The 95,745-nt window shown below is 69.4% G+C and carries 82 protein-coding genes, 1 tRNA gene, 1 other RNA gene and 4 pseudogenes; 24 read left to right on the top strand and 64 right to left on the bottom strand.

Going from position 1 to position 95,745, the window contains the following annotated elements:
* Positions 1–336, bottom strand: a pseudogene (locus CLM62_RS05630) (DUF2510 domain-containing protein); the annotation flags it as partial.
* 306 nt (positions 337–642) lie between these two features.
* On the opposite strand from CLM62_RS05630, the gene CLM62_RS05625 reads away from it, so the two are divergent.
* Entirely contained in the window at positions 643–1,056 is a 414-nt protein-coding gene (locus CLM62_RS05625) for an SsgA family sporulation/cell division regulator (protein WP_095748743.1), read from the top strand.
* A 32-nt stretch (positions 1,057–1,088) separates the two neighbouring features.
* Here CLM62_RS05625 and CLM62_RS05620 read toward each other — a convergent pair whose 3' ends face one another.
* Positions 1,089–2,504 (bottom strand): FAD-binding oxidoreductase, encoded by a 1,416-nt coding sequence (locus tag CLM62_RS05620; protein WP_095748742.1) that lies wholly within the window; start codon positions 2,502–2,504, stop codon positions 1,089–1,091.
* A gap of 93 nt (positions 2,505–2,597) precedes the next feature.
* On the opposite strand from CLM62_RS05620, the gene CLM62_RS05615 reads away from it, so the two are divergent.
* Complete coding sequence (locus tag CLM62_RS05615; RefSeq protein WP_095748741.1) at positions 2,598–4,010, top strand: lipopolysaccharide assembly protein LapB; 1,413 nt, start codon at positions 2,598–2,600, stop codon at positions 4,008–4,010.
* Between the two features lie 17 nt (positions 4,011–4,027).
* Here the strand turns inward: CLM62_RS05615 and hppD are convergent, their stop codons facing one another.
* Positions 4,028–5,173 carry a 4-hydroxyphenylpyruvate dioxygenase gene (gene hppD, locus CLM62_RS05610; protein WP_095748740.1) on the bottom strand — a complete coding sequence of 382 codons (1,146 nt, stop codon included), beginning with the start codon at positions 5,171–5,173 and terminating at the stop codon, positions 4,028–4,030.
* A 125-nt stretch (positions 5,174–5,298) separates the two neighbouring features.
* Here hppD and CLM62_RS05605 point away from each other — a divergent pair, with 125 nt between their 5' ends.
* The 5 genes from CLM62_RS05605 (at position 5,299) to CLM62_RS05585 (ending at position 9,582) form a co-directional block, all read left to right on the top strand.
* Positions 5,299–5,802, top strand: a complete 504-nt coding sequence (locus CLM62_RS05605) for an Lrp/AsnC family transcriptional regulator (RefSeq protein WP_179381953.1) — start codon at positions 5,299–5,301, stop codon at positions 5,800–5,802.
* Positions 5,799–6,446 carry an ABC transporter permease gene (locus tag CLM62_RS05600; RefSeq protein WP_095748739.1) on the top strand — a complete coding sequence of 216 codons (648 nt, stop codon included), beginning with the start codon at positions 5,799–5,801 and terminating at the stop codon, positions 6,444–6,446. The genes CLM62_RS05605 and CLM62_RS05600 overlap by 4 nt, the downstream gene beginning before the upstream one ends.
* A gap of 112 nt (positions 6,447–6,558) precedes the next feature.
* Positions 6,559–7,770: an ABC transporter ATP-binding protein gene (locus CLM62_RS05595; protein WP_095748749.1), complete on the top strand. Its 1,212-nt coding sequence runs from the start codon at positions 6,559–6,561 to the stop codon at positions 7,768–7,770.
* A complete protein-coding gene (locus CLM62_RS05590; RefSeq protein ID WP_095748738.1) occupies positions 7,767–8,573 on the top strand; it encodes an ABC transporter permease in 807 nt (268 codons plus the stop codon). Before CLM62_RS05595 ends, CLM62_RS05590 begins: the two co-directional genes overlap by 4 nt.
* A 34-nt stretch (positions 8,574–8,607) precedes the next feature.
* Positions 8,608–9,582, top strand: coding sequence for a glycine betaine ABC transporter substrate-binding protein (locus CLM62_RS05585; protein ID WP_257003680.1), 975 nt, complete (start codon positions 8,608–8,610; stop codon positions 9,580–9,582).
* A 39-nt stretch (positions 9,583–9,621) separates the two neighbouring features.
* On the opposite strand, the gene CLM62_RS05580 is transcribed toward CLM62_RS05585, so the two are convergent.
* The 7 genes from CLM62_RS05580 to CLM62_RS05550 form a co-directional block, all read right to left on the bottom strand.
* A complete protein-coding gene (locus tag CLM62_RS05580) occupies positions 9,622–10,413 on the bottom strand; it encodes a S16 family serine protease (protein ID WP_095748737.1) in 792 nt (263 codons plus the stop codon).
* Positions 10,414–10,523: 110 nt separating this feature from the next.
* Complete coding sequence (locus CLM62_RS05575) at positions 10,524–11,165, bottom strand: IclR family transcriptional regulator (RefSeq protein ID WP_095748736.1); 642 nt, start codon at positions 11,163–11,165, stop codon at positions 10,524–10,526.
* Positions 11,166–11,593: 428 nt separating this feature from the next.
* A complete protein-coding gene (locus tag CLM62_RS05570; protein ID WP_095748735.1) occupies positions 11,594–13,384 on the bottom strand; it encodes a DEAD/DEAH box helicase in 1,791 nt (596 codons plus the stop codon).
* 117 nt (positions 13,385–13,501) lie between these two features.
* Positions 13,502–13,891 (bottom strand): type II toxin-antitoxin system death-on-curing family toxin, encoded by a 390-nt coding sequence (locus CLM62_RS05565; protein WP_095748734.1) that lies wholly within the window; start codon positions 13,889–13,891, stop codon positions 13,502–13,504.
* Positions 13,888–14,088 (bottom strand): CopG family transcriptional regulator, encoded by a 201-nt coding sequence (locus tag CLM62_RS05560; protein WP_095748733.1) that lies wholly within the window; start codon positions 14,086–14,088, stop codon positions 13,888–13,890. Before CLM62_RS05560 ends, CLM62_RS05565 begins: the two co-directional genes overlap by 4 nt.
* Positions 14,089–14,128: 40 nt before the next feature.
* Positions 14,129–15,589 carry an MFS transporter gene (locus CLM62_RS05555; protein ID WP_095748747.1) on the bottom strand — a complete coding sequence of 487 codons (1,461 nt, stop codon included), beginning with the start codon at positions 15,587–15,589 and terminating at the stop codon, positions 14,129–14,131.
* Positions 15,590–15,676: 87 nt separating this feature from the next.
* Positions 15,677–16,201, bottom strand: coding sequence for a hypothetical protein (locus tag CLM62_RS05550; protein WP_257003679.1), 525 nt, complete (start codon positions 16,199–16,201; stop codon positions 15,677–15,679).
* A 214-nt stretch (positions 16,202–16,415) separates the two neighbouring features.
* Here CLM62_RS05550 and CLM62_RS05545 point away from each other — a divergent pair, with 214 nt between their 5' ends.
* From CLM62_RS05545 to CLM62_RS05535, 3 genes are all read left to right on the top strand, one after another.
* Entirely contained in the window at positions 16,416–17,528 is a 1,113-nt protein-coding gene (locus tag CLM62_RS05545; protein ID WP_095748732.1) for a helix-turn-helix transcriptional regulator, read from the top strand.
* Between the two features lie 13 nt (positions 17,529–17,541).
* The gene (locus tag CLM62_RS05540; RefSeq protein WP_095748731.1) at positions 17,542–18,123 is read left to right on the top strand and encodes an HD family hydrolase; all 582 of its coding nucleotides are present in this window, start codon (positions 17,542–17,544) and stop codon (positions 18,121–18,123) included.
* A 195-nt stretch (positions 18,124–18,318) separates the two neighbouring features.
* A tRNA-Cys gene (locus tag CLM62_RS05535) sits at positions 18,319–18,390 on the top strand.
* Positions 18,391–18,470: 80 nt separating this feature from the next.
* Here the strand turns inward: CLM62_RS05535 and CLM62_RS05530 are convergent.
* The 13 genes from CLM62_RS05530 to CLM62_RS05470 form a co-directional block, all read right to left on the bottom strand.
* Entirely contained in the window at positions 18,471–19,754 is a 1,284-nt protein-coding gene (locus CLM62_RS05530; protein ID WP_095748730.1) for a site-specific integrase, read from the bottom strand.
* 83 nt (positions 19,755–19,837) lie between these two features.
* Positions 19,838–20,065 (bottom strand): helix-turn-helix domain-containing protein, encoded by a 228-nt coding sequence (locus tag CLM62_RS05525; RefSeq protein WP_095748729.1) that lies wholly within the window; start codon positions 20,063–20,065, stop codon positions 19,838–19,840.
* A gap of 303 nt (positions 20,066–20,368) precedes the next feature.
* On the bottom strand, positions 20,369–21,916 hold the full coding sequence (locus CLM62_RS05520) for a YfjI family protein (protein ID WP_095748728.1): 1,548 nt from the start codon (positions 21,914–21,916) through the stop codon (positions 20,369–20,371).
* Positions 21,917–21,927: 11 nt separating this feature from the next.
* Complete coding sequence (locus CLM62_RS05515; protein ID WP_257003678.1) at positions 21,928–22,251, bottom strand: hypothetical protein; 324 nt, start codon at positions 22,249–22,251, stop codon at positions 21,928–21,930.
* A complete protein-coding gene (locus CLM62_RS05510; RefSeq protein WP_257003677.1) occupies positions 22,248–23,171 on the bottom strand; it encodes a bifunctional DNA primase/polymerase in 924 nt (307 codons plus the stop codon). The genes CLM62_RS05515 and CLM62_RS05510 overlap by 4 nt, the downstream gene beginning before the upstream one ends.
* An 89-nt stretch (positions 23,172–23,260) precedes the next feature.
* A complete protein-coding gene (locus tag CLM62_RS05505) occupies positions 23,261–23,770 on the bottom strand; it encodes a hypothetical protein (protein WP_095748726.1) in 510 nt (169 codons plus the stop codon).
* A 19-nt stretch (positions 23,771–23,789) separates the two neighbouring features.
* On the bottom strand, positions 23,790–24,257 hold the full coding sequence (locus CLM62_RS05500; RefSeq protein ID WP_095748725.1) for a hypothetical protein: 468 nt from the start codon (positions 24,255–24,257) through the stop codon (positions 23,790–23,792).
* 11 nt (positions 24,258–24,268) lie between these two features.
* Positions 24,269–24,463 (bottom strand): hypothetical protein, encoded by a 195-nt coding sequence (locus CLM62_RS05495; RefSeq protein WP_095748724.1) that lies wholly within the window; start codon positions 24,461–24,463, stop codon positions 24,269–24,271.
* Positions 24,460–24,735 (bottom strand): hypothetical protein, encoded by a 276-nt coding sequence (locus CLM62_RS05490; RefSeq protein ID WP_095748723.1) that lies wholly within the window; start codon positions 24,733–24,735, stop codon positions 24,460–24,462. The genes CLM62_RS05495 and CLM62_RS05490 overlap by 4 nt, the downstream gene beginning before the upstream one ends.
* A 140-nt stretch (positions 24,736–24,875) precedes the next feature.
* Positions 24,876–27,062, bottom strand: a complete 2,187-nt coding sequence (locus CLM62_RS05485) for a cell division protein FtsK (RefSeq protein WP_095748722.1) — start codon at positions 27,060–27,062, stop codon at positions 24,876–24,878.
* Between the two features lie 136 nt (positions 27,063–27,198).
* The gene (locus tag CLM62_RS05480; RefSeq protein WP_095748721.1) at positions 27,199–27,582 is read right to left on the bottom strand and encodes an RRQRL motif-containing zinc-binding protein; all 384 of its coding nucleotides are present in this window, start codon (positions 27,580–27,582) and stop codon (positions 27,199–27,201) included.
* Positions 27,579–28,709, bottom strand: coding sequence for a conjugal transfer protein (locus tag CLM62_RS05475; RefSeq protein ID WP_095748720.1), 1,131 nt, complete (start codon positions 28,707–28,709; stop codon positions 27,579–27,581). The genes CLM62_RS05480 and CLM62_RS05475 overlap by 4 nt, the downstream gene beginning before the upstream one ends.
* Positions 28,706–28,996, bottom strand: a complete 291-nt coding sequence (locus CLM62_RS05470) for a hypothetical protein (protein WP_095748719.1) — start codon at positions 28,994–28,996, stop codon at positions 28,706–28,708. The genes CLM62_RS05475 and CLM62_RS05470 overlap by 4 nt, the downstream gene beginning before the upstream one ends.
* A 734-nt stretch (positions 28,997–29,730) precedes the next feature.
* Between CLM62_RS05470 and CLM62_RS05465 the strand changes: the two genes are divergently transcribed.
* The gene (locus CLM62_RS05465; RefSeq protein WP_095748718.1) at positions 29,731–31,101 is read left to right on the top strand and encodes a hypothetical protein; all 1,371 of its coding nucleotides are present in this window, start codon (positions 29,731–29,733) and stop codon (positions 31,099–31,101) included.
* A 5-nt stretch (positions 31,102–31,106) separates the two neighbouring features.
* On the opposite strand, the gene CLM62_RS05460 is transcribed toward CLM62_RS05465, so the two are convergent.
* The 3 genes from CLM62_RS05460 to CLM62_RS05450 all read right to left on the bottom strand — a co-directional run bounded on the left by CLM62_RS05460 (position 31,107) and on the right by CLM62_RS05450 (position 33,063).
* A complete protein-coding gene (locus CLM62_RS05460) occupies positions 31,107–32,009 on the bottom strand; it encodes a phosphotransferase enzyme family protein (protein ID WP_095748717.1) in 903 nt (300 codons plus the stop codon).
* Positions 32,006–32,458: a GntR family transcriptional regulator gene (locus tag CLM62_RS05455; RefSeq protein ID WP_095748716.1), complete on the bottom strand. Its 453-nt coding sequence runs from the start codon at positions 32,456–32,458 to the stop codon at positions 32,006–32,008. The genes CLM62_RS05460 and CLM62_RS05455 overlap by 4 nt, the downstream gene beginning before the upstream one ends.
* A gap of 296 nt (positions 32,459–32,754) precedes the next feature.
* The gene (locus CLM62_RS05450; protein ID WP_143658945.1) at positions 32,755–33,063 is read right to left on the bottom strand and encodes a hypothetical protein; all 309 of its coding nucleotides are present in this window, start codon (positions 33,061–33,063) and stop codon (positions 32,755–32,757) included.
* A 306-nt stretch (positions 33,064–33,369) separates the two neighbouring features.
* Here CLM62_RS05450 and CLM62_RS05445 point away from each other — a divergent pair, with 306 nt between their 5' ends.
* Entirely contained in the window at positions 33,370–33,606 is a 237-nt protein-coding gene (locus tag CLM62_RS05445; protein WP_095748714.1) for a hypothetical protein, read from the top strand.
* A gap of 269 nt (positions 33,607–33,875) precedes the next feature.
* Here CLM62_RS05445 and CLM62_RS05440 read toward each other — a convergent pair.
* Both CLM62_RS05440 and CLM62_RS05435 read right to left on the bottom strand, forming a co-directional pair.
* Positions 33,876–34,556: pseudogene (locus tag CLM62_RS05440) on the bottom strand (helix-turn-helix domain-containing protein); the annotation flags it as partial.
* Between the two features lie 40 nt (positions 34,557–34,596).
* Positions 34,597–34,962 carry a VOC family protein gene (locus CLM62_RS05435; RefSeq protein ID WP_095748713.1) on the bottom strand — a complete coding sequence of 122 codons (366 nt, stop codon included), beginning with the start codon at positions 34,960–34,962 and terminating at the stop codon, positions 34,597–34,599.
* Between the two features lie 92 nt (positions 34,963–35,054).
* Between CLM62_RS05435 and CLM62_RS05430 the strand changes: the two genes are divergently transcribed.
* On the top strand, positions 35,055–36,020 hold the full coding sequence (locus tag CLM62_RS05430; RefSeq protein ID WP_095748712.1) for a YafY family protein: 966 nt from the start codon (positions 35,055–35,057) through the stop codon (positions 36,018–36,020).
* Between the two features lie 10 nt (positions 36,021–36,030).
* Here the strand turns inward: CLM62_RS05430 and CLM62_RS05425 are convergent, their stop codons facing one another.
* Positions 36,031–36,270 (bottom strand): hypothetical protein, encoded by a 240-nt coding sequence (locus tag CLM62_RS05425; protein ID WP_257003676.1) that lies wholly within the window; start codon positions 36,268–36,270, stop codon positions 36,031–36,033.
* 854 nt (positions 36,271–37,124) lie between these two features.
* On the opposite strand from CLM62_RS05425, the gene CLM62_RS50670 reads away from it, so the two are divergent.
* Positions 37,125–39,161 carry a site-specific integrase gene (locus CLM62_RS50670; protein ID WP_257003675.1) on the top strand — a complete coding sequence of 679 codons (2,037 nt, stop codon included), beginning with the start codon at positions 37,125–37,127 and terminating at the stop codon, positions 39,159–39,161.
* A gap of 149 nt (positions 39,162–39,310) precedes the next feature.
* Positions 39,311–40,597 (top strand): MFS transporter, encoded by a 1,287-nt coding sequence (locus CLM62_RS05410; protein WP_373559110.1) that lies wholly within the window; start codon positions 39,311–39,313, stop codon positions 40,595–40,597.
* Positions 40,598–41,108: 511 nt separating this feature from the next.
* Here CLM62_RS05410 and CLM62_RS05405 read toward each other — a convergent pair.
* Positions 41,109–42,071 carry an SDR family NAD(P)-dependent oxidoreductase gene (locus CLM62_RS05405; protein WP_095748710.1) on the bottom strand — a complete coding sequence of 321 codons (963 nt, stop codon included), beginning with the start codon at positions 42,069–42,071 and terminating at the stop codon, positions 41,109–41,111.
* Between the two features lie 53 nt (positions 42,072–42,124).
* Here CLM62_RS05405 and CLM62_RS05400 point away from each other — a divergent pair, with 53 nt between their 5' ends.
* On the top strand, positions 42,125–42,544 hold the full coding sequence (locus CLM62_RS05400) for a MerR family transcriptional regulator (RefSeq protein WP_095748709.1): 420 nt from the start codon (positions 42,125–42,127) through the stop codon (positions 42,542–42,544).
* Between the two features lie 39 nt (positions 42,545–42,583).
* Here CLM62_RS05400 and CLM62_RS05395 read toward each other — a convergent pair whose 3' ends face one another.
* The 11 genes from CLM62_RS05395 to CLM62_RS05345 all read right to left on the bottom strand — a co-directional run bounded on the left by CLM62_RS05395 (position 42,584) and on the right by CLM62_RS05345 (position 55,593).
* Positions 42,584–43,744 carry an SUKH-4 family immunity protein gene (locus CLM62_RS05395; protein WP_095748708.1) on the bottom strand — a complete coding sequence of 387 codons (1,161 nt, stop codon included), beginning with the start codon at positions 43,742–43,744 and terminating at the stop codon, positions 42,584–42,586.
* 138 nt (positions 43,745–43,882) lie between these two features.
* Positions 43,883–44,416 (bottom strand): AAA family ATPase, encoded by a 534-nt coding sequence (locus CLM62_RS05390; RefSeq protein WP_095748707.1) that lies wholly within the window; start codon positions 44,414–44,416, stop codon positions 43,883–43,885.
* Between the two features lie 45 nt (positions 44,417–44,461).
* Positions 44,462–46,774: a xanthine dehydrogenase family protein molybdopterin-binding subunit gene (locus CLM62_RS05385; protein ID WP_095748706.1), complete on the bottom strand. Its 2,313-nt coding sequence runs from the start codon at positions 46,772–46,774 to the stop codon at positions 44,462–44,464.
* Complete coding sequence (locus CLM62_RS05380) at positions 46,771–48,621, bottom strand: 2Fe-2S iron-sulfur cluster-binding protein (RefSeq protein WP_095748705.1); 1,851 nt, start codon at positions 48,619–48,621, stop codon at positions 46,771–46,773. The genes CLM62_RS05385 and CLM62_RS05380 overlap by 4 nt, the downstream gene beginning before the upstream one ends.
* Positions 48,618–49,511, bottom strand: a complete 894-nt coding sequence (locus CLM62_RS05375) for a xanthine dehydrogenase family protein subunit M (RefSeq protein WP_095748704.1) — start codon at positions 49,509–49,511, stop codon at positions 48,618–48,620. Before CLM62_RS05375 ends, CLM62_RS05380 begins: the two co-directional genes overlap by 4 nt.
* Before the next feature lie 285 nt (positions 49,512–49,796).
* Positions 49,797–51,422, bottom strand: coding sequence for a beta-N-acetylhexosaminidase (locus CLM62_RS05370; protein ID WP_095748703.1), 1,626 nt, complete (start codon positions 51,420–51,422; stop codon positions 49,797–49,799).
* Between the two features lies 1 nt (position 51,423).
* Positions 51,424–52,269 carry a carbohydrate ABC transporter permease gene (locus tag CLM62_RS05365; protein ID WP_095748702.1) on the bottom strand — a complete coding sequence of 282 codons (846 nt, stop codon included), beginning with the start codon at positions 52,267–52,269 and terminating at the stop codon, positions 51,424–51,426.
* Positions 52,266–53,174, bottom strand: a complete 909-nt coding sequence (locus CLM62_RS05360; RefSeq protein WP_306457882.1) for a carbohydrate ABC transporter permease — start codon at positions 53,172–53,174, stop codon at positions 52,266–52,268. Before CLM62_RS05360 ends, CLM62_RS05365 begins: the two co-directional genes overlap by 4 nt.
* 5 nt (positions 53,175–53,179) lie before the next feature.
* Positions 53,180–54,472, bottom strand: coding sequence for an extracellular solute-binding protein (locus tag CLM62_RS05355; protein ID WP_095748700.1), 1,293 nt, complete (start codon positions 54,470–54,472; stop codon positions 53,180–53,182).
* A 218-nt stretch (positions 54,473–54,690) separates the two neighbouring features.
* Entirely contained in the window at positions 54,691–54,990 is a 300-nt protein-coding gene (locus CLM62_RS05350; RefSeq protein ID WP_095748699.1) for a DUF3039 domain-containing protein, read from the bottom strand.
* Positions 54,991–55,020: 30 nt separating this feature from the next.
* On the bottom strand, positions 55,021–55,593 hold the full coding sequence (locus CLM62_RS05345; RefSeq protein ID WP_095748698.1) for a YqgE/AlgH family protein: 573 nt from the start codon (positions 55,591–55,593) through the stop codon (positions 55,021–55,023).
* Positions 55,594–55,845: 252 nt separating this feature from the next.
* Between CLM62_RS05345 and murA the strand changes: the two genes are divergently transcribed.
* Complete coding sequence (gene murA / locus CLM62_RS05340) at positions 55,846–57,186, top strand: UDP-N-acetylglucosamine 1-carboxyvinyltransferase (RefSeq protein WP_095748697.1); 1,341 nt, start codon at positions 55,846–55,848, stop codon at positions 57,184–57,186.
* A 111-nt stretch (positions 57,187–57,297) separates the two neighbouring features.
* Here the strand turns inward: murA and CLM62_RS05335 are convergent, their stop codons facing one another.
* The 12 genes from CLM62_RS05335 to CLM62_RS05280 all read right to left on the bottom strand — a co-directional run bounded on the left by CLM62_RS05335 (position 57,298) and on the right by CLM62_RS05280 (position 73,319).
* Positions 57,298–57,579 (bottom strand): HU family DNA-binding protein, encoded by a 282-nt coding sequence (locus CLM62_RS05335; protein WP_007498188.1) that lies wholly within the window; start codon positions 57,577–57,579, stop codon positions 57,298–57,300.
* 452 nt (positions 57,580–58,031) lie between these two features.
* A complete protein-coding gene (locus tag CLM62_RS05330) occupies positions 58,032–59,459 on the bottom strand; it encodes an NAD-dependent malic enzyme (protein ID WP_095748696.1) in 1,428 nt (475 codons plus the stop codon).
* Positions 59,460–59,804: 345 nt separating this feature from the next.
* A complete protein-coding gene (locus tag CLM62_RS05325; RefSeq protein ID WP_095748695.1) occupies positions 59,805–62,153 on the bottom strand; it encodes a UvrD-helicase domain-containing protein in 2,349 nt (782 codons plus the stop codon).
* A gap of 82 nt (positions 62,154–62,235) precedes the next feature.
* Positions 62,236–63,057 (bottom strand): anti-sigma factor, encoded by an 822-nt coding sequence (locus tag CLM62_RS05320; RefSeq protein ID WP_095748694.1) that lies wholly within the window; start codon positions 63,055–63,057, stop codon positions 62,236–62,238.
* A complete protein-coding gene (locus CLM62_RS05315) occupies positions 63,057–63,578 on the bottom strand; it encodes a sigma-70 family RNA polymerase sigma factor (protein WP_010039908.1) in 522 nt (173 codons plus the stop codon). The genes CLM62_RS05320 and CLM62_RS05315 overlap by 1 nt, the downstream gene beginning before the upstream one ends.
* A gap of 318 nt (positions 63,579–63,896) precedes the next feature.
* The gene (locus CLM62_RS05310; RefSeq protein WP_095748693.1) at positions 63,897–64,490 is read right to left on the bottom strand and encodes an ABATE domain-containing protein; all 594 of its coding nucleotides are present in this window, start codon (positions 64,488–64,490) and stop codon (positions 63,897–63,899) included.
* 140 nt (positions 64,491–64,630) lie between these two features.
* Entirely contained in the window at positions 64,631–65,779 is a 1,149-nt protein-coding gene (locus CLM62_RS05305) for a uroporphyrinogen-III synthase (protein WP_095748692.1), read from the bottom strand.
* A gap of 203 nt (positions 65,780–65,982) precedes the next feature.
* Positions 65,983–67,362, bottom strand: coding sequence for a NarK/NasA family nitrate transporter (locus CLM62_RS05300; RefSeq protein ID WP_095748691.1), 1,380 nt, complete (start codon positions 67,360–67,362; stop codon positions 65,983–65,985).
* A gap of 176 nt (positions 67,363–67,538) precedes the next feature.
* Positions 67,539–68,729: an acyltransferase gene (locus CLM62_RS05295; RefSeq protein WP_095748690.1), complete on the bottom strand. Its 1,191-nt coding sequence runs from the start codon at positions 68,727–68,729 to the stop codon at positions 67,539–67,541.
* Entirely contained in the window at positions 68,726–70,921 is a 2,196-nt protein-coding gene (locus CLM62_RS05290; RefSeq protein ID WP_095748689.1) for a polysaccharide deacetylase family protein, read from the bottom strand. Before CLM62_RS05290 ends, CLM62_RS05295 begins: the two co-directional genes overlap by 4 nt.
* A 200-nt stretch (positions 70,922–71,121) precedes the next feature.
* Positions 71,122–72,039 (bottom strand): hypothetical protein, encoded by a 918-nt coding sequence (locus CLM62_RS05285; protein WP_179381951.1) that lies wholly within the window; start codon positions 72,037–72,039, stop codon positions 71,122–71,124.
* A gap of 296 nt (positions 72,040–72,335) precedes the next feature.
* Complete coding sequence (locus tag CLM62_RS05280; protein ID WP_095748688.1) at positions 72,336–73,319, bottom strand: LysR family transcriptional regulator; 984 nt, start codon at positions 73,317–73,319, stop codon at positions 72,336–72,338.
* A gap of 83 nt (positions 73,320–73,402) precedes the next feature.
* Between CLM62_RS05280 and CLM62_RS05275 the strand changes: the two genes are divergently transcribed.
* The 6 genes and pseudogenes from CLM62_RS05275 to CLM62_RS05250 all read left to right on the top strand — a co-directional run bounded on the left by CLM62_RS05275 (position 73,403) and on the right by CLM62_RS05250 (position 81,367).
* Positions 73,403–74,710, top strand: coding sequence for an MFS transporter (locus CLM62_RS05275; protein ID WP_095748687.1), 1,308 nt, complete (start codon positions 73,403–73,405; stop codon positions 74,708–74,710).
* A gap of 120 nt (positions 74,711–74,830) precedes the next feature.
* Complete coding sequence (locus CLM62_RS05270) at positions 74,831–76,129, top strand: ABC transporter substrate-binding protein (protein WP_095748686.1); 1,299 nt, start codon at positions 74,831–74,833, stop codon at positions 76,127–76,129.
* A pseudogene (locus CLM62_RS05265) lies at positions 76,126–77,076 on the top strand (carbohydrate ABC transporter permease); the annotation flags it as partial. The gene CLM62_RS05270 and the pseudogene CLM62_RS05265, both read left to right, overlap by 4 nt.
* Positions 77,077–77,267: 191 nt before the next feature.
* On the top strand, positions 77,268–78,092 hold the full coding sequence (locus CLM62_RS05260; protein ID WP_095748685.1) for a carbohydrate ABC transporter permease: 825 nt from the start codon (positions 77,268–77,270) through the stop codon (positions 78,090–78,092).
* A gap of 12 nt (positions 78,093–78,104) precedes the next feature.
* Positions 78,105–80,357: an alpha-xylosidase gene (gene yicI / locus CLM62_RS05255; protein ID WP_095748684.1), complete on the top strand. Its 2,253-nt coding sequence runs from the start codon at positions 78,105–78,107 to the stop codon at positions 80,355–80,357.
* Positions 80,357–81,367 (top strand): LacI family DNA-binding transcriptional regulator, encoded by a 1,011-nt coding sequence (locus tag CLM62_RS05250; protein ID WP_095748683.1) that lies wholly within the window; start codon positions 80,357–80,359, stop codon positions 81,365–81,367. The genes yicI and CLM62_RS05250 overlap by 1 nt, the downstream gene beginning before the upstream one ends.
* Before the next feature lie 654 nt (positions 81,368–82,021).
* On the opposite strand, the gene CLM62_RS05240 is transcribed toward CLM62_RS05250, so the two are convergent.
* The 7 genes from CLM62_RS05240 to ftsE all read right to left on the bottom strand — a co-directional run bounded on the left by CLM62_RS05240 (position 82,022) and on the right by ftsE (position 91,394).
* Complete coding sequence (locus tag CLM62_RS05240; protein ID WP_095748681.1) at positions 82,022–82,765, bottom strand: hypothetical protein; 744 nt, start codon at positions 82,763–82,765, stop codon at positions 82,022–82,024.
* Positions 82,762–86,853 (bottom strand): ricin-type beta-trefoil lectin domain protein, encoded by a 4,092-nt coding sequence (locus CLM62_RS05235; protein WP_373559109.1) that lies wholly within the window; start codon positions 86,851–86,853, stop codon positions 82,762–82,764. The genes CLM62_RS05240 and CLM62_RS05235 overlap by 4 nt, the downstream gene beginning before the upstream one ends.
* 536 nt (positions 86,854–87,389) lie before the next feature.
* Positions 87,390–87,788, bottom strand: a transfer-messenger RNA (tmRNA) gene (gene ssrA, locus CLM62_RS05230).
* A 156-nt stretch (positions 87,789–87,944) separates the two neighbouring features.
* Entirely contained in the window at positions 87,945–88,424 is a 480-nt protein-coding gene (gene smpB / locus CLM62_RS05225) for an SsrA-binding protein SmpB (protein WP_095748679.1), read from the bottom strand.
* Positions 88,425–88,502: 78 nt separating this feature from the next.
* Positions 88,503–89,678: a S41 family peptidase gene (locus CLM62_RS05220; protein WP_095748678.1), complete on the bottom strand. Its 1,176-nt coding sequence runs from the start codon at positions 89,676–89,678 to the stop codon at positions 88,503–88,505.
* A 67-nt stretch (positions 89,679–89,745) separates the two neighbouring features.
* A complete protein-coding gene (ftsX, locus tag CLM62_RS05215) occupies positions 89,746–90,666 on the bottom strand; it encodes a permease-like cell division protein FtsX (RefSeq protein ID WP_095748677.1) in 921 nt (306 codons plus the stop codon).
* A 38-nt stretch (positions 90,667–90,704) separates the two neighbouring features.
* Positions 90,705–91,394, bottom strand: coding sequence for a cell division ATP-binding protein FtsE (gene ftsE / locus CLM62_RS05210; RefSeq protein ID WP_067235911.1), 690 nt, complete (start codon positions 91,392–91,394; stop codon positions 90,705–90,707).
* A 243-nt stretch (positions 91,395–91,637) separates the two neighbouring features.
* On the opposite strand from ftsE, the gene CLM62_RS05205 reads away from it, so the two are divergent.
* Positions 91,638–91,829: a hypothetical protein gene (locus CLM62_RS05205; protein ID WP_053851796.1), complete on the top strand. Its 192-nt coding sequence runs from the start codon at positions 91,638–91,640 to the stop codon at positions 91,827–91,829.
* Between the two features lie 106 nt (positions 91,830–91,935).
* Here CLM62_RS05205 and CLM62_RS05200 read toward each other — a convergent pair whose 3' ends face one another.
* The 4 genes and pseudogenes from CLM62_RS05200 to CLM62_RS05185 form a co-directional block, all read right to left on the bottom strand.
* Positions 91,936–92,574, bottom strand: a complete 639-nt coding sequence (locus tag CLM62_RS05200) for a hypothetical protein (protein WP_095748676.1) — start codon at positions 92,572–92,574, stop codon at positions 91,936–91,938.
* 300 nt (positions 92,575–92,874) lie between these two features.
* A complete protein-coding gene (gene prfB / locus CLM62_RS05195) occupies positions 92,875–93,981 on the bottom strand; it encodes a peptide chain release factor 2 (RefSeq protein ID WP_095748675.1) in 1,107 nt (368 codons plus the stop codon).
* Between the two features lie 81 nt (positions 93,982–94,062).
* A complete protein-coding gene (locus tag CLM62_RS05190) occupies positions 94,063–95,298 on the bottom strand; it encodes a serine/threonine-protein kinase (protein ID WP_095748674.1) in 1,236 nt (411 codons plus the stop codon).
* A 125-nt stretch (positions 95,299–95,423) separates the two neighbouring features.
* Positions 95,424–95,745: pseudogene (locus tag CLM62_RS05185) on the bottom strand (serine/threonine protein kinase); the annotation flags it as partial.

The following is a 95,745-nucleotide window of genomic DNA, read 5'->3' as shown; positions in this document are numbered from 1 at the left end:
ATCCCGTCTGGCGGGAGCGGTCGGCGCCCCAGGCGGACGCGGGGGCTCGGGCCGGCTGCCGTGCTGGGCGTCGGCGGACGCGCCGGGCTTGCCGGGTCCGTCGGCCGGGTCCTCGTCGAAGAAGTGCGGGCCCGTCTCCTCGACCGGGGCCGCGGTCCGGCCGGGCTGGGCGCCGGGCGGCGGGGCGAGCGGTTCGCCGTCCGCCGGTGCCGGACGGCTGGTGCCCGGAACCCAGGAGGCACCGTTCCAGTACCGGACATATCCAGGAATGGACGGGTCCGGGTAATACCCTTCGCGGGGCCTGTCGTCACCGGGGGCCGGGGTTGGGGCGCTCATGTCCGTCGTCCGGTATCTGCTCGGGGGTCAAATGAGGGCCTCCACATCTATCAGACCGGCGCAACAACCACCGCCAGTCCCGCGGGACCCACCCCTTTCCGGGCAACCTCGTCCACGTACTTCTCACGTTCTGGAACGTCTCCGGAAGCTCTCCAAAAGCTCTCTGGAACCTCTCCGCAACGCCTCTCGCAGCGGCCGCCGAAAAAACTTCCGAGAACCCGCGTAATGCTTCCGTCCCCGCCCCCTCTCCACTCGTACGGGCCCACCGCGGACCCGGGCGAGAGACACGAGAGAGGAACGCACGCCATGCACTGCACCGTTGTCGAGCGCGAACTGGAGCTCAGACTCGTCCTGTCGCCGGAACGCAGCATCCAGGTCCCGGCCCGGCTCGGCTACCGATCCGACGATCCGTTCGCCGTCCACATCACCTTCCACATCAACTCCGACCACCCCGTGCACTGGACGTTCTCCCGCGACCTCCTGGTGGAGGGGGTGTTCCGGCCGTGCGGGCACGGGGACGTACGGGTGTGGCCGAGCAAGGTGGAGGGCCGCAGCGTCGTCCTGATGGCGCTGACTTCGCCTGAGGGTGACGCCCTGCTCGAGGCCCCCGCCGCCCAGGTGTCCGCCTGGCTGGAGCGGACGCTGCGGGTGGTGCCCCCGGGGACCGAGGGCGAGCAGCTCGGTATCGACGACGCGCTCGACGAGCTGCTCGCCCGGTGACCGGGACGGGACGCGGGCTGTGACACAGGCTCTCAGAACAGCTTGCCCGGGTTCAGGATGCCCAGCGGGTCGAAGGCCGCCTTGATCGCCCGCTGCATCTCCACGCCGACCGGGCCGATCTCGCGGGCCAGCCACTCCTTCTTCAGGACGCCCACGCCGTGTTCGCCGGTGATCGTGCCGCCGAGTTCCAGGCCGAGGGCCATGATCTCGTCGAAGGACTCCCGGGCGCGCCGGGACTCGTCGGGGTCCGCCGCGTCGAAGCAGACCGTCGGGTGGGTGTTGCCGTCGCCGGCGTGGGCGACGACGCCGATGGTGAGCTGGTGCTTCTCGGCGATCCGCTCGGTCCCTTCGAGCAGCTCGCCGAGCCTGGAGCGGGGCACGCACACGTCGTCGATCATCGTCGTGCCCTTGACCGCCTCCAGGGCGGTGAGCGACAGCCGCCGTGCCTTCAGGAGCAGTTCGGACTCGGCCGCGTCGTCGGCCGGGACGACCTGGGTGGCGCCGGCGGCCTCGCACAGCGCGCCGAGGGCGGCGAGGTCGGCGGCCGGGTCGGCGGTGTCGAAGGCCGCCAACAACAGGGCTTCCGTGCTCTCCGGGAGTCCCATGTGGGCCAGGTCGTTGACCGCTTTCACCGTCGTACGGTCCATCAGTTCGAGGAGGGACGGCACGTGTCCGCCCGCCATGATCCGGCACACGGCGTCGCAGGCGGCGGCCCCGGACGCGAACTCGGCCGCCAGCACCAGCTGCTCGGGCGGCTGCGGCTTGAGGGCCAGGATCGCGCGCACGACGATGCCGAGCGAGCCCTCGGAGCCGACGAACAGGCGGGTCAGGTCGTATCCGGCGACACCCTTCGCCGTACGGCGGCCGGTGGACATGAGCCGCCCGTCGGCGAGGACGACGTCCAGGCCGAGGACGTACTCGGCCGTCACCCCGTACTTCACGCAGCACAGGCCGCCGGAGGCGGTGCCGATGTTGCCGCCGATGGTGCACATCTCCCAGCTGGAGGGGTCGGGAGGGTAGTAGAGGCCGTGTTCGTTGACCGCGCGGGACAGGGCGGCGTTGATGACGCCGGGTTCGACGACGGCGATGCGGTCGACCGGGTTGATCTCGAGGATCCGGTCCATCTTCGTCAGGGACAGCACGATGCAGCCGTCGGAGGCGTTGGCCGCGCCCGACAGGCCCGTGCGGGCGCCCTGCGGGACGACCGGGACGCGCAGTTCGGTGGCGGTGCGCATGACGTGCTGGACCTCTTCGACCGTGCGCGGGAGAACGACCACGGCGGGGGCGCCGGCCGGGCAGAAGCTGGCCATGTCGTTGGCGTAGGAGGCCGTGATGTCCGGGTCGGTGAGGACGGCTTCGGCGGGCAGACCGCCCAGCAGCCGGTCGAGGAGGTTGCCGGGCGCTGCCGCGTCTTTGTCGGGAGGCGCTTCGATACGGCTCATGATCACAGGTTCGCACTCCACGGCCATCGGTGTGAACCCTGTGTACGGCAGCCGCCGTATGCCCGGGCGCGGTCGTCGTACTGACGCACAGTGAGCGCCATGGAGAACCAAGCGGAGGAGCGGCCCTCACGTATCGGTCCACGTATCAGTCGGCGGGTGATGATCGCCTCGGTCGCCGGGTGTGTGGTGCTCGGCGGGGTTGTGGTGCTGTTGCCCTGGGAGGGGACGCCGACGCGGGCGCCCGCACCGGCGCCGGGGGCGCAGGCCCGTGCGGCGGTCGCCGCCGGGGCGCCGGCCGCGCTGCCCGATCTGGCGGTGCTGATCGGCGAGCGCGAGAGCCATCTGCGGGCGCATCCCAAGGACGCCCGGTCGTGGGCGGTGCTCGGGGCGGCCTACGTGGAGCAGGGGCGGCGGACCGCGGACGCCGCGTACTACCCGAGGGCCGAGAAGACGCTGCGGACCTCGCTGAAGGTGCGGGCGAAGGGGAACGCGGAGGCGCTGGAGGGCCTGGCGGCCCTGGCGAACGCGCGGCGGGACTTCCGGGCGGCGCGGAGGTGGGCGGAGGCCGCGCGGAAGCTGGAACCGAAGCGGTGGACGACGTACCCGCAGCTGATCGACGCCTACACCGGCCTCGGCGACCACGAGGCGGCCCACGGCGCCCTCGACCAGCTCATGAAGCTGCGCTCCGGGCCGGCCGTGATGGCGCGGGCGGCGGCCGTCTACCGCGACCAGGGCCGGCGTGAGGACGCGGCCGCCCAGCTCGCCGACGCGGCGGCCGGGGCCGAGGCGCCGGCGGAGCGGGCGGCGTATCTGGAGCGGGCAGGGCAGCTGGCTTGGGAGCGCGGGGACCGGGAGGCCGCGCTGCGGCACTTCCAGGAGGCCGTACGGATCGACCCCGACCAGCGGGCCGCGCAGGCCGGGCAGGGGCGGGCGCTGGCGGCGCTGGGGCGGACGACGGAGGCGCTGAACGCCTACCGGGCGGCTCTCACCAAGCAGCCGTATCCTCAATACGCCCTGGAGCTGGGCGAGTTGTACGAGTCGCTGGGGCTGGATCAGGCCGCACGGGTGCAGTACGACCTGGTGCGGGAGCGGGTGCGCAGGGCCGCCGCGGGCGGGGCGGACGAGGAACTGGTGCTCGGGCAGTTCGAGGCGGACCACGGTGATCCGCGGGCGGCGGTACGGCGGCTGCGGGCCGAGTGGGCCCGTCAGCCGGGCATCGCGGTGGCCGACGCGCTGGGGTGGGCACTGCACCGGGCCGGCCGGCCCGAGGAGGCGCTGCGGTTCGCCACGACGGCGACGGACGAGACGAAGGGGGGCGCGGTGCGCAGCGCGCTGTACTCGTATCACCGGGGCATGATCGAGCGGCGGTTGAAGCGGTACGGGTCGGCCCGCAGGCATCTCGAGGAGGCGCTGCGGATCAACCCGTACTTCTCTCCGGTGGGGGCGCGGGTGGCTCGGGCGGTGTTGACGGAGCTCGGGGAGCCGTCGCTGGAGGACGTGCCCGAGAGCTGACCTGGCGCGGCGGGCTGCTACAGGTTGCCGCGCTTGGCCTGTTCGCGCTCGATCGCCTCGAACAGCGCCTTGAAGTTGCCCTTGCCGAAGCCCATGGAGCCGTGCCGTTCGATGAGTTCGAAGAACACGGTCGGCCGGTCCTGGACCGGCTTGGTGAAGATCTGCAGCAGGTAGCCGTCCTCGTCGCGGTCGGCGAGGACCTTCAGCTCGCGCAGGGTCCCGACGGGGACGCGGGTGTCGCCGACCCACTCGCCGAGGGTGTCGTAGTACGAGTCGGGGGTGTCCAGGAACTGGACGCCGGCCGCCCGCATCGTCCGTACCGTCTCGACGATGTCGCCTGTGTTGAGCGCGATGTGCTGGACGCCCGCGCCGCCGTAGAACTCCAGGTACTCGTCGATCTGGGACTTCTTCTTGGCGAGTGCGGGCTCGTTGATCGGGAACTTGACCTTGAGGGTGCCGTCGGCGACGACCTTCGACATCAGCGCGCTGTACTCGGTGGCGATGTCGTCGCCCACGAACTCCTTCATGTTCGTGAAGCCCATGACCTTGTTGTAGAAGCCGACCCACTCGTTCATCCGGCCGAGCTCGACGTTGCCGACGCAGTGGTCGATGGCCTGGAAGGTGCGGTGGGCGGGCGGTTCGACGAGGGGCGCGGCTGTGACGTATCCGGGCAGGTACGGGCCGTCGTAGCCGGTCCGTTCGACGAGGGTGTGGCGGGTCTCGCCGTACGTGGCGATCGCGGCGAGGACGACGGTGCCGTGCTCGTCCTTCAGTTCGTACGGCTCGGCGATCGAGCGGGCGCCGTGTTCGACCGCGTAGGCGTACGCGGCACGCGCGTCCGGGACCTCGATGGCGAGGTCGATGACGCCGTCGCCGTGCTCGGCCACGTGCTGGGCGAGGAAGTGGCCCCAGGGGGTGGCGGGCTTGATGACGGAGGTGAGGACGAAGCGGGCGGAGCCGTTCTCCAGGACGTAGCTCGCGGTCTCGCGGCTGCCGGTCTCCGGTCCGCGGTAGGCGACCAGCCGCATGCCGAAGGCGGTGGAGTAGTAGTGCGCCGCCTGCTTGGCGTTGCCCACGGCGAAGACGACCGCGTCCATTCCCTTGACCGGGAAGGGATCGGCCTGCCGGGCGGTGTCGGGAGTGTGGTGTGTGGTCTGCGTCATAACGGCAGCCTCGCGCCGCCTCGCAAGGTGCGCAATAGTTTGGTTGTTCGCTGGGCAATGTGACCAGCCAGGTGCCCGCATCGGCGGGCTCTGTGTACAGGATGACCAGTGCTGGGAGGGCCTCTGTGGGGATCGACGGGCTGGACGGGCGGATCATCGTGCTGCTGGCGCGGGAGCCGCGGATCGGCGTGCTGGAGATGTCCCGGCGGCTGGGGGTCGCCCGGGGGACCGTGCAGGCGCGCCTGGACCGGCTTACGTCGAATGGAGTCATCCGCGGATTCGGGCCGGACGTGGACCCGGCGGCGCTCGGCTACCCGGTCAGCGCGTTCGCGACGCTGCAGATCCGGCAGGGGCAAGGGGCGGACGTACGGGCCCACTTGGCGACCGTGCCGGAGGTACTGGAGCTGCACACCACGACGGGCACCGGGGACATGCTGTGCCGCCTGGTGGCCCGCTCGAACGCCGATCTCCAGCGGGTCATCGACCTGGTTGTCGGTTTTGATGGAATCGTCCGGGCCTCCACGGCGATCGTCATGGAGACCGCCGTTCCGCTGCGGGTCATTCCGCTGGTGGAGGAAGCGGCGGAGAACCGGGGACCGACACCGGCGCCTGGGGGTGAGCGGATGTGAACTTCTGGGAGTACCTCGGCAACCGCCACGAACAGCTGCTGACGGACGCCTACCAGCACGCGAGCGCCGTCTTCCAGTGCATGGTCGTGGCAACGCTGATCGGGGTGCTGATCGGCGTCGTCACGTATCGGAGCGAGTGGGCGGACAACCTCGCGACCACGGCCACCTCGACCGTCCTGACCATTCCGTCGCTCGCCCTGATCGGTCTGCTCATCCCGATCGTGGGCCTGGGCGTGCCGCCCACGGTGATCGCGCTGACGCTGTACGGGCTGCTGCCGATCGTGCGCAACGCGATCGTCGGGCTGCGCGGGGTCGACCCCTCGCTGGTGGAGGCGGCCCGGGGCATCGGCATGTCCCGGCTCGCGCGTCTGGCGCGGGTCGAGCTGCCGCTGGCCTGGCCGCCGATCCTGACCGGCATCCGGGTCTCGACGCAGATGCTGATGGGCATCGCGGCGATCGCGGCCTTCGCTTCCGGGCCCGGCCTGGGCAACGTGATCTTCCGCGGCCTCGGCTCCCTCGGCAGCAAGAACGCGCTCAACCAGGTGCTCGCGGGCACGCTCGGGATCATCGTCCTGGCCCTGCTGTTCGACGCCGCGTACGTCCTGATCGGACGGCTGACCATTCCTAGGGGGATCCGTGCCTGAGTCGAGTCTTGCCGGATCGAGCGTTGCCGGATCGAGTGTTGCCGGATCACGCGTTGCCGGATCACGCGTTTCCGGATCACGCGTTTCCGGATCACGCGTTGCGGGCGCCACCATTGAGCTGGAGCACCTGACCAAGCAGTATCCCGGCAATCCGTTGCCGTCCGTCGACAACGTCAACATGGAGATCAAGGCGGGCGAGATCGTCGTCTTCGTCGGCCCGTCCGGGTGCGGTAAGTCGACGACGCTCAAGATGATCAACAGGCTGATCGAGCCGACCGGCGGACGCATCCGTATCAACGGCGAGGACGTCACCGACATCGACCCGGTGAAGCTGCGCCGCAAGGTCGGGTACGCGATCCAGGCCTCCGGCCTCTTCCCGCACATGACGGTCGCCCAGAACATCGCGCTCGTACCGAAGATGATCGGCTGGCCGAAGGCGCGGATCCGTGACCGTGTCGAGGAGATGCTCGACCTGGTCGGACTGGACCCCGGCGAGTTCCACGGCCGCTACCCGCGCCAGCTCTCCGGCGGCCAGCAGCAGCGGGTGGGCGTGGCGCGGGCGCTCGCCGCCGATCCGCCGGTGCTGTTGATGGACGAGCCGTTCGGCGCGGTCGACCCGATCACCCGGGACCATCTGCAGGACGAGTTGATCAGGTTGCAGCACGAGTTGCACAAGACGATCGTCTTCGTCACGCACGACTTCGACGAGGCGATCAAGCTGGGCGACCGGATCGCGGTGCTTCGCGAGCGGTCGCACATCGCCCAGTTCGACACTCCGGAGGCGATCCTCACCAACCCGGCGGACGACTTCGTATCCGGTTTCGTGGGCGCGGGGGCCGCTCTGAAGCGGCTGAACCTGACCCGCGTACGGGACGTGGAGATCACCGACTACCCGACGGTGACCATCGACGACCCGCTCCAGGAGATCTTCAGCAAGCTCCGCTCCAGCGGCACGACGAACGAGATCCTGCTGCTCGACAGGCGCGGTCGGCCCTACAAGTGGCTCAGGCGCGGCGACCTGATGCGTGCCAAGGGCTCGCTGGCCCGGGCGGGGACGCTGGTGAGCGACACGGTGACCAGGGACGCGACCCTGCGGGACGCCCTGGAGGCGGTGCTCACCGACAGTTCGGGGCGGGTGGCGGTCACCGGGCGGCGCGGCGAGTACACGGGCGTCGTGGACGTGGAGACGCTGATGAACTCCGTGCACGAGCTGATGGAGGCGGACCGGCTGGAGGCGATCGAGGCCCAGCACGAGCTGGAGCAGACGCGGGCCCCGCAGACGCACGCCGAGCAGGAGGGCCACGGAGGGGAGCCGAAGGCGTGACCGGTCCGGAGCTGGACGAGCCGCGGGAGGAGTCGGCGCCGCCGGGGCCGCCCGGTCTTCCGCGCAGACACGTCGGCTGGCAGAAGCTGACCTTCCTGCCCGCCGTGCTGGTGGCGGTGCTGCTGGCGACCTGGCTGTGGTTCCGGCAGGCCGACCTCGACTCGATCTCCGAGAGCGCGCTGTCGAACGGGCAGGTGTCGAAGGCACTGTGGCAACACATCGAGCTGACGGTGATCTCCACGTTCTTCGTGCTGATCATCGCGATCCCGCTGGGGATTCTGCTGACCCGGCGGGCGTTCCGGAAGGCGACCCCCGTGGCGACGGCGGTCGCCAGCATGGGTCAGGCGACGCCGGCGATCGGTCTCCTCGCCCTGCTGGTGATCTGGCTGGGCATCGGCCGGAAGGCGGCCCTGATCGGCATCATCAGCTACGCCGTGCTCCCGGTCCTGTCGAACACGATCGCGGGCCTGAAGGCGAACGACCCGACGCTGCTGGAGGCGGCCCGCGGCATCGGCATGTCGCCGATGGGGGTGCTGGGCCGGGTGGAACTGCCGCTGGCGGTTCCGCTGATCCTGGCGGGCGTCCGTACGGCTCTCGTCCTGAACGTCGGTACGGCGACCCTGGCGACCTTCGGCGGGGGCGGCGGGCTGGGCGTCCTGATCACGACCGGCATCACCAACCAGCGGATGCCGGTGCTGATGCTGGGCTCGATCCTCACGGTCGTACTCGCGCTGCTGGTGGACTGGCTGGCGTCGCTGGCCGAGCTGCTGTTGCGGCCCCGGGGGCTGGAGGTGGGGACGTGACTGCTGTTGCGGCTGCGGGGCTGGAGGTGGGGACGTGAGGAGGGCACGCCTGTTCCTGGCCGGCTTTCTGGCCGGTGGGTCGCTGCTCGCTTCCGGCTGCGGCCTGACCAGCGGCTCGCCGATGGTCGACGACGTGAGCCCGGGCTCGATCGGCCGGGGCGAGCCGCTCAAGGGCGCGGACCTGACGGTGACGTCGAAGGAGTTCACCGAGCAGCTCATCCTCGGCGCGATCATGGGCATCGCCTTCGAGGCGGCCGGCGCGGACGTGCTCGACCGCACGGGCATCCAGGGCTCCATCGGGGGGCGGGAGGCGGTCAGGTCCGGTGACGCCGACGGCATGTACGAGTACACGGGCACCGCCTGGATCAACTACCTGGGCAACAGCGAGCCGATCACCGGGCCGCGGCAGCAGTGGCAGGCGGTACGCGACGCCGACCTGAAGAACGGCCTGACCTGGCTGCGGCCGGCCCCGCTCAACAACACCTACGCGCTGGCCATGAACCAGTCCCGCTTCAAGAGGTACGGCACGAGGACGTTGTCGGACGTGGCCGCCCTGTCCAAGTCCGACCCCGCAGCGGTGACGCTCTGCGTGGAGAGCCAGTTCGCCAACCGGGAGGACGGGTTGCCCGGCATGCAGAAGGCGTACGGGATGAGCGTCCCGGCGTCTCGGATCACGCAGATGGACACGGGGATCATCTACACGCAGGCCGCGAAGGGCAGTTGCACGTACGGGGAGGTCTTCACCACCGACGGCCGTATCAAGTCCATGAACCTGACGGTGATGGAGGACGACAGGAAGTTCTTCCCGAACTACAACGCGGCGCCGGAGATCAACACCAAGACCCTGAAGAAGTGGCCGGCGATCGCGGATGTCCTCGACCCGGTCACCAGGAAGCTGGACAACACGGTGGCGCGGACGCTGAACGCCAAGGTGGACGTGGACGGGGAGGATCCGCATCAGGTGGCGCTGGACTGGTTGACGGAGGAGGGGTTCGTGAAGGAGGGGTGAGGGGGCGGCGGGACGCCGTACGGACACTTCCGGCCGCCTTCAGCAGCTCGGTACCGAGCCCTTCCCGCTCTCCAGGGCCGTCAGCGCATTGACCGCGCTCTTCAGTGTGGTCACCGGAATCAGTCGTAGGCCCTTCGGCAGTTCTGCCTTCGCGTCGGAACACTCCGCCTTGGGCACCAGGAAAACGGTCGCCCCGTCCCTTTTGGCGGCCTGCGTCTTCAGGGCCACTCCCCCGACCGGGCCGACGGTGCCGTCCGCGGTGATCGTGCCGGTACCGGCGATGGTGCGGCCGCCCGTGAGGTCGCCGCCGCGGCCGTCGCCGTTCAGCTTGTCGATGATGCCGAGGGTGAACAGGAGCCCCGCGCTGGGACCGCCGACGTCCGCGAGCCTCAGCGTGACCTCGACGTCCTGGTCACCGAGGTCCAGGTGGTTCAGCGCGGCCCGGGTCGCCGCGTCCTGGGACTTCCTCATCTCCTCGGTGTTGTGCCGCTCGATCTCCTTGACGTTCTGCCCGCTCGGGTACACCGCGTCACGCGGCATGACCGCCTGGTCGGTGCGGAACCAGCTGTCGATCACCTCACCGAGCGAGACGTGCGCGTCCGGGTTCGTCGCCTCGATGGTCGTCATCCGCAACTGCCCGCTCGTGTCACGCGTCGGGGCACCGGAGATGGTGATCACCGGCGCACCCTTGTTCTCGCCGAGCACGTCCGCCGTCATACCGGGCTGCGTCAACGAGAACGGCAGCGGCGCGAACACCGCGGTGGCGATCAGACCCACGACGGGCAGACCACAGGCGGCGACGGCTTGGGGACGCGTGAGACGAGAGAGCACGGAATCAATCTAACGTGGGGGTGGCATCAGGCCAGGTGGCAGGTTGCCTTCGCGGGCGGGAAAGGCCGCGCCGTCCCGCCGCAAGCGCCCGTCCGGCCCGCCGTACGACCTCAGCGCAAAGCCTCCGCCACCTCCCGAGCCGCGTCCACCACCCGCGGCCCCACTCGCTCCGGCACCGCGTCGGCCAACATCACGACCCCGACACTGCCCTCGACCCCGGTCACCCCCAGCAACGGCGCCGCCGCCCCACTCGCCCCCGCCTCCAACTCCCCGTGCGTCAGCGTGTACCCCGGCTCCACAAGACCCTGCTGCCGCGCCGCCAGGATCGCCCGTCCCGCGGCCCCCTGGTCCAGCGGATGCCGGAACCCGGCCCGATAAGCCACGTGGTAGTCCGTCCACGTCGGCTCGACCACGGCCACGGCCAGCGCCTCCGCGCCGTCCACCAACGTCAGATGAGCCGTCGCCCCGATGTCCTCGGCCAGCGACCGCAAGGCGGGCAGCGCGGCCTCACGTACCAGCGGATGCACCTGGCGGCCCAGCCGCAGCACGCCGAGCCCGACCCGGGCACGCCCGCCCAGGTCACGGCGTACGAGAGCGTGCTGTTCGAGTGTGGCGAGCAACCGGTATACGACGGTCCGGTTCACGCCCAGTTTGTTGGATAGCTCGGTGACGGTCAGCCCGTGGTCCGTATCGGCCAGCAGCTTGAGGACACGCAGTCCTCGGTCGAGCGTCTGAGAGGTCTCCGCGGTCACGACGCCCACTCCTCCAAGTGGTGAGGTCGGCGGCCCCCTCGCGGCGGATGCGCCACCGAGTCCCGTCGGCGACGCGCTTCAGAGGCCGCCGATCGGCCGGCGGCCCGGCCTGTTGCCGGACCGCGTCGCTTCACGGCTGCGCTCCGCGGCGGCGCTGCCACGGGGCGTGTGCGTAGCGGGACAGTAGCGAAGGCGGTTCGCTGAGCGGAAGGCTCCGTCCAGAATCCGGGCACTGACCGGTACGGACCGCTCCGGTTTGCCCTGATACGTACGGCGCGAGGAGCGCCCCGAGAGGCGCGGAGCGCCTTAAGGGGCGCGGGGCTGTGTCGATATGCGGCTCCGCCGCGTGGGCGCGACCAGTCACAGGCGGCCCGCAGCCGGAGCACGAAAGGTGCCCCCTAAAAACGGCTCAGGCACAGCGCCCAGCGTCACCGCATCCGGGTGGCCCACTCCTGCACCTTGGCGATCCGCTGCCGCAGCTGCCCGGCCGTGGCCTCGGCGCTCGGCGGGCCGCCGCACACGCGCCGCAGCTCGGTGTGGATGACCCCGTGCGGCTTGCCGCTCTGATGGACGTACGCACCGACCATCGTGTTGAGCTGCTTCCTGAGCTCCATCATCTCCTTGTGCGAGACGACCGGCCGCCGCTCGGCGGGCAGCTCCAGCAGGTCGGCCTCCTCGGCCGGCTTCTTCCGGCTGTGCGCGATCTGCCGGGCCTGCCGCTTCTGCAGCAGCAGCTGCACCTGATCGGGTTCGAGAAGCCCCGGAATCCCGAGGTAGTCCTGCTCCTCTTCACTCCCCGGATGGGCCTGCATGCCGAACTCGGCGCCGTCGTACAGCACCCGGTCGAAGACGGCCTCGGACTCCAGCGCCTCGAAGGCGAACTGCTCCTGCTCGCCGGTGTCCTCGTCCTGCTCCTTGTTCGCCTCCTCCATCTCCTTCTCGGACTCGGCGTACGGGTCCTCCTCGCCGTCCTTCTTCGGCTTGTCGAGGGCGTGGTCGCGCTCGACCTCCATCTCGTTGGCGAAGGTGAGCAGGTCCGGGACGGTCGGCAGGAAGACGGAGGCGGTCTCGCCGCGCCGCCGGGACCGTACGAAACGCCCGACGGCCTGGGCGAAGAAGAGGGGGGTGGAAATGGTGGTGGCGTAGACCCCGACCGCGAGCCGAGGCACGTCGACACCCTCGGACACCATCCGCACGGCGACCATCCACCGGTCGTTGCTGTCGCTGAACTCGTCGATCCGCGCGGACGCGCCGGCGTCGTCGGACAGCACGAGGGTCGCCTTGCTACCGGTGATCTCACGGATGAGCTTGGCGTAGGCCCGAGCGGAGTCCTGATCGGAGGCGATGACGAGCGCACCGGCGTCCGGGATGGCCTTCCTCACCTCGGTCAGCCGCTGGTCGGCGGCGCGCAGCACGCTGGGCATCCACTCACCGCGCGGATCGAGCGCGGTCCGCCACGCCTGCGAGACGGCGTCCTTGGTCATGGGTTCGCCGAGCCGGGCGGCGATCTCGTCACCGGCCTTGGTCCGCCACCGCATGTTGCCGCTGTAGGAGAGGAAGATGACCGGCCGGACGACGCCGTCGGACAGGGCGGACCCGTATCCGTACGTGTAGTCGGCGGCGGACCGCCGGATCCCGTCGTTCCCTTCCTCGTACGTCACGAAGGGGATGGGGTTCGTGTCGGACCGGAAGGGCGTTCCGGTGAGCGCGAGGCGCCGCGTCGCCGGCTCGAAGGCCTCGAGGCAGGCCTCGCCCCACGACTTGGAGTCACCGGCGTGGTGGATCTCGTCGAGGATGACGAGGGTCTTGCGCTGCTCGACGCGGTTGCGGTGCAGCATGGGCCTGACGCCCACACCCGCGTACGTGACCGCGACCCCCTGGTAATCCTTGCCGAGCGGCCCCGCGCTGTACTCGGGGTCCAGCTTGATCCCTATCCGCGCGGCCGCCTCGGCCCACTGCTTCTTCAGGTGCTCGGTCGGGGCGACGACGGTGACCTGCTGCACGACATGGTGGTGCAGCAGCCAGGACGCCAGCGTCAGCGCGAAGGTCGTCTTCCCGGCGCCGGGCGTGGCGACGGCGAGAAAGTCACGCGGCTGCTCCTGGACGTACTTCTCCATCGCACCTTGCTGCCAGGCACGCAGCTTGCTGGCGGTGCCCCAGGGGGCGCGGCCGGGAAAGGCGGGAGAGAGGTGATGGGAGGAGGCGGCGGTGGTAGTCACGGTCTCCAGATCGGGGGTCGGGCGGCTCGGCTGGGTATGGCAACCGGGCCACCCTACCGGCGGCCCGACCGCGTCAACACGCGGACGGTGCCGGATCGTCCGTGGGTGGGACTCACGTCACATCGGCTGTTCGGCCAGACTCCGCAGGTCCTCGGAGATGGCCTTGACCTCGTCCATGGCGCCCGTGGCCACGGCGATGACCAGGCGTTCGGCAGCGTCGATGTCGGGGCGCAGCTGCACGTCATTCAGCGCCAGGAAGACGTCACAGGACGTCCACGCCGCGCGCTGGTTCCCGTCGACGAAGGGGCGGTTGATCGCAAGTGACTGCAGAAGCGCCGCCGCCTTGTCGAACAGGTCGGTGTACGCCTCCTGCCCGAACATCGAGGCGGAGGGGCGGTGCACGGCCGACGCCAGCAAGCCGACGTCGCGAACGACGACGTCCTGGTCATCGACGGCAAGCTGGGCGATGGCCAGGACGTCCTCGGCCGACAAATAGAGGTACGTCACTTGAGCCGCTCCAGCAGCTCGGCCCACTTGGCGGTCTGCTCCTTGGCGGCCTTACGGACCAGCGCCTCGTGAGCCGTCCTGGCCAGGTAGTCGTCCACGGCCTTCAGCAATATGGCGTGCATGCTGGTGCCCTCCTGCTCGGCGCGCAGCTTCAGGGCTTCCGTCTGGTCGTCGCGGAGACGCAGGTTCATAGCCATACCAGAATGGTACCACCCCTTGGGGTCAGATTAGTACCACTCACGCGCCCGTAGCCCGCACCCGCGTAGTCACCCAAGCCCCCACCAACGCCACCCCCGCCATCGGCAGGAACACCGCAGCGAAGGCCGCCGGATGAGACCCGGCACCGCCCGCCTCCGTCGCCGCATGTGTCACCGTGCCGCCGCCCAGCGCGGCGAACGCGGCGCCGCCCACGGCCAGCAGGATGACGTTGGACAGGCCGTCGGAGATCTGGAGGGCGGCGGAGTTGGTGCCGGCCTCCTCCGGGGCGGAAAGGTGGAGCAGCAGCACGCTGGTGGAGGAGATCACCAGGCCCATCCCGAAGCAGCCGAAGGCCCAGGCGACGGCGAGGGTCCAGGCCGGCACGGAGTCGATCAGCACGCTCGGCGCGGCGGCGATGGCCGCGGCCACCAGCACCATCCCCAGCGTCATCAGGCGTTCCCGGTACGGCTCCACGCGCGGCCGCGACTGAACCAACGACCCCAGCGCCCATGTCCCCCCACCCGCCGCGAGCGAGAACCCGGCCAGCGTCGGGGACAGCCCCCGCTGGGTCACCAGCATCAACGGCACGAAGGACTCGGCCGCGATGAAGGACCCCGCGGCCACCCCGCGCAGCAGCACGACGGACGGCAGCCCGCGCGCCGCCCGGTACGTGCCGCGCGGCAGCAGCCCGAGCACGGCTGGCACGAGCAGCGCGGCCCCCGCGACACCGGGCACCAGCGACAGCCACCGCAGGTCCTGGGCGGCGTACTGAAGCAGCCCGGCACCCAGCGAGATCCCGAGGGCGAGCCGAATACGACGCCGATCGAAGGAGGCACCTTCCGCGGCGGCGTCCACCGACCCCGACGCCCGCCGCCGTATCTGCGGCAGCGCGAGCGCCAGCGGAAAGACGACAAGCACCGGAATCCCGACGAACACCCACCGCCAGCCGAGATGTTCGGTCACCGCACCGGAGGCGAGCGGACCGACGATCGACGGCACGACCCAACTCGCCGCGAACGCCGCCATGATGGCCGGCCGCAACCGCTCGGGATAAACACGCCCGACAACGACGTACAACGCGACGATCACCAGCCCACCACCGAGCCCCTGCACGGCCCGCCCGAGGATGAACAGCCACATCACGCCGGCGGTCCCGGACAGCAGCAGCCCCGCGGCGAAGGCGCCGATACCGGTGGTCAACGGCCCGAGCGGCCCCTTCCGGTCGGACCACTGGCCGGAGAGCACCATCCCGAACAGGCTGGTCGTGAAGTACCCCGAGAACGCGAACGCGTACAGCGACACCCCGTCCAACTCCCGCGCCGCAACCGGCATCGCCGTTCCAACAGCCGTCGCCTCGAACGCGATCAACAGCACGACGGAGACGATCCCGACGCTCAGCGCCCGGTACGCCCGGCTCAACACGGTCTCGTCGCGCTCGGCGGCGGTGGACGGGGCAGGGGCGTCGGCGACACCGGTGTCGCCGGGTTCCAGGGCGGTCATGGTCGCCAGCGTAAGACCCACAACCCGCTTTGACCCCTGTCGGGAGGATGCCTCGGGCTCGGACCTTGGTCGTAGGACCACGGCCGGTTACGCCTCCAACTCCTCGGCAAGCGCACGCTTCCCCGCCGCGACCAGCCGAGCGACTTTGAGCGGCGTGCACAGCACGGCGGACGACGGCATGGGCACCGCCCAGTACGAGACGAACGCCTGCGGATCGAACTCCACGATGTCCACCCTCGGCACGCCGAGGTAGGTTCCGCGCCCCAGGCACTCCACGCCAAGCGGCCGCCATTCCTCGGCCGCGTCACGCCACGTCGTAGGCATGCTGCCGGGGACCAGCGCGTAGTACCGGGGCCCGCGCGGGTCGCAGATGACGGGACCGCCGTCGAGGACTTCATCAAGGAAGGCGTCGACGTCCGCCGGATCGCTGGAGCAGGCCACGGCATGCACGAGGTGTGCGGGAAGCCGGACGGCGGAGCAGAGAGTGCCCAGGGGCAGCAGAGCCACCTTGTTGTCGATCCACTCTTGGCGGGCCTGGGCAGGTACCGGGTGGGCCGACAGCAGCCAGTGGGCGGTTGCCAACTCCCGGTCGGCACGGGAATGTACGAGCACCCCAGGTTCCGGTTCGGCAGGGCGCAGCGCACTGCCCCTGCCCTGGCCCACATCATCCAGGCGGGTACTCGTCTGCATATCGGCGTCCACGCTTGCACCTTCCCTATACGCTCAGTTGCCAGGTGACTACTTGAACGGTAGAAAGCTGCGATCACCGCTTGAAGTGACTACCGGTACGGGTAGAGGCGTCCTCCTGCACGGGAATGGTGGTTGCATGCCGTCGAGTCAGGGACCAGCCCCGACTGGCGGTCGGGGTTCGTCCTCAAGGCCTCGGTCAGGGATCATCTCCGGCTACGTTTTCCGGCTGATCCGGGAGCAGTTGGGGCACACGCAGGAAGCCCTCGCCGGGCAGCTCCAAGTCTCCCCCGACACCATCGCGGGCTGGGAATCGGGACGGCGTCCGCTGACGGCCGTACCCGTTGGACAGATGCTGGTGCTCCGGCACCAACTGATGCAGTTCGGTACCGTGCCCGCGCTGTTGCAGGCGCTTGAGCGGGCCATGGAAGCCGACGTGCTCTTGGCCGGCGCGCTCGACGACCAGGCTCCTATGGAGACGAGTCCACTGGGTGCCTGGGTGATGCAGCGCGACCTCGTCGAGGTCCTCGCGTGGCCGCTCAACGGCGTACCGCCACGGCCGATCCGCACCCTCCCCACTCCACGGCGGCCACGACGCGGCCCCGTCCCTTCAGCCCCCGAGCTGTCCCCCGATGACAAGCGCCGATTCTTCACACACATGCGCCGCACCGCCGAACGCGCTCGCGATGAGCGGCAGTTCCTCCTCCGCCGCCAGGCCCTGTATCTCTCCGGCTACGACGACCGGGCGGACACCCACACGTGGCTTGCCCACCAACAGACCACCGGACGGCCGAGCAACTGGCTGACCGACTGGCTCAACGCCCGTTCCATCGCCGCCGTAGCCGCCCGCCAGGGCGACCGCGACCGCATGAGCCACTTCATCGACTTCGCGCTGAGCGACGACGCCGGCGAAGTCGCGAACCTCAACTACTGGGCGTACTGGATCGGCGAAACCACCCACCCTGAACTCTCCGACAACTTCATCGCATCGCGCACACCTGGCTCCTGGCCAGGGCACAAGCTGCTCGCCCACCTCGCCCATGGCCTCTCACCTCACCACGGCTACGTCGAACTCAACATCCACTCGCTCTGGTCCCTGCTCGCGATCCGCCCGAACCTTCTGAAATCCGGGGCCGCTGCCCACGCCCTTCGCGAACGGCTGCCAGTGATGTTGGATAGCCGGGAGCTGTCCACGCGCGCACGCCGCGAGCTGGACAGCATCAGGTATGCGATCCGCCTCGCCGAGGCGTGAGAGGAGTCCGAGCGTGGCCGAGGAACTGGCCCAGGTGGCACGCTTCCTGTACGAAGCGGGAACGCTCAAGCAGTCCAAGCGCACCGGCTGGTGGATGGCTGGCGTACGCGACCCCGAAAGCGTGGCCGAGCACGCCTGGCGCACCTCACTGATCGCGTCGATCATCGCCAAGCTGGAAGGCGCCGACCCGGCCCGCGCCGCATTCCTGGCCGTCTGGCACGACTCCCAAGAGACCCGAACCGGCGACGTCAACCACCTCGCCAAGAAGTACGCCGACGAGGCCGACCCCCAGGCCGTCACCGCAGACCAGGTGACGGGCATGCCCGAATCCCTCGCCTCCACCGTGCGAGACCTGATCGCCGAGTACGAGGCCCGCGAGTCCCCCGAAGCAATCTGCGCCCGCGACGCGGACAAGCTGGAGTGCATGCTGCAGGGCATCGAGTACAAGTCCCAGGGCTACGAACTCGCCCAACGCTGGATCGACAACAGCCGCAGCCGCCTCACAACGAAGACGGCCATCGAACTCGCCGATCAGCTGTTGAGCATGGGGCCGCTGGAGTGGCTGCGTGCTGTCATGGGTGAGCGGCCCGACTGAGCCGGGATACGACGAGACCCTGTCACTGGCCGAGGTTCCGTGGGAGGCAGACGGCCTCAAGACCAGACCTTTTATGAACGGGGTGTGGCAGTCCCATTGCAGCACGCGGGATTCTCTTGAGGCCCTCCCCGCCCCGCCATACGGTCGTTTCACCAGGTTCGGAACAGAGCACGCAGCACCACGCTCCACCGACACGGCCGTGTGCCCGAGTGGTTGAGGGGCTCGCCTGCAAAGCGAGTTACGCGGGTTCGATTCCCGCCACGGCCTCTGTTGCCTGACCAGGCAAAACGAAAGGGCGGCGCCCTGGGAGGGTGCCGCCCTTTTGGTTCTCCGTCTCAGTTGCCGTCTCAGTTGGCCGGTACGAGGGCCCCGGCGGCTCCGTCGTCGCCTTCGTCCGGTCGGTCCGTCTCGGGCTTCCAGATCAGGCCGTCCACCTGCTTTGCGATGTCCGTCCGCACCCCATCGACCATGTGCTGATACCTCGCGGCCATGGCTGTGGTGGACCACCCCATGAGGCCCATGACGGCGCGCTCGGGGACGCCAAGGATTAGTAGGACCGTGGCGGCCGTGTGGCGCGCGTCGTGCAGCCGACCGTCCCGTACCTTCGCCTCAGCCAAAAGATCCTTCCACTCAGTCCAGTCGCGACGGTGGGACGGGCTACGGCCGTGCTCATCCGGGAAGACCAGGCCGTTCTCCTCCCAGCGTTTCCCGGCCGCCTTCCTCTCCGCTTCCTGCGCCTTGAGGTGCGCACGGAGTAGGTCAACGAGCTGTTCGGGAAGGCCGACCGCGCGGCGACCGGCGCGCGACTTGGTGACGGTCAACTCCGGGTTGGTCCGTCGCTTCTGCGGGCAGTACCCGGCGGCCTTGCGTCCGCAGGGCTCGGTGCACCCGTGGGCGTATTGCGGCCGGTGGCGGCTACGGCGGACTACGAGGAATCCACCGTCAAGGTCGACATCCGCCCACTGCAAGCCCAGCACCTCCCCCTGACGCAGACCGAGCGCGAGGGCGACGGCCCACCGTGCGGAGTTGCGGTGCTGGTCGGCGGCCTTCAACAGTCGCTGTACCTCTTGGACGGTGTAGGGCTCTACCTCGTGGTCCCCCGTCTTCGGTGCCTTGGCCAACAGCACCGGGTTCTTGCCGAGATGCCCCCGCCGCACAGCCTCGTTGAGCGCAGCGCGAAAGGTCCGGTGCACCTGGTGAGCGGTCGCGGGCTTGCTGCCGTTGGCCTGCATCTTGGCGTAGAACACCTCGATGTGCTCGGGCTTCAGCCTGTCGAGACGGTGAGCGCCCAAGCCGGGAATGAGGTGCTTCCGGACGGCCACGCCGTACCCGACCATCGTGTTGTCGTTCACGGCGAGGGGCGCGACGTTCTCAATCCAGTGGGTCAGCCACGCCTTGACCGTCCATGCCTTGCCGGGCTTCCGCACGGTCTTGGCGTCGCGCTGCTTTTCCAACTCGCGTACGGCAGCCGTCACTTCAGCCCGGGTCTTGCGTTCGACGTGGCGGCGGTCCGGAGTGCCGTCGTCGCGGACGCCGACGGTGACGCGGCCGTGCCATTTGCCGTCCTTGCCGAAGTAGATCGAGCTACGGCCGTTGGGCTGTCGGGTGCGGTTCTTCTTTTCCTCTGCCACAGGCAGGCTCCTGTTTCGTGGTGTCGGGATGGGGACCGGGGCGGCGGGTTGTCCTTGTCCGGGAGCCGCCGCCCCGGGCGCCGTCAAGCGGCGCGATGGGCGGTGCGGAGGCGGGTGACGTACGCGGCCGGCGCATCGGCGGGGACGCGCCGGAGACGGCCGACGGGTACGGACTCCAGCTCTCCGGAGCGGATGAGCCCGTAGCACGTTGTCCGGCCGATGCGGAGTCGGCGGGCGGCTTCTTCGACGGTGAGGAGAACCAACGTCGGGTCATCGTCGGTGGACGTCGCCGGGGTTCCGTGGTCGTTCAAGACTCGCTCCTTGGAGGGTCCGGGTTCACGGGGGAGCGCCGCCACAGAAACCACGAAATACACAGAAAGCTGGGATCGCGGCTCTGACCTGCGGCGATACTGTGCGGTGGCCACTGCCACAGAAATCGCCGAAGGTCCCACAGAAATAAGGGGGCCGGTCCGGTGCAGCCGGGTCGGGCTTATTTCTGTGGCTTCTCTGCGAGTTTCTGTGGCAGGGCGCCGTGAGCCCCTGACGTGGCTGTCTGTGCAGGTCAGGGGCTCACGGCGGGTATTTCTGTGATTCTGTGGTTTCTGTGGACGGGCTCAGGTGGTCGGGTCGGTCAGCCGGGGGTGGACCAGGTAGCGCGGCGAGGGCGGCCGGCCGCGACCTCCTGTGCGGACGATGGGTTGTGATCGCACGTAGCCGTGGTCTTCCAGCAGGGTCAGCGTCGGGTCCAAGTCCGCAGCGGTGGGGAACTCCGAGCGGGAGAGCTTGACCATCAGGTCGCGCTTGCTGACCTCGGTCCACCGGTGCGTGCGCAGCGCCTCTAGGACGCTTTGAGCGCGTGCGGTGGTGTGGTCAGCGCCCATGACGTCGAACGCGGCGAGGGCGTGAGTGGTGTAGTACTCCCCCAACTCGATCGCCGCGTCCATGGTGGCCACGGTGACCGGGTGGGCGTAGCCGTTGCCGCCATGTTCGGCGAGGTGCAGCAGCGCGGCCATGCGGGCGGTGGCCCCGGCAAGTTTTCCGGCCCAGTTGGAGATGTGGCCCAGCTTGCCGCCGCGTGCCTTGAGCTGCGGTTCGATGCGCTTCTGATAGGCGATCAAGGCCGCGTCGGCTTCCGGGGTGAGCTGGATGACGGCCGGGTCGGTCCACTCCGCCAGGGACAGGGTGAGGTCGATGACCCGGTCTGTGTAGGTGCTGGCCGTCTGTTCGGGGACGGGGTCAGTGATGATCTGGCGTTCACCGACCGTGGACACCGGGAGGGAGTACAGGAAGCGGGCCAGCAGTCCGCGTCCCTCGAACCCCTTGACCTTGCCAATGTCCCGCAGCACGTCCGGCTGTACGGCGAGACCGATGGTCAGGGCGGGCGCGTCGATGTACTCGCGGCGGGTCTGCCGGTTCACCCTCAGCCGGTCCCCGGCATGGCCTTTCAGGAAGACTTCCATGTTGGGGGCGCCGGAGTAGCGGCCGGCGATGATGTCGAAGATGCCGCCTTCAGCGCTCATCACCGACAGTCGGCCGCCCTGTTCGGCCATGAGCGAGGTGACCGTCTCGGGTGTCGAGTCGTCCGCCAGCAGGACCGGTTCGGCGGGGACGGTCAGCGTGTCGGCGGTCTGCGCGAGGCCGACGGCGGTCGCCACCATGTCATCCCGCTTGTCGCCGTCGGCGGACGCGGCCTTGGCGGCGGCCTTGTCCGCCGCTTCCTTGGCCAACCTCGCCGTCAGCTCCGCCTCGACGATGACGGGCTTCATCGCGGTCTTGAGCTGTTTCTCTGCCTCGTACAGGGGATTGGTCAGCAGCGCGAAGACGGCGGACTTGCGGTTGGCGGGCGGTAGCGCGACCACCGTGTAGAGGTTGGTCGGCTCACGCCAGTTCCCGCGCACATGGACCACCGACCGGCCGCCGGCCGCCGTGGCGAGCACGGCGAGGGCGATGGACCCGGCGAGGTCCACCGGGGTCTGCGTCTCCTCCGCGACGGCCGCCACGAACTCGCCCAACCAGGTGGGGAGGACGTGGGCGGGGAACGGCGGACGCTCACGGCGGCCGGTGAGGGGAATGGGGTCCTCCCACACGTCCGGTGCCGTGGCGTCCTCGCCGGGCGGGTCTTCCAGGGTGGGCAGCCCGGCCCACAGGTCGGGACTGTCCACAGGCTGTGGAGTCATGAGGCTGCCCTCCCTTCGGCGGTGGTGCTGTGCGGGCAGATGCCGACGATGACGCGGGCTTGCAGCGCGATGACGGCGGCACGGCCCCGGGCGCGTTCGTGATGCCCGCAGGCACAGAGCCAGTCCGCGACCGGTACGCCCTCGCACTGGATCTGCAGCCCCGGGTGGATGCCGGTGATGGTGACCGTCTGCGGGTCAGAACCAACAGCGATATGGACGCCCTTGCGGGCGGCGCCCTTCGGTTCGCCCACGGTCCGCCGTGGCGGGCGCTGTACGGCGCCCTGAGGGCTGTTCGCGGGGGTTCGGGATGCTTTGTTCATGCCGCACGCTCCGCAGCCGTCTCAAGGCCGTTGGCGACCGCGCGGCGCGCATAGGTCTCCGGGACACCCACGGAGACAGCGGCGGCCACGATCTCTTCCCCGATCGCCGCGAGTCCGCACGGGCCGGGACACGCGGTGTGCTTTGCGGCGAGGAACCGCGCGACACCGAACGCCTGGGAACCGGCGCCGGATTGGGTGCGGGCCCGCACGAGGGCGAGGCCGCGTTCCAGGCCCGTGCGGACGTAGCGGTCGGTGTGGCGACACCCGGTGGCCACATGCCGCGACCACGTGGCGCGGGTGAGAACAGAAGAGGCCACCTCCCCCCGGGCGGGGGTGGTGTCTTCCTTCACGACCAGGGCGCGCACGGCCGCCGGGAGAACGGCCATACGGCCGGTTCCGGGTCCGAGCCAACGGGCGTACTGGGTCAGGGATTTGATGTCAACGCCAGGTCGGACCGCGTTCGACGACGGCATGGTGCCCCGGTAGATCCAGTGTTCGCCGCGCGTCGTGGGCACCGTGCGGGTGGCGGGCAGGGTCTCGCGGGCCCATGCGACGGCCGCCGCGTTGTCCAGGTCGACCACCGTCAGCCCGGCCCCGCCGGGGTGGTAGGCGACCGCCACCGCCTCACGCCACACCGGCACCCACAGGGGCGAGGTGAGGATGTGCGGGTCGGTGGTCGCTGCGGCCCACGCGTGGCACGGCGCCGGACACTGGCAGGGGCCCGCCGCCTTCATGTTGGGCCGGCCGCCGCAGGCGCCGTCCTTGCAGGCACGGCAGTTGCCGAACGGGACCTTGCCCTGCCGCAGGGGCAGGACCGGGACACCGGCCGCCGCGAGGGCGAGAGCGGCCCTCAGAAGTTCAGGCCCCGATCGGGTGGCCGGGACCGAGGGTCCCTCGCCGAAAACGTGCAGTTGGGTCATGCTGTAGGTCTCCTGTTCTGCAACGTCGGGATAGGGAGACCGAGGGCGGCGGGTTGTCCTTGTCCGGGAGCCGCCGCCCTCGGGCGTAGCTAGTGGTTCTTGGCCCAGTGGGCGTATTCCTGGCGGACGTAGGCGCGCGGGTCGGCGACGGTCGCCGGGTGCTCCGGCCAGTACGGCGTGCCGTGGTAGTCGCCCTCGCCGTCCCGGTCGCGCTCGATCAGTCGGCGGGCCGCTTCCGTGGCCACCTCGCACGCGTCGCCGTGGAACCCGTCGGCCTCGCCCTGGAGTGCGATGCGGTCCAGCAGCGCGGCCTTGCGAAGCCAGTACTCCCGGTCAAGGCCCTCACCGAACGGCTTGTCAGCGGCCGTCTGTGCGGTCCATCCGATCTCGCTGACCATGCTCGGAGCGAGCGCGTACGCCTGTTCCGGCGTCGGCCACGGGCCCAACTCGGGCCGGTGGTCGGCGGTGACGTACAGGCGGGTTCGCTCGCCGTCGCGGGTGGGGTACTGGCGTACGGCGCCGGTGGCGAACATGCCGCTCAGTGCGGAGGTGACGCGCCCCGTGTCGGCCGGGTCGCAGATAACGCGGATCTCGAACATGGCTCTCCTGCCTGGCTGTTCAGCCGTTGAAGTGGTTGCGCTTGAAGACGGCCTTGCGGATGTTGAAGGTGTTGCCGCCGCTGTGGCCGCTCGCGCTGAACACCTGCACGGCGACCCATCCGCCGAAGATGACGGCGGCGAGGATGATGAGCTGGGTGATCAGCGCGGTCAGGGCGGTGATGAACGCGGTCAGCAGGAACAGTCCGCCGCAGACGGCGCCGAAGCCGATGCCCCCGAGGGCGATGTTCACCGCCGTGCGCGAGACGGCCGGCTTGGTCGCGACCGGTTCGGGCTTGGCGGGCTCCATGGCGTAGCCGGTGACGACGCGGCCGTCCGGCAGGACGACGCTCGCCACGGCCGGGATGGTGACCGGCTGCACGGGCACGAGCGGCGCGGTGTGTGCGGGCGTGATCGGGGCGGGGTGGTGGACTTCCACGGCCGCCACCTCCTGCCCGGCCGAACGGCGGTATGGGGTGGGTTCGTTCATGGGGCGTCTCCTCAGTTGCCGAGTGCGGACAGGGCGTCGGCGGACGCCTGCACGAGGTCGCGAATGGGCTCGTACGCGCCGGTGCCAGCGGCGAAGAACCCGAAGAGGAACAGGACGATGGCCGCGCCGCCGCCGGCGGACTTGGTCTTGACGGCGAGGGCGGAGGCGGCGCCGAACAGCAGTACGGCGGAGATGTCGAAGATCATCGGAAGCCTTCCGGTCGGGGGGTGTCGGTGCCGGCGCGGTAGATGCGCGCCCAGCGGTTGTAGAGCCAGCGGCCGACGCGTATGCGCTTGCCGGTGGCGTGGCAGCGGCGGCAGTCCTTGCCGCGCTTGAGGCGTCCCTTGCGGTCGGTCTTGAGCGCGTGGCCCATGCCACGGCACTTGCGGCAGTCGCCGAACGGCGAGGCCGCACACAGCCCGACGTAACCGAGCGTGACGGCGAACAGGCAGGCGATAGCAAGCAGGATGGGGGTCATCAGGGGCCCTCCGGGCGGGTTTCCAGGGTTTCCGCAGGTGGGGTGCTATCCGCTAGCTCACAGGTGGGAGCGGGTTTGGGGTGCTAGCGGGGGTGCTACCGGTAGCAGGTGTGGCTGCTACCGGTAGCACCTTGTCGGGGCTATGCGGCGCCCGGCTTTTCGTTACGCTCCGCAATCGCCTTGAGGACGTCGGCGCGGACGATGCCGCGCCGGGTGGTGCGGGTTCCGTCGTCGGTCGTGCCGGCCACGTCGCGAGTCTTGATGCCGTGCGGCTTGAGGGCGGAGGTGACGTTCTCGCCCTTCCACCCGCCGTAGACGTCGGGGCGGAGTTCGGCGAGGCGGGCGGCGATGCGCTCGTTCCACACCCGCTCTTCCTTCTCCGGCACGACCGCTACGACGTCGGCGAGCAGGTCATAGGACGGACCCGTGACGACCTGCGGTGCTTCCCCGAGCGCGTAGCCGGACAGCAATCCGGCCTTGTCCCGCACCTTTCGGGCGCGCCCGGCGACGCGCTCAGCCATGGGCGCGTCCAGGAACGTGCTGGAGACGATCCGGGCGTCAGAGCCCTCGCCCACGAAGTAGTGCAGGCCCTTGTCCCCCCACGCGAACATCGTGGCCCGCACCCCGCGCTTGTAGGAGGACGTGCCCAGGACCATGTCGTTCTCGGTCTGGCCCATCACCTTCAGGCAGAAGCGCGTGCTGGCGTTCGCGCTGATGCCGGTGGGCAGGGACTTGGCGTCGGGCCGCTGGGTGGCCAGCAGCAGCACGATCCCGGTGGCAGGGCCGCGCTTCACCAGGTCGGTGGCGATTTCCTCGAACTCCTTGCCGTGCTCAGCGTGCTCGAACAGCACCTGGCACTCATCCACCCCGACGATGACGGGGTGCAGACCGAGGGAGCGCTTGTCGGCAAGAGCGCTGGTCACCTTGGACTCGGGGCAGATGTCCCGGGGCAGCGAGCGGATCACCTTGGTACGGCGCCGCAGTTCCTCGCGCAGGGCGCGGAAGTCGTTGAGCGCGTACAGGATCGTCTCGTCTTCCTCGCCCACGCCGTGCCGGTGGGAGACGGCCTCGCCGACCGGGTCAAGGTCGCCGGTGCCCTTCATGTCGTAGGTGTGCAGCTCCGCACGCGGATCCAGGGCGGCGATGAGCAGCAGCAGCCGCAGGAGGAACGTCTTGCCCATACGGGGGATCGCGCCGATGATCCCGGCGATGAACATGAGCGTGACCTCAACCCAGCGTCCGCGCTGGTCAGTGCCGTAGGCGACCGGCTTGAACAGGTCGACCGTGCCGGACTTCAGCAGCGGCCATGCGGGCTTCGGGGCGGCCTTGAGGGTCTGGTCACCGACCCACAGCACGAGGTGACCGGGGTGTTCCTCCGACTCCGCCTCCGGCCACACACAGCCCAGCGGCCGGCGCAGGCCGGACGCGAGGCGTTCCCGCTTCTCGATCACGTCGGTCACGGTCACGCCGAAGGGAAGGTTGCCCTCCGCCCGCCAGCCGGGGCCGTCGCGGGTGATCGGGGCGGTGAACTCGAACCCGTCCCGTCCCTTGGACTGCGCCTGGTTGATCGCAGGAATGCCGATCGCCCCGAGCGCCCGCAGGACGATGTCCGACGTGAGCTTGGATGCCTTCGGCACGTCCACAGCCCGGTGGATGACCGGCGCATCGGCCTTGCGTCCGGCGACCCCGAGCGCGAGCACCAGGGCGCCGACCGAGACGGCTTGCAGCCAGTCGGGGGCGAGGACGTACAGGGCGAGTGCCAGACCGAGCCCAACGAACATGCCCAGCACGGCGACCAGGGTGCGGAGACGTACGCGGCCGTCGCGCTGGCGGGAGAGCTTCAGGTACTCGGCAGCGTCCTCGCGGCGCACGGCGGCGAGCCGGACGGGTTCGCCCTCGCGGTCGGCCACCCACCGCATGGTGCCGCCGACGAACCGGGCCAGACCGGTCGGCGCCTGCATGGTCAGCCGCGCGGCATACACCGGGGAGCGCAGAGCGTGGTAGCCGGCCGCGTGCGTGTAGTGGCGGGCCACCCACGCCGTGGCGGTCTTGAGTTCCGCGACCGAGCGCAGCCACATAGGGACCACGTCCCGGCGCTTGGCGGCGGCGAGCCGACCGAGGTAGCCCGGACCGACCGCCTTGAGGGTCGGCTGGTCGACCACGACGGGCGCGGTCGGGTCGTCCGACTCCGGGTCGATCGGGGCCGGTTCGCGGGCGGCGCGGGCCTTGTCGAGGTCGACCACGTCAGCCCCTGAGCCGGGGTCGGAGTCGGCGGCCATCTCGGCTTCCAGCCGGTTGAACAGTTCGTCGTCGTCGGGGTGCTTCACTGAGGGTCCTTCCACTTTCGGGTGTGAGGAGGGCGGGCCCGGTCGACGCTGTAGGAGGTGGGCGGCCGGGCCCGTGAGAAGAGAGTCAGCCCAGACGGGCCGGGAGAGGCCACACAGAGTGTGTGGGTTGTGAGATTCAGGCAGCGCGCTGTTCCTCGGGATAGGCGCAGGTGACGCAGGTTCCGAGCGTGGGCGGGATGACGTATCCGGCGTCCCGGCCGCACTCGGGGCAACGGCGGCGGGCGGCATTGGCCTTGGCGAGCGCCGCCCACCTCGCCGGGGTCATCGGCCGCACCGGACGGGCGAGGTCGACCCGGTACAGGTACGCGGTCAGCGGCTCCCGACGGCGACGCGGGCGCAGGATCTGCGCCGCGACATCCTGACCGCCCGGCCGCAGTCCCCGACTGCGCAGTTGGCGGCGGGTGGCCAAGTCGTCCGGGGCGCACCGCCACGGGTAGGTGGGGATGCCGAAGCGCTCCCCGGTCGGGTCGAAGCAATCGGCGAGGGTCAGCCGCTTCATGCGGCCTTACCGCCACCGGCGGCACGTTCTGCAAGGATCGTGTCCCGCAGCGTCCGCGCGTTCGCGGGCGAGGTGTGGATCTCGCGACGGATGCCCTCCGCCGTGATCCGGCTGTCCGGCCAATCGGCGGTCGCGGTCCGTGCCTCAGCGAGCAACTGATCCGCCGTGCGCTTCGGACGGGGCGACCGCGCCACCTCCGGAACCCGGCCGGTCGCCCGACGGGATCGGGGGGAGTCGGCCCCCACCGCCCTACTGCCGGTCGGAGCAGGATCGGCCTTGACCGGGTCGACCGCCGGGGCGATCGCGGGTACGGGCTTGAGCGGGAGAGTCGGCTTCACGAAGTCGACCGCCACCGGATCGGGCACCGAGAATCGAGTCAGCACCACCGACGGCGCTGGGGTCGATTCCCGCAGGTCAGCCGTAGACCGATTCCTCACGGTCTCGGTAGATTCCTCCGCATTCCCGACCGGGGTGGGAACTGGGTCAGTACCGCCGAACATCGACAGGAGCGCAGCGTTCGCACCGGCGGTGACGCGGTCGCGCTGGACTTCCAGCAGCCTCGATCCAAGTGCCGCGTCCCCGACCCCGACCTTGCGGGCCAGACGCCAAGACTTGCGTTCCGACCACGTCTTGACCCGGTCACTGGGGTGGTGTGCGGCACGGGCGCGGTGGTAGGCGAGCGCTTGCACGATGTCGGCGGTGCGCCGCTCGTTCTCCGCGTCGCGGCCGTCAGTGTGGACGACGATCCGGCGGGCGAGGAACGCCATGCCCTCCGCCGACACGGACATGCCCATCGGGGTCAGCGCGTAGATGACGGTGCGGCCCAGGTCCGGCGCCGCCATGGCGCCCATGACCGACGCGGCGGCCGGCAGCGCCCACAGCCCGACCCGCACGACGCGCGGCGAGGACTGGCCCAGCATGGTCAGCCCCAACAGCACCAAGGCGAGCACGGCCGTGGCACCCTCACCAGCGGCGAGGGCCCCGAGCGCGGTGCCCTTGCCGTAGGAGTGCCCGATGTTGCTGTAGGTGCCGATACCGCCGATCACGCCCGTGGCCAGCATTGGCACGAACGCGGCTGTCAGTACGCCGATCTGAACCTTCGTCAGAGGCTTGCGGGTCTCGCTCATGCCGCTTCCCCCGTCCCCGACCGGTGGCCGCGAACGGAACGCAGGAACGGCACCGTACGGGTCAGCGCGTCGGCGTACAGGGCGTCCCAACCGGCGATCTCGTCACCGGCCTCCGCCTCCGCACGCAGGTCGGCGAGGACGTCACGGGCCGCGTCCTCACGGGCGGCGCGCTCGCCGTCCGTCTCGAACTCCAGCGGGCCCCGGAACAGGTCGACGTCGATACCGAGTGCCAGTTCCGCGAACTCCAGGTCGCCGAACGCCTCCTGTCCGGCAACGAATGTGCGCATACGCATGGTGGATCTCTCCTCTGACTGCGTCGGGATGGGGAGACCGGAAGCGGCGCGTTGTCCTTGTCCGGGAGTGCGCCGCACCGGCAATGAGGGCCAACACCGCAGGAAGCGGCGGGCCAAGCGCCCCGGGCGGAATCTGATCCCGCGCCCTCGCGGCTGGTTACCGGGGCTGTTGAAGTGGATTCGAGGACTTCACCGGGTGCCGTCGCCACGGCCAACCGGTCCCGACCCTCGAACTGTCGGGGCGCCCTATTCGCACTGCTCGGCGCCAGCAGAACGACCACGAACCGGGCGGGCCCTCAGCAGGACATCGACATCGGTAGCGGTCGTCGACGGTCATCACCCGGCCGTCGCGGGGACGGGGTCAAGCCCCGTCAAGCTCAAAACACTCTGTTGAGTTCTCAACCAACCGGCGCTTCCTTCGTACCGACCCCTGCGGGCTTTCCTCCGGGCGCTGAACGGCGACACACACCCCGTTGCGTGGTGTGTATTACCTACCACTCACGTTGGCAGAAGGATTCCGCGCCGTCAACCCGTGGCTTTCGACTCGGAACCGCCGGCCTGCCCCGTGCGGTGGTGGTTCAACTGTCGTCAGATGGCGAGCACTTCGGGAGCGTGTACTTGGGGGTGCACTCGTGCACTCCTACGTGCAAACCCTCTGCACCCCGGTCCTGACCTGCGTAGAGTGACGATGAGTCAAGCTGGAACTACGGCCGCTCTCTGGGGGTGCCATGGCAGACCCGAACGCCAGGCTGGCCGCGCTCATGCAGGAAGCCGACTTCTCCCACAAGTCGCTTGCTCGCGCGGTGGTCGCCGCTGCCGCTCGGTCAGGTGAGGACATCACCTGTGACCACACGTACGTGACCCGGTGGCTCAAGGGCTCCATCCCGCGCGGCAACATGCCGCAGTTCATCGCCGACGCGATCGGGCGCAAGCTGGGGCGTCAACTCACGATCGATGACATCGGGATGGGCGACGCGGCCGTGTCCGCCGTACAGCCGGAGTTGGGGCTTGAGTTCGCGGACAAGCCGGAGAGCACGGCCAAGACCGTGGCCGACCTCTGGCGTGCCGATCTAGCCGACGCTGAGACGCTGGTTCGGGCACTGCCCGACTCCGCGGCTTGGAACGCCGCGTCCCTGCGCTGGATCGTGGCCCCTCCAGACGGCGAACTGACGCGGACGGGCAACCGGGCGATCGGCGCCATGGACGTGGACATGGTGCGCTCAACAGCCGACGCGTTCAGCATGCTCGACGGGAAGTTCGGCGGTGGCCATGCCCGGCGGGCGCTGATTCAGTACCTGCACACGGATGTCCGGCCGATGCTCGACGGGAAGTACTCCGACGGCGTGGGCAGGCAACTGCACTCCGCCGTGGCGGAAGCGCTCCTACTGGCCGGTTGGATGTCGTACGACAGCGGCCTTCACGGCATCGCTCAGCGGTACCTCATCCAGGCACTACGCATGACGCAAGCGGCCGGTGACAGGCTTCTCGGCGGAAGCATCCTGTCGGCCATGAGCCATCAGGCGACGTTCCTAGGGCGGTACCAGGACGCTGCGACGCTCGCCCGTGCCGCGTACACCGGTCCGGGTCCTGCCCTTGGGCCAACCATGGCCGCACAGTTCCGCGCGATGGAAGCGCGGGCACTGGCCCGACTCGGGGATGAGCGAGGCTGTGACCTCGCCCTTGTGGAGGCGGAACGCAAGCTCAGTCAGCGGACAGCCGACAGCGACCCGCCGTACATCGCGTACTTCGACGAAGTGGAGCTTGCAGCCGAGATAGGCCACTGCTTCCGTGACCTGGGGCGCTCCGTCGAAGCCACGGAGCGGGGAGCGGGCTCCATCTTCGGTGACGGCCTCAACAACCGGAGCGACTTCTTCGCGACGATGGTTCAGGCTGAGGCATACATGAACCAAGGGGAGATTGGCCGTGGGTTCGATATCGCGCTGACCGCCCTGCAACTCGGCGAGGGGTTGAAGTCTGCGCGCTGCGTTCAGTACGTGCGGGAATTCCAGGGACGCGTCACGGACGGGATGAGGCGGGCCACGGAGTTCCGTGTATTTGAGGAACAGGCCCGTGGCTTCCGTCTCTGGCAACAGGCGTGACGTTTCTAGAACGGCGCCCAGTCTCGGCGAGAGCCACCCGAGCGTAGGCTTTCGACCCGCTTCTCAACTTCCTCGGCCGCGCGCGGATTGGTGCTGGCATTCTGCGAGAGCCACGTAACCATCAGCAGTTCGCGGATGCTCCGAAGAATGGTGTACCCGGACCATTCCCGCACGTCGAACCCGTACCCGGCGACGAAATCGGCGTACTCGGCTTCTGTGTGCCAACCGAAGCTGTCGTAGTACATGGCGGTCTGCATGAGGTCCCACTCTCGGGAGCCCGTAACGAACCCGTCCAGGTCGATGACCTTCGGACGGCCGGCCGCGTCACGTAGGACGTTGCCGACGTTGAAGTCTCCGTGCAGATGACCCGCCGGAAGCGCGAACCGGAGACGGCCGTACTCGGCCGCCAAATCCTCGGCCATGGACTGGAGAAACGCGCGGGTGGCGTCCGGAATGGCGGCACGCTTCAAACGCTGCGCGACCCTGTCGAAAGGCTGAAGGGGCGGGAGTGAGAAAGGCGGCGACTTCAAATCGTGAAGCCGCCGCAGTAGTACGCCCATTTCTCCCGTACTCGCGTACGTGTCTCCGTCGGCGAGACCTTCCCAGAAAGTCACCGGGTGGCCCTGAATAACGACCGGCTGTTCGGCAGTCGTGACGAGTCGTGCCGCCGGATATCCCTCGGCCGCGAGCCATTCCGCTACGGCCACTTCCCTCCGCACGGCGGTGAGCCGATCGGGACTCCGGCCGACCCGGGAGACGATACGGCCGCCATCCACGCGGAACACCGCGTGGTCCCCGAACCGCAGCATCTCGATTCCGTCCGGGTCCAGGTCTGCGACCTCGCACGCCTTGCGCAGGATGGCGCCCGCCGCGTCAGCGTCGAATTCGGTTCGTTCGGTCGTCGTCATACCGTCTGTGTCCCCCGTCCGACGGGCAACGCACGGACTTCCCGCCCTCGCGCGGCACCCTTGCCGATGAGTCCTTGCCCCTCCATCTGCGCGATGGCGGAACGGACGGCTGTCCGGGACGCTCCGAACCGCTCGCACAGCTCCTTCTCGGTGGGGAAGCGGTCGCCGACCCTGACCCCGTCGGCCCGCAACAGGTCGGTCACCTTCTCGACCAACGGCCGGCGGTCGCCGGTCCCCGCCACGAACCACCCAGCGCCCTGTACCGACTCGATGACGCCCTCAGCCTTGAGCGCAGCAAGCGCCCGCTCGATCGTGCTGCGGCTCACGGTGTACTCGCTCACGAGTGCCGACTGAGACGGGAGTGCCTCAGTGATCTTTCCCTTCCTGATCTTCTCGCGGAGAGATTCCGAGACCTCCAGGTACGTACCTCGCGGACTGCCCTGCGGCACGTGGCCTCCTCTGCTCTGACCTCGACGGCGTCCCAGTGTCGCGTCACGTGTCAAGTCTTCCACGTCCCGCAGAACCGGCCGATGGTCTTGCCTCCCTGTTCCGCTCGGCACCGCTCGTTGTCCTGGTCTTTGTCCAGTGCGCTGACAGCCGCCACCGTTCACCGCAGTACGCGCACCCCGTCTGACCTGCCCCGCGAACCCCCACGGACGCCCCCGTACGGCCGCGCGGACAGTTGGAAAGCGTGAAGGCAGGCGCCCCCTCGACCACCAGGTCGAGGGGGCGCCTGTTGTGCGACTCAGCCGGAACGACGGCCGAGCAGGAAGTAGGCCAGTGGCAGCAGTGCAGCCAGGATGATCAGGCTAACTTCGAACTGCCATGGCATGCCCGCTTCCATCAGGTGCAATGCACGCGCCATGAGGTAGGGCCCAAGAGCTGACCCCGCGACGCCAGTGGCGACTGCGACAACCCTCACCAACATGCCGGACTCCTCCGCCGGCACCCCCACAGCAATCGAAGGGCCTTCCGGAGTGGTCCTGAAGGTGACATGGGCCGCAGCAGTCGGCTGGTCGTCACTCGGGACGCGCGGATTGCTTTGGTTACTCATACGTAGCTGCTTTCAGCCGGTTTGCTGCTGGCTGCTGGTGCTGCTACTCGAATCCCGAGATCGGCTGAGCGGAAGAGCTCAGAGGGTCTCGGGGCGGAGAACTAAGAACTCCGACTGTTCCTGTGACCCAGGTGGAAGAACAGCCGTACTTGGACAGAAGGTAGATCATGCCGTAGGTGATGCGACTACGGCAGTCAAGGTCTGACAGCGCATCTTCCTCGACCAGGCGACTCTAGCAGGCGAGGTGCATAGACGCACCAATCTGGTGCAGATACGATGCGCACGCCAGTACACCAGGAGGAGCGCATGCCCGAGCCTGCGAGCAAGCCGCAACGTTTTGCGAACGAGCGCTACTCGGTGACGCTTCTGCCACCCGCTGTGGAAGCCATCGCCGAATTGACCGAGAGCACGGGGCTCTCGAAAGCCGATGTCATCAACCGAGCAGTGCAGATCTATGCCTACCTCGACGCACAGAAGCAGGGCGGGGCAGATCTACTGTTGCGTCAGCCGGACGGCACAACCGAACGGCTACATATCGTCTGAGCAGCCCCTTCGGGACTGTCGGTCCGTCTCAGTTTCCGTCTCGTTCATCCCCGTACACGGCCGTCCAGGGCCGTTCACCCCGACTCCGCCGGCACGGCGTCCGTACGGGAATGAACGCCGGTGAACGCTGTCGGATCATGCTCCGACGAGCCCGAACAAACCTGCAAAGCGAGTTACGCGGGTTCGATTCCCGCCACGGCCTCAAGTGCCTTGACCAGGCAAAACGAAGGGCGGCACCCTCGCGAGGGTGCCGCCCCTTCGGGCGTCCGTCTCAGTAGGAAAGCAGCAGCCGTCGCGCCCTTCTCATCACCCAGCGGTTCTGTGTAGGCGAGCCGTGAGAAACCATCGACGACGGAGTGCAGGTAGACGTAGCCACGCTTCGCCCCGGCCGACTTCGCCCGACTAGCGACCTTGGCCTGATCGCTGTCCCGGCCATGGATCCGCCACCCGCCGCCATCAGGGATCCGGCCGACCTTCTTCACATCCAGGTGCACCATGTGTCCGGGCCAGCGGGCAGTGATCTTCCCCGGCTTCCGGTTGTTCTCACCGCCTGGGTCGATGAAGCGGCGTTTGCCGAGGCCGAGCCGGGTCAGGTGTCGGCTGACAGTTCGCCGGTCGATCACAAAACCGATACTGACAAGTTCGTCGGTGATCCGTTGCGCGGACCACTTGTGCTCGCGGCGCCAGGACTCGATCTGCTCGATGACCCATGCTGGAGTCGCGTTCGGACTCCGGTGCGGACTCGACGGCCGGTCTTGCAATCCCGCATCACCGTGTAGCCGCCAGCGATTTACCCACTTGCTGGCGCAGGAGCGAGAGATACCCATCTCAGCGGCGACGTGGGCGATGGGACGTGTCTGGCACCGCTTCACGAGCCGCCTACGGCCCTCGACGCTCAGGGGCGCATCGCGTGGGGCACTCGTCGTCCTCTCGAAGTCAGACGACGGCAGGCGCGACACCTATCGTGCGCGCCTGCCGCATTGCGGCCTTTCAGTCCTGCGGTGCGACGCGGATACGGTTCCCGTCAGGATCGGCTGCGAGGAAGGTCAGCCCGAACCCCGCATCATGAGGCTCGCGCAGGATCGTGACCCCGTTGGACTTCCACTGCTCAAAGGTCGCGTTGAGCTCGTCGGGTCCACCGTCGATGGCCAGGCAAACCTCACTGGTGCGCGGGACGTCCGGTGACAGATGCTCGAACTGGCCAGACCACAGACCGAGGTCAGCGCCTGGCCCGAGGTCGAAGGTGATGTATCCCGGAGTCTCGAACGAGGGGCTCATGCCGAGGAGGTCGCCGTAGAAACGAGCTGCGGCGGGAGCGTCGTTCACGTAGACGATGGACACGACGGATGTGGTCATGGTTGTTCCTTCTCACAGGTGGTAGGTACGCATCCACCAGCCTGACCGGGATATGCGCCGCATCGTGTCGCAATTCCTGAAAAAATTGGTGTGTGACCCCAGACCGCTTCTTCACCCTGATGCTGCTCCTCAAATCGAGGGATGCCGTGACCACACAGGAACTCGCCTCAGCGCTCGGGGTGTCCCTTCGAACCATCACCCGAGATCTGAACTGGCTCCGCGACGCCGGTCTGCCGGTGACCGCACACCGGGGCCGCCTCGGAGGCGTGACCATGCTGCCCGGATCCGGACTCGACCTCACGCGACTCACACCGGGCGAGCGTGATCATCTGTCGCTCACTGGGCTGGATGAGAAGCAACGTGCGGAGCTCAACGCATCGGTCGAAAGCCAGCGCGCGCTCTCCAAGATCGCCGCTACACAGCCACGTCGAGTTCATGAGCTCCTGCCGCTCACCGACGTAGTGCATGTGGACAGCCGTCCCTGGCGTCAGGCACGAGCTTTCGGCACGACTCCGGCTTCGCTGATCGGCGCAGTGCGGCGAGGTCGCCGGCTACGGATCGAGTACGACAGCCCACGCGAGTCATGCCCACGCGACCTGGTCGTGGATCCCTACGGGCTGTTCGCCAAGGCTGGCATCTGGTACCTCGTCGCCGACTGTGCCCGAGTGCCACGGATGTACCGACTCGAACGGATCACGACGTGGAAAGAAGTCGACCAGCCACGACGGATCCGCGAGAGCCAGACCCTGGCCACCGTCGCTGCAGCGCTCATTGCTCAGTGGGAACACAACCACGCGATAGAGGTCAGCGCCACCATCGACCAGACCCAGATCGAGCGAGCGCAACGGATCTTTGGCCTACGACTCGTCCGGGACGACCATGAAGAATCCGCCACCGGCCGCAAGGTAACAATCCGCTTCCTGCATCTAGAGGACGTGCGAGCACTACTACCGTTCGGGAGCGCCATCACTGTGCACGGCCCCACCGAAGCCAGGGCTCACCTCCGCGACCTCGCCACCAATCTTGCCCACCACTATGCGCCGTCACCAACGTCCTGACCCGCAACAACTAGAACGGAGCCCAGTCTCGGCGAGAGCCACCCGAGCGCAGGCTTTCCACCCGTTTCTCAACTTCCTCGGCCGCGCGTGGATTGGTGCCAGCGTTCTGCGAAAGCCACGTGACCATCAGCAGTTCGCGGATGCTCCGGAGAACGGTGTACCCGGACCATGTCCGCACGTCGAACCCGTACCCGGCGACGAAATCGGCGTACTCGGCTTCTGTGTGCCAACCGAAGCTGTCGTAGTACATGGCGGTTTGCATGAGGTCCCACTCTCGGGGGCCCGTGACGAACCCGTCCAGATCGATGTACGGCATCCCGCGGGGCAAGAACCTGCCGTTGTGGTGGACGCTGAGGCGGCCCTGGCGACCGCTGAACTACGACGCGGCGCGCGCGATGTTCAACCGGGCCAACGATCTCCTCGGGGCAAACTGGACGCTCCACGATCTACGCCACACCGCGTCCTACCGGCTCGCCCGCGACCCCAACATGCCTCTGACCGACGTCCAATGGGGTCCTCGGTCATGCACATCTGACGACCACACAGCTCTACCTTCCGGCCAGCCAGGACGAAGTGATCGAACGCGTCCGCGCTCATCATGCACGCCGGGCAGAGCAGCGTGACCGGCCGCCCGCGCCACCGGCCCCCGGCTACAACTCCGACTCGCTGAAGACTCTCTTCGGGAACTCATGGTGACGAGCACTGAGACCTTGCGCGCTCCGGCCGCCATCCGAGATGCACAGCCACTCGCCGGCGAGGCTCTCCGAGCCGCCAAGAAGCGTTTCCCGCCGCGGCCCTACGAGGACGCCTGGCCTGCCACCAGCCAGTCCTGCGAGGAGGTCGTGGCTCGACTGAACCGGCCTCCGCTACGGGCCGCGAGCGAGTCCACCCACTTCTACCGGCGCCGGGGCGCAACGCAACGCTCATTCTCCGCTGGCTCATGGACCAGCGGGTGCCACCTGGCAACAACGGTGGAACGCGACTCCGGCCGCAAGCTCGACCGGGGCGCAGTGGAACAAGCTCAACGCCAGCTGGGTCGGCTACGACGCGGCGAATGCGAACGGCATCCTGAACACGGGTCTGTTCGCCCTGGCTTGCGCCGATGTGCTCCGGCCGTCGCTCCACTGGCAGCTCACCCGGACCTCGACCAACCTGCGTGCCATCATCTGCCAGTACCGTGACCCTGGGGGATTTGCCCGCCTTCAGGAGTTGGTGGGCCCAGAAGCGTGGTCCTCTCACCTCGGCATTCTCGCCAAGAACGTGCTGGTCAAGCTGGTCATCGCCAAGGGCGGGGGTCTGGCCGACATCAATGTCGGAGACGCCATTGAGTACATGGAGGCGCATCGAGCTCAGAGGGCCACGTCGGGCGGTCAAAGCCTGTTCTACTCCTGGCTGAAGGACCTGGGGCACCTGCCACCCGACGCGCCCGTGTCACTGAGGCTCCTGCACCGAACGTCCGGCCAGGTGCCGGTCGAGCAACTCGTCGACCGCTACCGGCCGCAGTCCAAGCCGATCCGGGACCTGCTGGTGGAGTACCTTAAGGAACGCCAGCCAACCATGGACTACACGTCCTTGGAGGACGCGTCACGGACGCTCGTGCGGAACTTCTGGTTGCAGATTGAGCGCATCCAGCCCGGCATCGACACACTCCGGCTGCCGCCTGAAGTCGTGAGTGCATGGAAGCAGGTCAGCCGGACGAAAGTGACGCGCCGCCGGCTGCCCGATGGCACGGTCCATGAGGCAGTGACGGAGCGTGCCAACTACGGCAGCCTCATGATCGGAGTTCGAGCTCTATACCTTGACCTGGCCCACTGGGCTGTCGAGGAACCAGAACGCTGGGGCCCGTGGGTTGCTCCCTGCCCGGTCAGCGCCGCCGATGCCAGTACCTCCAAGCACCAGAAGCGCCGCAAGGCGAAGATGGACCAGCGCACCCGTGAACGACTGCCCGCGCTGTCCACTGTTGTCCGCGCCGCCAGGGCGAACTGGACGGAGGCCCGGGAGGGGATGGAGGCTCTGCAGGCCGCCTCGCTCGGCGGTCAGTTCACGTTCAGGGGCAGAACATACACGCGCCAGAAGAAGGACTCGTCGACTCCGTTCCGGGCCTACGACGAGTCCGGCCGACGGGTCCATCTGGGGCTGGTCGAGGAACGGGCGTTTTGGGCCTGGGCCACGATCGAGTTCTTGCAGCACACCGGCGTTCGGATCGAGGAGATGCTGGAGGCCAGCCATCACGCCCTGATCCAGTACAAGCTGCCCACCAGTGGTGAAGTCGTGCCTCTGCTGCAGGTCGCTCCCTCGAAAACCGACGAGGAACGGCTTCTCCTGGTCAGCCCAGAACTGGCCGACGTGCTCAGCACGATCATTGCCCGGGTCCGTGACCCTCGAACAGGCGCGATCCCGATGCTGCCCAACTACGACGTCGCGGAGAAGATCTGGAACCCGCCGATGCCGCTGCTGTTCCAGTGGACATACGGAGGCCAGCGCACACCGGTGTCCCGCCAACTGATCCGCAACGGTCTCAACGAGGTCCTGGAACGAACCGGACTCACCGACTCCGCAGGCCAGCCCCTCGACTTTGCTCCGCACGACTTCCGAAGGATCTTCATCACTGACGCGATCCGCAGCGGCCTGCCGCCCCACATCGCGCAGGTCCTCGCAGGTCATTCCGACATCAACACCACGATGGGCTACAACGCCATCTACCCGGCGGACGCCATCGAAGCTCACCGCGCGTTCATCGCCCGGCGTCGGTCGCTCCGGCCCAGCGAGGAATACCGGACCCCGACGAACGCGGAGTGGGACGCCTTCCTCGCCCACTTCGAGAAGCGCAAGCTCTCTCTGGGGACCTGCGCGAGGGCGTTCGGAACCTCGTGCATCCACGAGCACGCTTGCGTCCGATGTTCGCTTCTCCGGCCCGAGCCGTCCCAGCGAGACCGGCTGGTCGAGATTCGCGACAACCTGATCGATCGAATTGCCGAAGCTCAGCGCGAGGGCTGGCTCGGCGAGGTCGAGGGCCTGGAGATCAGTCTCGCCGGCGCCGAGGACAAACTGGATCAGCTGGACGCCGCTGTCAAATCCTCGGTCATCCACCTGGGCCTGCCCACTTTCGGTCGTATCGCTGGGCGCTCAACCGTCCCCTGACCTCCCCGGGCTGGTTCACCTAGAAACGGAACTCCGGGATCGGCCAGGGTTACTTGAGCCCACCAGGGGATTCGCTCATCCAGCAGTCCAACTGCATAACCGATACAGCAGGTTGAAGAGCTCACGGCATGATGCCCCGTGTGGACTCGATGAACGACACGCCGGACCGGCCCAGAACCCGCTGGGGAGTTTTCACCCAACTGGATTTCCGCCTGCTCTGGACAGGCGAGACCGTGAGCGGGCTGGGCAACAGCATCACGGTGGTTGCGTTGCCGCTGATCGCGGTTGAAATGTTGGACGCCAGCTCAACAGCCGTCGGCCTGCTCGCCGCGGCCGTTTGGCTGCCTTGGCTGCTGGTGGGGCTGCCGGTAGGCGCATGGGTGGACCGGATACGCAAACGGCCACTGATGATCGCGTGCGATCTGGTGGCCTTTGCGGCGCTGGTGAGCATTCCACTGATGGCGTGGCTCGACGCGCTCACCTTTCAGCACCTGGTCGTCATCGCGCTGATATGCGGCACCGCGGCGGTGTGCTTCAGCACCGCCTACCACTCGTACATCCGGATCGTGCTCGACGGCCGCGACCTGCTTGAGGGCAACGCCAAGCTGCAGGGCAGCGAGGCAGCCACCCAGGTTGCCGGACCCGGGGTGGCGGGACTGCTCGCCCAGGCGTTCGGTGCGATCACCGCGCTACTGGCCGATGCGGTGACGTTCCTGGTATCCGCGGTCTGCCTGAAGCGGATCAGCGTGGTCGAGCCGGACCCCGCTCCGGACGAGGTCCGCGTCCCCCTCCGCCAGCAGATCAGCGACGGGCTCCGCTTCGTGGGCCGGGACCGGTACCTGCGGCCGATGGTCACCTGGGGCGCCGTGATCAATATGGCGCTGATGGGCTACCAGGCGGTTCAGGTCGTCTTCCTGGTCCGCGCCGTCGGGCTAAACCCCGCGATGGTCGGTCTGCTGCTGACGAGTGGCAGCACCGGTGGCATCGTGGGCGCGCTGGTGGCCACTAGGGTCAGCCGGCGGTTCGGCACCGCGCGCGGGCTTCTTCTCCTGCAGGTCGCCACCGCGCCATTCGCGCTGCTCCTGCCGATGACCACAGCGGGGCCGGGACTGTTGCTGTTCGCGATGGGGGCTTTCCTCGTCGGGATCGGCATATCCGTGGCCAACATCGTGGTCGGCAGCTTCCGGCAGGCCTACTGCCCGCCGCACATGCTCGGCCGGGTCGTGGCGACGGCCATGATGATCAACCACAGCACCATCCCGCTCGGGTCCCTGCTCGGCGGCGTGCTCGGCGACGCCGTCGGGTACCGGCCAGCCATGTGGATCACGACGGGTCTCGTCGCGCCCAGCTGGCTCATCCTCGCCGCGAGCCCGATGCGCCGAGAGCGCGACCTTCCGCAGACCCACGAGCCAGAACAAACGGCCGCAAAGAGCTGAAGGATGGCGGAGGGCCGCCAGACAAACACCTAGTTCGGAGAAGCGCCGCTGTGCAATCGCTGCAACACCCGCCACTGGCGTGGATGGCGGCCCCAGCACGGCCGGGCAACGCACAGCCGTAACTTCGATGACAGCTACTACCGCTGGTGCCCGAAGCACGCCGACGCGCGGCGACCGTGCAGCGCATAGCTCGTTTCAAGGCCCCTCAGTGAGACACCGTCCAGGTCAGCGGCCCTGGCCCCGTCTCAGTTTCCGTCTCGTTCATAGTCGTACGCGGCCGTCCGGGCCCGTTCATGCTGCCTCACCGGGCACAGCGTCCGTACGGCATTGAACGCGCACGAACACGTCCGGATCCCGCTCTGACCAGCCAGGACAAACCTGCAAAGCGAGTTACGCGGGTTCGATTCCCGCCACGGCTCAATTGCCTTGGCCTTGCCGGACAGGCGAGCGAGCCACGCAGGGATCGCCTCTGCCCTCATCGGCTTGAAGATCGTTGACGGGATGACCGCCGTCAGGTGAACAAATCCAGCCCGGTGAGTTCGCTGGAAAGTTGCCACAGCCGGGACGCCGCCTCGGGGTCGACGGCCCAGGGTTTCACCCCGCCGATGAGCATGTCGTCGGTGTGGGCGGGTTCCGCGATGTCGCAGTCCTGGCAGTACGCACCACCGTGGCCGTCGAGCAGTGGTGAGGTCGCTGCCCATACCGCCGTCGCCGCGCCCTGCGCCGGCGTCTTGAAACCGGCTGCCGGTGTGCCGTCCGGGGTGATCCAGCCCTGGGCCATCTGTTCGTCGCGGGGGATGTGCCGTTGCAGTGGGGTCAGGATGCTGCCCGGGTGGACCGCGAAGGCGTGCAGTCCGCCGGCGGCGCCGAGCGTGTCGAGGTGTACGGCGAAGAGGGCGTTCGCGGTCTTGGACTGCGCGTAGGCCAGCCACCGGTCGTAGCCGTCGCGGAAGTGGAGGTCGTTCCAGCGCACGTCGGAGAGGAAGTGCCCGGACGAGGACACCGAAACCACCCGTGCCCCTTCGCTCAGTGCCGGGCGGAGATGGTTGATGAGAGCGAAGTGGCCGAGGTGATTGATCGCGAAGTGCGCCTCCCAGCCCGGGCCTACGCGTGTCTCCGGACATGCCATGATGCCCGCGCCATTGATGATGAGGTCGAGGGTGCGGCCAGTGTCCAGGAAGTCGGCTGAGAACGCCAGGACGCTGTCCAGGTCCGCCAGGTCGAGGTCGTGCACCTCCGCCCGGGGGACGCCCCGCAGGGCCTCTTCCGCTGCGGCGGGCCTGCGCGCGGGGACGATGACGTGCGCTCCCGCCCGGGTGAGGGCGAGCGTGGTCTGAAGTCCGAGGCCGGAGTAGCCGCCGGTGACCAGGGCGGTGCTGCGGGACAGGTCGATCCCGGCGAGGACGTCGTCCGCCGTGCTGTGGGCGCCCAATCCAGTGCCGGACTTGTGTTGCTGCTGTTGCTGCGTCGTCATGCCCGCGACGCTAGATTCTAGACTGTGCTCTAGGTCAAGGTATTGTCGGTGGCATGAGCCGGCATGAGGGTGATCTGTCGATCGGGGACGTCGCCGAAGCGACGGGATTGAGCGTGCACGCTCTGCGGTTCTTCGAACGCGAGGGCCTCTTCCTCCGCCCGATCCCCCGTTCCAGCGGCGGGCAGCGGGTCTACGAACTCGCAGACGTGGATTGGCTGCTGCTGTGCAACCGGCTCCGCGACTCGGGCATGCCTATCGCCATGCTGAAGGAGTTCGCCCGGCTCGTCCGGTCGGGCCCGGGCAACGAAGCGGAACGTCTCGCGCTGCTACGGGAGCACGAACAGGCCGTGCGGGCCAAGATCTCCGACTTGAACGCGGACCTGAAGGTCATCCACAGCAAGGTCGTCGCCTACGAGAAGCACGTCCGCGACGGGACCGCTGCCGGGGTCTGGTCGCCGACACCGTCTCGCTGATTCATCCAACTTCGCTCGGGGCGAGGCGTCGGCGAGGCGTCAGAGCACCCCGCCTGCCTCGTCCCGGAATCGCCCCGTCCAGTAGTGCCGGTCGGTTCCGGCCCCGGTCCCCGTCGGGTCGATCTTCGAAAGGACCTGGATCAGCGTCTTGGCCACCTGGGCGTAGAGGTTGTGGGTCAGTTCGTGGGCCAGGGAGTCGTCGATCGTTCTCTCGCGGTGCAGGAGCCAGAGGGTGAAGGCCAGCGTGGAGATGTCTGTGTTCAGGGGGTGCAGCGTGGCCTCGGGCTCGTTCCAGTTCAGGATCTCGCCCGTGGTGCCGTCGATCACCAGGCTGTTGTCCTCGATCAGGTAACCGAGGCGGATGAGACGGTCGGCGTGGGCCGGGATGTCCTGTGCCCGGGCGTCGGTGTAGCTCTCGGTGAGGGTCAGGAGGGGGACGTCCGTGTCCAGGGAGAAGAGGATTCCGTCCTCGGGCAGGCCCGTCTCGCTCAGGAAGCGGCGGGTCGGCTCGTGCGTGAGCGTCGCGGGGAAGTCGATGTCCTCGAAGCGCATCACCTTGCCCCGGCCGAACTCCTGGTCCAGGAGGCGGGGCGGGAGGTCCAGGGTAAGTCCGGATTCCGTGCCCGGGGCCGCGACCAGGGCCAGCGGGCGGATCAGGGCCGCGATCTTCCAGAATGTCGGGACCTCGGCGCCACCCATGCCCTCCTCGAACACGGCCAGGAGCTGCCGTGTCGCCTCCTCCACCGTCGTCGGGCCGAAACGGCCGACGTAGGACGCGAACTGGCCGCGTAGATCCGTCAGCTCGTCCGTCGCCGTCGCGAAGCGCACCAGCGTGTGCAGCGACGGCGCCAGCGGGGCGCGGGTCACGAGGTCCGGGCGGTCGTGGAAGAAGTACGTCGTCGAGAGCTCGCCCGTCGCACCGTCGAGGAGGATCGTCTCCCTCTCCAGTCCGTCCAGGTCCGCCAGACCGCCGATCACCAGTTGGTCGTGCAGTGCCGCAGTCAGGCGGTCCGGGTCGCCCGTCGAGTCCGCCACCGTCCGCAGGCCCTCCCGGCGCAGTTCCGCGAAGGTGAACAGGGCGCTGTCGCCGGAGAGTCCGGGGCCGGTGAGCCAGCGGCGCGTCGGCGCATGGGTGACGTATGGATCGAGGATGTCCTCGGTAAAGGTGATCGCCGTGGTGTCGGCGTAGGTCGTGCTCATGGGCTCCCCCGAATGTGCTTCTCTCACAGTCCCCGCGCAGGGCACGTCCGGCCGACAAACGACCTGATCCAGCAGCCGTCCCCCACTGCCCAGAACACTACGCGCCGGCACTGACAACGCCCCCGGACCAGGAGACGCTCAGAACACCCGGGCCCGTTCCCGTCCCGCCACGATCGCGTCCACCGTTTCCGCCACCGTCAGCTCGGAGTTGTCCAGCCACAGCCCGATGCGCGGGGTCGCGGCCCGCAGGTCCGCGTCCAGGTCCTCCACCGTCCAGGCCCCGTAGCCCGTCTTCGTCCGCGCGGCCTCGCGGGCGGCCACGGTCTTCGGGCTCGGCGCCAACACGACGAGGTAGAGCGGGCGCGTGCGGACCAGGTCGACGTACGCCGCCAGCTCGTCGCCCAGCACCACGTCCTGGACGACCGCGGTGAACCCCGCCTGCGCGTACGCGTCCGCCGTCGCCGCCGACAGCTGGTATCGCAGCCGGAGTTGGGTCTCTGCCTCGCCACCGGGCTCAGCGCCGGGCAGGTACTCCTCGCGCCCGGACACGATCATCCGCCGGAAGACATCCCCCCGGACATGCGCCGCCCTAGGCAACTGCTCCGCCAGCGCCTGCGCCACCGTCGACTTCCCGGCCGCCATCACGCCGGTCACGAGGACGACCCCGTCCATCAGACCCCGTCCATCAGCCCCGGTCCGTCAAAGACAAACACGCGCTCACTGCGCCGTGACCACCGCCGCCTGCGGCCGGATCGGCAACCGGTTCACCGGGCGGCCCGTCGCGGCCCGGACCGCCGAGGCGATCGCCGCCGGAGACGTCACCACCGGCACCGCGCTCACCGCCTTCGCCCCGAAGGGCGCCACCACGTCCCGTTCCTCGACCAGCTTCACGATCCGGATGTCCGGCGCGTCCAGGGCCGTCGGCAGTGCGTAACCCGTCAGGTCCGGGTGGCGGATCACCCCGCGCGCGGAGCGCAGGTTCTCCGTCAGCGCTATGCCCACGCCCTGGGTGACGCCCCCCTCGATGCGTGCCGTCAGCTGGGCCGGGTTCAGCACGCGGCCGACGTCCTGGGCGAGCGCCAGTTCCACCACGCGCACCGAACCCAGCTCGATGTCGACGTCCACCACCGCGCGGATCGCACAGAAGGCGAGGCCCACGAAGGCATCGCCCTGGCCTGCCTCGTTCAGCGGCTCCGTCGGGTGCGGACGGCACTGGGCCGTCGCCCACAGCTCCTTGCCGTCCATGGCCTCGGTGACGGTGGTCGACAGCACTCCGTCGTACGACGTGATCTTGCCGTCGGTGATCTGCAGCAGTTCCGTGGACATGCCGAACTTGTGCGCCAGGGGCTGCAAGAGCTGCGTGCGGACCATCTTGGCCGCCCGTTCCACCGCGCCGCCCGACACCCAGGTGTGGCGGCCGCGGCAGCCCGCGCCGGCCGGCGGCTGGTCGGTGTCGACCGGGGCCACGTGCACCTCGTCGATGCCGAGCGTCTCCTGGACGATCTGGCGGGCCAGCGTGGTGAAACCCTGGCCGGACTCCACCGCCGCGCACAGCACCGTCGCCACGCCGTCCTGGACCCGTACCGTCGCCGTGGAGACCTCGTCCGCGCCCTCCGCGCCCAGCATGTGCACCATGCCCAGGCCGTAGCCGACGCCTCGGCGCACCGCGCCCGGTTCGCCCGCGCCCTCGGGGCCGCCGGGCAGCAGCCACTCGTCCTCGGGGGTGTCCTTCGGCAAAGCAGGCAGCGGGAAGTCCCGTACGGCCTGGAGGAGTTCCGCGACCGGTGCCGGGCACGTCACCGTCTGGCCCGTCGGGAGCACGTCCCCCGTGGCCATCACATTCCGCAGGCGCAGTTCCGCCGGGTCGATGCCCAGCTTCTTGGCCAGCTTGTCCATCTGCGCCTCGTAGGCGGCGCACACCTGCATCGCGCCCTCGCCGCGTACATGGCCGGAGGGCGGGTTGTTGGTGCGGACGGCCCAGCCCTCGATGAAGGCGTTCGGGACGACGTACGGACCACAGGCGAACGCCACCGCGGCGGCCAGCGCGTCGGAGGAGGTGTCGGCGTAGGCGCCCGCATCCAGCAGGATCTGCGCCTCCACCTTCACCAGTTTGCCGTCGGAGTCCGCGTGGTGGCGGTATCTCAACAGAGTCGGATGCCTGTGGGTGTGGCCGAGGAAGGACTCTTCGCGCGTCGCGGTGAGCTTGACCGGGCAGCCGGTCTTCAACGCCAGCAGGCCGAGCGGGAGCTGGAAGCTCTGGTCCTCGCGGTCGGCCGTGGCGCCGGGGACGCCGGTGACGACGACCTTCACGCGCTCGGGCTCCAAGCCGTAGCTGGCGGCGGCCGAGTCTCGGTCGGTGTGCGGGTCCGTGGAGGCCACGTACAGCTCGACGCCGCCGTCGGGACGCGGCACGGCGAGGCCGGCCTCGGCGCCGATGGGGGCGGGGTCCTGGCGGCCGATGCGGTACAGGCCCTCGACGACGACCTCGCCGGCCGCGTCGGCGTCGCCGTGGCGCAGCGGGATGTGCCGGATCAGGTTGCCGTCGGGGTGCAGCGGCTCCGCTTCGAAGGCCTGCTCCGGGTCGGTCACCGGGTCGAGTACTTCGTACTCGACGATGACGGCGGCGGCGGCCATGCGCGCGGTGTCGGGGTGGTCGGCGGCGACGGCCGCGATGGGCTCGCCGTGGTGGCGGACGACCTCGGAGGCGAACAGCGGGCGGTCGGCCTTGCCGCGGCCGTGCAGCGGGCTGCCGGGGACGTCCTCCTGGGTGACGACGGCCCGTACGCCGGGCATCTCGCGCGCGTGGGTGGTGTCGATGGAGACGATGCGCGCGTGCGCGTGCGGGGAGCGCAGTACGGCCGCCCACAGCAGGCCTTCGGCCCACAGGTCGGCGGCGTACGGGAAGGTGCCCTCGGTCTTCGCGCGGGCGTCGGCGGGCGGCAGGGACGCGCCGAGGCCGTGCGGGATCGGCTCGGGGGCGGGGGCTGCCTCCGCGGTGGGGGTGGTCGCGGTGGCGGCATCGTTGCTCACGCCTGGCCTCCGTCCTGTCCGTACGGCTGGTCATGCGGGCCCGGCGGGCCCGAGGCCTCGAACGCCGACGGGTTCACCCCGCCGGCTCCCGGGCCCGCCTGGTGAGGGATACGTGGCTCGTCGCCGTCCTGTTCGGCGTCGGGGGCGGCGTTGTGCGACTCGCGCTCCGCGACGACCTCCTGGACGGCGTCGACGACGCCCCGGTAGCCGGAGCAGCGGCAGAGGTTGCCGCACAGCGCCTGGCGGGTCTCCCTCTCGGTCGGCGCCGGGTTGCCCTCGAGCAGGTCGTGCACGGTCATCGCCATGCCCGGCACACAGAACCCGCACTGCACCGCGCCGCACCGCGCGAGGGCACGCTGCACGTCCGAGGGCTGCCCGTCGACGGCCAGGCCCTCGACCGTACGGACCTCGCTGCCGGCCGCGGTCACGGCCGGCACCAGGCATGACGCGACGAGCCGCCCGTCGACCTGGACGTTGCAGGCCCCGCACTCGCCCTGCGAGCAGCCGTCCTTGGCGCCCGCGAGACCGAGCCGTTCGCGCAGCACGTAGAGCAGCGACTCGCCGATCCAGGCGTCGGTGACGGGGCGGTCCACGCCGTTGACGCGCAGGACGTAGGAAGCGAGGGGGTGTTCCTCGCCGGGGCGCGGGGGTGCCGACTCGTCGGCCGGAGCGTCGGAGGCAGTGGACTCCTCGGCGGGCTTCGGCGCGGGCGTCCCGTCCCCGGCGGGCTCGCCGGGACGCTCCGCGGCCTCTCCGACGGCTTCTGCGGCCTCTGTGGCGCCTGGGGCGTCCTCGGGCGCATCGAAGGCCTCGGGGGCCTCATCGGGCCCGTGAGCGGGCTGTGCAGCGGCTACGGCGGGTTCGGCGGGTTCGGCGGGCGTTTCCGCGTAGGGCTCGGCGGGTGTCGCCGCGTACGAGTCATCAGGCGCTTCGGCGTACGAGTCATCGGGCGCTTCGGCGTACGAGTCATCGGGCGCTTCCGCGTACGACTCGGCAGGCGCTTCCACATACGAGTCGTCAGGCGCTTCCACGTACGAGTCATCGGGCACTTCGGCGTACGACTCGGCAGGCGGCGCTTCCTCGTACCGATCAGCGGCCCGCTCGGCGGGAGCCGGCGACTGCTCAGGGACGTGCGAGTGCGGCCGGTCGGGTTCCGGTCCGGCCTGGCCCGGCTCGGCCGGCGGGTACGACTGCGGCGCGTGCCGCCCCTGCGCGTGCGGCTCGGGCTGCTCGGGCGCCGTCGGCTCCGGTGCCGGTTGCCCCCACGGCTGTCCCGCGGCCTCCGTGGCCCAGGGGGCGGCCGCGCCGCCGGGGAGGGTGGCCGGTGGGGTTCCGCCACCCCACTGCTCGACCAGGGACGACGTCGTGAACTCTCCCGATTCGTCCGGAAGGTCGCCGCCGGCGACGGGGATCGACCACTGCCCGGTCACGTCGTGACCTGGCGCCGGGGCCGCCGCCTCCGCCGCCGTGTTCTCCTCGAAGTTCCACTGCCCGGTGGCGCCCGGACGGTATGTGAACCGGTCGTCCCGGGTGTCCCCGGCCTCCGGGGGCAGGGCGTTCGGGTCGGGCCAGTGGACGCCGTCGGCGGGCGCGGCGGGCGTGCCCCAGGAGCCGGTTGCCGCCGGGTCGGTGTCCGCGCCGGTGTCCGGTGTCGCCGTTATCCGCGGCGGCACATAGCCGTGGCCGGGCGCGGCGAGCGGACTGTCGGAGGAGGCCAGGAGGGCGTCGACGCCCCCTTCGGGGAGTTTCACGAAGGCGGTGGCGCCGTCGTCGTAGTCGCCCTGGGGCAGCGGGTCCCAGCGGCCCCCGCTCTGGGGCCTGCCCTCTCCGTGCTGGTCGTCGGTCACGACAGTGCCCTCCCCAGTGCTCGTCGGGCCAGCGCGGCGACGGTGCGCCGCAGGTGCAGTACGGCGGGCGGAAGCTGCTCCACGGAGCCGTCCTCGGCCGGGACCGGATCGGGGATGCAGGCCGCGGCGACGTACTCCCCGAAGGCGCTCAGCGCCTCCGGGACGATCGCGCGGTTGTTGTCCCAGTCGATCAGCCGGGCGACCCACTGCTCGGCCTCCAGGGGCCTGAGCGCCATCGGCGCTATGGCACCGACGGCGCACCTGACTCCGCGCCGGGCGGGGTCGAGGACCAGCGCGACGGACGCGACCGCGCGGCCCGGGCCGGTGCGGCCGGTCGCCTTGAGGAAGACCTGCGGCGCGTGCAGCAGCGGCACGCGCACGTAGCCGATGAGTTCGCCGGCGCGCAGCATCTCCATGCCGGCCAGCAGGTGCGACACCGGGATCTCCCGGCGGGCTCCGCCCGGCCCGGCGATGATCAGTGTCGCCTCCAGGGCGGCCAGCACCGGAAGGGCGTCCCCTGTGGGGGCCGCCGAGGCGATGTTGCCGCCCAGGGTGCCGGCGTTGCGGATCTGCGGCGGGCCGGCGGCGCGCGCGGCTGCGGCGAGCGCCGGGATCAGGGCGGCGAAGTCGGGGCGGCCCATCCGCGCGTGGGTGAGGCCCGCGCCGAGCAGGGCGTGGCCGTCCAGGTACTGCCAGCCGCGGATCTCGCTGATCCGGCCCAGGCCGACCAGGGCGGCGGGCCTGAGCTGCCCCGAGTTGACGGAGGTCATCAGGTCGGTGCCGCCCGCGACGGGCACGGCGGCGGGCATGGCGGCCAGGGCCGCCACGGCCTCGTCCAGAGTCGTGGGCAGCGTGACGGTCTGCGCCGCCTGTGGTGCGTGCGTGGTCAAACCGGCTGCCCCTTCCCGCTGCCCCACCTGGTCCCACCTGTGTTGCCGTACGGTACGTGCTGACAGGGCGGACGTGGCAACTCTGGCACATCTTCGCAGGACCCGAGGACGGGGGTCCGCTAGGAGGCTTTCGCCCACCTCACCAGGGAGATGGTCCGTTTTCGCACGGCTTCACCGGTGCGTACCGATTGACACTCTTCGGTGAGTCTTGCGGGTATTTTCCAAGGCTTGTTCGGGAGCCCGTCCGTGCGGGGTCCGCCTGTACGGGGGTTACCTGTGCGGGGGTTACCTGTTCGGGGGCGGGCCGTCGATCGGCCGGCCCAGCACACCGGGCCGCTTCTGCCACGGCAGCGGTCCTGCGGGCGGCCGGTACGCGACCCCCAGGGCGTCGAGTCGCCGGTAGTGGGCGGCCATCCGCCGCTCGAAGTCGGCGAAGTCCCGCTCGGCGGGGGCGGGCAGGCGGCTCCACGCCACCTCGGCGAAGGCGGCGAGCCTGGGGAAGGTCTGGTAGTCCACGCGCGCGTGGTCCTCCATCACCTCGGTCCACACGTTGGCCTGCGTGCCGAGCACGTGCCGGGCCTCCTCGGGCGTCAACTCCGGTGGAACGGGCTCGAACCGAAAGACGTCCTCCAGTGTGCGGACGTAGGCGATGGGGACCGGCTCGTCCTTGCCCGCGTGCTGCCGGAAGTCCAAGTAGACCTGCTGCGAGGGGCACATGACCACGTCGTGGCCGGCCCGCGCGGCGGCGATCCCGCCCTGGTATCCGCGCCACGAGGAGACGGCCGCCCCTTCGGCCAGTCCGCCTTCCAGGATCTCGTCCCAGCCGATGAGCCTGCGCCCGCGCGCGGAGAGCCACTTGTCGAAGTGTCCGATGAACCACGACTGCAACTCGTCCTCGTCCGCGAGGCCGAGTTCCGTGATGCGGGCCTGCGCGACGGGTGACCGCTTCCACTGGTCCTTGCTGCATTCGTCGCCGCCCACGTGCACGAACTCCGACGGGAAAAGATCGAGGAGTTCCTCGAAGACCCCCTCGTAGAAGCGCAGGGTGTTGTCAGTGGGGGCGAGTACGTTGTCAGAGATGCCCCAGCTGTCCCAGACCGAGAGGGAGGTCGTGTCGATGACGTCGGTGTTGCCGAGTTCCGGGTACGCGGCGATGGCGGCCTGCGAGTGGCCGGGTACGTCGATTTCGGGGACCACGGTGATATGCCGCTCGGCGGCGTAGGCGACGATCTCCCGGATGTCGTCCTGGGTGTAGTAGCCACCGTGTGGCTTCTCCTCCCACAGCGGTGAGGCCCGGTGGCCGAATTTCGTGCGCGCCCGCCAGGAGCCGACCTCGGTCAGCCGGGGGTACCTCTTGATCTCGATCCGCCAGCCCTGGTCGTCCGTCAAGTGGAAGTGGAAGACGTTGAGTTTGTGCGCGGCCATCAGGTCGAGGTAGCGCAGGACGCCGTCCTTGGGCATGAAGTGCCGGGCCACGTCGAGCATGAGGCCGCGCCAGCGGAATCGTGGGGAGTCCTCGACCGTGACGTGCGGCACGGCCCAGGTGCGGTCACGGCCGATCGGGGCCCTGCGGTACGCGTCGGGGCCCAGGAGCTGCCGCAGCGTCTGGGCGCCCCAGAAGACACCGGCCGCGCTGCCGCCCTCGATGAGGACGCCGGTCGGGTCGCTGACGAGGCGGTACTCCTCGGGGCCGAGTTCGGGGTCGAGCTGGAGCCCGATGCCGTCGCCGTCGGTGTCGTCGAGTTCCCGCCCCTCGCGCAGCGGCAGGCCGGTGGCCTGCCGGAGGACGGTGCCCAGCCAGTGACCGACGCCCTCCGTCGCGGTGCCGGCGTAGAGCTGGGAGTGCGCCGTCAGCCGTACCTCGCCGGAACCGGCGACGACGCTGCGGGGGGTCGGAATCAGTTCAGTCACGTCAGTCCTTAACCGCTCCGCCCAGCCCGGAGACCAGCCGTCGCTGTACGAGTACGAAGAAGATCAGCACCGGAATCGTCATCACCGTGGAGGCCGCCATCACACCACCCCAGTCCGGGTCGTCCGGCTTGTAGAAGACCAGCAGGGCCATCGGCAGGGTCGACTGGGAAGTGTCGCTGATGATGAAGGACTTGGCGAACAGGAAGTCGTTCCAGGCGGAGATGAAGGAGAACACGCTCGTGGCCACCAACCCGGGGAAGACCAGCGGGAAAAGGATCTGCCACAGGAACCGCGCCCGGCTCGCCCCGTCGATGTACGCGGCCTCCTCTAGCGCCTCCGGTACGGCTTTCACGAACCCCCGCAGCATCCAGATCGCGAACGGCAGCGAGAAGGCGATGTGCGGCAGGATCAGCGAGCCCAGCGTGTTCAGCTGGCCGAAGTCCCGCATGAGGAAGAACAAGGGGATCGTGAGGGCTTCCACGGGCACCATCTGGGCCACCAGAAACATGATCAGCAGGGTGGTCCGGAAGCGGAACCGGAATCGTGTCACGGCGGTCGCCGCGAGAAACGCGATCAACGCCGAGGCGATCACGACACTACCCGCCACGAGCAGGCTGTTGAGGAAGTAACGGCCGAATTCCTGCTGCTCGAAGACCCGTCGGAAGGAGTCCAGGGAGGGGGCCAGGGTCCATGGCCGGGGCTGGGCCGACTCGATTTCGCCGGCCGGTTTGAAGGCGCTCAGCACCATCCAGTACAGGGGGAAGGCGACGGCGACCGCGATCAGCAGGGCGGAGGCCTCGGCGGCCAGCCGCCAGGGGCGTTGTACCAGGCCACGTAGAAGATTCACAGTTCCTCCCCCTGCCGGCGCAGCAGCCGCAGGTACACGAGCGTGACGGCGAGCAGGATCAGCAGCATGACCACGCCGATCGCCGAGCCGAGGCCGTACTGCGAGGACGCGAACGCCTGTTGGTAGGCGTAGACGTTGAGCACGAGGTTCTGTCCGGCGATCCCGCCGCCGCCCGTCATGACGTAGATCTGCGTGAAGACCTTGAAGTCCCAGATGACCGACTGGATGGTGACGACCGTCAGGATCGGCCGGAGCATCGGCGCGAGCACCGACCGCCAGATGCGCCACTGGGAGGCACCGTCCAGGGCGGCGGCCTCCAGGACCTCGCTCGGTACGGCACGGATACCGGCGTACACCGTCACCATCACGAACGGGAAGGAGCACCACACCACTTCGAGCAGGACGAGGAAGAAGGCGCTGAAGCGGCCGTACGTCCACGAGTGGTCGCCGAGCCCCAGCACCCGGTTCACCGGGCCGAAGTCCGGGTCGAAGAGGAACAGCCAGACCGTCGAACCCGTGATCGCCGGCGTCGCCCAAGCACCCAGCGCGGCCAGCATCAGCGCGAGCCGGGGCACGGCACGCACGCGCGTGAGCAGGACGGCGAGCGCACAGCCGACCGCGAGGGTGGAGACGACACAGGCCGCCGCGAAGAGGACCGTCGCCAGCAGCACCTGCCAGAACTGGTCGTCCCCGAACAACTCGGTGTAGTTCCCCAGGCCCCGGAAGGTGGTCGGCTCGCCGCCGCTGACCTGCGCCTGGGTGTACTGGAAGAAGGAGATCAGGCCGAGTTGGTAGATGGGGTAGACGAGCAGCCCGCCGAGGACGACGAGGGCGGGCGCGAGGTAGAGCCAGGGAGCCTTTTGACCCCGCGCACCCCCGCGCCCCAGGGGGCGCGGGGCAGGCACCGGCGTCACCCGGCGGAGCCGAACGCGTCGTTCATCTTGGTCGCCGCGTCCTTGGAGGCCGTCGCCACGTCCTTCTTGCCGCTGATGACCTCCTGGAACATGGTCGGCAGGACCAGCGAGGAGTCGATCTGCGCCCAGGCGGGCGAGGCGGGCACGAACTTGGTGTCCGCGGCGAGGGTGTCCACGAAGGGCTTCACGTACGGCTGCTCGGCCGCGACCTGCTGCCGTACGTCCGTGAATGTCGGCAGGAAGCCCATCGCCCCGAACAGCTCTTCCTGCGTCTTCTTCGAAGCCATCCGCTTCATCAGGTCGACCGCGAGGGTGCGGTGCGAGGTGCTCTTCAGGACACCGATGTTGTTGCCCCCGGCGAACGCCGGCGCGATCTCCCCGGCCTTCACTCCCGGCAGCGGCACGACCGCGTACTTGCCTTTCACCTTCCCGGCTTCCACGGCCGTGTAGCTGAAGTCGCCGCCGATCGCCATGCCCGCCTGACCGGCCGCGAACGCGGTGATCGTGTCGTTGCCGCCCATGCCCGCGCACTTGGCGGCCGGACAATTGTCGTCCGAGAACAGCGACGTGTACGCCTTGATGCCCTTCTGGGCGGCCGCACTGTCGATGGCGGAGGCGTACGACCCTCCCTTGCCCGTGGCGATCTCGCCGCCGCCCGCCCAGATGAACGGCATCGCGCCGTAGGTGTAGGCGCCGCCGACCACGAGGCCGTACAGGTTGGGCTCGGCGGCCCGGATCTCGCGGGCGGTGGTGGCCAACTCGGCCATGGTCTTCGGGACTTCCAGGCCGAGGTCCTTGAAGATGTCGGTCCGGTAGTACAGGGCCCTTACGCCGACGAAGTACGGCGCCCCGTAGATCTTGCCGTCCACCGTGACCGACTGTCTCGCGGTCGGGTCGGTGTCCTTGGCCTCGCTCCAGGACGTGAAGTCCTTGGTGACCTCGGCGAGTCCGCCGTCCTTCACATAGCCGGCGGTGTCGGTGTTGCCGTACTCGATGACGTCGGGGGCGCTCTTCGGGTCGTTGAAGGCGGCCTTCATGCGCTGGGCGCGGGTCTCGACGGGGATGTACTCGACAGTGACCTTGGTGTCCTTGTGCGCCTTCTGGAAATCGGCGAGGACGGAGTCGACGACCTCTTCCTTGGGCTTGTTGTTGACCTCCTGGAAGAGCCAGACGCGCAGGGTGCCGCTCTGCTCGTCCGTGTCGGAGGAGGAGTTGTCGGATGTCTGGGGGGCACAGGCGGTGACGACGAGGGCGGCCAGGAGAACGGCCAGTCGGGGGGCGAGCTTCATGGAGTGTTCCTCCGGGCGTGCGTTGCAAGATATGCAATGACGGTTTCGCTCTGCACAACGCAACGAAGGTTATGGAGTACATGAACATGTCCACAAGAGGTCTCAACCACTTCGTGACACAGGGGTGTGCGAACGCACGAAGGCCCCCGGGGCGCGCTTGACGCGCCCCGGGGGCCTTCCAAGAACCTCAGACGGGCCGAACCCTCAGCCGGACAGGGCTACTTGTCGCCGCCGCCCTTGCCCTTGTCGTCGCCGCCGGCGCCCATGGACTCGTAGATCTCCTTGCACATGGGACACACGGGGTACTTCTTCGGGTCGCGGCCCGGCACCCAGACCTTGCCGCACAGCGCCACGACGGGGGTGCCGTCGAGGGCGCTCGCCATGATCTTGTCCTTCTGGACGTAGTGGGCGAAGCGCTCGTGGTCGCCGTCGCCGTGCGACGTCTGCGGCGCCGGCTCTACGAGGGTTCCCGTCCCAGTACCTCGTTGCGGCTGGGTCTCAGGCTCAAGAGTGCTCATAACAACCAAGAGTACTGAAGCTCACATGGGTCAGTTGAGCGAAGGGTCGTCCGGGTACGTCGCGACCATCGCGAGCTCGTTGCGCTGGCGGCGCAGGACCTCGCGCCAGAGTCTCTCCGGGGACGGGGAGGAGACGTCTCCCGGCTCCGACTCGACGACGTACCAGGCGCCCTCCACCAGCTCGTCCTCCAGCTGGCCGGGGCCCCAGCCGGCGTAACCGGCGAAGATCCGCAGGCTTCCCAGCGCCGAGGCGAGGAGTTCCGGCGGGGCCTCCAGGTCGACCAGACCGATCGCGCCGTGCACCCGGCGCCAGCCCAGCGGGGCCCGGTCGACGGACGTGCCGCCGGGGATGACGGCGACGCCGAGCGCCGAGTCCAGGGAGACCGGTCCGCCCTGGAAGACGACGCCGGGATCGCCGGCGAGATCGGCCCAGCCCTCCAGGATGTCGCCCACGTCCACCGGGGTGGGACGGTTGAGGACGACACCCAGGGAGCCCTCCTCGTCGTGGTCGAGAAGGAGCACCACCGCACGGTCGAAGTTCGGGTCCGCCAGGGCGGGTGTTGCCACGAGCAACCGCCCTGTGAGCGAGGACACCTCGGTCATGCCAGACATGATCCCGCATCTTCCCTGCGCGTGGGGAGGCAATGCCCCTACGGCAGTGAATGCAGCTCAGGGCGCACCGGTGCGCCCCAGCGCACGAAAGGGGTCGGTGACCCCATGTACCCGCCAGGGAACGGTTCGTGTTGTGACAGAGCTATGACGCAGTCGGGCCGTCCTCGGGCTTACAGAAGGGGGGTGGGCGGCGATTACCCTTTCCCTCCTGGCCCCTGCCCCACTCATCGGAACGCGAGATACATGACCGTCAACGACGATGTCCTGCTTGTCCACGGCGGAACCCCGCTGGAGGGCGAGATCCGTGTCCGCGGTGCGAAGAACCTCGTACCGAAGGCCATGGTCGCCGCCCTGCTGGGCAGCGGCCCGAGTCGACTGCGCAACGTCCCGGACATCCGGGACGTTCGTGTCGTACGCGGTCTGCTGCAGCTGCACGGAGTGACGGTCCGTCCGGGTGAGGAACCGGGCGAACTGGTGATGGACCCGACGTCGGTGGAGAGCGCGAACGTCGCCGACATCGATGCCCACGCGGGTTCGAGCCGTATCCCGATCCTTCTCTGCGGTCCGCTGCTGCACCGCCTCGGGCACGCGTTCATCCCCGGTCTCGGCGGCTGCGACATCGGCGGCCGGCCCATCGACTTCCACTTCGAGGTGCTGCGGCAGTTCGGCGCGACGATCGAGAAGCGGGCGGACGGTCAGTTCCTTCAAGCGCCGCGGCGGCTGCGCGGCACGAAGATCCGGCTGCCCTACCCGTCCGTCGGCGCGACCGAGCAGGTGCTGCTGACGGCCGTGCTCGCCGAGGGCGTCACCGAGCTCTCGAACGCGGCCGTGGAGCCGGAGATCGAGGACCTGATCTGCGTCCTGCAGAAGATGGGCGCCATCATCGCGATGGACACCGACCGCACCATCCGCGTCACCGGTGTGGACAGGCTCGGCGGCTACAACCACCGCGCCCTCCCCGACCGCCTGGAGGCCGCCTCCTGGGCGTCCGCGGCGCTGGCGACCGAGGGCAACATCTACGTCCGCGGCGCCCAGCAGCGCTCGATGATGACGTTCCTGAACACCTACCGGAAGGTGGGCGGTGCCTTCGAGATCGACGACGAGGGCATCCGCTTCTGGCACCCCGGTGGCCAGTTGAAGTCCATCGCCCTCGAGACGGACGTGCACCCCGGCTTCCAGACGGACTGGCAGCAGCCGCTGGTCGTCGCCCTGACACAGGCGACCGGGCTGTCCATCATCCACGAGACGGTCTACGAGTCCCGGCTGGGCTTCACCTCCGCGCTGAACCAGATGGGGGCGCACATCCAGCTGTACCGCGAGTGCCTGGGCGCTTCGAACTGCCGTTTCGGCCAGCGCAACTTCCTGCACTCCGCGGTCGTCTCCGGCCCCACCCGGCTCCAGGGCGCCGACCTCGTCATCCCCGACCTCCGCGGCGGCTTCTCGTACCTCATCGCCGCACTGGCCGCCCAGGGCACGTCCCGGGTGCACGGCATCGACCTGATCAACCGGGGCTACGAGAACTTCATGGAGAAGCTGGTGGAACTGGGGGCCAAGGTGGAGCTCCCGGGTAAAGCACTCGGGTAGATCCAGCTGCTGTCGGTGAGCGAACCACGATGGGGCGGCCCCCGGAACCCGGGGGCCGCCCCATCGGCGTTACTCACGTGCCGTACACCGTCCCGTGGTGTAGCGGCAAGGTCACTTGCCCTTGGCCGCTTCCTTGAGCTTGCTGCCCGCGGAGACCTTCACGCTGTAGCCGGCCGGGATCTGGATCGGGTCGCCGGTCTGCGGGTTGCGCGCGGTGCGAGCGGCACGGTGGGTGCGCTCGAAGGTCAGGAAGCCGGGGATGGTGACCTTCTCGTCGCCCTTGGCGACGACCTCGCCGACGGTCTCGGCGAACGCGGCCAGAACGGCGTCGGCGTCCTTGCGGGTCACCTCGGCGCGGTCGGCCAGCGCGGCCACCAGCTCACTGCGGTTCATGTTGTACTCCCGTGTTCTTCTTGCCGTTGAGGCGTGCCACGCGGCAGAGCCGCATGATTCGGCACTGCGATGCCGATGCTGCCAGGGTCCTCGGACAGGCCCCGGACCCGGGTCCGTCGTCAGACCCTCGCGCCCAGGGACGCATCCTGCCCCTACCTGCGGCGGGAAAGCCAATCCGGCACCCCCAGGAGTTGTGAGAACACCCATGGGAGTCACACGAAAAGAGGGCCTGAGCCTGGCGACACGATAAACGGAGGCCAAGAACCCCGGGTTCCACGACGCGCCGATGTCATGCCGTGGTGATCCTCACAGCGAACCACACCGACTGAACACCCGCAGCACACCCGCAGCACACCCGCAGAGCACCCGCAGCACACCCGCAGCACACCCGCAGCACACCCGCAGCACACCCGCAGCACACCCGCAGAGCACCCGCAGAGCGCCACGAGGGCCTACGACACCGAAGGAGCCGCCGCCCCGACGGCCTTCGCCGCTTCCCGCACCGCCCCGGCCACCGCGCCCGCGACCTTGTCGTTGAACACGCTCGGGACGATGTAGTTCGGGTTGAGCTCGTCCTCCGTCACCACGTCCGCGAGGGCCTTCGCGGCCGCGATCATCATCTCCGTGTTGACCGTGCGGGACTGCGCGTCCAGCAGGCCGCGGAAGACGCCCGGGAAGACCAGCACGTTGTTGATCTGGTTCGGGAAGTCGGAGCGGCCGGTGGCCACAACCGCCGCCGTCTGGCGGGCGATTGCCGGGTCCACCTCGGGGTCCGGGTTCGCGAGCGCGAACACGATCCCGCCGTCGGCCATGCCGGCCACGTCGTCGCCGTCGAGGACGTTGGGAGCCGAGACGCCGATGAAGACGTCCGCGCCGCGCACGGCCTCCTTCAGCGTCCCCGTCAGCCCCTCGGGGTTGGTGTTGTCGGCGATCCAGCGCAGCGCCGAGTCCTCAGCGGCGTCGACCAGGTCCTCGCGGCCGGCGTGCACGACGCCGTGGATGTCGGCGACGACGGAGTTCTTGACGCCCGCGGCGATCAGCAGTTTGAGGATGGCCGTACCGGCCGCGCCGGCGCCGGACATGACGACGCGCACGTCCTCAATCGCCTTGCCCACCACGCGAAGCGCGTTGGTGAGGGCGGCGAGGACGACGATCGCCGTGCCGTGCTGGTCGTCGTGGAAGACGGGGATGTCGAGGGCCTCACGCAGCCGCGCCTCGATCTCGAAGCAGCGGGGCGCGGAGATGTCCTCGAGGTTGATGCCGGCGAATCCGGGGGCGATCGCCTTGACGATCTCGACGATCGCGTCGGTGTCCTGGGTGTCCAGGCAGAGCGGCCAGGCGTCGATGCCGGCGAACCGCTTGAAGAGGGCCGCCTTGCCCTCCATGACGGGGAGGGCGGCCTTGGGCCCGATGTTGCCGAGGCCCAGAACGGCCGAGCCGTCCGTCACTACCGCAACCGAATTGCGCTTGATGGTCAGACGCCGCGCGTCCTCGGGGTTCTCGGCGATCGCCATGCAGACGCGGGCCACGCCCGGCGTGTAGACCATGGACAGGTCGTCGCGGTTGCGGATGGGGTGCTTCGACGCCATCTCGATCTTGCCGCCGAGGTGCATCAGGAACGTACGGTCGGAGACCTTGCCCAGCGTGACGCCCTCAATGCCGCGGAGCTGCTCGACGATCTCGTCGGCGTGGCCGGTGGAGGTGGCCGCGATCGTGACGTCGATGCGGAGTTTCTCGTGGCCGGACGCGGTGACGTCGAGGCCGGTCACCGAGCCTCCGTGGGACTCGACGGCCGTGGTGAGCTGGGAGACCGCGGTTCCGCTCGCGGGCACCTCCAGCCGGACCGTCATCGAGTAGGAGACGCTGGGCGCCGTTGCCATGGCCGACTTCCTCTGCTTTCACCGGGTGATGCTGGATGCCGTCCGATGGTCGCACCTACCGCGGAGTAGGCGTTAGCCGGGTGGTATTGCGAACTTTTTGTTCACAGCGAAAGAGGCTCACGTCACATCGGACGTGAGCCTCTCGTCTGCTCAGTGACACCGACCCGCCATGCTCGCCTCGCGGCAAGTGGTCGCTCGTAGCGACGAAGGTTGGGCCCGGGGGCTTGGATCGGGCCGGTGCCACGTCCAGGCTAACAAACAGATCCCGTAAGTCCCTCCCGCCGCCCGACCACCGCCCCTCAACGACGGCGCTTCGCGCCGACACCTCCTGATTCGTCCCGGGCATCAATCCCTCAGCAGGTCGGGCACCCCGCTCGCATCCGGCGCGTCCCGCTCCCCCGAGACCACCGTGAGCTGCTGGGTCGCCCGGGTGAGGGCCACGTACAGCACCCGCAGTCCGGCCGGGGACTCGTCCGCGATCTCCGCCGGGGAGACGACCACCGTCGCGTCGTACTCCAGGCCCTTCGCCTCCAGGCTGCCGAGTGCCACGACCCGGTCTCCGAGCCCGGCGAGCCAGCGGGCCGCCTCCTCGCGTCGGTTCATGGCGACGACGACGCCGACGGTCCCGTCGACGAGGTCGAGGAGGCGGGCGGCCTCCGATCGGACCGTCTCGGCCAGGGCCTGTGTCAGGCGTCGCCCGGCAGGCGCCACTTCCGACACAGGCCCTGGGGATTCCCGTACGACCGCGTAGCGCGGCCGCACGCCGGTGGAGCGGACGGCCGACGGGGCCTCGGAGCCCGGCATGGCCAGTGCCAGCACCTTCGAAGCCAGTTCGGCGATCTCGGCGGGGTTGCGGTAGTTCACGGTCAGCTGGAAGCGGCGGCGCGGACGGGTGCCGAGTGCCTCGTCGCGGGCCTGGGCCGCCTCGTCGGGGTCGGACCAGGAGGACTGGGCCGGGTCGCCGACGACCGTCCAGGTGGCGTGCCGGCCCCGGCGGCCGATCATGCGCCACTGCATCGGCGTGACGTCCTGGGCCTCGTCGACGATGACGTGCGCGTACTCGGTGCGCTCCTGCGCCAGCCGCTCGGCCCGCTCGCGCTGGGTCTCCTCGCGCACCGGCATCAGCTCCTCCAGGCCGGTGAGCTGGTCGAGCGGGTCCAGCTCGCGCTTGCGGCGAGGGCGGGCCGGGGCGCCGAGGATGGACTGGAGCTCGTCGAGCATCGCGATGTCGTGCACGGAGTGGCCGTCCCGTCTCAGGGAGCGGGCGACCCTGCGCACCTCGCCCGGGTTCAGTACGCGCCGGGCCCAGCGCGCGAGCCGCCGCTCGTCGGCCATGGCGTCGAGTACGGCCTTCGGGGTGAGCTCCGGCCACCAGGCGTTCAGGAAGTCGACGAAGCTGTCCTCGGAGCTGACGTCCTCGTCGAAGGAGGAGCGCAGCTCGGCGGCCAGCTCCGGGTCGGTGTGCCGGCCGGCGCCGCCGGACTGTGCCCACAGGGCGTCCAGGAGCAGCTTGCGGGCGCGGGGGCGGAGCAGGTTGACGGGTGCGGTGCCGCCGAGCGCGCTCTGGCGGATGCGATTGAGTTCCTCGGCCTCCAGCTCCAGGCGGCGGCCGAAGGCGACGACCCGCAGCCGGGCCGGTGAATCGTTCAGCTCCAGGGCCCCGCGCGCGGCCTTCCGCAGCACCTTGAGCATGCGGTACGAGCCCTTGGCGCGGGCCGTGGCCGGGGAGTCGTAGAGCGTGGCCTCGGTGCCGTCGACCAGCGAGCCGATCGCGCGGATGGCGACCTGGCCCTCCTCGCCGAGGGAGGGCAGCACGCCCTCGGTGTACGCCACGAGCAGCGGGGTCGGGGAGACGATCAGGATGCCGCCCGCGTACCGGCGCCGGTCCTGGTACAGCAGATACGCCGCGCGGTGCAGGGCGACGGCCGTCTTGCCGGTGCCCGGGCCGCCCTCGACGTAGGTCACGGAGGCGGCGGGGGCGCGGATCACCAGGTCCTGCTCGGCCTGGATGGAGGCGACGATGTCCCGCATGGTGTGCGTACGGGCCTGCCCCAGGGCGGCCATCAGGGCGCCGTCGCCGATGACGGGCAGTTCCCGGCCGCCGAGGAAGGCCCTCAGCTCGGGGCGCATCAGGTCGTCCTCGACGCCCAGCACGCGGCGCCCCTTGGAACGGATCACGCGCCGGCGCACGACCCGGCCCGGGTCGACCGGGGTGGACCGGTAGAAGGGGGCGGCGGCGGGCGCCCGCCAGTCGATCACCAGCGGGGCGTAGTCCTCGTCGAGGACACCGATGCGGCCGATGTGCAGGGTCTCGGCGATATCGGCGGTGTTGTCGTCCCTCACGGCGCCTTCGGCGGGCTCTACGGCGGTGTAGGCACCGTCGGGGCCTTTCTTGCCGTCCTTGCCGGACAGCAGGTCGATCCGGCCGAAGAGGAAGTCCTCGAACTCGTTGTTCAGCCGGTTGAGGTGGACGCCCGCCCGGAAGACCTGCGCGTCCCGCTCGGCGAGCGCGCCGGGCGTGCCGACCTGGCCGCGCTTGGCGGCGTCGTTCATGAGGAACTCCGCCTCGTGGATCTTTTCCTCGAGGCGCCGGTACACCCGGTCCAGGTGTTGCTGTTCGATGCTGATCTCCCGGTCCCGGACTGAGTCCGGGACCGAGCCGACCGCGGTTTCCTGTTGAACCTGAGCGGCCACCGGGCCCCCTTCTGACGTGCTGGGCAGCCGTCAACCGTACGCGAAGGGGGGCCCGGGAAGCTATGCGTCCGCTCTCAGTGATTCACGCGTCGACCTCGACGAGCTTCTTTCCGTCGAAGGTCATGACCTCGTAGTGGTCGATCTCGTTCGGGGTCTGGGCCGCTCCGCCGCCGATGTAGAGCGGGTTCCTGGACTTCTCGGTCTTGCCGTCCGGAAGGCCGTAGCCCCACTCCGGGACGGACCAGGAGGAGATCGTCTCGCGCTCGCCGTTCTTGCCGACGGCGATCAGGGAGCACTTGAGCGGGCCCTTGACGCCCTTGAGCTCGAGGACCGCCTCGGTGCCCCAGTCCTTCTGCTCCGTGGCGACGGTCGCGCTGACGCCGGTCGACGGATCCGTCCCCGTGGCTTTCTCGTCCATGCCGTCGAACAGCGTCTTGGCCGCGCTCGGCAGGGGTGCCGCCGAGGTGCCGCCCGAGTCTCCGCCGGTCGCCCCCACGGCGACGATCGGGCCCCCGATGATCAGCGCGGCTGCGGCCGCCACCAGGTAGAAGCCCTTTCGGCGTCGCTGCGCGCGACGGTCGGCGACCTCGTCGACCAGCTTGTTCACCAGGCGCGGGCTGGGCTTCGCGGACAGCGACTCGCCGATGGCGGGTGTGCCGGAGCCCGGCAGGTCCGCGAGGGCGGCCAGCATCGGTTCCATCCCGGCGAGCTCGTCGAGCTGCTGGGCGCACCACTCGCAGGTGGCGAGATGGGCCTCGAATGCGGTCGCCTCGACGTCGTCGAGGATCCCGAGGGCGTAGGCGCCGACGGTTTCGTGCTCGTTCGGGCCCGGAGATCCCATCATGGGGCCAGACATACCCGAACCACCTGGGCCGAATCCCTGCGATCCCCCGTAAACACTCATCACGCCGTCACCCCCCGCTCCTCCAGCGCCAGCTTCATCGACCGCAGGGCATAGAACACCCGGGAGCGGACGGTGCCGCTGGGTATGCCCAGGGTTTCGGCCGCCTCGTTGACGGTACGCCCCTTGAAGTACGTCTCTACGAGCACCTCCCGGTGGGCCGGGGTCAGGTCGTCGAGCGCGTCGGACAACGTCATCAGCCACAGCGCCTTGTCGATCTCGTCCTCCGCGGGGATGACCTCCAGCGGCGACGGATCGACCTCCTGCGGCCGGGCCTGCCGGCTGCGGTGGCCGTCGATGACGATGCGCCGGGCGACCGTCACCAGCCAGGGGCGTACCGATCCGGTCGCACGATTGAGCTGACCGGCGTTCTTCCAGGCACGGATGAGTGTCTCCTGGACGACGTCCTCTGCGCGTTGCCGGTCTCCGGCGACCAGCCGCAGGACATACGCAAGGAGAGGTCCGGCGTGTTCTCTGTACAGAGCACGCATCAGCTCCTCATCAGGTTCCGAGGGCTGGGACATGCGATGTCGGGCCCTCGATCCACGTTCATTGGCCACGGCCGCATCCTTGCGCACGCCCACCTCCGGTGTCCGGGGGTTCCCCCAGTCGGTCGCTCGACCACGGGTACGGACGCGAGGAGTTGAGTGTTCAAAGTGGTGTGACAGTTTTCTCGTTGGTGACGTGACGAGGCGGACATGGCCGCACATTCCCACCGCGCGATCTTTACATTTCCGCCACACCGAAAAGATTGCGCCAGCTGCCCCGAGGCGGCCCAAGGTAAACGGCGTGTAATCGAAATCACTTCGACAACCGCTCCACAGAAGGGACTTAACGGGCACTCAGGCGCGGGCGACTGCCGCCCGACGCCGGTGCCGGGCCACCCTTTCACGGTTCCCGCAGACCTCACTCGAACACCAGCGGCGCCTGCGCCCCCGTGACGTATCGAGATAGACGATCGGGCAGTTGTCCCCCGCGCACTGCCGAAGCCCCACCCGCGCGACCGGATCCGTGAGGAGCTCTACGGCGTCCCGCGCGACGGCACCGAGCAGCGCCGCGCACTCGGGCGGCCCGGCCAACTCCCGCACGAGCGTGCCGTCTTCACCGGGCACGGCACGCGGGGCCGGCGGCGCGGCGCGGGCGATCTCGTTGACCCGCGCGAGCGCGAGGCCGTACGCCCGCCCTTCCGGTGCCAGTCCTCCCGGTACCAACTGTCCGATACGACCACGAAGTTCACGGAAGCCCACGAGCCACGAGGCGTCGATGTGCGCCAGCGGGGTGCCCTCCGGGACCAGTCCGGACCCGGTGATCCAGGCACGCAGCACCGCGACGGAGTCGAGACGTTCGACAGGATGGGTGGTCGCGAGGAGATCCAGACAGATCCGCCCGGCGTCGAACCGCAGCTCGTACGCGTCCGTGGCCGTACCCAATGCCATGTGCCTGTCACCGCCTAGCGGTCACCCGGGGCTGAGGAACCGTTCCCTCTTACAGTGCCCGCCCGCTCGCGCCGCTGGAACCCCTCGTCGTACGGCCGGAGACGATCGCTGCCGGCGCAGCCGCGGGCAGCGCCGGGTACCTACTCGCCGTACTTGGTGTCAGCCGCGGGGTCCAGCGCCAACCGGTACCCCCGCTTGACCACCGTCTGAATCAACTTCGGCGCCCCCAAAGCCGTACGCAAGCGAGCCATCGCCGTCTCCACGGCATGCTCGTCCCGCCCCGCACCCGGCAACGCCCGCAACAGCTCGGACCGCGACACCACCCACCCCGGCCGCCGCGACAGCGCCCGCAGCAAGGACATCCCGGCCGGCGGTACCGGCTTCAGGTCGCCGTCCACCAGCACCGCGTGCCCCCGGATCTCCACCCGGTGCCCGGCGATCGGCAGCGCCCGTGCCCGGCCCGGGAGTTCCTGGCAGAGCAGTTGGACGAGCGGACCGAGCCGGAAGCGTTCCGGCTGGACCGTGTCGACGCCCTGGGCCTGGAGCGGCAGTGCGGTGACCGGGCCGACGCAGGCCGGCAGGACGTCGTGGTTGAGGGCGGCGAGCAGTTCGGGCAGCAGGCTGCGGTCCTCGGCGCGGGACAGCAGCGACGCCGCCGCCGGCGCGCTCGTGAAGGTGAGCGCGTCCAGGCCCCGGGAGACCGCCGCGTCCAGCAGCCGGTCCACCGGCCCGATGTCCTCCGGCGGCATCCACCGGTACACCGGCACCCCGACGACTTCCGCTCCCGCGGCCCGCAGCGCCTCCACGAACCCGGGCAACGGCTCGCCGTGCAGCTGGACGGCGATACGGCGGCCGTCGACGCCCTCGTCCAGCAGCCGGTCGAGCACCTCGGCCATGGACTCCGACGACGGCGACCACTCCTCGGTCAGCCCGGCGGCGCGCACGGCGCCCTTGACCTTGGGTCCGCGCGCGAGCAGTTCCACGCCGCGCAGCTTCTCCAGCAGGTCCTCGCCCAGGCCCCACCCGTCGGCGGCCTCGATCCAGCCCCGGAAGCCGATCGCGGTCGTGGCGACCACGACATCCGGAACCTGGTGGATGACCTCCTTGGTCGACGCGAGGAGCTCACTGTCGTCGGACAGCGGCACGATGCGCAGGGCAGGAGCGTGCAGTACGGCGGCTCCACGCCGCTGGAGCAGCGCGCCCAGCTCGTCGGCCCGGCGCGCGGCGGTCACTCCGACGGTGAACCCCGCCAGGGGTCCGTGGTCAGGTCGCTGCTGTTCGTCGTACATAACTCTCGTCCCGCATCGAGTCGTCGCACCTAGCCATCAGGTGCTTGCATCCACATGCCGACCGAGCCTGTCAACGACGCGTGACAGGCTCGGTTCCGCTTGATGTCGACGGTGTTACCGATGCCCAGTACCCCCGAAGTGCCGGATGCGATCTTCGCCCTCCGGCCGGGGGTCCGGGGGTTGCCCCCCGGATGGGCACAGCATCACACCTCGGCGTAGCTGAGCTGCGGCTTCGCCTCCGAGGTGGTCGACTCGGCCTGTGCACGGCCGGACGGGCGGCGAAGGTATACGGCCCAGGTGACCGCGAAGCAGGCGGCGTAGAAGGCGAGGAAGGCGACGAACGCGCCGGTGCCGGAGCCGTAGGAGAGGAAGGACTGCCGGAAGGCGAGGTTGATGCCGACGCCGCCGAGCGCGCCGACCGCGCCGATCAGTCCCATGGAGGCGCCGGAGAGGCGACGGCCGTAGGCGGCGGCCTCCTCACCCTGCAGCCCCTTGGCCAGGGCCTTGTTCTGGAAGATGCCGGGGATCATCTTGTACGTCGAGCCGTTGCCGAGGCCGGTGAGCACGAACAGCACCACGAACGCGACGGTGAACAGGGCCAGCGACTTCTCCATGCTGGCGGCGATGAGGACGGCGGTGGCGACGCCCATGCCGACGTAGTTGTACAGCGTGATCTTCGCGCCGCCGTACTTGTCGGCGAGCCAGCCGCCCAGGGGCCGGATCAGCGAGCCGAGCAGCGGGCCGATGAAGGTGACGTACGCCGCCTCCAGCGGGGTGCGCCCGAACTGGTTCGTCAGTACCTGCCCGAACGCGAAGCTGTATCCGATGAAGGAGCCGAAGGTGCCGATGTAGAGGAAGGACATGATCCAGGTGTGGGCGTCCTTCGAGGCGTCCTTGGCGGCGCCGGTGTCGTTCTTCACGTTCTCGATGTTGTCCATGAAGAGCGCGGCGAGGACGGCGGCGACGACGATGAACGGGATGTAGATCCCGAGCAGCACCCGCGGACCGGCGCTGGCACCGATGACGGCGAGTCCGACCAGCTGGAGCACCGGCACGCCGATGTTGCCGCCGCCGGCGTTGAGGCCGAGCGCCCACCCCTTCTTACGGAGCGGGAAGAACGCGTTGATGTTGGTCATCGACGACGCGAAGTTGCCGCCGCCGATACCGGCCAGCAGGCCGACCAGCAGGAAGGTGTTGAAGGACGTCCCCGGCTCCATCACGGTGAACGCGGCGACGGTGGGGACGAGGAGGAGGCCGGCCGAGACGATCGTCCAGTTCCGCCCGCCGAAGATCGCGACGGCGAAGGTGTAGGGCACCCGGACGACGGCTCCGACCAGCGTGACCATCGACGTCAGCAGGAACTTGTCCGCCGGGGTCAGCCCGTACTCCGGGCCCATGAAGAGGACCAGCACGGACCACATGGTCCAGACCGAGAACCCGATGTGCTCGGAAAGGACGGAGAAGATCAGGTTGCGGCGGGCGACCTTCTCTCCGGTCTCCTTCCAGAAGGTCTCGTCCTCCGGATCCCACTGCTGGATCCAGCGGCCGCCCCTGCTCGGGGGTGCGGTACTAGGGGCTGTCATGACGCCTCCACGGTGCTCCGGGGCTCGGATGGTTCTGCGCGTTACAGGGAGTGGCTGAGTCCCGAAGGTAGGGAGGGCGCGTTTCCACGCTGTGGCACCGAGTGACCGGAAGGGAACTTTGCTCTCACCAAGAGTGGAGGCGGCTTGAGAGGTCTCGGAACGTTATGTGACCCGGTTCACCTGTGTTTGCCGGTACGCCCCCGTTCCGCTCCGTCCGGCCACAGCCGCGGCTTCCGCTGCGCCGCCAGGTCCTCCGCCCAGCCGAAGGCGACCACGCAGCCGCCGATGAGCAGCCATACGAGGACCAGCACCGGCCAGGGGTTTTCGAGGAGCCAGGCGTACTGATCCGCCAGTACGTCGATGTTCCACAGCCGGTCCCAGAGCGTGGCCGCGACGAGGATGCACGCGTTGTGCCAGAGGTAGACCGTCACCGCCCGGGAGTTGAGAAGGGTGATCAGCCGGCTCCAGCGGCGCAGCCTGTCCGGCCACTCGGTCCACGACGGGCTGATGTGCAGGAGCAGCATCACCGTCGCGAAGGACCACAGGGCCTGGGCGAAGGGCATGGCGTCCAGGTCGTGGCCGTCCCCGAAGCCGTGCGCCAGCGCGTACCACAGGCCCAGGCAGGCGATCGCCGGTGCCACGGAAGGGACGACGTACTGGGGGATGCGCTTCAGAACGCCCTGCTGGTGGGCCATGCCCAGGATCCAGCAGGCGCCGAACGTGCTGAAGTCGGTCAGCGCCGAGGGGAACCGCTCGCCCGGCAGCGTGAGGTAGCCGAACGCGAAGGCCGCCGACAGGGCGACCGGCGCGAGGAGCGTCGCCCAGGGCAGTGCCCGCAGGGCCTTGAGGAGAAAAGGGGACAGGAGCACGAACCAGAGGTAGGCGCGGACGTACCACAGCGGTCCCGCCAGTTCCGTCGCCCAGTCCTCGCCGACGATGCCGTCGATCCCGGCCAGGCCCTCGGCGTACGGCGGGTCGCTCAGCGGCAGGATCCAGAACGTGAGGTGCGGCCACCACCAGCCCGGATGCCCTTCGGCGTCCGGGCCCCAGCCCTGCGCCAGCATGCCCGTCACGCCCACCGCGCCCAGCAGCCACAGCGGGGGCAGCAGCCGGCGCATCCGGCCGCGTACGACCTTCAGGGGCGGGCGGCTCCCCAGGGAGCGGGCCATGAGGTTGCCCGCCAGCGCGAACATCACGCCCATGGAGGGGAACACGAGCGGGAGCCAGGCCCAGCCCATGAGGTGGTAGAGGACGACCCGGAAGAGGGCCAGGGCCCTCAGGAAGTCGAAGTAGCGGTCGCGGGCGGGGGACGCCTTGACGACCTCGGGTTCGTCCTGCGCGACGGGCTGCGTGGGTGCCGTACTCATCCGACCGGCCTCCCGTCCACGACCTGCCTGTCCTGCGCGGGGACGGTGCCTGGCGGCGCGGACACCCCGCCCTTGCGCCGCAGTTTCTGCCAGCGCAGCCGTCCGCCGGTGAGGGCGGTGATCCAGGACTGGAGCAGCACGACGTACATCAGCTGGCGGTAGAGGATCTGTTGCAGGGGCAGCGAGATCAGCGGGGTCAGCCGTTCGCGGTCGAGGATGAACGCGTACGTCGCGCAGGCCGCCTGGATGGCCAGGACGCCGAACCAGGCCAGGATCGTCTTCCCGGTGGGGCCGAAGACCAGGCCGTAGACGAGGAACACGTCGATCAGCGGCGCGAGCAGCGGGGCCAGGACCATGAAGAGGGAGACCAGAGGCAGTCCGACTCGGCCGAAGCGCCCGGACGGGCCCCGGTCGAAGAGGGCGCGGCGGTGCTTCCAGATCGCCTGCATGGTGCCGTACGACCAGCGGTAGCGCTGGGACCACAGTTGCTGGACGGACTCCGGGGCCTCGGTCCAGGCGCGGGCCTTCTCCGCGTAGACGACGCGCCAGCCGTCGCGGTGGATGGCCATGGTGATGTCGGTGTCCTCGGCGAGCGTGTCGTCGCTCATGCCGCCGACCCGTTCCAGGGCCGATCGCCGAAAGGCTCCGACGGCGCCCGGGATGGTGGGCATGCACTGCAGGACGTCGTACATACGGCGGTCCAGGTTGAAGCCCATCACGTACTCGATGTGCTGCCAGGCGCCGATGAGGGTGTCCTTGTTGCCGACCTTCGCGTTGCCGGCGACCGCGCCGACGCGGGGGTCGCCGAAGGGCTGGACGAGTTCGCGGACCGTGGACGGCTCGAAGACGGTGTCGCCGTCCATCATCACGACCAGGTCGTACCGGGCGTTCGCCACGCCACGGTTGAGGGCGGCGGGCTTGCCCGCGTTGAGCTGGCGGACCACGCGGACGCCCGGCAGGTCCAGGTTCTCGACGATCCGGGCGGTGCCGTCACTGGAGCCGTCGTCGATGACGATGACCTCGATCGGATGGTCGCTCTCCATCAGCGAGCGGCAGGTGTTCTCGATGCATTTGGCCTCGTTGTACGCCGGGACCAGCACCGACACCGGTTCGGTGACCGGTTCTCCCCAGCGGAAGTCGCGGCGGCGCACCCGGCGGGCGTGGATGCCGGAGAGCAGGAGCATCAGCCCGAAGCGGGCGATGACCAGGAAGCCGATGATCGCGAGACCGACCACCAGGACGGCCGTGATGTTGTTGGAGGCCTGCACCAGGAAGACCCAGGCCTTGCCCTTCCACAGGTCGACACCGGCGACCCGGGTGTGCGCGCTGGGCGCGTCGAGGGCCTCGGTGAGGTGGCCGAACTCGTAGCCCTTGGCCTTCATCTGCGGCAGGAAGCGGTCCAGCGCCTCGACCGTCTGGTGGCGGTCGCCACCGGAGTCGTGCATCAGCACGACCGCGCCCTTGCCGCCCTTGGGCGTGACGTTGCGGATGATCTGTTCGACTCCCGGCCTGCTCCAGTCCCGGCTGTCGACGCTGGTGAGGACGGAGATGTAGCCGCGGGTACCGATGTACTGGGTGATCGGCCAGGTGTTGTTGTCCAGGGAGGCGGCGTACGAGGAGTACGGCGGCCGGAACAGCGAGGTGCGGATGCCGGCGGCGCCGGTGATCGCGAGCTGGTTCTGCGACAGCTCCCAGTCGATGCGCTCCTTCGACTGGAGGGAGAGGTCGGGGTGGTTGAAGGTGTGCAGACCGATCTCGTGGCCCTCGTCGACCAGGCGCTCGACCAGGTCCGGGTAGCGCGAGGCCATGGTGCCGGTGACGAAGAAGACGGCGTGCGCGTCGTGCTTCCTGAGCACGTCCAGGACCTTGGGGGTCCAGATCGGGTCCGGGCCGTCGTCGAAGGTGAGGACCAGACGGCGGTCGGGCACCTTCAGGCTGGTGGGGCGGCCACCGCGGGTGTCGATGACCGGGCCGCCGTCGAGGATCCGCTGGGGCACCTGGTCGGCGGCGGCCTCGGGCCGGACGCGGTGGTCGGCGAGGATCTCGCTGTGCACGTAGCCGCGCAGCATCAGCATCGCCATCAGGGCGGCGAGGACCAGCACGGGCAGCAGCAGGCGCATGGACAGGCGGCGGCGCCGGGAGCCGTCGGGGGCTCCGGTCGCGGCCCCGCGACGGCGGGTGCGGGATGCCATCAGAGGGTGTGCTCCGGGGACGGGGATGCCATCGCGGGGATGTGCATCGGGAGGATGTGCACCGGGTGTCGGGGACGCCATCGCGTGGCGTCGTGCACGGGGACGGGGGTGCGATCAGGGGATGCCGGATGCGCACCGAAGGAAGGGGTGCCTGCGAGGAGCCGCTTCGAGGGCTCCTCACAGGCGATTCGAGAGGCCCCTTAGAGAACGGACTCCGTGGCGATCGGCGTCGGCTCGTTCGGCCCCTCCGCCACCGTGCCCGTGCCGGGGCCCGCGCTGTCACCGGTGCCCGTCGTCCCGGTCGGGGTCGGCGTGGGCCCGCTGTCGGTCGGGGTCGGGGAGACCGGCGGATCGGTGATCGTCACGGTCGCCGTCGGCGTCGGGTTCGGCACGGTCGGTCCGGTGCCCGGACCCGGCGCGGTTCTCGTCGGGCTCGCCTCGGGGTCGGGGGACCTGCCCGGCCGGCCGGGGCTGGTGGTGGCGCCGGGCGCGGTGGCACCGGCGTCCGGAACCGGGGCCGTACCCTCGCCCGCCGTCGCAGTGGGTCCGGGCCGCACGCCGCCGATGGCGGAGGGCGGCGCCGACTCCTCGGGCTGCGGCGAGGTCTCGACCTTGCCCGCCGGCCGGCCCTCGTCCTGGCCCGGCACCGGCAGCCAGGGGGCGTGGGAGTTGCCCGACAGCAGAGTGGCGACGATGACGACGGCGTAGACCGCGCAGGCGATTCCGACGACCATGCCGATGCGGCGGAAACGGCGGCTGCGGCGCCCCGACTCGTCCACGAAGACCGGCCCGTCGGACCCGTCCTGGCCACCGCCCGGTCCGGCGCCCTTGGCCTGCCGTACGGGCACGTCCTCCAACTGCTGATCGATGTCGTCGAGCTGAACCGTCACCTCGTCCGGGTCATGCGCCGGGTCGGTCCCACCCTGCGGGTTCTGGCCGGAATCCGGCGCGTCCGACTCCTCCCACGGGTCGCGTACGGCGGCGGTCGGTACGGCGGTCTCCGGGCGCTCGCCGGACTCGCCGGCCGACGACAGGGCGTCGGCCCGGTCGGTTCTGCGGGACCGGTCGGCGTCCGGGATGTCCCGGTCGCCTCTACCGGATATTCCGGTCCGGTCCATGTCGGCGGAGGCCTGTCTCGGGATTCCGCTTCCGATGGTCTCCGGGAACGCCTGAGTACCTTCCCCAGTGGCGAAACGGTCATCGGTCGATGCGACCTCAGGCCATTCCGGTTGGGTGTCTTCCCGCCACTTCTTCACGCGCACGCACTTCCCCCCACGGAACAGTTCCAGGTGCGCCTACGACCCGAGCACACGTCGACTGGACCGAGCCCCCACCCGATCCGAGCGCCCCCTTTGTCACGCCGTGCTCAGGGGGCCGAATGTAGCGCAGAGAGAGGGGCTGTGTTCGCTACGTGTCAATACTGTGTGCTCATCACGTCCACGTCATTGGCCGGAATCCATCCCTCGGCAGGCCGTCGCAGCCAGCCCTCCTCGACCGACAGTTCGAGCGCGGCCCGGCGCAGCGCATCGAGTCCGGGATGCACCAGCCCCTTCCGCCACACGAGTGACACCGGTGACAGCGGAATCGGACGCATGAGCGGACGCAGCACGGTGGCAGGCATGGCCGGAAAATCCACCACCACGAGGATCGGATTCCGCGTCTTGGCCATGATCCGCTGGAACTCCTCGTCCCCGACGGCGAGCGGAGCGGGCGGCGCGACCTCGATACCGCGCCCCTCGAAGAGCCGACGCGCGAGGTCGGTCCACTCCGGCGTGCGCGGATTCCCGGCGCCCGCGTACACGGTCTCGCCCGCGAGCGCGGAGAGCGGAACCGCCTCCAGTGCCGCCAGCGGGTGGTCCTCGGGCAGCACGACCGCCATCGGCTCGTAGCGCACGGGCTGGTGGTCGAGGCCCGCCCGCAGCGCCGGGGACAGACCGGCGAACCGCCCGAACGAGGCGTCGAGACGGCCCGCGAGCAACTCGCCCGCCGCGTAGGTCAGCCCGCTCTCGTAGCGGGCCATCAGCTCGTGGTCGGGGGCGAGTTCGCGGGCCCGGTGCAGGACGCGGCGGCCGGTGGCCAGCCCCGGGGAGTTGAGGTCCACCAGCAGGGGCCGGGCCTGCCCGAAGGCGGCGAGCAGCTCGTCCTGCGCCTCCAGGGCGCGGCGCGCGTACGGCAGCAGCCGCTCACCGTCGGCCGTGAGCGTCACCTGCCGGGTGGTCCGGACGAACAGCTCGGCACCCAACTCCCGCTCCAGCCGCCGTACATCCCGGCTGAGCGCCTGCTGGGCGACGTAGAGGCGGGCCGCGGCGCGCGTGAAGTGCAGCTCCTCGGCGACGGCGAGGAAGGCGCGCAGGAGGCGGGGGTCGAGGTGGTGACGGTGGTGACCGGTGGCGGGCATCCGGTGAACTTACAACGGGGGTGCGTGAATCGGTACGGAGAAGGTGTTGGACCCCTTGATCGGCTGCGGGCGACGGTTGGCCCATGCCGCAACCGACCCCGAGGAAGCCACCTCTGTACACCGTCACCGGCGACGCCCTGGTCGCCGTCGACTTCAATCCCCGTACCGGGAACCGCCCGCCCGGCCCGTACCGCCGTCTCTTCACCGTCCCCGGCGCCCGCGCCTTCACCGCCGGGAATCTGATGGCCCGGCTGCCGATGGGCATGTTCAGCGTGAGCGCGGTCGTCATGATCGCCGGTTCCCGGGGCTCGTACGCCCTCGCCGGTGCCGTCACCGCGACCGGGCTGGCGGCGACCGCGCTGGTCGCCCCGTGGACCGCGCGGCTCGTCGACCGGTACGGGCAGGCCCGGATCGCCGTACCCGCCACCCTCCTCGCGGCACTGGGCTCGCTCGCGCTGCTGCTGTGCGTGCGCCACGACGCCCCCGCCTGGACCCTCTTCGCCTCCTACGCCGCCACCGCGACCACCCCCAACCTCGGCGGCATGTCCCGCGCCCGCTGGGCCCACCTGCTGAAAACCGAACCGGACGCCCTGCACACCGCCAACTCCTTCGAGCAGGCCGTGGACGAGCTGTGCTTCATGCTGGGCCCGGTGCTCGCGGTCTTCCTGTGCGGGACGCTCTTCCCGGAGGCGGGCACGCTCGTGGGCGTGATCCTGCTGGTGACGGGCATGCTGCTGTTCGCCGCGCAGCGGTCGACGCAGCCGCCGGCCCACCGGCGGACCGCGGCCAGGACGAAGTCCCTCTTCCGCGCCCCCGGCCTGCCGCCCCTGCTCGCCGTATGCCTCGCCATGGGCGTGGTGTTCGGGGCGATGGAGGTCGTCACGATCGCCTACGCGGACGCGCGGGGTCACCCCTCGGCGGCCGGCGCGGTGCTCGCTCTCCAGGCGGCCGGTTCGTGCGCGGCGGGTCTGCTGTACGGCGCGCTCAAGCCGGCCGGTCCCCCGCGGGAACGGTACGTGTGGTGCATCACCGCGATGACCGCGCTGCTGACCCTGCCACTGCTCGCCGCCGCACTGACCGGCTCGCTCCTCGCCCTGGCGGGCGCGCTGCTGGTCGCCGGGATGGCGACGGCCCCGACGATGGTCACCGGCATGACCCTGGTCCAGGAACGCACACCTGAGGGTCGTATCAACGAGGGCATGACCCTCGCGGTGACCGGCCTGCTCGGCGGGATCGCCGGCGGCAGCGCCCTCGGCGGCTGGCTGGCGGAGCATCTGTCGGCCACGGCGGGATTCGGGGTGCCGGTCACGGCGGCGGCGGTGGCACTGCTGATCTCGCTCGCCTCGTTCGACCATCCGACCACTTGCCGCGATTCTCGCGCTACCCATTGACGCGCCCACAGCTCGCACATACCTTCGCCCGTCGAAGCGCTTCGACGACAGCCATCGAATCGCTTCGATGAATGCTGCGCGACGTCCCCGATATCCATCCGACTCCCCTGGAGGCACTGGATGTTAACGGCACGAAGGCGTGTGACGGCCCTGGCCGCGGCGGCTCTGAGCGGAGCCCTGCTCCTGACCTCCTGCGGAGATTCCGACGGCGGGTCGTCCGGCGACGGCAAGACGCTGAAGCTCTGGCATTACGAGGCCCCGAACAGCGCGATGGGACAGGCCTGGGACGCGGCCATCAAGGAGTTCGAGGCCAAGCACCCGGGTGTGAAGGTGGAGTTCGAGGCGAAGGGCTTCGAGCAGATCCAGAAGACCGCCCCGATGGTCCTGAACTCCTCCGACGCGCCCGACCTCATGGAGTACAACAAGGGCAACGCGACGGCTGGGCACCTCTCCCAGCAGGGCCTGCTCACCGACCTGACCGGCGAGGCGACCAAGCGCGGCTGGGACAAGAAGCTGGCCGCGGGCGTCCGTACCACCAGCCTCTACGACGCCGACGGAGTCATGGGCTCCGGCAAGTGGTACGGAGTGACCAACTACGCCGAGTACACGATGGTCTTCTACAACAAGGACCTGTTCGCGAAGCACGGGATCGCCGAGCCGAAGACGTTCGACGAACTGACGGCCGCCATGGACAAGTTCGTGGCCGCCGGCGTCACCCCGCTCGCCAACGCCGGCGCCGAATACCCCGCCCACCAGTACCTCTACCAGCTCGCCCTGTCGAAGACCGACCGCGCCTGGGTCGACGCCTACGAGCTGTACAAGGGCAAGACCGATTTCCACGACGCCGCCTGGACCTACGCGGCCGACACCTTCGCCGACTGGGTGAAGAAGGGCTACATCAGCGAGAACTCCACGAGCTCCAAGGCGGAGGACGCAGGCGTCTCCTTCCTCCAGGGCAAGTCGCCGATCTTCTTCTCCGGCAGCTGGTGGTACGGCCGCTTCCAGGACGAGGCCAAGTTCGGCTGGGGCACCTTCCTGTGGCCCGACTCGAACCTCACCCTCGGCTCCGGCGGCAACCTCTGGGTGGTCCCCAAGGGCGCCAAGAACAAGGAGCTCGCCTACGACTTCATCGACATCACCCTGTCGAAGCAGATCCAGACCCTGCTCGGCAACAAGGGCGGTGTCCCGGTCGCGGCGGACGCGAGCGCCATCACCGACCCGAAGTCCAAGACCCTCATCGACAACTTCAACACCCTCTCCCAGCGCGACGGCCTGGCCTTCTACCCGGACTGGCCGGTCGCCGGCTTCTACGACGTCCTCGTCTCCGAGACGCAGAAGCTGATGACGGGCGGCGCCAAACCCGACGACTACCTGGACGCGTTGCAGGAGGCGTACGACAAGGACGTACCGAAGCGATGACGGTCACCGTCGAACGCGGCGGGCGGGTCGTCGGCAAACGCCCCCGGGACGGGCGCCCGCACCGCCGCCCCCGCGACTCCTACGCCCTCTTCCTGCTCCCCGGCGCCCTCGCCTTCCTCGCCGTGGTCGTGGTGCCGTTCCTGATGAACACGGGCGTGAGCTTCACCGACTGGGAGGGCGTGGGCTCCCCCGACTGGGCCGGGCTCGCCAACTACCGGGAACTGCTGGACGACAGCGAGTTCTGGGCGTCGTTCCGGCACAGCCTGTTCATGGTCGTCGCCATGGCGGCCGTACCGACGGCGATCGGACTCGTCCTCGCCGCCGCGCTGTTCGACTACGTCGGCAAGCACTACGGCTCCAAGGTCGTGGCCGTCCTGCGCGCCTGCTTCTACCTCCCCCAGGTGCTGCCGATCGCGGTCGCCGGCATCGTCTGGAGCTGGATCCTCGCGCCGGACAACGGCTCGCTCAACGAAGTCCTGAAGGCCGTCGGCCTGGACTCCTGGCAGCAGGACTGGCTCGGCGACCCCGACATCGCGCTGTACAGCGTGATGGGCGTGATGGTCTGGGTCCAGATCGGCTTCCCGATGGTCGTCTTCATGGCGGGCCTCCAGCGCGTCGACCCGCAGCTGTACGAGGCGGCCGAGCTGGACGGCGCGGGCTGGTGGCGCCGCTTCTGGCACATCACGCTGCCGCAGATCCGGCCCGAGATCTACGTCGTGCTGACCTGGTGCACGATCGCCGCGCTGAAGGTCTTCGGCGCGGTGTACGTCCTGACCAAGGGCGGCCCGGGCGGCGCGACCAATGTCCCCTCCTACTTCTCCTTCACCACGTTCTTCGAGAAGACGCAGGTCGGCTATGGCGCCGCGATCTCCACCGTGCTGACCCTGATCATCCTGCTGCTGTCCCTGATCGGCCTGAAGCTCCAGACCCGCGCCGAGGACGCCGAGAGCCTGTCCGCGAGCTCCCGTCGTCCGCCCGCAGGGCGGGCGCTGCGGCGTCCGGTGCGTGCGATCGCAAGGCGCCGGAGCGCCCTCGTGGCGGAGCCACGTGGGCGTTTCGGCAACGCCGCGAGCGTGCGTGCCGGGCGCCGCAGCGCAGGCGGGGGCTCGCGGACAGGCTCTCAGGAAGGGACCCGCGCATGACGACCGCGCTCCGCCGCTACCCCGTCCTCGTCGCGCTGTGCATCGCGGCCCTCTTCATGATCGTCCCGTTCCTGATCGTGGCCGTGAACGCGGTCAAGTCACCGTCCGAGTACGCCCAGAACGGGCCGCTGAGCCTGCCCGAGGGCCTCTACCTGGACGGCCTGAAGGACTTCTGGGAGCGCGTCGACTACACGCAGAAGCTGGTCAACTCGCTGCTGATCAGCGGCGCGGTGGCCGTCCTCGCGGTGGTCCTGTCGGTGCTCAACGCGTACGCGATCGGCATCGGCCGCATCAAGGGCCGCACCTGGGTGCTGGCGTTCTTCGTCCTCGCCAACATGCTGCCGCAGGAGGCGCTGGTCTACCCGATCTACTACCTGAGCAAGGAGGCCGGTCTCTACGACACCCGGCTCAGCGTGATCATCGTGTTCACGGTCATCCAGGCGGCCTTCGGCACGTATCTCCTCTCCTCCGTCCTCGGCCAGTTCCCCCGCGAGATCATCGAGGCCGCCAGGATCGACGGCGCCAACAAGTGGCAGATCCTCTGGCGGATCGTCGTCCCCGTCAGCCGCCCGACCCTCGGCGTGCTCCTGGTCTTCTTCTTCATCTGGACCTGGAACGAGTTCCTGCTCCCCCTGGTGATGCTGATCTCCAACGACAACCAGACCGTGTCGGTGGCCCTCGGTGTCCTCCAGGGCCAGCGCCTGATGGACGCCACGATGACCAACGCGGCCGCCCTGCTCGGCGTCCTGCCCGCTCTCGTGTTCTTCCTCGTCTTCCAGAGAACCCTCACCCGTGGCATCGCCGTGGGTGCCGTGAAGTAAGGAACCCCCCACATGAAGTTCACCGACGGCTACTGGCTGTTGCGCGAGGGTGTCACCGCGGCCTATCCGGTCGAGGTGCTCGACGTCACCGCGCAGGACGGCGCGCTGGAGATCCACGCGCCGACCCAGCCCATCCGCCACCGCGGCGACCTGCTGAAGGGACCTGTCGTGACGATCAGCGCACACGCGCCGATGCCCGACGTCATCGGCGTCACCTTCACCCACTTCGACGGCGAGCAGCCGCGCGGCCCCGAGTTCGAGCTCACCAGGGAGGACGTCCCCTCTCAGGTGGCGTACGACGACGAGCACGCGACCCTGACCTCGGGCGAGCTGTCGGTCAGGGTGGCCCGCACCGGCCCCTGGCACGTCGACTTCCTCGCACACGGCCGCACGCTCACCTCGAGCGCCACCAAGGGCATGGGCATCATGCGGGACGCGTCGGGCGGGCACTACCTGCGCGAGCAGCTGAGCCTCGGGGTGGGAACGTCCGTCTACGGCCTCGGTGAGCGCTTCGGTCCGCTGGTCAAGAACGGCCAGGTCGTCGACATCTGGAACGCCGACGGCGGCACGGCCACCGAGCAGGCCTACAAGAACGCCCCCTTCTACATGACGGACGCGGGCTACGGCGTCTTCGTCGACCACCCGGGCAAGGTGTCCTTCGAGGTCGGCTCGGAGGTGGTCTCCCGGGTGCAGTTCAGCGCGGAGACACAGCAGTTGACGTACTACGTCATCCACGGCCCGTCTCCGAAGGAGATCCTGCGCAAGTACACCGCCCTCACCGGCCGCCCGGCCCTGCCGCCCCCGTGGTCCTTCGGCCTGTGGCTGTCGACGTCCTTCACCACCTCGTACGACGAGGAGACCGTCACCTCCTTCATCGAGGGCATGAGGGAGCGTGAACTCCCGCTCTCCGTCTTCCACTTCGACTGCTTCTGGATGCGCGAGTTCAACTGGTGCGACTTCCAGTGGGACCCGCGGGTCTTCCCGGACCCGGAGGGCATGCTGGCCCGGCTGCACGCGCGGGGCCTGCGAGTCAGCGTGTGGATCAACCCGTACATCGCCCAGCGCTCCCCGCTGTTCGCGGAGGGCAAGGCGCTCGGGCACCTGCTGAGGCGGCCGGACGGCAGTGTCTGGCAGTGGGACCTGTGGCAGCCGGGCATGGCGCTGGTCGACTTCACCAGCCCGGCGGCCCGCGACTGGTACGCCTCGAAACTGGAGGCGCTGCTCGCGCAGGGCGTCGACTGCTTCAAGACCGACTTCGGCGAGCGGGTGCCCGTCGACGTGGCCTGGTCCGACGGCTCCGATCCGGAGCGGATGCACAACTACTACACGTACCTCTACAACCGCACGGTTTTCGACGTGCTGCGCAAGCACCGGGGCGAGGAGGAGGCGGTCGTCTTCGCGCGCTCGGCGACGACGGGGAGCCAGAAGTTCCCGGTGCACTGGGGCGGCGACTGCGAGGCGACATACGAGTCGATGGCGGAGTCGCTGCGGGGCGGGCTGTCTCTCGGACTCTCGGGCTTCGGGTTCTGGAGTCACGACATCGGCGGTTTCGAGGGCACGCCGTCGCCGGCGCTGTTCAAGCGGTGGGTCGCCTTCGGACTGCTGTCGTCGCACAGCCGCCTGCACGGCAGCTCCTCATACCGGGTGCCTTGGCTGTTCGACGAGGAATCGGTCGATGTGCTGCGGCACTTCACCCGGCTGAAGCTGCGGCTCATGCCCTATCTGTACGAGGCCGCTCGCACCGCCCAGACCGAGGGGGTGCCGATGATGCGGGCGATGGTCCTGGAGTTCCCGGACGACCCCGGGTGCGCGCATCTGGAGCGGCAGTACATGCTCGGGCCGGACCTGCTGGTCGCGCCGGTGTTCTCCGACGACGGGGAGGTGGCCTACTACGTCCCCGAGGGCACCTGGACGCACTTCGTGACCGGTCGGACGGTGACCGGGCCGCGCTGGGTGCGCGAGAACCACGACTTCAGAAGCGTGCCGCTGCTGGTGCGGCCCGGGGCGGTGATCCCGGTGGGGGCGGTGGACGACCGGCCCGACTACGACCACTCCGACGGGGTCACGCTCAGGGCCTACGGTCTGGAGCGGGGCGCGCAGGTGACGGTACGGGTCGGGGAAGTGGCCTTCACCGTCGTACGCGAAGGGGATCTGCTGCGGGCGTCCTGCAGCGACCCCTCGGCGCCCTGGGGGCTGGCCGTGGGCGGCGGACGTGAGGTGCGGGCGCAGGCCGGTACCGGGTTCCTCACGGTGGAGTCGGCCTGATGGTCAAGATCACTGACGTGGCGCGGCACGCCGGGGTCTCCCCCAGCACCGTCTCCTACGCCCTCAGCGGCAAGCGCCCGATCTCCGAGGAGACCCGGCGCCGTGTGGAGGAGGCCATCCGCGAGCTGGGCTACCGCCCGCACGCGGGCGCGCGGGCACTGGCCAGCAGCAAATCGAACGTGCTGGCGCTGGTGGTGCCGCTGCGGGCCGGCATCCACGTACCGACCGTCATGCAGTTCGCGGTGTCGGTCGTGACCACGGCCCGCCGCTACGACCACGACGTACTGCTGCTCACCCAGGAGGAGGGCGAGGACGGGCTGAGCCGGGTCACCGACACGGCGTTGGTCGACGCGCTGATCGTGATGGACGTACAACTGCACGATCCCCGGCTACCGCTGCTGCGGTCCCTGGACCGCCCGTCGGTGATGATCGGCTTCCCCGCCTCCGCAGAGGGTCTGACCTGCATCGACCTCGACTTCAAGGCGGCGGGCGAGGCGTGCGTGGAGCATCTGGCGCGGCTCGGGCACCGCACGGTGGCGCTGGTCGGCTCCCCGCCGGAGGTGTACGTCCGGCAGACCGCCTTCGCCCAGCGCGTGGTCCAGGGCTTCACGGCCGCCGCCGACCGCAACGGGCTCGCCTCCTCGGTCCACCCCTGCGAGGCCGCGCCCGACGCCGCCCGCGAGGTGGCCGAGCGACTGCTGCGGGAGCAGCCCGCGTTGACCGGTGTCGTCGTCCACAACGAGCCCCTGCTGGAACCCCTGATCGACGCCTTCGAACAGCTGGGCCTGCGCGTCCCCGCCGACCTGTCGGTCACCGCGATCTGCCCGGACGAACTCGCCGAGTCCCCGCGCGTCCCCGTCACGTCCGTCGCCGTGCCGTCCGCCGAAGTGGGCACGCGGGCGGTGGAGTTGCTGATGCGGAAGCTGGGGGGTGCGGACGTGCCGGAGGCGACGTTGCTGGCGCCGAGGATGACGGAGAGGGGGAGTACGGGGCGGCGGGCGGTGGCGTGAACAGTGGCTGATCGGGGTGCTGGGTGGGGGGCTGTTGTGCTGTACTTGGAGGGCGGGCGCCGCCTGGGGACCCAATGCTTTAGTCAGGCGGAGGCCCAAGCTCACCAGGAGCCTGTCGGATGTCCCCAATCCGTGTGGGGATATGCGGCTAGCTGCTGAGCCACCAGAGCAGGTGGGCCCCGCTCGGAGCGCTAACTTCGAGCGGGGCCCGGCTCATCAGGAGCCTGTCGGATGTCCCCAATCCCTGTGGGGATATCCGGCTACCTGCTGAGCCACCAGAGCAGCCACCTCCTCGCGTGCTTCGCCGCCCGCTCCGGAAGGAGTCGGATCAGCCGCATGACGAGAGTCGGTTTCTGCTCCTCGTGACAGCCCATGTGGGGGCGTCCTCCCTTCGACGTGAGGCGGCCAGTCAGGGTCCCGGGACCGCTCTCGTCGGGCCGGGCCCCGAAGAGGAGGGGCCCGGAGTGAAGGGAGGACGCGCCCATCGGGCGCGTCACAACGTCAGGCTATCGGCCCAAAAGACCTCTTCTGTACGGCAATCCACACGCGTCACCTGTTCGAGGGATCAACGCTGTCGGGGCCAAAGCAGTGTGGCCGGTGGAGCGGAGGTCCATGGTTGTTCTCTCCGCTCCACCGGCCACGTTCAGCTCGTGCCTACAACTGCCGGTCCCCTTGCCAGGTGATGGACGTCAGCGCGGCCAGACCGCCATGGGCCAGGCCTTTGTAGGTCACTGTCCGGTCAGGGCCGAGCTCATGGGCTGCTCGCCTCGCCAACTCCGCCCCTTCGCCGAACAGCCGTTCCCACTCGGCGTCGTACTTGCCGTCCTCCCGGTCCCTCAGGTCCAGGTTCAGCGTGGTGTCGATGCTCTTCGCCCACGCGTACAGATCGGCGACGAGGCCGTCGGAGAGGTCCAGCGCGGCGGCGGGATCGTCGGGAAAGAAGTCCCCGAACCCTTCGGAGCGCAGCGGACCGAACTTGTACTCGCCCTCGACCGTGAGGTCGACCGGGTGCGGCGGTGTGCCGTGGCTGTCACGCTCCCAGTGGAGGCGGTCGCAGCCCCAGCAGACCCACTTCGCCGTCCTGTGCCGCTCGTCCCAGTAGCGCACCACCCATGCAGGCCCGAGATGCCTGGCCAGTCGCTGGGCTGTCGCCAGCCCCTGCTTGTCGTGCTTGCGCAGGTCCGGGCGGGAGGTGAAACCCTCCGGCGGACGGGCCAGCGCCCAGGCGCGCAACGCGTCCGTCAGATCGGCCGGGAGGGCCAGCCGGTCGTCGTCCAGCGGAACGTCACGAGTGAAGGCACCGAGGTCTTCGTAGGCACCGGCATCCTCCGGCTCGTACACCGGAGACGGCTCGCCCCGGGCCTGCACGAGTACGTGCCGCGGTTCTTGGCGGGTCATGCGATGTTCGCTCCGATCACGTATCCGTTGTCACCCACGCTAACGGCCACACGCTGGGTCTTGCCGTGGAAGGCGACCTCGAAGATCGGTCTGCCGGCCCCCTGGGTGCCGACCCTCGTACCCTCGGTCAGGGCCGTCTTCACGAGGGCCGGGATGTCCTCCACCCGGACACCGGCGTTCGCGAACTCTCCCGCGTGCCGGAACATGATGTGGGTCAGGCCGGCGTTCACGGTGCCCTTTTCGAGCCAGGCGAGGGGTACACCGGGCTTGGCGTACTCGATGATCCAGATCGTGTTCGCCCTGTCGAACTTCACGCCGGCGTCCTTGAGCTTGTCCAGCAGCTTGGGGTCGAGGGTGCCGCGGGCGATCTTGGCCCGTTCCGCCACGCCTTGCGCGATACGCAGCCCCAGGCCCGCCGCACTCATGGCGTCGCCGACCTTGGCGGCGCCCTTCTCCCCGTAGATCACCTTCAGTTCCGCGAGTACCTGCGCGGCGTTCTCACCGGTCTTGATGGCCTGCTCGGCACGTGCGACCAGCTTGGCCGCCTGGGCCAGCTTCGTGGCGATCGAGGGCGGTACGAGCATCCCGGCGGCCCAGGCGCAGCTGGACTTGTCGCCGTGGTAGCAGCGGGCGACGTCACCCAGCACGATCTCGTACAGGACCGCGCCGGCCTTCTCCCCGAAGAGGTTCTGCCAGCCGGTCCGGGTGATGTCACCGAAGCTGAAGTGGTGCGTCCAGTTCTGCTTCTGATTCTCGAGCGTCTCCGAGCCGAGGAACACCGTGTCCGCCTGCGGGCAGCCGGCCTCGGTGGCGGGGACGTCGGGGTTGGCGCAGTAGTAGTAGCTGACCGTGATGTCGAGGTTCAGCTCGTACGTCACCGTGCAGCCCTGGGGCACGTAGTCGCATGCGTTGAGCTGCTTGGCCGGTCCGGCCTCGGTGACCTTGTCGACGACGTAGAAGACACTGTCGACGCCGGTTCCGGCACCTGAGGCGACCTGCTGGTTCGCCTCCTTCCGTGCGGCCTCCTCCGCCGCCTGCTGTGCGGACTCCGCGTACTTCTGCGCGTCCTTCGCCGCCGCCTCGGCCGCCGTGGCTTCCTCGGCGGCGCGGGTGGCCGCCGCGCGGGCGTCCTTCGCCGCCTGTTCGGCCTCGGACGCGGCCGTGCGCGCGGCCTCGGCGTCCAAGGCCGCCTGGTCGGCGGAGGCGCGGGCATCCTTGGCATAGCCCTCGGCGCGGCCCGCCGCCCTGTCGGCTGCTGCCGCGTCCTCCGTGGCCTGTCGGCCGTGCTCGATCGTGCGGGCCAGCGACTTCTGCGCTTCCGCCGCGTAGCCCGCGGCCTCGGAGGCGTAACCGAGCGCCTCCTTCGCCGACTTACGGGCGTCGGCCGCGAAGCCGGCGGCCTCGGCGGCCAGCGTGTAGGCGGCCTTGGCGTCACCGGTCGCCGCGTTGGCGAGACTCTGTGCCTGCGTGGCGTTCTTCTGGGCGTTGGCGGCGTGCGGCTCGGCCACGGCCTTCTGCTGCTCGGCGATCGTCTTCGACGACTGTCCCGTCAGGACCACGAGCCCGGCCGCGAAGTCCGTGGTGACGTAGGGGGAGCCGAGCTGGATGGCGTCGTTCGCCGGAGCGGCGACCTGCCGCGCCGAGTTGCCGGCGTCCTCCGCGGCCTGGGCGGTGATGTACGCGTGACCGGCGGCGTCCGCCGCACCCGCGACCGCCTTGGCCGCCTCGGCCTTGGACGCGTCGGCCTGCTTCTTCGCGTTGGCGGCGTCCTTCTCGGCGTCGTCGGCGAGTTCGTCCGCCAAACGGGCCGCCGAGGCGGCGTCCTGGGACGCCTTGATCGCGTCCGCTGCCGCGCTCGTCGCCGTACGCACCGCCGCGTCCGCCTTCAACTTGGCGGCCTTGGCGTCGTCGGCGTCGGAACGGGCCCGCTTGGCCGCCGCCTCCGCGCGCGTCGCCGCCGCGTCGGCGTCGGCCGCCGCCTTGGTCGCCGCGTCCGCCTCGGAGCGGGCCGACCTCGCGGCCGCCTCGGCGTCATCGGCGTGCCGGTCCGCCTCGTCCGCCGCCGCGCGCGATTCCTTCGCGTCGTCGGCCGAGTCATGGGCTGCCGCGTAGGCGTCCTTAGCGTCGGCCTTGGCACGGGCCGCGTTCGCCTTGCTCTCGGCGTCCCAGGCGTCGTCCCGCTTGCCCTTCGCACGGTCCCGCGCGGCTTCCGCGTCCTGGCGCTTCTCGCGTGCGGTGGTCTCGGCGGCCTCCGCCTTGCCCTTGGCCTCGCCCGCTGTCTTCGCGTAGCCCTCGGCGTTGTTCTTGTGCTGGGCGGCCTCGGCCTGCTTCTGCGCGGCGAGTTCCTTCTCCGCCTTCGCGGTCTGCTCCTCTTTCTCCGCCGACAGCCGCTTGGCGTGCGCGACGGCGGCCGCCGCCTTCGCGTCCGCCTCGGCCTTCTGCGTCTCAGCCAGCTTGGCCTTGGCGGTGTCGCGGGCGGTCTTGGCGTTCTGCGCCTGTACGGCAGCCGCGTCGGCGGCGGCCTTCGCCTGCGCCCTCGCCTCGTTGGCGGCGGCCGTACGGAACGCGGCCTTGGACGCGGCGGCCTGCGTCACGGCACGGGCGGCGATGGTGGCGCTGTCCCCGGCGGAGGCGCGGGTGGCCGCGTAGGCGGTGTCACCGGCCTTCGCCATGGCCTCCAGAGCGGCGGCGGACGCCTTCGTCACCTGCGCCTTCTGCTGTCCGACGAGTAGACCTCGACCCCGGGGAGCACCCGCCTTGTCAGCGATCGCGTAGGCGGCCTGCGCAGCGGTGTCCGTGTTCGTGGCCGCCGTCTTCGCGGTGGTGGCCTGGGCCTTGAGCAGGTCGAGCTGCTTCTTCGCCGCGGCCTGGGCGTCGGTGACGCCCTTCTTCGCCTTGTCGAACTGGGCCTTGGTTGGGTAGCTCAGGGAGTCGGTGCCGTTGTGACCGGACGGCGTGATGTCGAACTTCTGCGGGTTGGTGCCCTTGCGGTCCCACATGCGCGCGTCACGACTGTTGTCGTAGGTCGCGAGATCGAGGCAGTTGCCGGTGCCCGGGTTGTACAGGCGTGTGGTCGCGTGGGTGTTGTACTGCCACTTCTGGGCGGCGGTGTTGTTGCACGTCCAGATCTGCAACGCCGTGCCGTTCGCGGTGCCGGAGCTCTTGATGTCCAGGCACTTGCCGGAGTTGACGTTGACCAGCGCTTCGCCGCTGATCTGCCACTTCTGCCCCGCGCCGCCGTTGCAGGTGTAGATCTGCACCGGCGTGCCGTTGTCCTTCTTGCCTCCGCCCACTTCGAGGCACTTGTCGGCTGCACCGTGCGCGTGGATGACCATCGGGCTGTCGCCGATCCAGCCGGGGCCGCCGGCGGACCAGTAGTCCTGCCAGCGGGCCAGGTGGTCGGCGATCCACGACTGGCCCAGCATCTCGCCCAGTGCCTTGGCACCGGCGGCGAGGGCCTTGGTGGCGCCGGCGTTGGCGGTGAGGATCTGGTTGCGCTGGGTAGCCTGGGCAGCGATCTCCTGCTGCCATTCGGCAGACGCGTCGGCGACCTGCTTGCCGAGGACCTTGCTCGGGTCGACGGGGCCACGCCAGGCGCAGGAGGCGAACCGGGCCTTCAGGTCCTCGACGGCGATGCGGTGTTCGACGCTGCCGGGCTCGGGGGCGGTACGCGGGAAGCCGCCGGACGCCAGGAAGATGCGGGCGTTGTCCGCGCCCGTGGGTTCCATGGACCAGTTGATCAGGTGGTCCCAGGCCTGATGCTCTTCGTACGCCTGCCGCCACTGCGGAGTGGGGAGTGTCGGGTCCGGGTCCTTGCCGTAGAGCGGGGTGCCGAGATCCTTGACCGCCTTGACGGTGGCGTCGTCGGCTTTCGGCGTCGGGTCCTCGTAGAAGCCGCCCTCGTCCAGCCACATGCGCTGGCCGACCCATGCGCCGAGTCCGGTCTGGTCGAAGAAGTCCTTCTCACTGCTGCCGGGCAGGCCGGGCGGGTCCTGGAAATCGGCCACGCTCTTGAATCCGCCGGGAGTGGGCAGCCCCGACAGCGGCTTCTGCCAGACGTTGAACCGGGCGTACAGCTGGTCCGCCACGCTGTGCGCCGCGTCCCTGTCCTTCTTGTACGCGGTGCTCAGCGGGGTGTCGTTCCAGTACTCCTGGTTCGCCGCGACGTGCAGCTTGTCCGGCGGCTGGTTCAGCCCGTCCTGTGCCGTTTCGAGGGCATGAACAGCCCTGGTCTGGAACGCAAAAGAGCATCCGTTCTTCGTGTGGGGAGGGCAGGGCGAAGTGCCCGTCCGAAGACGTGGAGGCGCCGTGAGGCGGTCAGGAGGCTGTACGGCTGCTCAGATACGCGTCAGAAAGCGCGGCATGACGAACGGACCCCTCCCCCGTAGCGACGGTGTCCCCCCGGTCGCTGGTTGACGTGCGCGGCAGCGGAGTGGTCAGCTCCGCCTACGACGCGACTGAACGGTAACCAGCCTGTGCGTCACATGTGAAGAGAGTGTTCGCAAGCGTTTCGGAAACGTAGTGAAACTGACCGGACCATGCCAGAGCCCGGGACACGACAAAGGCCCCGCCGCTCGCAAGCGACGGGGCCTCTGCCCACATGGGGTGCCCACACGGGGTGGGCGAGTGGAGATGGCGGGAATCGAACCCGCGTCCAACGGTGCGGAACCAGGGCTTCTCCGTGCGCAGTCCGCTGTGCTTTTCTCGGCCCCGGAGATCACGCGGACAAGTCTCCGACGGGCTCAGTCACTGTTTGTTTCCCTCTTCACCCCGTGACCGGGATCGAGGTTTAGTTCCCTGAATGATGCCAGGATCCGGGTCGGGAACAGCCCCGGGCTGACACTCCCTTAAGTAGGAGAGTTCGCGCTCGCTATCTGATCAGACGGCGAGGGCGTACTCAGCCTGGGAGGGCTGTGCCTTGGTATTGGCAGTTATTTTTTCGGCCTGTGGTTTACGAGATCATGGCCGCTTCCTCGACACGCTTCCCCTGCTTCGACAGCCGCTGTCGAAACCGATCATCCCCATGTTGTGTTTTCAATCAGCGCACCCGCTGTGGGATGCAGGTGCCATCGTACGTGACCAACGCACATCAATGCCACCGTATTCCCGGCGGTCACCCGACCGTCGTACCGGGTTCAACGCACTCCTGCGCCGGGACATTCCCGCCCGGCCCACCGGCTCACGCCCGCTGCTTCCTCCGCACCGCCGAGATCACCTTCTCCGCCTCACGCCGGTCCTGCTTCTCGCGGAGCGTCTGACGCTTGTCGTACTCCTTCTTGCCTCGCGCCAGCGCGATCTCGATCTTCGCCCGGCCGTCCTTGAAGTACAGCGCGAGGGGCACGATCGTGTGACCCGTCTCCTGGGACTTGGCCTCGAGCTTGTCGATCTCGAGGCGGTGCAGCAGGAGCTTGCGCTTGCGGCGGGCGCTGTGGTTGGTCCAGGTGCCCTGGCTGTACTCCGGCACGTGCACGTTGTGCAGCCACGCCTCGTGCCCGTCGAGCTGAACGAAGCCGTCGACCAGCGAGGCACGCCCCTGACGCAGCGACTTCACCTCGGTGCCGGTGAGGACCAGACCGGCCTCGTAGGTGTCGAGGATCTGGTAGTCGTGCCGCGCCTTCTTGTTCTGCGCGATCAGCTTGCGCCCTTTTTCCTTAGCCATAGTGCGACCATTTTCGCACTACGGAGGGGGTGGACGGGAAGCGCATTAACAACGGCCACAGGGGCAGGAACGAGGCCGCTACTGCCCGAGCCCGCTGAGCACCGTCTCCGCCCGCTCCACGACGTGCTGCTCGACGTCCAGGTCGGGCGTGATGCCGTGGCCGTCGACCCCGCGGCCGGACGGGGTGCGGTAGTGCCCGACGGTCAGCTCGGCGACGGACCCGTCGGGCAGCCGGCTCGGCATCTGGACCGAGCCCTTGCCGAAGGTGCGGGAGCCCACGACGACCGCGCGGCCGCGGTCCTGCAGGGCGCCGGTGAGGAGCTCGGCCGCGCTCATCGTGCCGCCGTCGACGAGCGCGACCAGGGGTCTGGTGGTGTCGCCGCCGGGCTCGGCGTGCAGGGCGCGCTGGTCGCCCTCGACGTCGTACGTGGCGACCAGGCCGCCGTCGAAGAAGGCGGAGGCGGCGGTGACGGCCTCGGTGACCAGGCCGCCGGAGTTGCCGCGCAGGTCGAGGATGATCCCGGTGCCGATCGGGGCCTGCCGTACGGCGGTGCGCACCCGGTCGCCGGAGCCCTTGGTGAAGGCGCCGATCCTGATCACGGTGATGCCGCCGCCGGCCAGTGTGCGCACCGTCACATCGTCCGTGGACAGGCGGGCCCGGCGCAGTGTCTCGCTCCACGCGCGCGTGCCGCGTTCCAGCCCGAGGCGGACGGTCGTACCGGCGGCCGCGTCCTTCGCGTCACCGCGCAGCAAGGAGACGACCTCCGTGACCGGTCGCCCGTCTACCTTCCTGCCGTCGACGCTGCGCAGCCGGTCGCCCTCGTGGATCCCCGCGGCGGCCGCGGGCGAGCCGGAGGCGACCTTCGCCACCTCGATACGGCCATCGCCCTCGCGCCGCGCCCACAGGCCGACGCCGGTGTACTCGCCGTCGAGGGCTTCCTCGAACTCCTCGTACTCGCCCTGGGAGTAGACGGCGCCCCAGCGGTCGCCGCTGCGGCTGACCGCGCGTTCGGCGGCCTCCATGGGGGACTTGCCGTCGGCCATGGCCTCCTCGGCCGCCTTCGCCACGTCCTCCTGCGGGCTCGCGTACGCGGCCGAACGGGCCCGGTCGGAGGCGGATTTCCGGTCGAGGGGCTCGGCGGCCGGAAAGGAGCCGGTCGCGGCACCGGCCACCAGCACGCTCGCGAAGACCAACGTCAAGGCGGCCCCGCGACGGACGCGGCGGGGCTGACAGAACGGGTCTTGGCCTGACATGCCGGTGAGTCTAGGACAACGCGAAGAGCCGCACGGCCGGTTGACCGTACGGCCCTCTTGGCATGCGTCACACCTTCAAGTACTTGCGCAGCGCGAAGAACGCGGCCAACGCGGGCATCAGCAGACTCGTCGCCAGGATGAGCGGCAGCTTCGTCAGTACGGCGTCCCAGCCGATGAAGTTGATCAGGTTCAACTTCTCGGACAGGGCCAGACCGTGGTCGATCAGGAAGTACCGCGCGATCACCAGGAACCCGCACGCGACCGTGCCGCCGATCAGCCCGGCGACCGCGGCCTCCATGATGAACGGCGCCTGGATGTAGAAGCCCGAGGCGCCCACCAGGCGCATGATCCCGGTCTCACGCCGGCGGCTGAACGCCGAGACGCGCACGGTGTTGACGATCAGCATCAGGGCGACGACCAGCATCAGGGCCATGACGGCCCGCGCGGCCCAGTTCATGCCGTTGAGCAGCCCGAAGAGGTTGTCCAGAATGCCCTTTTGGTCCTGCACCGACTGCACGCCGTCCCGTCCGTCGAAGGCGGTGGCGATGACCTGGTACTTCTCCGGGTCCTTCAGCTTGATGCGGTACGACTCCTGCATCTGGTCCGGCGTGAGGGAGCTGGCCAGCGGGGAGTCCCCGAACTGCTCCTTGTAGTGCTTGTACGCCTGGTCCTGCGACTCGTAGGTGACCGTCTGCACGACCGACGACATCTTCTTCAGGTCGGCGAGGATGTCCTTCTTCTGGTCCTCGGTGACCGCGCCCTTGGCGCAGTTCGGGTCGGACTCGGCGTCGCTCTTGTTGCAGAGGAAGACCGAGACGTTGACCTTGTCGTACCAGTAGCCCTTCATGGTGCTGACCTGGTCGCTCATCAGGAGCGACCCGCCGAACAGGGCGAGCGACAGGGCGACGGAGACGATGACGGCGAAGGTCATCGTCAGGTTGCGGCGGAGACCGACACCGATCTCGGAGAGTACGAACTGGGCGCGCATGGCGTCTGGTTAAGCCTTTCCGTGGAGCATGTCGGTCGTCAGTGCTGGTAGCCGTAGACGCCGCGTGCCTGATCGCGGACGAGGCGTCCCTTCTCCAGCTCGATGACGCGCTTGCGCATCTGGTCCACGATGTTCTGGTCGTGCGTCGCCATCACCACGGTCGTGCCGGTCCGGTTGATCCGGTCGAGCAGTTTCATGATGCCGACGGAGGTCTGCGGGTCGAGGTTGCCGGTGGGCTCGTCCGCGATGAGCAGCTTGGGCCGGTTGACGAAGGCGCGCGCGATGGCCACGCGCTGCTGCTCACCTCCGGACAACTCACCGGGCATCCGGTCCTCCTTGCCGCCGAGCCCGACGAGGTCGAGCACCTGCGGCACGGACTTGCGGATCTCGCCGCGCGACTTGCCGATGACCTCCTGCGCGAAGGCCACGTTCTCGGCGACCGTCTTGTTCGGCAGGAGACGGAAGTCCTGGAACACCGTCCCCAGCTGGCGGCGCATTTGCGGCACCTTCCAGTTGGAGAGGCGCGCGAGGTCCTTGCCCAGGACGTGCACCTGACCGTGGCTGCACCGCTCCTCGCGGAGGACCAGCCGCAGGAAGGTGGACTTTCCGGAGCCGGAGGACCCCACGAGGAACACGAACTCGCCCTTCTCCACTTCCAGGGAGACATCCCTGAGTGCGGGGCGGGTCTGCTTGGGGTAGACCTTGGAGACATTGTCGAATCGGATCACGGATGCACCACGGGTCGCCGGGGGTAGATGAGCGTGACCATACGCGAACCGGGTACGGGACCGCAGTCACCGGTAGGGGTTGCGCGAGGGTTGTGCACTTTTGTTCCGGGCAACCTGTAAACGGGGCTGAGAAGCATGAAGGCGCCCGCGCAGCCTCCGGGGGAACCTGGCATCGTGGAGGGGAACGTTCGCACCGCCGCGGACGTTGAGATACACGGAACCGGCGCAAGGAGGGCGAGGCGCATGACGTACGACCGGTTGGTGTGCGCGAACTGCGCGGCGCCCGTGAGCGAGGGCCGGTGCCCCGTGTGCCGTGCGAACCGCGAGCGGCTGCAGCAGGAGAACCTTTTCGCGGGGCTGAACCCCATGGCGCTGATCGCCCTGCTGGCGGTGCTGATCGCGGCGGTGGCGCTGCTGGCCCACCAGACCGCATAGGGCGGCACAAGGGCCGTACAGGACGTACGAGGGGCCCCGGAGCGATGCACGCTCCGGGGCCCCTCGCCGTATGACGCGCGTACGTTGCGTACGCGGACGGCTACCGTCAGGCAGCCGCTCCGCCCCGGCCGCCCATGAGGCGCGGCAGGACGCGGAAGCCGACACCACCGGCGATCATCGTGGCGGCGCCGATGATGAGGAAGGTGGTCTGGCCGGAACCGGTCTCGGCGAGCTCGTCACCGTTACCCTGGGCCGCCGCGTCGGAGCCGGACGGGGTGGTGTCCGTGCCCGTGTCGGTCAGGGACGAGGAACCCTCTTCCTGAGGAGCGGTGCCGCCGTCGGGGTCGGTGTTGTTGCCACCGCCGGCACCGTTGCCGTTCCCGTTGCCATTCCCATTGCCGTTGCCGTTCCCATTGCCGTTCCCGTTGCCCGGGTCGGTCGGGTCCTCGGTGGGCTCGGCGGGGGGCTCCTCGGTGGGCTCGGTCGGCTCCACCGTGGGCGGCTCCTCGGTGGGAATGCCCGGGTCGGTCGGCAGGTCCGTCGGCGGGACCTCCGGGTCGGTCGGGAGACCGGTCGGCGGGTCGGTCGGGTCCTCCGGCGGGGCGGGCGGCTGCGTCACGCACCCGAGACCCAGGAAGCCGCAGTCGTCGGCGGAAGCGGCGCCCGCGGCGGTCAGCGAAGCACCGGCGGCGATCACCGCACCGGCGGCCACCCGCGCGATCCGGATCCGCGTCTTGTTGGTCATCTGGTTGCTACCCCCAGTAGCTCATCGTCAGTGAGGCGGCGCTCGGGACCGTGATTCGACGGAGGTAGCTGGACTCAAGCCCCCGGATTCACATGCGCCCCAGAGATACGCATGCCGCGCGTTACCTTTCCCACTTTTCAGAGCAACGTCAAGGGCGTTGCGTGCGCAATGTCCAACTAAGAGATCAATGCCGGAGATTGAAGCCTGTGAGTGTGATGTAAAACCCAGACATCAGGCATGCAAGCGGGCGCACAAAAGGCAACTGCCGCCGGGAGGGCGACAGTTGCCTTGTCGACAAACTTACTTCTCCTGCTGCTTGCGCCAGCGAATTCCGGCCTCCAGGAACCCGTCGATCTCACCGTTGAACACGGCTTCGGGGTTGCCGACCTCGAACTCGGTGCGCAGGTCCTTGACCATCTGGTATGGGTGCAGGACGTACGAACGCATCTGGTTGCCCCAGGAGTTGCCCCCGTCCCCCTTCAGGGCGTCCATCTTGGCCTGCTCCTCCTGGCGGCGCCGCTCGAGCAGCTTGGCCTGGAGGACGTTCATCGCGGTGGCCTTGTTCTGGATCTGCGACCGCTCGTTCTGACAGGAGACGACGATGCCGGTGGGGAGGTGCGTGATACGGACGGCGGAGTCGGTCGTGTTGACGCCCTGGCCGCCGGGCCCGGAGGACCGGTACACGTCGATACGCAGTTCGCTCTCGTCGATCTCGACGTGGTCGGACTGCTCGACGACGGGCAGGATCTCCACGCCCGCGAAGGAGGTCTGGCGGCGCCCCTGGTTGTCGAAGGGGGAGATGCGCACCAGCCGATGGGTCCCCTGCTCGACGGAGAGGGTGCCGTAGGCGTACGGCGCCTGTACGGCGAAGGTGGTCGACTTGATGCCGGCCTCCTCGGCGTACGACGTCTCGTAGACCTCGGTCTTGTAGCCCTGCTGCTCCGCCCAGCGCAGGTACATGCGCTGGAGCTTCTCGGCGAAGTCGGCGGCGTCGACGCCACCGGCCTCGGCGCGGATGTTGACGAGCGCCTCGCGGGCGTCGTACTCCCCGCTGAGAAGGGTCCGCACTTCCATTTCGTCCAGCGCCTTCTTGACGGCGACGAGCTCGGACTCGGCCTCCGCGCGGGTGTCCGGGTCGTCCTCCTCCTCGGCCATCTCGAACAGCACGGCGAGATCGTCGATCCGTCCGCGCAGCGCCTCCGCCTTCCTGACCTCGGCCTGGAGGTGGGACAGCTTGCTGGTGATCTTCTGCGCCTCGTCCGGGTTGTCCCACAGGGACGGCGCGGCCGCCTGCTCCTCGAGCACGGCGACGTCTGCCCTCAGCTTGTCGAGGTCCAGAACGGCCTCGATCGACTCCATGGTCGAGGAGAGGGATTTGAGCTCTTCGGATACATCGACGACTGCCACGCCTCCCAGCGTAACGGCTGTGGCAACCGACCTCGGTCGTCCGGTGCCGGGCGCTCGTCACCGGGGGCGGAGCCCCGGCGGTCACGGCGTCGCAGGTGCCGAGTTCTTCGTGTCCTGGGGAGTCGCTCCGGCGTCGTCCCCCGACGTGGCCACCCACGTACCGACCCCGGCCGCGGCCACCAGAGCCACCGCGGCCACCCCCAAGGCAACCCTCCGCCGCCGAGTCGCCGCCCGGTGCCGAGCGGAACCAGGACGTGGCGCACCCGCGGCCCGAGGCGCCCGGGCGGTGCCCCGCGCACCCCCCGCCAGCTCATCCGGCCCCGGCACCCTCATCGACGTATGCGTGTCCCGGTTGGAGTCGGCCGGCTTCGCCCCCGGCACCAGCGGCACCGCCCCCCGCCGCACCGGCGCCGAGGACACCGGCTCCTCCGGCGGAGCCTGAGGCTCCTCCGCGGACTCCGCGTCCGGCTCGTCCACGTCCAGCGGCGGCATCCCCGCCAGCATCGGCAGCAGCTCCCGCAGCCGCGCGCCCAGCTCCGAGGCCCGCAGCCGCGAGGCCGGCGCCTTGGCCAGGCACTGCACGACGAGCTGCCAGAGTTCGTCCGGGATGCCCGGGAGGGGGACGACCGTCTCGGTCACATGGCGGCGGAGCACCGCGCCCGGATGCCCCCCGCCGAACGGCGTGAAGCCCGCCAGCAGCTCGTACAGGACCGTGGCCAGCGCGTAGATGTCGACCGATGCCCGGGGCGGCAGCCCCTCCACGATCTCCGGCGCCAGATAGTCCGGCGTACCGATGATCTTCGTGGCCTTCGTCCGCCGAGGTGAATCGATCAGCTTCGCCACTCCGAAGTCCGTCAGCAGCGCGGGGTGCGACCCGCCCGGCCCCAGCGGCCCCTGCATGTCCAGCAGCACGTTCTCCGGCTTCACGTCACGGTGCACGACCCCGGCCGCGTGCGCCGCCGCCAGCCCGTCCGCCACGTCCGCGACGATCGCCACCGCGGCCTCGGGCGCGAGCCGCTTCTCCCGGTCGAGCCGGGTGCGCAGGTCCGTGCCCCGCACGAGGTCCATGACCAGCGCGAGGTCGTTGCCGTCCACCACCAGGTCGCGCACGGAGACGACGTTCGGATGCTCCAGGCCGAGCAGCGCCGTGCGCTCCTGCACGAAGCGTCCGACGAGCTCCTGGTCGGAGGCGAGGTCCTCGCGCAGCAGCTTGACGGCGACGGGCCCCTCGGGTCCCTCACCCAGCCACACCGTGCCGGCGCTGCCCCGCCCCAGGATCTGGTGGGCGGTGTACCGGCTGCCGATCTTCCGTGCCAAGGCTGCTCCTACTGACGCGTGTTGTCGCTAAAACTACGCGCAGGAAGAGCCAACCTTCACCGCGGAGACAGAAATCACCCGCCGGGTGTCGACAAATCACCAGAGTGGCCTCTACTGGCCAGCCTCTACTGGCCGGAGGAGCCCCCGCCCAGGTCCTCGATCCACCCGGTGACATTGGTGAACCAGTCGCTGAGCTGCTCCCAGTAGCCCTTGCCCGTGCCGATCCAGTCCTGCAACGGGCTCAGCTCCCAGACCAGCCAGCCCGCCACGAACAGGATGACGATCGTGAACAGGCAGCCCTTGAGGCAGCCGAGACCGGGGATCCTCATCCGGTTGGCGCTGCGCTGCCGGGGCTCGCGCGCGGGGCGCTGGGGCTCCGGCTGCGGGGGCGGCGCGTACCGCTGCGGCTGCGGCTGCTGCCGGGGCTGCTGCGGCGGGGCGTACTGC

Origin of the sequence: Streptomyces sp. SA15, from assembly GCF_002291145.1 — a bacterium.
Taxonomy (GTDB): Bacteria; Actinomycetota; Actinomycetes; order Streptomycetales; family Streptomycetaceae; genus Streptomyces.
This window is presented reverse-complemented; position numbering and strand designations above follow the sequence as displayed.

What these genes read in the sequence shown, in the direction of transcription:
- CLM62_RS05295 (WP_095748690.1), bottom strand. Translation starts at nt 68,729, where the DNA reads ATGAGTACGGCACCCACGCAGCCCGTCGCGCAGGACGAACCCGAGGTC.
- CLM62_RS05480 (WP_095748721.1), bottom strand. Translation starts at nt 27,582, where the DNA reads ATGAAGCGGCTGACCCTCGCCGATTGCTTCGACCCGACCGGGGAGCGC.
- CLM62_RS05560 (WP_095748733.1), bottom strand. Translation starts at nt 14,088, where the DNA reads ATGGCTATGAACCTGCGTCTCCGCGACGACCAGACGGAAGCCCTGAAG.
- CLM62_RS05450 (WP_143658945.1), bottom strand. Translation starts at nt 33,063, where the DNA reads ATGAGTAACCAAAGCAATCCGCGCGTCCCGAGTGACGACCAGCCGACT.
- CLM62_RS05270 (WP_095748686.1), top strand. Translation starts at nt 74,831, where the DNA reads ATGTTAACGGCACGAAGGCGTGTGACGGCCCTGGCCGCGGCGGCTCTG.
- CLM62_RS05390 (WP_095748707.1), bottom strand. Translation starts at nt 44,416, where the DNA reads ATGGACGGGGTCGTCCTCGTGACCGGCGTGATGGCGGCCGGGAAGTCG.
- CLM62_RS05305 (WP_095748692.1), bottom strand. Translation starts at nt 65,779, where the DNA reads ATGTACGACGAACAGCAGCGACCTGACCACGGACCCCTGGCGGGGTTC.
- CLM62_RS05405 (WP_095748710.1), bottom strand. Translation starts at nt 42,071, where the DNA reads ATGACGACGCAGCAACAGCAGCAACACAAGTCCGGCACTGGATTGGGC.
- CLM62_RS05330 (WP_095748696.1), bottom strand. Translation starts at nt 59,459, where the DNA reads ATGGCAACGGCGCCCAGCGTCTCCTACTCGATGACGGTCCGGCTGGAG.
- CLM62_RS05220 (WP_095748678.1), bottom strand. Translation starts at nt 89,678, where the DNA reads ATGTCAGGCCAAGACCCGTTCTGTCAGCCCCGCCGCGTCCGTCGCGGG.
- CLM62_RS05275 (WP_095748687.1), top strand. Translation starts at nt 73,403, where the DNA reads ATGCCGCAACCGACCCCGAGGAAGCCACCTCTGTACACCGTCACCGGC.
- CLM62_RS05505 (WP_095748726.1), bottom strand. Translation starts at nt 23,770, where the DNA reads ATGTTCGAGATCCGCGTTATCTGCGACCCGGCCGACACGGGGCGCGTC.
- CLM62_RS05345 (WP_095748698.1), bottom strand. Translation starts at nt 55,593, where the DNA reads ATGACCGAGGTGTCCTCGCTCACAGGGCGGTTGCTCGTGGCAACACCC.
- CLM62_RS05260 (WP_095748685.1), top strand. Translation starts at nt 77,268, where the DNA reads ATGACGACCGCGCTCCGCCGCTACCCCGTCCTCGTCGCGCTGTGCATC.
- CLM62_RS05510 (WP_257003677.1), bottom strand. Translation starts at nt 23,171, where the DNA reads ATGACCCAACTGCACGTTTTCGGCGAGGGACCCTCGGTCCCGGCCACC.
- yicI (WP_095748684.1), top strand. Translation starts at nt 78,105, where the DNA reads ATGAAGTTCACCGACGGCTACTGGCTGTTGCGCGAGGGTGTCACCGCG.
- CLM62_RS05460 (WP_095748717.1), bottom strand. Translation starts at nt 32,009, where the DNA reads ATGACGACGACCGAACGAACCGAATTCGACGCTGACGCGGCGGGCGCC.
- CLM62_RS05205 (WP_053851796.1), top strand. Translation starts at nt 91,638, where the DNA reads ATGACGTACGACCGGTTGGTGTGCGCGAACTGCGCGGCGCCCGTGAGC.
- CLM62_RS05300 (WP_095748691.1), bottom strand. Translation starts at nt 67,362, where the DNA reads ATGACAGCCCCTAGTACCGCACCCCCGAGCAGGGGCGGCCGCTGGATC.
- CLM62_RS05615 (WP_095748741.1), top strand. Translation starts at nt 2,598, where the DNA reads ATGGAGAACCAAGCGGAGGAGCGGCCCTCACGTATCGGTCCACGTATC.
- CLM62_RS05495 (WP_095748724.1), bottom strand. Translation starts at nt 24,463, where the DNA reads ATGATCTTCGACATCTCCGCCGTACTGCTGTTCGGCGCCGCCTCCGCC.
- murA (WP_095748697.1), top strand. Translation starts at nt 55,846, where the DNA reads ATGACCGTCAACGACGATGTCCTGCTTGTCCACGGCGGAACCCCGCTG.
- CLM62_RS05250 (WP_095748683.1), top strand. Translation starts at nt 80,357, where the DNA reads ATGGTCAAGATCACTGACGTGGCGCGGCACGCCGGGGTCTCCCCCAGC.
- CLM62_RS05280 (WP_095748688.1), bottom strand. Translation starts at nt 73,319, where the DNA reads ATGCCCGCCACCGGTCACCACCGTCACCACCTCGACCCCCGCCTCCTG.
- CLM62_RS05500 (WP_095748725.1), bottom strand. Translation starts at nt 24,257, where the DNA reads ATGAACGAACCCACCCCATACCGCCGTTCGGCCGGGCAGGAGGTGGCG.
- CLM62_RS05200 (WP_095748676.1), bottom strand. Translation starts at nt 92,574, where the DNA reads ATGACCAACAAGACGCGGATCCGGATCGCGCGGGTGGCCGCCGGTGCG.
- CLM62_RS05545 (WP_095748732.1), top strand. Translation starts at nt 16,416, where the DNA reads ATGCCGTCGAGTCAGGGACCAGCCCCGACTGGCGGTCGGGGTTCGTCC.
- CLM62_RS05465 (WP_095748718.1), top strand. Translation starts at nt 29,731, where the DNA reads ATGGCAGACCCGAACGCCAGGCTGGCCGCGCTCATGCAGGAAGCCGAC.
- CLM62_RS05315 (WP_010039908.1), bottom strand. Translation starts at nt 63,578, where the DNA reads ATGTCCCAGCCCTCGGAACCTGATGAGGAGCTGATGCGTGCTCTGTAC.
- CLM62_RS05515 (WP_257003678.1), bottom strand. Translation starts at nt 22,251, where the DNA reads ATGAACAAAGCATCCCGAACCCCCGCGAACAGCCCTCAGGGCGCCGTA.
- CLM62_RS05490 (WP_095748723.1), bottom strand. Translation starts at nt 24,735, where the DNA reads ATGACCCCCATCCTGCTTGCTATCGCCTGCCTGTTCGCCGTCACGCTC.
- CLM62_RS05625 (WP_095748743.1), top strand. Translation starts at nt 643, where the DNA reads ATGCACTGCACCGTTGTCGAGCGCGAACTGGAGCTCAGACTCGTCCTG.
- CLM62_RS05400 (WP_095748709.1), top strand. Translation starts at nt 42,125, where the DNA reads ATGAGCCGGCATGAGGGTGATCTGTCGATCGGGGACGTCGCCGAAGCG.
- CLM62_RS05240 (WP_095748681.1), bottom strand. Translation starts at nt 82,765, where the DNA reads ATGACCCGCCAAGAACCGCGGCACGTACTCGTGCAGGCCCGGGGCGAG.
- CLM62_RS05290 (WP_095748689.1), bottom strand. Translation starts at nt 70,921, where the DNA reads ATGGCATCCCGCACCCGCCGTCGCGGGGCCGCGACCGGAGCCCCCGAC.
- CLM62_RS05475 (WP_095748720.1), bottom strand. Translation starts at nt 28,709, where the DNA reads ATGAGCGAGACCCGCAAGCCTCTGACGAAGGTTCAGATCGGCGTACTG.
- CLM62_RS05445 (WP_095748714.1), top strand. Translation starts at nt 33,370, where the DNA reads ATGCCCGAGCCTGCGAGCAAGCCGCAACGTTTTGCGAACGAGCGCTAC.
- CLM62_RS05285 (WP_179381951.1), bottom strand. Translation starts at nt 72,039, where the DNA reads ATGGACCGGACCGGAATATCCGGTAGAGGCGACCGGGACATCCCGGAC.
- CLM62_RS05320 (WP_095748694.1), bottom strand. Translation starts at nt 63,057, where the DNA reads ATGAGTGTTTACGGGGGATCGCAGGGATTCGGCCCAGGTGGTTCGGGT.
- CLM62_RS05555 (WP_095748747.1), bottom strand. Translation starts at nt 15,589, where the DNA reads ATGACCGCCCTGGAACCCGGCGACACCGGTGTCGCCGACGCCCCTGCC.
- CLM62_RS05310 (WP_095748693.1), bottom strand. Translation starts at nt 64,490, where the DNA reads ATGGCATTGGGTACGGCCACGGACGCGTACGAGCTGCGGTTCGACGCC.
- CLM62_RS05355 (WP_095748700.1), bottom strand. Translation starts at nt 54,472, where the DNA reads ATGAAGCTCGCCCCCCGACTGGCCGTTCTCCTGGCCGCCCTCGTCGTC.
- CLM62_RS05435 (WP_095748713.1), bottom strand. Translation starts at nt 34,962, where the DNA reads ATGACCACATCCGTCGTGTCCATCGTCTACGTGAACGACGCTCCCGCC.
- ftsX (WP_095748677.1), bottom strand. Translation starts at nt 90,666, where the DNA reads ATGCGCGCCCAGTTCGTACTCTCCGAGATCGGTGTCGGTCTCCGCCGC.
- CLM62_RS05410 (WP_373559110.1), top strand. Translation starts at nt 39,311, where the DNA reads ATGAACGACACGCCGGACCGGCCCAGAACCCGCTGGGGAGTTTTCACC.
- CLM62_RS05335 (WP_007498188.1), bottom strand. Translation starts at nt 57,579, where the DNA reads ATGAACCGCAGTGAGCTGGTGGCCGCGCTGGCCGACCGCGCCGAGGTG.
- CLM62_RS05470 (WP_095748719.1), bottom strand. Translation starts at nt 28,996, where the DNA reads ATGCGCACATTCGTTGCCGGACAGGAGGCGTTCGGCGACCTGGAGTTC.
- smpB (WP_095748679.1), bottom strand. Translation starts at nt 88,424, where the DNA reads ATGGCTAAGGAAAAAGGGCGCAAGCTGATCGCGCAGAACAAGAAGGCG.
- CLM62_RS05395 (WP_095748708.1), bottom strand. Translation starts at nt 43,744, where the DNA reads ATGAGCACGACCTACGCCGACACCACGGCGATCACCTTTACCGAGGAC.
- hppD (WP_095748740.1), bottom strand. Translation starts at nt 5,173, where the DNA reads ATGACGCAGACCACACACCACACTCCCGACACCGCCCGGCAGGCCGAT.
- CLM62_RS05425 (WP_257003676.1), bottom strand. Translation starts at nt 36,270, where the DNA reads ATGTACTACGACAGCTTCGGTTGGCACACAGAAGCCGAGTACGCCGAT.
- CLM62_RS05350 (WP_095748699.1), bottom strand. Translation starts at nt 54,990, where the DNA reads ATGAGCACTCTTGAGCCTGAGACCCAGCCGCAACGAGGTACTGGGACG.